We start from the raw sequence: 113,122 nt of genomic DNA, 5'->3' as shown, positions 1-113,122 counted from the left end.
GCCGTTCCAGGCTCATCCGCGCTACGCCCCCGACGGCTCGATCTGGAACGTGGGGTCGGCGGGCGGTCAGGCCGTCATCTGGCATCTGCGCCCGGATCGCAGCCTGAGCGACGCCCAGGTCGTGCCCCTGCCGCGCGCCAGCTATATGCACGACTTCACCGCCACCGACCGGCACGTGATCCTGGTGCTCCAGCCCTGGGTGTTCACGACCCACGCCATGCCGGTGACTGCAGGACTGGCCTGGCGACCGGAGATGGGGACCCAGGTCCTGGTGCTGGACAAGGACGACCTGTCCAAGCGCCGCCTCTATGACCTGCCGGGCTTCTTCCACTTCCACCTCGGCGACGCCTGGGCCGAGCGTGACGGCACGGTCCGATTCGATGTCGCCGCCAGCGGCAATCCGCGCTTCGCGGTCGATGGCGCCAAGGTGCTTGTCGATGGACATGGGGTCGTTCCGGGCGATCCGGCGAAACTGGCTCTGATCACCTTGCGGCCAGACGGTCGGGCCGACATGACGTACAGCGATGTCGTGGGCGAGTTCCCCAAGGTCGACCCGCGCCGTGCCGGGCTGAAGCGCAGCTTGACCGCCCACACATCGGGCGAGACTCGCGGCCGTCCGTTGCCGACGGGATTGGCGGTCCACGACTGGGATAGCGGGCGCTCGCACGCCTTCGAGTTCGGCGTGCATCAGGTGGTCGAGGAGGCGGTCTTCGTACCCAAGCCCGGCGCGACAGCGGAACGCGACGCCTGGCTGGTCGGACCGTCGGTCAATCTAAAGGACGGGCGCACCGAACTGCACGTCTTTGATGTGGCGCGGATCGAGGACGGCCCGCTCGCGACCTGGCAGGCGGACGTGGCCCTGCCGGCCGGCTTCCATGGCGTGTGGGCGGGATAGTCTGGTCGGGCACAACCCTTGCGGGCCTTCACGGTTCGAAAAGGCTGACGTGCCAAGGTGAGACCATGACCCCCGTCCAGACGCCCGCCGATCTTCGCCCCATAACCGCCCTGCGCTTCGGCGCGGCCATGTGGGTCGCCGTCTACAGTTTCTGGGAAAACCTGGCGGGCGCCGGTCAGTCGGGCCTCGTTTCCAAGGGCTATCTGGGGGTCGAGCTGTTCTTCGTCCTGTCCGGCTTCATCCTCAGCCACGTCTATCTGGCGGCGGCGGGCGAGAAGCGGTTCTCGTATCGCGGCTTCCTGTGGGCGCGGATCGCGCGCGTCTATCCGCTGCATATCGCCACCCTGATCGGCGTGGGGCTGCTGGCCGCCGCCGCCCTGTTCGCCGGCATGAGCGTGGACGCCAATGTGCTGAGCTGGGCCTCGCTGCCCGCCAATCTCTTCATGGTTCACGCCTGGGGGCTGGCGCCGGTCGCGGGCTGGAACCATCCGTCCTGGTCCATCTCTGCGGAGTGGTTCGCCTATCTGTGCTTCCCGCTGTTCGCCTTCGTCTTCTGGCGCCTGCGTCATCGGCCGATCGCGGCGGTGGTCGGCGCGGCGGCCTTCCTCGTCATCCTGTATTTCGCGTTCGAGCAACTGGCCGGCTTCGCCTTGACCGAGGCGACGATCCGCTGGGGCGCGCTCAGGATCGTGCCGTGCTTCGCCCTGGGCTGCGCCCTCTATCTCGTTTATCGCCGTGCGCCGTTGAAGGCGCCGTGGCTGTGCGCCGCCGTTTCGTTCGGCCTGATGGTGCTCAGCGCCGCGCTCGGCCTATGGGACGGTGTCACGGTTCTGCTGGCCGGCGCCCTGATCCTATCGCTGGCCTCGCTGCCGAACGAACGCGCTGGATGGCTGGCCTCCAAGCCGGCCGTCTACCTCGGCGAAATCAGCTATTCGGTCTATATGGTCTGCGTGCCGTGGAAGCTTCTGGCGGTCGGTCTGGCCGCCAAACTGTTCGACGCGCCGGACAAGCAGCTTCAAATTTTCGTGTGGTTGGCGATCCTGGCCCTTCTGCCGGTTGTCGCCGCCGTCTCCTATCATCTGGTCGAACTCCCGGCGCGCAAGGCTCTGAGGGACATGGCCGACAAGCGCGCCATGCTTCACGACAAGGTTTCAGAAGGAAATATGAAGCACGGCGATATGCCGAAACAACTTGCGACAGGGCGTGATCCCGTGGCCTAAAGGGCACCTCCAAAAGCGGGTCGGGATACCCCAAGCATGCTAAAACGGCTCAAAGCCGCCGCGGTTGCGGCGACCCTCGGTTTTTTTGCGCTGGGCGCCGTCCCCTCCACCGCAAAGGCTGATGAGCCCTACTGGCAGTGCGTGACCTTCGCGCGCATGTTCTCCGGCATCAACATCTTCGGCGACGCCTGGACCTGGTGGCGCCAAGCCGCTGCCAACTTCCGCACCGGCAAGGCCCCGGAAACCGGCTCGGTTCTGGTGTTCCGCCCCGAGGGCCGTATGAGCCGGGGCCACGTCGCCGTCGTCTCCGACATCCTGACCGATCGCGTCGTGCGCGTGACCCACGCCAACTGGGGCGGCAGCCGCGGCAAGGTTGAAGAGAACGTCACCGTCGTCGACGTCTCGCCCTCCAACGACTGGTCGCAGGTCAAGGTCTGGTACAACCCGATCAACGATCTGGGCACGACGGTCTATCCGACCTACGGCTTCATCTACAAAGGCGCCCGCGACGCCTTCGACGCCGGCCGTCAGATCGCCGCCAACGTCTCGGCCCAAGGCCAGCACTAGGGCCGGGGCCAAGCTTGCACCGCCCGCCTGCGCGGGCGATAGGCGGGCATGACCCAATCCAGCGACATCACTTACGCCGGCTATCTGGCGTTGGACGACCTGCTTTCGACCCAGCATCCGCTGTCGGACCAGCACGACGAAATGCTGTTCGTCGTCATCCATCAGACCAAGGAATTGTGGCTCAAGCAGATCCTGCATGAGACGGCCCTGGCCCAGTCGATGGTGCGCGCCGGCGATCTGGTCCCGGCCTACAAGAGCCTGGCGCGTGTCTCCCGTATCCAGGCGGTGATGACCCACAGCTGGGACATTCTGTCGACGATGACGCCGTCGGACTATCTGCGGTTCCGAGGGTCGTTGGGATCGTCCTCCGGCTTCCAGAGCGACCAGTTCCGACGCTTCGAGGCCATGCTGGGCCTGAAGGACGCCAGCTTCCTGAAGTTCCACGAAGACCGCCCCGAGGCCCTGGCCGCGCTTCAGGCCGCCATCGCCGCGCCCAGCCTTTACGATGACGCCCTGGCCCAATTGGCCAAGGCCGGTCTGCCGGTGCCCGCCGAGGTGCTGAACCGCGACGTGACCCAGCCCTATCAGCCGTCCGAAGCCGTCGAGGCGGCCTGGCTGGAGGTCTATCGCGACACGGAGCGGTGGTGGGTCCTGTATCAGCTGGCCGAGAAGCTGGTCGATCTGGACGACGCCCTGCTGACCTGGCGGCACAAGCATGTCGTCACGGTCGAACGCATCATCGGTCGGCGTCGCGGCACGGGCGGAACCGAAGGCGCCGCCTATCTGGCCTCGACCCTGACCAAGCGCTGCTTCCCCGAGCTGTGGTCGCTTCGCACCAAACTTTGATGTCGCAGGCGGCAACCTTCGCCGCGCCGGGCCATTTCGCCGTTTGACCGCAACAGCGGAAGGAATGGACGAGATGAGCAACCCCAACGCCCACGACATCAAGGTTCTGAACGGCCTGATCGAAACGACGCTGGACAGCGCGGACGGCTATCGCGAAGCCGCCGAACAGACGCAAGACCCGCACTACCGCACCCTGTTCGAGCGCCGCAGCAGCGAACGCCAGCAGGTCGTCGACGATCTGTCGGCCGCCGTGCGCGGCCTGGGCGGCGATCCGGAATCCGATGGGTCGATCCTGGCCAAGGCGCATCGCGCATTTCTGGATGTGAAACACGCCCTGCTGCGCAACGACGATTCCGTCGTCGGTTCGATCAACTCGGGCGAAGGATTCATCGCCGGCAAATATGAAAAGGCGCTGGAAGATACCGGCATTTCCGCCACGACGCGCGAGACGATCCGGCGCGCCTATGCGGCGGTCAAGACCGAGCATGAGCAGATGGAGGCCCTGAAACACAGCCTCGAAGGCCAGCGCGACGCGGCCAACCCCTTGTTCCCCCAGTAATCCCGGACTGACGGAATAGAAAAAGGCCCCAGCGTCACCGCCGGGGCCTTCGTCATTTGATCGTCTAGCCCACGCTCAAGCAGCGCGAAGCGCGTTAGCGCACCACAAAGTGGCCTAGGCTTCTTCGGTCTTGGCGGCCGAACCGGTCTCCGGAACGACGACGCCCTTGGCGGGACGAACCGTCTGGCGCTCGGCGATACGGGCCGACTTGCCGCGACGATCGCGCAGGTAATAGAGCTTGGCGCGACGCACGACGCCGCGGCGCTTCACTTCGATCGATTCGATGTTCGGCGACAGGATGGGGAAACGGCGCTCGACGCCTTCGCCGAACGAGATCTTGCGGACCGTGAAGGTTTCGCTGATGCCGCCGCCGTCACGGGCGATGCAAACGCCTTCGAAGGCCTGAACGCGCTCGCGCTCGCCTTCCTTGATCTTCACATTGACGCGCAGGGTGTCGCCGGGCTGGAATTCCGGGATTTTGCGTTCGCCCAGGACGCGGGCTTTTTCTTCGGCGTCCAGCTGTTGAACGATGTTCATGTCATTTCTCCTCGGGCTTTGCGCCCTTTAGCTGTGAGTTGGCGAGATGCGCCTGCCAGAGGTCCGGCCGCCGCTCCCGCGTAGTCGTCGCCCGCTGCGCCTCGCGCCATCCCGCGATCTTCTTGTGATCGCCCGACAGCAGCACCTCGGGTATCTCAAGCCCCTCGAACGTCCGCGGTCGCGTGTACTGCGGATGTTCCAAGAGCCCATCCTCGAAGCTTTCGGACGACAGGCTGTCGCCTGAGCCGAGCACGCCGGGGATCAGTCTTACGCACGCCTCGATCGCGACCATCGCCGCCGCCTCGCCGCCGGCGAGAACCGCGTCTCCGACCGAGACCTCCTCGAACCCGCGTGCGTCCAGCACCCGCTGATCCACCCCCTCGAAACGACCGCAAAGCACGACGATCCCGTCGGCCTTGGCCCATTCCTTGACGCGCGCCTGGGTCAGGGGCCGACCCCTGGCGCTCATGTACAAAAGCGGCCGCTTGGGTCCCGGCAGGCTATCCACCGCCCGGGCCACAACGTCCGCCTTCAGCACAGCTCCCGGGCCGCCACCCGCAGGGGTGTCGTCCAGGAAGCCGCGCGTATCTGTGGAAAAGGCGCGAATGTCAACCGTTTCGAGGCTCCACAAGCCCTTCTCGCGCCAGGCCGTACCGATCAGCGACACCCCGAGCGGGCCCGGAAAAGCCTCGGGAAACATGGTGAGAACGGTGGCGGTAAAGGGCATGGCGGCGGCTCATACACATAAAGTCGGAAAAATCCGACTCCAGACCTCTTCCTCCCCGAAGCGGGGAGGGATAACGGCTTCACGCCTTCGGCGCCCCGCCGCCCGCCGCGATCCAGCTGTCCACCTGATCCTCCAGCACGTCCAACGGCACTGAGCCGGAGCCCAGCACGACCGCGTGGAAGTCCTTGATGTCGAACTGGTCGCCCAAGGCCGTCCTGGCCCGGTCGCGCAGTTCCTCGATCTTCAGCTCGCCGATCTTGTAGCTGGTCGCCTGGCCGGGATTGGTGATGTAGCGCTCGACCTCCTTTTCGATGTCGCGCTCGGACAGCAGGGAGTTCTGGCGGAAATAGTCCATCGCCTGTTTGCGGCTCCAGCGCTTGGCGTGCAGGCCGGTGTCGGTCACCAGACGCACCGCGCGCCACAGCTCGGTCGAGAGCCGGCCGAAGTCGGAATAGGGGTCCTGATAGAAGCCCATCTCCTTGCCCAGCTGTTCGGCGTACAGCCCCCACCCTTCCGCATAGGCGCCATAGCCGCCGAAGCGGCGGAAGCGCGGCAGGCCCTCGATCTCCTGCGCATAGGCGATCTGGAAATGGTGGCCCGGCGCGCCCTCGTGATAGCTGATGCCCTCGATCTGCGGCTTCAGAACCTGGGTCATGTCCGACAGATTGACGTAGTAGATGCCCGGCCGCGATCCGTCCGGCGCGGGCGAGTTGTAGAAGGCGATCGAGGCTGTCGCCTCGCGGAACGGCTCCACCGCCCGCACCTCCAGCGCCGCCTTGGGCAGGGTCGAGAACCACTGCGGCGCCGCCGCCATCACCTGGGCGATGAACCCGCGCGCGTCGGTCAGATACTGCTCCTTGCCCTCGGGCGTATTCGGATACTGGAACCGTGGATCGGTCTTCAGGAAGGTGAAGAAGTCCTGCAGCGAGCCGGTGAAGCCGACCTGGGTCTTGATGGTCTCCATCTCGGCCTGGATGCGGGCGACCTCGGCCAAACCGATCTGATGGATCTGGTCGGCGGTCAGGTCGGTCGTGGTCGAGAGCTGGAGCCGGGCGTTGTAATAGGCCTCGCCCTGCGGCAGGCGCCACACGCCCGCGTCGCTATCGGCCTTGGGCTGCACCTCGGCCAAGGCCGTAAGCACGGTCTCGAACCCGGCCTTGTAGGGACCGGTCAGGGCGGCGCGGGCTTCCGACAGCAGCCGGTCCTTGGTCGCCTGATCCGTCTCCAGGGCCGCGACCTTCTTGTTGAAGTCGGCCCAGACCGGATTGTCCGCCCCATCGTCGAACGGCGCGCCGGTGATGACGTTGCGGGTGTTGGCGATGGACGGCGCAAAGACGAAGCGCGGCGAGACGACGCCCGCCGCCGCGCGCTGACGCAGTTCCTCGGCCACCTGATCCATCTGCGTCTCGGCGGCCTTGATCCGCGCGACATAGGCCTCGGCGTCGGCCACGCTGGAGACGCGGTGGTTGTTGATCAGAAAGACCGGCAGGCTGGTGGTCGGATTGCCGTTGGCGGCGAACTGAAAGCCCCAGTCGCGCCATTGGTTCGACAGCCGCGCCTGCTGGACGCCATATTCGAACATCCGCCACGACAGCGCCGCCTGCGGGCCCAGCTTCTGCGGATCGAACTGGGCCTTCATCTGCGCCAGCTGCGCCTCCTGAAGCGCCAGGGCCCGGTCGGCGGCGGCGTCCGACACGTCGTCCAGCTTGTCGTAGTCGGTCTTGATCCCCAGCGACGTCATCTGCTGCGGGCTCAACGCGATCCGCGCCTGGAAGGCCTGTTCAAAGAAGGCGTTCAGCCGCGCGTCCTCGCTTTCAGCCGCGGCTGTCTGTGCGGGGGAGTTCTGCGCCAGCGCGGGCGCGGCGGACAGCACCGCCATCATGGCGGCAGACGAGATCAGAAGACGACGCATGAACAACCCCTCGTGAAACAGGGGCGCACCTTCGGGGTCGCGTGCGTGCGGCGCAAGCGCTCAATGCCCCCGCCGTTGCGGCGATCGGACACGTCGAAAGCAAAATCTTCGATACGGCGTCGCTTGATGCAACCCAAGTTCAGGGTCGGCGTTTGGACGAAACTTGACCATACCAACAAGGGTTCAAACCATGCGCAAGATCATCACCCTGTCCATCGTCGCCGCCGCTCTGGCCGTGTCGGCCTGCAACACCATCGCCGGCGCCGGCCGCGACGTCTCGGCCGCCGGTTCGGCCGTCACGCAAGGCGCCAACGACGCCAAGAACTAAGGCTTTCTCAAAAGCCGATGTTGGAAAGGCCCGCCGGATCCCGGCGGGCCTTTCTCGTATCCGTCGCATGACGGTGTTACGGTGCGCCATCATTCAGGAGACGGCGATGGGCTTTCTGGACAATGTGGTGAAGGGTCTCGGCGACGACGCCGCAGGCGGTCTGAGCGATCTGCTAAAGGGTCAGGGCGGCGTCGGCGGACTGACCGAGAAGTTCGGTCAGGCGGGCCTGGGCGATGTCATCGGCTCCTGGGTCGGCACGGGGCCGAACGCCAACATCTCGCCCGAGCAGATCACGGCCGTCCTCGGCCACGGCCCCATCGCCGACATCGCCGCCAAGATGGGCGTGACCCCCGAACAGGCCGGCGAGACCCTGGCCGGTCTTCTGCCCGAAGCCATCGACCGCCTGACCCCTGGCGGTCAGATCGACGGCGCCGACGACCTGCTTGGCAAACTGCCGGGTGGCCTGGGCGATATGATCGGCGGCTTTCTGAAGCGCTGAGGCGTCAGGACGGCTGACCTTCGGTCGTCGCGATCGCAGCCTCTTCTTCCATCGCGACCTTCTGGCGCGCCTGAAGCGCGGTCTGCTTGGAAGCCACGATAAAGGCCAGAACGATCCCAAACACACCGATGATTGCTGAGTACAGGAAGAAGGCCACGTAGCCCGCGCCCAGCGCCGCTGGGGTCACGCCGCTTGTCGCCGCGCCGGTGGTCAACACGCCGGGTTGCAGATTGGCGAACAGCGCCCGCAGGCCAGCGAAAGGTCCGGTCCCTTCGGCGGCTCGCGCCGAAGCCTCGACGATCCGCCCCGACTGCGTCGCGATCAGCTTGCCGGGCAGGGCGTACAATGATGTGAACAGGGCGTACTGGGTCGCGGTGAATCCGATCGACGTGAGGCTGGACATATAGGCGATCAGGGCGGTCCCGGCGTATCCGCTTGAGACGTTGTCCACGCCGATGGCGACGGTCAGGGCCGACAGGCTGTGTCCCTGGGTCGCCAGCCAGGCAAAGATCAGGTTGGACACAGGGCTCATGAAGGCGCCGATGACCATGGTGCGGATCAGGCCGAGCTTGGCGACCGACCAGCCGCCGATGATCACGCCCAGACTGGTCATGACCACGCCAAACACCTTGCGCACTTCGGCCAGCTCCGTCTTGGAAAAGCCGAGGTCGATGTAGAAGGGCGGCATGATGTTCAGCACGAAATCCGCCAGGCGATAGACGCAGATCAGCGCAAGGATCAGCGTCGCCACGCCCGAGAACCGCCTGTAGAAATCGGCGAGGGGCTGGCCGAACGAGCCGGCGAGATAGGCGCCCGGCCGCGTCTTTGTTCCCGGCAGCGGCCAGCAGGCCATGACCATGACGGCCAGGCCCATGAGCACCAGAGCGAACTGCAGATAGACGCCCTCCGGCTTCGCCGCCAGCGCCGCTGCGACCGCCGCCTTGCCGTCCGGGCCGAGGCCGAAGAGCCCGAACAGGGCGTTCAAGGGCGCCGACTGTCCAGTCAGGCCCGAACCCAGGAACATGGCGGCGACGCCGATGACCGCCAGACGCGCGATCCACTCGAAGATTTCCAGCTTTGGTCGCGAGGGGACGTCTCCAACCGGGATGGCTCGGATCGAGTGCGCCTTCTCTCGCGGCGCAAACAGCACCCCGGCGATACCGATACCCATGAGTGCGGCCATCACCGCGTAAGAGAGGTTCCAGTTGTAGAGATCGGCCAGCACCAGCGGCACGGCCCCGGCCACGATCATGGCGACGCGGTAGCCCAGCTGATAGGCGGCGGCCATGGCGCCATGGCGACTGTCGTCGGCCGCCTCGATCCGCCAGGCGTCGATGACGATGTCTTGGGTCGCGCCGAAGAAGCCGACGAGGGCGGCGAAGCCGGCCACGGCGATCAAGGCGTTGGAGGGGTTCAGGGTCGAGATCGACCATAGACCGAAGATGATCACACCCTGCGTGACCAGCATCCAGGCGCGTCGATGGCCAAGCAGAGGCGTCAGAAGCGGCACGGCCGTTCGGTCGATCAGCGGCGCCCAGACGAATTTCAAAGAGTAGCTGAGCGTGGCCAGGGCGAAGAAGCCGATCACTTCGAGCGTCAGGCCGCTCTCTCGCAACCAGGTGGTCAAGGTGTCGAAGATCAGCAGGTTCGGCAGGCCCGCCGAAAAGCCCAGCAGCAGCATGATGAAGACACGCCGCTCGCCATAGACGGCGAGGCCGCCGAAACGGCCGGCGGGCTTGCCGTTCGCGGGGGGATGGGCTTGGTCGGTCATGCACGGCTCCGGCGCGGCGGCCGGAAACGCGGGCGCCTGTAACTCAGCCGACCTTGGCGCGGATGTCGCGCTTCGTCCAGCGGGCGAGGGCGGCGCGCAGGGCCTCGGCGTCCAGAGGCTTGACGATATGGTCGTCCATCCCGGCTTCCAGGCAGGCGCGGCGGTCCTCGGCGAAGGCGTTGGCGGTCAGGGCTAGGATCGGCGTCGTGTCGCCCGCCGCGCGGATGGTGCGGGCGGCGGCGGGGCCGTCCATGCCGGGCATCCGCATGTCCATGAAGACCACGTCGTAGCGCGCGCGTTTCAGCGCCGCGACGGCTTCGTCGCCGGTGGCGGCCGTCTCGACGGTGCAGCCCTCGCGTCGTAGCAGGGTGCGGGCCAGAAGCGCGCCGACGGGATTGTCCTCGGCCAGCAGGACACGGATGCCGGCGAACTGCACGGGAGCGACGCGGTCGTCTTCGACCGGAGCGGCGCATTGGGCGCTGGACTTGTCGGGCGCCTCGGTGCCGATGGCGGCCAGGACGCGTTCGGCCAGGGACGCGCGGCGCAAGGGCTTGATCAGATAGCCGTGGAAGCCGACGGCGCGGTAGCGGGCGATCAGATCGCGCTCGGCCGGTTTCAGCAGGACGATGCCGCGACCGCTCGAAGGCAGGGCCGCCAGCGCGCCCGCCGGGGCGTCGGCGTGATCGACCAGGGTCACGGGGGCCGCATCCGCCACGACGCCGCCCGAGGCCTCGATCTGAGCGCGAGCCGCTGACAGGACGAAGGGGTCTATGGTGCGCACCGCGACCGTCTGGCCGCGCAACGGCTTGTCGCGCGCCACCGCGACGGCGGCGAAGGCGGCCTCGAACCGGAAGCGGGCGCCCCCGCCGGTTGCGGCCCCGTCGGGCCGGCTTTCGACCTTCACCGAGCCATCCATGGCGGCGGCCAGTTTACGCACGACCGCCAGACCCAGGCCGGCGCCATCCTGACGGACCGCGTCGGAACTGTCGGCGTGGCCGAATTCCTCGAAGATCCGTGTACGCGCCTCGGGCGCGACGCCGGGGCCGGTGTCGTCGACCAGGAAGGCCAGACGCGGGCGCGCCGCGCTGCCGCCGACGCGCTCGACCGAAATGCGCACGCCGCCGGTTTCGGTGAACTTCACGGCGTTGCCCGCCAAGTTGAAAAGCACCTGACGCAGCCGGCCTTCGTCCGCCAGCACGTCGGGCGCGTCGGCGGCGACCGACCAGACGATCTCCAACCCCTTGTCGTGGGCGCGCGGGCTCAGCAATTCGGCGACGCCGCGCACCAGACCTTCCAGATCGACGGGCGCCAGGTCGAACTCCAGCGCTCCGGCCTCCAGCCGCGCATAGTCCAACAGGTCGTTGACCAAACCCAGCAGATGTTCGGCCGACTGACGCGCGTTCTCGGCATAGGCGCGCTGGGCGCCGTCCAGTCGGGTCCGCTGCAACAGGTTGATCATGCCGATGACGCCGTTCAGCGGCGTGCGCATCTCGTGGCTCATAAGCCGCAGGAACTGCTGGGCGGGGTCGGCGGGTGCGCTCGTCCGCTCCTCGATCCGCTTTGTCGCCGTCCGTCGCGTCATGGCCGTCTCCCCAACAGGACAGAGCCTAAAGGCCGACGGTTAAGGATGTCTCCACCATGACGCGGGCGGCCTCACGCGTGCAGGAAGGGCGTCTGCACGTCGTCGCCCTCGCGCAGGCCGAAGCCTTCATGGCGCTGCGCCACGCGGCGGTCGAAGTCCGCCTCGGCCCCGATGGTGGTGCGGCGATAGATCAGGGCCTCGGCGATGTGGCGACGCAAAACGCCGGTGCTGCCATCCAGATCGGCGATGGTGCGCGCCAGGCGCAGGGTGCGGGTCCAGCCGCGCGCGGTCAGGCCGCCGGCCTCGCCCGCCCGCATCAGCAGCATTCGGCCCGCCTCGTCCGGCGTGGCGAACCGGTCCAGCGTGGCGCCGGACGCGCGGGCGTTCAGGCCTTGGGCGGCGTCCAGCCCCGCCTCGCGCACCCGGTCCTCCTGCATGGCGCGGGCGGTCGCGACGCGCGCCCGCGCCTCGGCCGTGCCTTCGACGGGCGGGGGCAGGGCCATGTCGGCGGCGGTGACCGGCGGCGTCTCGACCGTCAGGTCGATGCGGTCGAACATCGGACCCGAGACGCGGTTCTGATAGTCGCGCTGACAACGCGGCGCCTTGCCGCACGCCCCGCGTCCGGCGCCGCCCATGCCGCAGCGGCACGGGTTCATCGCCGCAACAAGCTGGAACTGCGCGGGATAGCGGATGTGGGCGTTGGCGCGGGCGACCACGATCTCGCCGGTCTCCAGCGGCGCCCGCAGCGAGTCCAGAGCCTGGGCGCCGTATTCCGGCAGTTCGTCCAGAAACAGCACGCCATTGTGGGCCAGTGACGCCTCGCCCGGCTTGGCGCGAAGACCCCCGCCGGTCAGGGCCGCCATCGAGGCGGAATGGTGCGGGCTGCGGAACGGGCGATCGCGGGTCAGGGCGCCGCGTTCGATCAGGCCGGCGACCGACCAGACCATCGAGGTTTCCAGTAACTCCTGCGAGGTCAGGGGCGGCAAGAGGCCGGGCAGCCGCTGCGCCATCATCGACTTGCCCGACCCCGGCGGGCCGATGAACAGCAGGTTGTGGCCGCCGGCCGCCGCGATCTCCAGCGCGCGCTTGGCGCTTTCCTGACCCTTGACCTCGCGCAGGTCGGGCACGGCCTTGCCATCCGCAAGCGGTCCGGGCTCGGGCGTGCGTAGAACTTGGGTTCCCTTGAAATGGTTGACCAGGCTGATCAGCGAGCGTGGGGCCAGGATACGCGCGCCGCCGGCCCAGGCGGCCTCCGGTCCCGTCGCCTCGGGGCAGATCAGACCGAGGCCCATCGCGTCGGCCGCGACGGCGGCGGGCAGGGCGCCGCCGACCCGCGCGATCTGGCCGTCCAGCCCAAGCTCGCCGATGGCGGCCCAGCCGTCGAGCGCATCGGGCGGGATCACGCCCATGGCCGCCATCAGGGCAAGGGCGATGGGCAGGTCGAAATGGCTGCCCTCCTTGGGCAGGTCGGCCGGCGCCAGGTTGGCGATGATCCGCTTGGCGGGCAGTGCCAGACCGATTCCGGCGAAGGCCCCGCGCACCCGCTCCTTGCTTTCGGCCACCGCCTTGTCCGGCAGGCCCACGATGTTGAAGATGGTCGGCCCGTCATTGCCGATCAACTGGACCTCGACGTCCACGCGCCGGGCTTCCACCCCGTCAAAGGCGACCGTGACAACCCGCGCGACCATGTCGTTCTCCCACCTGAGCGAGAGAACGAACCATGAACTGAAATCTAATTCAAGTGGCGATCATGCAACCTGTGCGGCGCGTTTGGCCTCGATGGCCTCCCACATCAGGGCCGTGGCGTCGATGCCGGTGAAGGCCTTCAACTGCTGGGCGCCCGTGGGGGAGGTGACGTTGATCTCGGTCAGAAAGTCGCCGATCACGTCGATGCCGACGAAGATCAGGCCGCGTTCCTTCAGCGTCGGGCCGATGGCGGCGCAGATTTCCAGGTCGCGCGGGGTCAGCTCGACCGGCATGGCCGTGCCGCCGACGTGCAGGTTCGAGCGCACCGCGCCCGCCGCCGGGACGCGGTTGATGGCGCCGACCGGCTCGCCGTCGATCAGCAGGATGCGCTTGTCGCCCTTGGACACGGCGGGAATGAACTTCTGGATCACCAGCGGATCGCGGCTGCCGGCGGCATGGATCTCGATCAGGGCGTCCAGGTTGGGATCGTCGGCGCGCAGCTTGATCACGCCCGAGCCGCCATTGCCGTGCAGGGGCTTCAGGACCACCTCGCCATGCTTCTTGTGGAAGGCGTCCAGGGCGACGGGGTCGGCCGAGATCAGGGTCGGCGGTTGCAGGCCGGGGAAGGCGGTGACCATCAGCTTTTCGGGGGCCGAACGCACCTGGGCCGGGTCGTTGACCACCAGGGTCCGGGGATGCACCGTCTCCAGCAGATAGGTGGCGGTCACATAGGCCATGTCGAACGGCGGGTCCTGGCGCATCAGGATCACGTCCACGTCCTCGGCCAGATCCAGCTTTTCCCAGTCGCCGAAGTCGACGTGGTTGCCGACCTCGCGCCGCACAGTGATCGTGCGGGCGCGGCAGTAGAGGCGACCCTCTTCCAGCGCCAGGGTGCGGAAGTCATAGACCCACTGTTTGTGACCGCGCGCCTGGGCCGTCTCGGCCATCAGGAAGGTGGTGTCCCCGGCGATGTCGACGGCCTCGATCGGGTCCATCTGGATGGCGACTCTGAGGGTCATTTTCTTGGGCCTATCGCGCGTCGCGCTACTAGAGGCCCGTTGGGCGCGCCGCGCTCCGGGCCAATGGATGTTCGATGTTCTTGCGGCGGTCAGTCGAGCTGTCGCGCTTCTTCGGCCAACATGATCGGAACGCCTTCGCGGATCGGATAGGCCAGTTTGGCGCCCGTCGAGATCAACTCGTTGGCGTCGCGGTCGTAGGTCAGCTTGCCGCGCGTGACCGGGCAGACCAGCACCTCCAGCAGGCGGGGATCGACGGAGACCGGGGTGTTGAAAGCATCACTCATGGCGGGTTCCTGAAAGCGTGGCCGCTTATTGCATGGACGGCGCAGCGTCGTCACCGCCGTCGGCGGCGTCGATGCGCATCAGGGCGGTCAGGGCCTCGGCGCGGGGCATCAGGCCCATGGCCTCCAGCAGCGCCTGTTTCTCGGCCGGTTCGAACGGCAGGGCCATCGACAGGCTGTTGACCAGGGCCTCCATCGGCGCAGTCTCGGCCGTCTCCCAATCGATATCCAGAAGCCGATGGGCCATATAGGCGCGCAGGGCGTCCAGGAAGGCGTCGCGGTCGAAGTCCGGCTCCTCGGGCGGGGAGACCAGATCGTCCTCATAGGCCTCGAACGCCGCGCGGACCTGGCGATAGGGGGTCTTGGACGGCATTTCGGCAGCGATGCGGAAACGCGACACGCCGGTCAGGGTGATCAGATAGCGCCCGTCGGAAGTCTCGGCGAAACTGGTGATCCGACCCGCGCAGCCGACCGGCGACAGGCCGGGCAGGGCCGGCGTGCCGCCCTTGGGCTGGACCAGACCGATGATCCGGTCGCCGGCCATGGCGTCGTCCACCATGTTCAGATAGCGCGGCTCGAAGATGTTGAGCGGCAGCTGTCCGCGCGGCAGCAGGATGGTCCCGCCCAGCGGGAACACCGGGATCACCTGGGGCAGGTCGAGGGCGCGAACGTAACCCTGGGGCATCTTTTCTCCTTGGCCTATCGCCCTTCGGGCGACTTGAGGCCGGTGGCTCCGCGCTTACGAAAACAGAATGGACGACAGGCGGCGACGACCATCTTTGGACACGTCCGAGGTCAGGCCCGCCGCCTCGAAGATGACCAGCAGCTGTTTGCGGGCCGCCTGATCGTTCCACTCGCGGTCGGCCTGGATGATGGCTAGCAGATTGTCGACCGCGCCCTTGAAGTCGCCGGCCGCGCTCTGGGCTTCGGCCAGGTCGAAACGCGCCTGATGATCGTTCGGATCGGCGGCGACCTTGGCCTCGAGTTCGGCCGAGGCGCCGGAAGGGGCCTTGGACGCCAGAGCCAGCTGGGCGCGCACGCTCTGGACCGTCGGCTCCTTGGAATCCTGCGGCGCCATGGCGATGGTCTGGGCCGCCTGTTCGGCGTCGCCGCCAGCCAGATAGACCCGCGCCATGCCGGCGATGGCCTTCTCGTTCTCGGGCTCGATCGACAGGACGTGGGCGAAGGCCTGGGCCGCGCCGCCGAAGTCGTTCAGACCCAGCGATTCCTCGCCCAGCTCCAGCAGTTGCGCCGTCTCGGTGGAGCCGCTCTGACCGCCGGTCAGCTTGTCGATGAAGGCCTTGATCTGGCTGTCGGGAATGGCGCCCTGGAAGCCGTCGACCGGCTGGCCGTTGACGAAGGCGTAGACCGTGGGGATCGACTGCACCCGCAGCTGGCCCGCATAGGCCGGGTTGGCGTCCACATCGATCTTGACCATCTTCACCGCCCCCTTGGCGGCGCGGACGGCCTTCTCGAGCGCAGGCCCCAGCGTCCGGCATGGCCCGCACCAGGTCGCCCAGAAGTCGACGATGACCGGCTGATGTTTCGACGCCTCGATCACGTCGGTCATGAAGGAGGCGTCCGTGCCTTCCTTGATCAGGTCGCCGGCGGCGTCGGGGGTCAGGGTCGGGTCGAGCAGGGTCATGGGCGAGGTCCGCGCAGAGATCGGTCAGGTTCAACGGTTCAGATGGCGTCGGGATGCGTCGGCATCAAGCCGGGAAAAGGTCGCGCCGGGATTTCAGACGGCGGTCGTGAAAAACACCGTCTAATTCATCTAATTCGTCTGACTTCCCCCGCCGCGCGTCTGCCCGCTGACCGTGATTTACGAGATGGGGCGACGGCGCGGATCGTCAAGCGGACGTTGGTCGTCTCTGTTGAGGATAGGAAGTGGATATCGGCATGCTATCGTTTCCGCATGCAGAACCTTGAGGACGCCGTGGCCAAAGTCAGCCGGATTGCGGCGAGCAGGCTAGGTTTAGTTCTGCTCGGCATGGTCTGGCTCGCGGGGTGCCAATCCGACGACCGTGGTCCTTCTTCTTTGATCGGTTACTGGTATGCGGTCGAGGTAGATGGTGAACCAACAATCGGTTCTCGTGTAGAATTAAGGCTCCCGGAGCTGAACCCGGATACCCTGAAAGCCTCGACCTATAGACTGTCTATCGGTTGTGAAGACTGGGGCCGCCTCGATCAGAGCCGCAGCGTTTTGATCAGCGACGCGCAAGATCCTTTTGGCAAGGTGCCGCAAGCGCAATGCGATCCGCGTGATCCGGCGCGTTTGGATGCGTTGCGACAGATGACGCACGACGGGGTCCGTATCTCAGTAGACCCGATGACATTTACGGCAGTGCTTTCCACAACATCGGGGAGAACCGCTCGCTTCGATTATATGGACACGACGCCTGTCGATTGAGGTCCGAAAAAGGTCTAACCCCAAGTCATGAGCTTTACGAAGCAAGACTGAAATCAGGACGCCCAAATGCAGATAGGCCCCTGTCTCTCGATCAGCCCAAAGCCTCGAAATCCACCAAGATCGGCTCCCTCTCCAGCAGCGCCAGCACCCGCCGGAACGCCGTCTGATCCAGGGCTGTGGTCGCCGTATTGGTCAGGGGGTGGAAGTTGACGATGTCGGCGTCCCACAGGCGCTGGTCCAGGACGAAGGTCACGCGGCGGTCGATGTCGTTGATCAGGCCCAGCGCCGTGACCGAGCCGGGGCGGACGCCCAGCGTCTCCCACATCAGGGTCTCATTGCCGAACGACAGCCGCCCCGAGCCCATGACGGGGGCGGCGCGTTTCAAGTCGATCACCGTGTCCTGGCGCGCCGAGATCAGCCACAGCCGGCCTTTGTGATCCTTCAGGAACAGGTTCTTGGTGTGGGCGCCGGGCAGGTCGGCCTTCAGGTCCAGCCCTTCCTCGACGCGAAAGACGGCCGGGTGGTCGTGGGTCACGTGATCCACGTTGTTCGCCTTCAGCCACACGGTCAGGGTTTCGCGGTCGAAAGCGGGTGCGTCAGTCATGGTTGAGCCGTCGGGTTTCGGGCGTTAGGACAGGGTCATGGTCGATACCGTCAACACGCGCCCTCTGGAACTGGAATGCTATCCGATGACGGCCCGGCCGCCGGACCTGGTGCCCGGCCGCCAGTCGCGCAACTGGATGGACGCCTTCATCAGCCGCCACCCCTATCGCTGCCTGCCGCTGAACATGGCCAACACGACGGGGTGGGAAATCCTGTGCCCGTTCGGCTTCTCGGCCGAGTGGAACGGCGGCCCGCGTCAGGAAGACATCGTCATCACGCCGGATCGGCCCCAGCACGATCTGGCCCATTTCGTCACCTCGCACTTCTCGCGCGGGGTGCTGACCCTGCATCCGCAATATCTGTTTCGCACGCCGCCTGGCTGGGGGATGATGTGTTCGGGGTCGCCCAACCATGTGAAGGACGGCATCCAGCCGCTGGTCGGCCTGATCGAGACGGACTGGCTGCCCTTCCCCTTCACGATGAACTGGATCTTCACCCGGCCGGGGCGGATCACCTTCGAGAAGGGCGAACCCTTCTGCTTCATCAATCTGATCGAGCACAAGAAGGTCGAGCAGTTCCAGCCGATCATCCGCACCCTGGAATCCAACCCGGTGATGAAGGGCCAGTTCGAGGCCTGGAACCGCGCCCGCACCGACTTCAACCAGCGTCTGGCCGGCGGCGATCCCGACGCGGCCAAGGAGGCGTGGCAGCGCTACTACTTCAAGGGCGAGGTGCCGGAGGATCTGGGCACGGCGCCGGCGACCCACTCCAACAAGCGCCGGCTGAAGTCGCCACGCGTGGGATGACCGTTTCTTACCATCGCGCCTGATCCGGCGGCGCTAGGCTTTGCCTTCATCGTTTGGAGGCAGGGCCATGATCGCCACGCGTCGCATCGCTTCTATGCTGATTTTCAACCTCGGTCTCGCGCTGGCCGCGACGCCCGTACGCGCACAGAATGCTCGCGCGCAAAGTCATCGCGGTTTCGTCACGGGCGCCGATGAAGACCGGACCCAGGCGCCGACGATGCTGTTCGGCGCCAGCCGCAATACGGTCAAGGTGTCCGCGGATGACACCGAAGGCCGGCTTTCCATGTTCGAGTACGAGGGCGCGGTTCGCGGCGGACCGCCGCTGCATGTCCATGACGATCAGGACGAAATCTTCTACGTCCGCGAGGGCGACTATCTCTTCCAGCTTGGAGACGCCCTGCACCGCCTGACGGCCGGCGACACGATCTTTTTGCCGCGCGGCGTTCCGCATGCCTTTTCTCAGCTCAGTGCGGCCGGTCGTCTGGTGTTCATGTTCACGCGGGCGGGCGACATGGAGGCCTTCTTCAGGGATCAGGCCGCGATGGGGGCCGGACCGCCGACGCCGCAGGCCGCTCAGGACCTGTTCTCGCAACACGGAATGCGGATTGTCGGGCCACCCCTTCCGGTGGAATGATCGCCGCTTCTGGAGGGAGGCGGCATGACGGCTCATTTCCACTTTGCACCGCCGGGACGCGCCTTGTCAGGCCTCGTCCGGCGCCACCAGATCATCCGCCTGCGTTTCGGTACGAGCGGGGACGAGACGCTGGCCCCCATCAAACCCTATTGGCCCAGACCTGCGGCGGCGTTGGCCTTCTATATGCGCGATCCTGAAATTCTGTGGTCCGCGAGGGAGGCGAAGCCGAGGGTCAAGGCGCGCGCGGTGGTGATCGGCCAGCCGACCACGCTGACCTGGCGACAGGGGGGCGGGGACTTCAGCGTCTATCAGATCGAGTTCGAGCCGGGCGCGCTGTATCGGCTAATCGGGCTGTCACTTGACGAAATCACGGACCACGACATCGATGCGGAAGCGGTGTTTCCGCGAAGCTTCACCAGTCTGATCCGCGAGATCGAGGACACCGAAGATCCCGCCGTCATGATCGCTGCGGCAGAGTCCTATTTGGAAAGGTTATGGGACGCGCGATCAGGCGATCCGTTGGCCGTCGATCAGATCGCGAATGTGTTGCTGCGCCATCCGGGGGCGAGCCTGGATCGTCTGGCGACGCGGCAAGGGCTGGCGCCGCGTCAGGTTCGCCGGGACTTTGCGCGAAGAATGGGCGTGTCGCCCAAGCTATCCGCGAGAGTGGCGCGATTCGACGCCCTGATCCGGCAACGCAATGCACGCCCGGATCAGGACTGGCTCGAAGCGGCATTGGATGCCGGCTACTACGACGATCACCACCTGAGACGTGATTTTCGCCTGTTCACCGGGATCAGTCCCAGCGCATTCCAGCTTCTGGAGGCGCAGTCTCCCGAGCGCCGTTTCGGCTATCGGGAGACCTAGATCAAGCCGCCGGGCGGGTGACCTGCGGGCCCAGGTTCTGGATCACTTCGCGGGCGTCGAAGGCGTTGGGGTCGTTGGCGGGTTTGGGGCCGCGACCCAGGACGATTTCGGCATTGGCCTCGAAGCGGTCGACCTGACGGACGTCAAAGTCGTTGACGCCCCACGGGCCGTAGCGGTCCCACGGGCTCCAGAAGCCGCTGCGGTAGTAGCGCCACGACGGACCCCAGTAGGGGCTGTAGAAGCGGTTGTAGCCCGAATAGAACGGGTCGGGCGTGCCGACGAAGCGGGTGTCGCGGTCGGTGGCGCGGTTGACGGTGGCGAACCAGTCATAGCCGCTCTCGACCGTCAGTTCGGCCGAACGCAGCAGCAGCGACTGTTCGACCTGTTCGCGCGAGGTCAGCGAGTTGCCCGAGAAGCTGACCCGGAAACGGTTGTTCTCCAGGCGCTGCTCGGCATAGCCGCCACGCTGGCCGTTGAAGCCGGCGGGCTGATACGGGGTGGCGGTGGCGCAGGCCGCCAGGGCCAGACCGGCGGCGACGGTCACCGCCAGGGTCTTCAGGGGGAGGGTTTTCATGACATCAAACTCCTTGATCGCCCATTCGGGCGCTCTGACGGCTGAACGGAGCATGAACGAAGGCGTTCCCGACCACTGTATGACGAAGCGTCGCGGCGTCTAAAGTCTAAGGACGATCAGGACAGCGGCGACCATCAGCAGCAGGCCGACGAAGACGCCGAAGCCTTTGCGAAAGCGGGGTTGCTGCATGCGGCGCGACAGGGCGGCGCCGGAAAGGGCATAGGTGCTCATCGACACCATATCCATGCCGATGGCCGCCATGGCGAACATCGCCATCTGCGGCGCGACCGGCCGGTTCACGTCAATGAAGGGCGGCAGGACGGCGGTGAAGAACAGGATGGCCTTGGGGTTGGCGATCTGGACGGCGAACCCGTCGATCAGGGCGCTGCGGCCCTTCTTGACCACGACCTCGTCGGGATCGGCGGCGGTGGCGAAGGCGCCGCGCAGCGCCTTGATCCCCAGCCAGGCGACGTAGAGGGCGCCCAGCACGGCGATGACCTTGAAGGCGGCGGGGAAGGCCTTGACCAGGGCGCCCAGCCCCAAGGCCGCCGCGCCGAACCACACCAGGGTCGCGGCGTTCATGCCCAAGACGCCGATCAGGGCCGAGGCGCGGCCCTTTTCAACGCCGGTCGCGACGGCGAACAGATTGGCCGGGCCGGGCGTGATCGCCATCACCGCCATGACGCCGAGGAAGGTCGAATAGAGGTGCGGATCGACGGGCAGGGCGGGCATGCGGCGCGATGTCGCTGCTTAGTCGGTCGCGGTCAAGGCGCTCTGTCTCCTCCCCGCGTTGTGGGGACGTGGCGCGGCGCATCTCGCGCCGTGACGGAGGGGGTCTTCACTCGTTCATCGGCGTCCGTAGGGATCAAAGAACCCCTCCACCGCTGCGCGGTCCCCCTCCCCATTTCATGGGGAGGAGACAAGGATGTCAGGCGGCCGGACGGGCCGGGGGCGCCGGCGGTTCGGGGGCTTCCGGCGCCTCGGGCGCTTCGGGAACCTCGGCGGCCGCTTCGTCCTCGACGACGGCGTCGGCGGCCTGGTCCAGCGCGTATTGGGCGACCAGGCTGTAGGTCTCCATCTGCTCGGGCGTCGGATTGGTCCAGGCGCTGTTGCGGGCGATGCCTTCGGCGGTGACGACGCCCTTCTGCATCCCCTCTTCCATCGCCTGTTTGACCTCGGGATCGTTCAGGGCGTCGGCGACGATGGCGTCGACGTCGATGTTCTTCAGCGCCTGGGCGGCCATTTCATTGGCGTGTTTGGTCGTCTCGGCGGTGAAGGCGGCGACGTCGGGCGCATAGTCCGACCAGAGGGCGGCGATGCGACGACCGCGTTCAGCCTCGCTCAGGCTCTCGTCTTCGGAAATCGCCTCGGCCCGTTCGCCAAAGGCCTCCATGCGCGCTTCGAAAGCTTCGGCGGCGGCTTCCATCCGGGCCTCGGCGGTTTCGGCGGAAGCCGGAGCCGGAGCGGGCGCAGGCGCGGGGGTCTGGGCCAGGGCCGAGGAGAGGGGCGCGAGCGCCAGGGCGGCGGTCAGGCTGAGCAGGCGGATCATGGGACGGCTCCCGTTGAATGACCCGCGCAAACTCCGCCCTCAGCCGCCCCGTCTCAAGTGAAATCGCGGTAAGGCTCGGCTTACTGCGGCGTCGCCGGCGCAGCAGCCGGCGCGGAGGCGGCCGCCTCGATCTCGGTGCGGGCCTTCAGCGGGATGCCTTTGATCTGCTGCATCACCATCGCCATCTGTTCGGCCGGCGCGCCTTGGGCGGTGGCGAAGGTGTTGACCTCCTCGGCGAAGGCGTCGACTTCACTCTGATACTTGGCCTGCACGGCGTCCAAATCGGACTTGGCCTTGGCCTTGTCGGCTTGAGCGGCAGCGGCCTGCATTTCGGTCGCCATGGCTTCCATGCGCTCCTGGAAGGCTTCCGCCTTGGCCTCGAAGGCGGCTTCCTCGGGGCTGTCCGCTTCTTGGGCGGGCGCCGGAGCGGCCTGGGGCGCTGGCGCAGGGGCGGCGGCCTGACCGGCGGCGAAGGCAGGCGTGGTCAGGGCCAGAACGGCGACGGCCGCGGCGGAAGACAGAAGGCGCATCGGAAACTCCACGACGGGCCGCCGTGCGGCCCCGAACGAGGCTGCATCCCAGCCCCGGCCGCACCCTCCTACAGTCCGGTCAGATTTCAAAGACCCGATAGGGTTGGTCGCCCAGCGTCTTCAGCACCGGCAGGGCGACATTATAGACGGGCGTGCCCTTGGTGGTGCGTCCCTCCGGTCCGCCGCGGTGGGCGTGGCCGTGCACGACTAGGCGAACATTGTCGTAGCGATCGATGGTCTCGGCCAGGCGCGACGATCCCAGGAAGGCGTGGATTTCGGGCGGCTCGCCCATCACCGTCTCGACCACGGGCGCATAGTGCAGCAGCACGACCGAGCGTTCGGTGCGCAGCATGCGGATCGAGTTCTCGATCAGATTGGCGTCCTCGACCGCCTCCTGCACGAAGCGTTTGATCGAAGCCTCGCCGAAGGACGAGAGCATGTAGCGGCCGAAGCCGCCGACGAACCCCTTGCCGCCCGCAAAGCCGACGCCGTCGATCTCATAGGCCTCGCCGGTCAGCATCTTGACCCCGGCGTCGGTCAGCATCTTCGTGACGACCTCGGGCTGGCCGCACTCGTGCTCGTGATTGCCCAACACGCCGACCATCGGGATCTTGCACAGCTTGAGATCCTCAAGCAGCCGCTCGACCTCGGGCGTCTTGCCGTAGTTGGTCAGGTCCCCGCACAGGCACAGCACGTCGGCGTCGTCCGACACCCGTTCGAACAGGTCGCGATAATTGTGCTCCGTTGTTTCGCCCACGTGGAGGTCGCCGACGGCGGCGACGCGCAGGGTCTTGGCGGGGCCGGGCTCCAGGCCGGGTTGGGTCGTCTGGGGATCGGGGACGGCGTCAGTCATGGCGGCTTACCTTTCAGTGGCCCAGGTGGACGGGGTCGTGGCGTTCCTCCAGCCCCTTGCCCACCACATCGCCGAAGCCCCATTCGGCGACGTCGGCGACATAGTCGCGCGGGCTGAACAGGCGGCCGCGACAGACCTTCACGCGCGGCGCCGGCAGATCGATCTGGGCCGTCAGTCGCTGGACCAGCTCTTCCATCAGCCAGCGCGGAATCCGGTCGCGCTCGGTCGGATAGGCGAAGCGGAAGTTCAGCAGGTGCGCCGCCAGCACTTCCCAATAGAGGTCCATCTGGTCCAGCAGGCTCTTCCAGTCGATGGCGTCGGACTGTTTCAGGATGACGTGGTTCACATCCGCGCCGTCATAGCGATAGCGGTCCTGAATGAAGACCTTGGACAGGATCAAAGCCGTGGGCGGAGTGATCTGCACCTGATGGCCGTAGACGGTGATCCGGTCCTCGCTGAACCAGCTGTCGGACACGGCGATGGTGCCGTTGGACATGGCGAAGATGACGTCGAAGAAGTGTTTCTCGTCCTTCCAGACCTTGGCGATCCAGCGCTCGTCCTCGACGTCGGTGCGGTAGCCGTGCTTCTGGAAGAAGGCCAGGATGCGGGGGTAGTCGCCGGGCTTGCAGAAGACGTCCAGATCCTTGGTCGGGCGACGGATGCCGGTGTAGGCCGTGACCGCATAGGTGCCCGACAGCAGGAAGGGAATGCCGCTCTCCCTGAGCAGGCGCAGGCTCTCTTCATAGAAGGCCAGGGCGTCCGCCGGCGGCTCGAAGGTCGGTTCGGCGATCACGTCTGACATCGGCTGGGGCCCTTTGCTGGCAAGGGCGACTAAACGGCGACGCTGAACGGCGGTTCCGCAATCCTACCTAGGTCGGCCGCTACGGGATCCTTAACCCCTGCGTGTCACCGTTACGTCATGGGACTGAAGTGGGTGAACGCAGAAGGCGGGCGCTGGCGGTTTTTCCGTCACGAGGCCGGCCGCGCGGCTGGGCCGTCGCCCTACGCCTATGTGGCGTTGTTCGCCCTGTGCCTGTCTGTCGCCCAGTGGAGCATGCATGCCTTCGGCGCCACGGTTCTGTGGCCCGCCAATGCGGTGCTTCTGGCCGCCGTCCTTCAACTTCATCGTCGCCAGGCGATCGGCGTGATGCTCGGCTGCGCCGCGATCAATCTGGTCAGCAATATCGTGCGCGGCGATCCCGGCGTGATGATGTTCACCAATGTCGCCCTGAACCTGACGCAGGTCTGCGTCGCGGCCGTGTTGGCGCGCCGTTTCTGCGGGGCCGCGCTGGATATGCGACGGCCCTGGCGTCTGTTCCGCTTCGCCGTCTTCGCCGCCGTTCCCGCGGTCTTTATCAGCACCCTGCTGGCGGGCGCGGTCGCGGTGCTGATGAGCTGGAAGGTGCCGGGCACGCTGGCGTTCCGGATGCACCACCTGTTCGACATGGAACTGCTGGCGATGATGATCGTCACGCCATCCCTGCTGCTGCTGGCGCGCAATCATCGGTTCAGGGACGACGCCCAAGCCACGATGACCGAGGCGGCCGCCCTGCTGGTGCTGGTCGGCGGCGTCACGCTGTGGGTCTTCACCCAGTCGTCGGCGCCGGTGATGTTCGCGGTGCTTCCGCCGCTGATCCTTCTGGCCTTCCGGCTGGGTCCGCCGACCACCGCCTGCGCGGTGGTGCTGGTCGCGGCCATCGGCGGCGCCGCGACGCTGGGCGGGCATGGGCCGGTCGTGCTGACCCGCCTGACGCCCGATCCGGTTCTGGCCGCCTTGCCTGAGGTGATGCGCCAGATGAATGTGTTTCATCTGTTCCTGCTGTGCGTCGTCGGGTCGGTCCTGCCAATCACCACCCTGTCGACCGAGCGTCGACGGCTGACGGCGCGTCTGAGGGCGCGCACGGCGGCGGCGCTGGACGCCTTGGCCCGGGCCAGGCGCGCCGACGAAGCGAAGTCGCGCTTCCTGGCCTTGATGAGCCATGAGATGCGGACCCCCCTGACCGGGGTCACCGGCTATGCCGACCTGTTGTCGCGCTCGGCCAGCCTGGACGCGGAGGGCCATCGGCAGGTCAATGCGGTGCGCCAGTGCGGCGAATCCATGCTGCGTCTGGTCGAGGACTTGCTGGAGATTTCGCGCGGCGGCGACGAGGTCGTGCTGAAGCCCGCCGATCTGCGCGCCCTGATCCAGGACGCGGTGGCGCCGGCGCGCGAGTGGGCCGAAATCCGCGGCCTGACCTTCGACCTGCACATCGCGCCGGACGCCGAGGGCTGGGTGCTGACCGACATGCGGCGTCTGCGCCAGATCCTGCATCACCTGACGCTGAACGCCTCGAAATTCACCTCCCACGGGGGCGTGACCGTCATGGTTGATCGGCTCGAAGCCCGACTGCGGATTGCCGTGTCGGACACCGGCTGCGGCATGGACGCCGCGACACTGGCAGGCGTCTTCCGCCTGTTCGAACAGGCGGACGCCTCGACCAGCCGCGCCCACGAGGGGGCGGGCGTCGGCCTGACCCTGGCCAAGAGCCATGCCGAGCGCCTGAACGGAACCATCGTCGTCGAAAGCGTCCAGTGGCAGGGCTCGACCTTCACCGTGGAGATCGAGGCGCCCATTGCGGCCCCAGTCGAGACGGACAGCGGCGCGCCGTTGGACAGCCGTCGCATGAAGGTTCTGATCGTCGACGATCATCCCGCCAATCGCGATCTGCTGCGCATCATGCTGCAGGCCGCCGACTGCGACACCGCCGAGGCGTGCGATGGGCAGGAGGCGGTGAATGCCGTCTCGGCCGAGGCCTTCGACCTGATCCTGATGGATGTGCGTATGCCGGTTATGGATGGCTTGGCCGCCACCCGCGCGATCCGCGCCCTGGCCGATTCCGCCGGCCAGACGCCGATCCTGGCCGTCACCGCCGAGGCCATGCCCGAGGACGCCGCCCGGTGCCTGTCCACCGGCATGGACGGCCATCTGGCCAAGCCGGTGACCCAGGCCAAGCTCTACGCCGCCATCGACGAGACGCTGAGCGCGGCCGCAACTCGCCTGGACGCCCAAGCCGCCTGAGCCGTCGGGCGCGGCTTCATCCCCAGGTGCGTCCCCAAGAATGTGCGGCACGGACACAACATCTAGCGGTCGAGATAAATCGTGATCGCAAAATAGACCTATTTCGACTTGGCGCCGGGACCATCGCATCGCATGGTGAACGCCTGTTTGGAATCGCCCTCAGGTCCAGTTCGATGAACGCCATCACTCCGATCATCCTCCCCGAGCGCGCCGGTCTTCTGACCCCGTCGGCCGCCTACAAGCCGTTCCGCTATCCGTGGGCGTTCGACATGTGGAAGAAGCAGCAGCAGGTCCACTGGATGCCCGAGGAGGTGCCGCTGGGCGAGGACGTCAAGGACTGGGCCTCGACCCTGAACGACGGCGAACGCAACCTGCTGACCCAGATCTTCCGCTTCTTCACCCAGGCGGACATCGAGGTTCAGGACAACTACATGGAACGCTACGGTCGGGTCTTCAAACCGACCGAAGTGAAGATGATGCTGGCCGCCTTCGGCAATATGGAGACGATCCACATCGCGGCCTACGCCCTGCTGCTCGAGACCATCGGCATGCCCGAGAGCGAGTTCGGCGCCTTCATGGAATATGAGGCCATGCGGGACAAGCACGACTACATGGGCCAGTTCGGGGTCGATTCAGACGCCGACATCTGCCGGACCCTGGCTATGTTCGGCGGCTTCTCGGAAGGCGTTCAGCTGTTCGCGTCCTTCGCCATGCTGATGAACTTCCCACGCCAGAACAAGATGAAGGGCATGGGTCAGATCGTGTCTTGGTCGGTGCGCGACGAGAGCCTGCACTGCGAAGGCATCATCAAGCTGTACCACGCCTTCAACAAGGAGACGGGCGCCGTCACCAAGTCGGTCGCGGACGACATCGTCGACTGCTGCAAGACGGTGGTGAACATGGAGGACAAGTTCATCGACCTGGCCTTCGAGATGGGCTCTGTGAACGGCATGACGCCCGAGGACATCAAACAGTACATCCGCTTCATCGCCGACTGGCGCCTGCGTCAGCTCAAGCTGCCGGAAGTCTATGGGGTGACGGAAAACCCGCTGCCCTGGCTGCAGTCGCTGCTCAGCGGCGTCGAACACGCCAACTTCTTCGAGGCCCGCGCCACCGAATATTCCAAGGCGGCGACGCAGGGGAACTGGCACGGCGCCGACGGCGTCTGGACCGAGTTCGACCGCATGATGGCGCGCCGCGACATGAGCTTGGTCGCGGGCTGAACCCGCGACCAGGGGCGCGGCCTCAGACGGGGGCCGCGCCGATCTGTTTGAGGATGCCCAGCTCGTCGGAGCTGCCCCAACGTTCGATCATCTTGCCCTCCTCGAACCGGCCGATCTGCATCCCGCGAACCTCGATGGACTTGCCCGTAGCGGCTACGCCGTGGAAGTCGCCCTTGTGCGTGCCGGTCAGGGTGTAGGCGAAGGCCACCTGATCGCCTTCGCTGAGCATGGTCTGAGGTTCGACCTTCAGGTCGGGGAAGGCGGTCCGCATCTCGGTGAAGAAGGCCTTGAAGCCTTCGGGCCCCGGTCCCTGACCCGGTGCGGGATCGTTGTCGACGCAAGCCTCCGCCACGACCTCGGGAAAGGCGTCCAGAGCGCCCGTGTTGACGATCTCGCCGAAGCGTTTGGTTGCGGCGATATTGGCGGTGGCATCGGCCATGAAGGGTCTCTTTCGCTTGGGGTTCGATAGAGACAACCGCCCGATCCCTCTATGGTTTCAGCCGGCACGGTTTATTGCGCTGGCCGGATCCAGGCCGTCGCGCGATGAGGCCTTGCGGAGGCCCGACCGGCATAGCCGCGCCTGTTCCTGCCAAGGGGCGTAGTCGCGATCATATTGCTCCGGGCTGGCGCGGTGTCGAGGGCGTCTGGGGCGCGTTCGATCGCATGATGGCGCGGCGCGACATGAGCCTGGCCGCGGGCTGACACATCTCCCATTTCGGGCGTAGGCTCTCTCGAAAGGGAGAGCACCCCATGAGCGAAGAGATCGTCTTCTACACCAACCCCATGTCGCGCGGACGCATCGTCCGCTGGATGCTGGAGGAGGCAGGTCAACCCTATCGCACCGTCGTGGTCGATTATCCGGCGATGAAGTCGCCGGACTATCTGGCGATCAATCCGATGGGCAAGGTGCCGGCCATCGCTCATCGCGGCGTCGTCGTGACCGAATGCGCCGCCATCTGCGCCTATCTGGCCGACGCCTTTCCTGACGCCGGCCTGGCGCCGGCGACGGACGATCCGCTGCGCGGCCTTTATTATCGCTGGATGTTCTTCGCCGCCGGACCGGTCGAGGCGGCGGTGACGGCAAAGTCGCTGGGTCAACTGCCGCCGCCCGAGAAGTCGGCCATGGTCGGCTACGGCTCGTTCGATCAGGTGATCGACGGACTGGGGCATGCGCTCGATCGCAGCCCGTGGATCCTTGGCGAGCGGTTCAGCGCGGCCGATGTCTATGTCGGCAGCCAGATCGCCTGGGGACTGATGTTCAAGAGCCTGCCCGAACGGCCGGCGTTTAAGGCCTATGCCGAGCGGATCACCACCCGCCCGGCCGCTGTGCGCGCCCGCCAAATCGACGACGCCCTGATCGCCGAAGCGAAGGACAAGGCGACCTGACGGCGTTTACTGCGCCGGTTCGACCCACGCTGGCCGGGCGGTGCAGGCGGGGCGGAAGCCCGTGCGGCACAGTCGCACCTGTTCCTGCCAGGCGGCGTAGTCGCGGTCGTATTTCTCCTGCGCCAAGCGGGCGGTTTCGGCGGCGGCGCGCGCCTGTTCCTCGGCCTGACTGACCTCGATCTGATGACGGGCCAGGGCGGCGTCGTAGTCCAGACGGTTGGCGGCGTCGGTCTTGTCGGCCAGGGCGTTCTGGGCGGCGATCTCGTCGTTGAGGGCGCGGGTGGTGCGCAGTTCCTCTTCGGTCTGCTGGGCGTCGCTGGCCCGGTGATAAGCCTCGCCCCGCGCCTTCAGCAGGGCGTCGCGGCTGGCGGGATCGGCCGGGTCGGGCAGGGCGCGCTGATCGCGATAGGGGTCAGCGGTCGCCGGCGCCGTCGTCGTCTGGGCGGCGACGGGCGCGGTCAGGGCGGCGGCCAGCAGGGCGGCGGCGACGGCGGTGCGAACGATCATGACTGTCTCTCCCGAGGCCGAGGCGTTGCCCGCAGCTTGGCCATTGTGATCCTGCTGTACAACGCCGCAGCGATGAAAAGGTGGCGAAAGGCCCGGCTTCGCGTCATGGTCGATCTCTCCCGACCGCAGCCTAGCCGAGAAGATCGATGATCCTGAGCACCGCGTCCGGCGACTTCCCCATTCCTGCGGATGTCGCGCGCCAGTTGCCGAACGTGCCGGCCCTGCCCGACACGACCGCCGCGGACGCCCGGCTTCAGATCGAGGACTTCCGCCATTGGCTGGACGCCTCGCCCGAGCACGCCATCGACTACGAGCGTCTGCGGCGCTGGCATCTGGTTCAGGAAGAACTCGCGGCCCAAGCCAAGGCGGAGAACCGGCCCTTCGTCGTGTCGGACGACGGTCTGGAATAGGGCGGTTCAGCCCGGCAGGCGCAGCTCGAAAACGGCGCCTTTACCGTCGGTCTCGACCAGCCGCAGATCGCCGCCGTGAAGGGCGGCCAGCTCGCGCGAGATGGTCAGGCCCAGGCCCGAACCGTCCGAGCTCTTTGAGCTGACGAAGGGTTCGAACAGGCGTTCGGCCAGACGCGGCGGAATGCCGGGGCCGTCGTCCGCGATGCGCACGACGCAGAAGCCGTCCTGACCAAAGGCGCTGACGGTGATGGCCCCCTTGCCGCGCCGCTCGGGCGGACGCGTCGGATCGGCCTCGATGGCCTGGCGGGCGTTGCGCATCAGATTGACCAGGATGCGATACAGCTGATCCGGGTCGGCCTCGACGGCGAACCGGGGCGGCAGCTGTTTGACCAGGCGTACGCCGTCGGGGTCAAGCCCGGCGTCCTCGGCCGCCAGGGTCAGGGCCTTGGTCAGGACGACGCGGGTCTTCTGGGGCGCGGGTTCCTCGCTCTTGCCGTATTCCAGCACATTGCGCGACAGGCCGGCGGCGCGGCTGAGCGCGCGCTCCAGCCGGGGCAGGGCCTTGGCCACCTGGGGGTCGGCGGAGGTCGCCAGCCGTTCGGACGCCATCTGGGCCGAGGTCAGCATGTTTCGCAGGTCGTGGTTGATCTTGGCCACCGCCTCGCCCAGCGCGACCAAACGGGCGCGAGAACGCAGGGAATGGCGCACCTCCTCCTGCATCCGGCTGAGTTCGCGCTCGACGCGGCCGATCTCGTCGTGACGGTCGGACGGCGCCTCGGCCTCGCTTTCAGGGTCGGCGGCGAACCGTTCCATCGAGCGGGTGACGCGACGCAGCGGGCGCAGCACCAGCAGGGCCAGACCGCCATAAAGCAGGGCGCCCGCCGTCACCGACACCAGCAGCGACACCAGCAGGCTGTTCAGCAGGAAGGCGCGCAATTCCAGCTTCAACGGCTGGGCGGGGGTGACGATCTCGATGAAGTCGCCGGAACGATAGCGCGGCTTGGCCTGCACCCGCAGCGAGCGGTCCGGATGTCCGAACAGGGTGCGCCACGGGTCGGTCAGGCGCGACCAGCTGTCCTGACGCCTCAGATCGATCAGTTCGGGCGCGCGGGGCAGGTTGGGGGCCTGAAGCAGCAGGCGGCGCACGCCTTGCTCCGTCAGGGCGACCGCCTGGACCCCGCCGATCCGCATCAACTCGGCGGCCGTGTCGTCCTCGACCGCGCTATAGGGCAGGGCTTCGACCCCGACCGAGGCCAGTTCGGCGGCCTGGAGCCGGTCGCGCAGCCAGCGCTCATGGAAGGCCGCCAGGTTCGGCCCCAGGATCAAGGCCTCGACCGCCAGGGTGAAGGCGACGGTCAGCAGCAACAGCCGCGCCGACAGGCCGTCTGGCGCCCTTGGATTCAGGGTCGGGGGGGTCAGGCGCTCGCGCCACAGATTGGCCTGGTCCGGCGTCAGGTTCAGCCGCGCTGCGATCCGGTCGAACAGGGCGCTCATGCCGCCGTCGCTCCGATCCGGCGGGCGCGGATCATCTGGAACAGCTTGATGCCGATCGGCAGCAGCAGGGACAGGAAGACCACGCCCATCAACGGCCAGAAGAACTGTTGCAGCAGCATCGGCAGGTCCGGCCGCACGCCGGCGCGCAGCAGGTCGCCCAGCTGCGATCCGATCCAGGTGTAGATGAAGGTGGACGGCAGCAGGCCGATGAAGGTGGCGATGATGTAGGGTCTCAGCGGCACCGCCATCATCCCCGCTGTCGCGTTGACCAGGACGAAGGGCACGCTGGGGATCACGCGCAGGGTGAACAGGGTGGTGAAGGCGTTGCGGTCGATGCCCTTGGTCAGCCGATCCATGAAGCCGGCGTCGGCCTCGAACTTGGCGCGCAGCCAGGAACCGATCGAGGTGCGATAGACATAATAGATGACGACCGAACCGATGGTGGCCCCCGTCGACTGGGCCAGGGCCCCGACATAGGGGCCGAACATCATCCCGCCCAGCAGGGTCAGGAAGACGGGTCCGGGAATGGTCGAGGCGGTCGCCAGGGCATAGACGGCGATGAAGGCCACGAGCGCGATCCACCAGTTCTGTTGTGCATAGGCCTGAAGGTTCAGCCCGTGCTCGCGGATCAGATCCATCGACAGATAGCGGTTCCAGCCCAGGGCGAAGAAGGCGATCACCAGCCCGGCGATGGCCGCCAACGGCGCCAGCCGCAGGGCCCATTCCTTCGCCGTTCGTTTCGCCATCCGTTTCATCGTCCCGAAATGCCGTCCGAGCGTTGACTCACGCGGACATGCGACTTATACGCCCGCCCTTCCTGCGGCGGACGCCTCTTGCCCCGTCGCCCAACCTTTTAACGTCAGGAGCCGACCGTGAAGCGGACCTATCAGCCGTCGCGACTCGTGCGCAAGCGCCGTCACGGCTTCCGCAGCCGGATGGCCACCAAGAACGGCCAGAAGATTGTTGCGCGCCGTCGCGCCAAGGGCCGCAAGCGCCTGACGGCGTAAGCGGCTTACGCGTCCGGATCTTTTGGACGCATGAGCGACCCTTTACAGATCAAGCGTCTGTTGCGGCGGCCCCAGTTCCTGGCGGCCGCCAAAGGCGCTTCCGAGGCGCGTGGCGCCGTGGTGATCCAGCGGCTGGAGCGTGGCGACGGTTCGCCGCACATCGGTCTGGGCTTCACCGCCACCAAGAAGATCGGCGGGGCGGTTCAGCGCAACCGCGCCAAACGCCGTCTGCGCGAGGCCGCACGGACCATGCTGGCCCAGCATGGCGTGCCCGGAAGCGACTATGTCTTCATCGCCCGCATGGGCACGACCGAGCGTGCGTGGGACCGTCTGCTTGACGACGTGAAATCGACGCTTACAAGGCTGGCGACACCCAAGGCTCACAAGCCTTCGCACGCCCGCGCCCCCTCCGGCCAGGACCGCCAGAATCCATGAAAAACGAAAACACGCGCAACACGATCATCTTCATCGTGTGCTCGGTCCTGATCATGGGGATCTACTATTTCGCCGTGCTGCGTCCGCAGGCCGAGCGTCGCGCTGTGCAACAGCAGGCCCAGGCCGAACAGTCGCAGACCGCTGATAACGCCGCGCGCACGGCGCTGAGCCCGCAGGGCCCGACCTTTGTCACCGACCGCAGCCAGGCGCTGAGCACCGCCGCGCGTGTGCCGATCCAGTCCGGCACGCTGAAGGGTTCGCTGTCGCTTCAGGGCGGCCGGATCGACGACCTGTTCCTGACCGACTATCGCGAGGTTCAGGACAAGCCCCAGCCGGTAGAGCTGTTCCGCCCGCAGGGGATGCAGAACGCCTACTTCGCCCAGTTCGGCTGGACCGGCCCCAATGTGGCCGGCGGCGTGCCCGGACCCAATACCGTGTGGCGGCTGACCAATGGTTCGATCCTGACGCCGACGACGCCGGTCACCCTGACCTGGGACAACGGTCAGGGCCTGCGTTTCACCCGCGTGATCTCGGTCGACGACAAATACGTCTTTTCGGTGCAGGACACGGTCCAGAACCTGGGCACGCAGGCGATCACCATCGCCCCCTACGGCAGCGTCCAGCGCCAGGGCGTGCCGCCCGCAGCCGGCTCGTCGCACATCGTCCACGAGGGCGCGATCGGCACCTTCGGAAAGCCGGGCGACTACCGGACCGAGCAGAAGAAATACAAGGACTGGCTGAAGGAGCCGCGGATCGAGAACGCCTCGACCGGCGGCTGGCTGGGCATCACCGACAAATACTGGCTGGCGGCCCTGCTGCCCCAGCAGAACGAGGCGGTCGAAACCGAATTCCGCGTCCGCGACCTGAACGGCGCCCAGCAGCTGGAAGCCAATGTCCTGGGCACCACCCGCACCATCCAGCCCGGCGCCACCGCGACCGAGACCCAGCGCCTGTTCGCCGGGGTCAAGCGCGCCGAGGTGCTGAAATCCTATGAGCAGAGCCTGAACCTGCCGCGCTTCGTCTATGCGATCGACTGGGGCATGTTCTGGTTCCTGACGCGTCCGATCTTCTGGATCTTGGAGAACGTCTATGGCCTGGTCGGCAGCTTCGGCGTCGCCATCCTGGCCCTGACCGTCATCGTCAAGCTGGTGATGTTCCCGCTGGCCAACAACGCCTACGCCTCGATGTCCAAGATGCGGAACCTCCAGCCCAAGATGGAGGAGATCAAGAAGAAGTTCAAAGACGACCCGCAGAAGCAGCAGCAGGAGACGATGGCCCTGTACCAGCGCGAGAAGATCAATCCGGTCGCCGGATGCCTTCCGCTGGTGCTGCAGATCCCGGTCTTCTATGCCCTGTACAAGGTGCTGACCGTGACCATCGAAATGCGTCACCAGCCGTTCCTGGGCTTCATCCATGACCTGTCGGCGCGCGATCCGTCGTCGATCTGGAACCTGTTCGGCCTGATCCCGTGGGATCCGGCGATGGCGCCGCTGATCGGCGGCCTGTTGGCCGGCCCGCTGCACCTGGGTCTGCTGGCGATCGCCTACGGCCTGACGATGTGGCTGCAGACGGCGATGAACCCGCCGGCGGCCGATCCGGTCCAGCGCCAGATCTTCCAGTTCATGCCGCTGCTGTTCACCTTCATCATGGCGCCGTTCGCGGCGGGCCTGCTGATCTACTGGGCCTGGTCCAACATCCTGACCATCCTGCAGCAGTATGTGATCATGCACCGCTACAAGGCCGAGAACCCGATCGATGCGTTCTTCGCCCGGTTCAAGAAGTCGCCGGCGTGATCGACGAGACCGAGTTCACGCCCGAGGACATCGAGGCGGCGCGCGTCCTGTTCGCGCGGCCTGCGACCTTCGTCATGGGCGCGGCCAAGATCGAGCAGCTGCCCGACCCCGACCTACCCGAGATCGCCTTCGCCGGCCGCTCGAACGTGGGCAAGTCCAGCCTGATCAACGGGCTGGTGGGCATGCACAAGCTGGCCCGCGCCTCGAACGAGCCGGGCCGCACGCGCGAGGTCAACTTCTTCGATCTGGACGGCCGGATGCGTCTGGTCGACCTGCCCGGCTATGGCTGGGCCAAGGCGTCCAAGACCACGGTCAAGAAGTTCCAGGATCTGGGCCGCGACTATCTGCGCGGCCGGGTGACGCTGAAGCGGGTCTATCTGCTGATCGACAGCCGCCATGGCCTGAAGTCGGTGGATACGGAGGCGCTGGATGCGCTCGATCTGGCCGCCGTCAGCTATCAGATCGTCCTGACCAAGGCCGACAAGCTGAAGAAGGGCGAGGGCGAGGCCGTGCAGGCCGCGACCCTGAAGGCCATCTCCAAACGCCCAGCCGCCTTCCCGGTGGTGGCTCTGACGTCGTCGGAAAAGGGTCTGGGCCTGCCGGAACTGCGCGCCGAGATCATGCGCACGACGGGCGCGACGCTGGACTGACATTCCCTTTCGTCATCCTCCGGCAAGCCGCGCCTTCGCGGCGCAGACCGGCGGACCCAGCGGCGCGCGTGAGCGCGAACCTGTCGCGAATGCGATTTCAAGAACTGCGCTGACGATACATCGCTTTCGGCGCCGCTGGGTCCCCCGGTCTCCCCCGCTTTCGCGGTTGTCGCCGGAGGATGACGAAAGAAAAATGTTGCAAACGAAAAAGGCCCGGAGATCGCTCTCCGGGCCTTCGTCGTTCGGGTCTGTCGTCGCCCTATTGGGCGGCGGGGGCTGCCGCGCGGACCTCGACGGGGATGCCCAGGGCGTCCAGTTGCGGCTTGACCACCGAGGCGTCGCCGACCACGACCCAGACGAACCGGGACGGGTCGATGGCGGCCTTGGCGGCGGCGTCCAGCTGGGCGGCCGTCAGGGCGTTGGTGCGCGCCGCGATGGTTTCCGGATAGTCGTCCGGACGGCCCAGCAGGGCGTTGGAGCGCATGGCGCCCAGGACGGCGGCGGAAGTCTCGTAGCTGCCGGCCAGACGGCGGGTGTTGCCGTTGATCGTGCGTTGCAGCTCCTCGGGCGTCACGCCCTTGCCGCCCGAAAGGAAGTCGTTGAACTGCTGGTTCAGGGCTTCGATGGCCGGGCCGGTCTTGTCGGCCTGGACCGGGGCGGTGATCAGATAGGGCACGCGTCCGGCGAACGGATTGACCGAGGCGTTGACGCCGTAGGACCAGCTCTTGGTCTCACGCAGGTCCGAGTTGATGCGCGACAGGAAGTCGTTGCCGAGCACATTGTTCGCCGCGTTCAGCACCAACAGGTCGTCGGTGCCCGACAGGCCCAGAACCTCGCCGCCCATGATGTAGGACTGGGGCGATTGCGGACGGTCGATCAGCACGATCTTGGGCGTCGCGGCCGGGATCGGGGCCGAGAAGTCCTTGACGGCCTTGGCCGATGCGGGCGGGACCCATTGACCGAAGGCGCTGTCCAGGATCGGCGTCAGCTCGGCCAGGGGCCGGTCGGAGACGATGAACAGCTTGGCGTTGTCCGGACGGATCCACTTGGCGTAGTCGGCGCGGATGTCGGCGTCGGTGATCGCCTTGACGCTGGCCTCGTCGCCATTGCCGCTGAACGGACGGCCATAGGGGCTGTTCGGCCCATACATCAGTTCCGGCAGGGCGCGGCTGGCCAGTGCCGCCGGCTGGGTGCGCTCGGCGGCGATGCGCGACAGGCGGGTGGCGCGCAGGCGCTCCAGCTCGGCCGGGGCGAAGGCGGGATTGCGCACCACCTCGGCCATCAAATCCACCGAAGGCTTCAGGTTCGGCGTCACCGCCGACAGCTGGACGACCGAACTATCCATCGTCGCGCCAGTTGTGATGCTGGCGCCCAAGGCTTCTTGCGCCTCGGCCAGCTGCGTGGCGTTCAGGGTGCGGGTGCCCTCGTCCATCAGGTCCAGCATCAGGGTCTGTAGACCCAGTTTGGACCGGTCGTCGGCGGCCAGACCGGCGTCGAAGTCGAGCGCGATCTTTGTCGTCGGGGTGGCGTCGCGCTGGGCGTAGATCACCTCCATGCCGTTCGACAGGCGGGTGCGCTCGACGGCCGGGAAGTCGACGTTGGCGACCTGCCCGATCTCGGGCTTGGGCATGCGCGGCTTGCGCTCGATTTCCGGCGCCGGGGTGCGGTTGGCGCCGGACGGCGCGGCGGCCGCCTCCTGATAGGCTTCGCGCTGGCCGGGCAGGGTGGTCAGCGTATAGGCCGGACGGGTCAGCCACTTCTGCATCGCCGCCTTGACCTGGGCCGGCGTGACGGCGGCGTAGGCGGCCAGCTGCTTCTTGTAGAACTCAGGATCGCCGGCATAGAGCTGGCCCTCGGCGAGCGCCGTAGCCTTGCCGCCGAAGCCGCCGACTTGTTCCAGGCCCTGGATGCGGCGCGAGGCGTATTGGGTGACGACGCGGTTGATCTCGTCCTGCGTCGGGCCGTTCGCGATCAGGCCGTTCAGGATCTCGCGCATCCGCGCCTCGACGGCGGCGGGGTCTTCGCCCGGCTTGACCGTGGCGCTCATCTCGAAGATGCCGACGCGGTGGAAGGCGCTATTGCCGGCGCTGGCCGAGACGGCGGTCTGTTCGCCGCGCACCAGTTCGTTGTCCAGGCGCGAGGAGGCCAGGCCGCCCAGCACGGAGGCGGCGACGCTGAGCGGCACCGAATCCGAGTCCAGCATGCCGGGAACGGCCCAGCTGACCTCGACCTGAGCGTTCGAGACGCGGTCGTGGGTGGTTTCGCTGAGCGGGGCGGACAGGGTCGGGACCGGGGCCTGGGCGGGATTGTTCACCGGACCCTTGGCGATCGGGCCGAAGTATTTGTCGGTCAGTTCACGCGCCTTGGCGGGTGTGATGTCGCCGGCCAGCACCAGAACGGCGTTGTTGGGGCCATAGTTGGAGGTGAACCAGTCGCGCACCGTCTGCATCGAGGCGGCGTCCAGATCGGCCATCGAGCCGATGGTCGAGTGGCGATAGGGGTGGCCTTCAGGGAACAGGGCCTCCAGCTGCTTGTACTGGTTCAGGCCGTAGGGCTGGTTGTCGCCCTGACGCTTTTCGTTCTGAACGACGCCGCGTTGCAGATCGAGCGTCTCCTGGCTGATGGCGCCCAGCATGTAGCCCATGCGGTCGCTTTCCATGAACAGGGCCTGTTCCAGCGCCGGGGTCGGGACCGTCTCGAAATAGTTGGTGCGGTCGAAATAGGTGGTCCCGTTCATGTCGGTCGCGCCCATGTTGCGCATAGGCGTGAAATAGCTGCCGGGCGCATTTTCCGAGCCGCCGAACATCAGGTGTTCGAACAGGTGGGCGAAGCCGGTCTTGCCGGCGGGCTCGTCCTTGGAGCCGACATTGTACCAGACGGAGACGGCTACGACGGGGGCCTTGTGGTCCTCATGGATCAGGACGGTTAGGCCGTTGTCGAGGGTGAACTTGGTGTAGGGGATGTCGACTTCGTTGATCAGCTGCGACACCGGCGCGGCCTGAACGGCGGGCGCGGCGGCCTGACCAGCGGCCTGGGCGGCGGGTGCGGCGGCCACGGAGGCCCAGACGGGCGTTGAAACCGCCAGAAGGGCGGCGGCGGCGACGAGAGAGCCAGTGCGGCGCATGCGATATCCTCGGGATTGCAGTTGGAGGGGACCATAACGCCGGTCTGCCGCCTGGCAACGCGACCAAATGGAACATGACGAAAGGTTCATGTTCTCCCCCGCGCGACCCGGAAAAGGTTGCATCGCCGGACCCCCGGTCTTATGCGCGCGTCAACTCCCTGACTGACCGCCCCTTGCTGAAAGAGCCGCCATGTCCGCCCCCGCCGACAAGCCCGTCAAGAAAGTCGTCCTCGCCTATTCGGGCGGGCTGGACACCTCGATCATCCTGAAGTGGCTGCAGACCGAGTATAACGCCGAGGTCGTGACCTTCACCGCCGACCTGGGTCAGGGCGAGGAGCTTGGCCCCGCACGCGAGAAGGCGCTGAAGCTGGGCATCAAGCCCGAGAATATCTTCATCGACGACCTGCGCGAAGAGTTCGTGCGCGACTTCGTCTTCCCCATGTTCCGCGCCAACGCCCAATATGAGGGCGACTATCTGCTGGGCACCTCCATCGCCCGACCCCTGATCTCCAAGCGCCAGATCGAGATCGCCCGTCAGGTCGGCGCCGACGCCGTCTGTCACGGCGCGACCGGCAAGGGCAACGATCAGGTCCGGTTCGAGCTGGGCTATTATGCGCTGGAGCCTGACATCCGCGTCATCGCCCCATGGCGCGAGTGGGAATTCCGCAGCCGCGAGGCCCTGCTGGACTTCGCCGAGAAGAACCAGATCCCCATCGCCAAGGACAAGCGCGGCGAGGCGCCCTTCAGCGTCGACGCCAACCTTCTGCACTCCTCGTCCGAGGGCAAGGTGCTGGAAGACCCGGCGGTCGAGGCCCCCGAGTTCGTCCACCAGCGCACGATCAGCCCCGAAGACGCGCCGGATAAGGCCACCGTCATCGAGATCGGCTTCGAAAAGGGCGACGCCGTCTCGATCAACGGCGAGGCCATGTCGCCCGCCACGATCCTGACCGCGCTGAACCAGTACGGCCACGACAACGGCATCGGCCGTCTGGACCTGGTCGAGAACCGTTTCGTCGGCATGAAGTCGCGCGGCGTCTATGAGACCCCCGGCGGGACCATCCTGATTGCGGCGCACCGCGGCATCGAAAGCATCACCCTGGACGGCGGCTCCATGCACCTGAAGGATCAGCTGATGCCGAAATACGCCGAGCTGATCTACAACGGCTTCTGGTTCTCGCCCGAGCGCGAAATGCTTCAGGCCGCCATCGACAAGAGCCAGGAAAACGTCTCCGGCACGGTCAAGGTCAAGCTGTACAAGGGCAATGTCTCGGTCATCGGCCGCGAGAGCCCCAACAGCCTGTACGATCAGGACCTGGTGACCTTCGAAGAAGGCGTCCAGGCCTACGACCACAAGGACGCGGCCGGCTTCATCAAGCTGAATGCGCTGCGCCTGCGCGTCCTGGCCAAGCGCGACGCGCGCAAGAGCTAGGGCGTCTTGTCCGACCGGGCGATCCTGAGGATGGCCCGGTTTCGGTCATCCGTGACGCAGATCGATCCGTCGGCGGCGACGGCCAGCACGACCGGCGCGCCGCGCGGCTGACGGCCTGCGATCGTATCCCAACCCGGCGTCAGCACCTTGCCGCGTATGCTGGGCGCGCCGGGGGGATAGGACAGGGCGCCGCGCGGATAGATGGCGTAGCGGCCGCCGATATCGGTCAGGGGTCGGCCCTCGCCGTCCGTCTCGGCCGCCACGATCCGGCCGCCCGCGCGACGATAGCCGTGCCAGCTCATCAGCAACCGGCCGCGCAGTTCGGGGAACATCGCCCCATCGTAATAGATCAGGTCCAGCGGCGCGGCGTGCGGCGGCAGCAGGGCAACCGGGCGGTCGCGCTGGCTGCATCGCGCCTGGCCCGCGTTCCAGCCCGGCAGGGGCGTCGCCAGATCCACGCAATAGGGCCAGCCGTAATGGCCGCCCTGACGCAGGACATTGATCTCGTCATAGGGATGGTCGGGCGTGGTCAGGTCGACGGAGTTCTCACCTTGCAGGATCGTGCCCGACGGGTGCCGGACCAAGGCGATGGAGTTTCGCAGGCCGGAGGCGAAAACGGTGCTGTCCTCGGCCCAGCGGCCGTTTCCCCGATAGGCGTGACGCCGCACCTGGGCCGTCGCCGCGCTGTCGATACAGGCGCCCGCCGCATTGGCGCGCGCCCGGCCTCGCGCATCCACGCAGCGGTCGCTGGGGGCGCCGACATTGACCAGCAGGTCGCCGTTCGCATCGAAGACGAAGCTGGACAGGGGGTGGCGATTGGCGTGCAGACGATTGTCAGGCAGGTCGCCGATCACGGTGTGCACCGTCGCCGCCGGATCGGCCGCGTCGGGGTCCAGCGTCAGGATGCGGTTCATCTCGGACACATAGATGCGCCCGTCCGGCCCGCGCGCCGCAGTGTGCGGCATGCTCAGGCCTTGCGCCAGCCGTCGCCAGCGCGGTGCGCCATTGGCGCCGAACGACAGCCGCCAGATGGCGCCGCGTTCCTGGTCCCAACTGCCCAGATCCGTCACCAACCAGTCGCCGTTCGATAGCGCCAGCAGGCCGCGCGGCATTCGCGGTCCCTCGGCCCCCGCGCCCTGCCAGACCAGCCCCAGGCAATAGCCCGGCGCCATCCGCACGGTGGTCATCGAACGGCCGCCGCATTCGCCGTCGGTCGCATAGGCACCCTGGGCCGCCCTCGCGCTGACAGGCGCGGCGACGAGCAGGGACAGCAGGGCCAGAAGGCGGACGGTCTTCATGGGTGGAGAAGCCCCGACACACAGCCTGAGATCAAGTGCGGCGTCAGATCAGACCCTGCTCGCGCGCCGCCGCCGTCAGGCCGTCGCGAAACTCGGGCGCGGCCAGGGCGATCAGGGCGCGGACGCGCTCGCTGGACGACTTGCCCTTCAGATTGGTCCAGCCGTGTTCGGTGGCGACGATGTGGGTGTCGTTGCGCGGCGTGGTGACCGGCCCGTCCAGACGCGCGACGATGCGCGAGGCCGTGCCCTTCGCCGCCGTGGAATGACAGGCGATGATCGACTTGCCGCCCTCCGATCCATAGGCGCCGCGCACGAAGTCCAGCTGGCCCCCGGCGGCCGTGAACTGGCGCCCGTTCAAGAACTCCGAGCAGCAGGCGCCGGTCAGGTCGATCTGAAGCGTGGCGTTCACCGAGATCATCTTCGCATTGCGCGCGATCACGGCCGGGTCGTTCACATAGGAGACCGGATGGGCCTCCATGCCGCGATTGCCGTCCAGGAATTCATAGGTGTTGAGGTCGCCCATCGAGAAGGCGAAGACGCCCACGCCCCGATGCAGGGTCTTGCGGGCATGGTTGGCCACGCCGGCCTGCATCAGCTCGACCAGGCCGGGCGTCAGCATCTCGGTATGAACGCCCAGATCGCGGTGGTCCATCAGGGCGTCGCAGACGGCGTTGGGCAGGGCCCCGATCCCCATCTGAAGCGTCGCCCCGTCCTCGACCAGGCCGGCGATGATGCGGCCGATGACCAGGTCCGCCGGCTGAGGCTCGGCGCGCGGCACGACCAGCAGGGGCGCGGCATGTTCGACGATGCCGGCGACCTGGGACACATGGACGGTGCAGTCGCCGAACACGCGCGGCATGTGCGGATTGACTTCGACGATCACCGTCCGGGCCGTCTGCGATACCGGCTTGGCGTAGTCGGTGTTGGTCCCGAACGAGAAGAAGCCGTCCGCATCCATCGGCGAGACGGTGCAGATCAGCGCGTCCACCTTGACCTCGTCGCACAACAGGCGGGGCGACTGCTGAAAGCCGGTGGGTATGAACTGCACGGGGTTGGGGCGACCCTCCTCGTGCGCGCGTTGTTCCAGCCGGCGTTCGATGGCGCTGTGGAACAGGCTCCAGGGGCGGATCCGGTCCATCAGCTCATAGCGCAGCACCGTGTCCCCCGCGATGGCGGTCGAGAGCAGATAATAGAGGTTCACATCCTCGACCTCGCCACGCGCGGCCCGTTCGGCCAGGGCCTTGAGCAGGGCGGGCGGCTGGGACACGCCGAGCCCCATGGCCACCTTGGCGCCCGAGACGATCAGGGCGGCGGCCTGGTCGGGGGTCTTCAGCCGTTCGGCGTAGAGGGCGGCGTGGTCCATGGCGTGCGTCTCCGTCATGTCTCCAGACTAGCCTGCCGCGCGGCGGATGGCGGGCCTAGACTTTGGTCGGGTCGGGCGAGGCTTCGATCGGGGAGGCTTCGTCCTGCAGCGCCGCGCGATGACGCTTCTGCCAGCGCGCCACCCCATAGGCGACCAGCCAAAGGGCCATGGCCCAGGCGGCGCCGACCGCCCAGCCGGCGAAGACGTCAGTGGCCCAGTGGGCGCCCAGATAGATGCGTGTCAGCCCGACCAGCAGGGCCAGCAGAATGCCGACGCCCAGGACAAAGACCTTGAACCGCTCGCGCGGGAAGGCGCGGGTCAGCATGACGGCGACGCTGAGATAGAAGACGGTGGATAGCAGGGCGTGGCCTGAGGGGAAGCTGGCGTTGATCGTCTCCACCGCCTGCATGGCCGCAGGCGGACGGGCGCGTTCGAACACCGCCTTCAGACCCTCCGAGAGTATGACGCCGCCGGCGAGGCCCACGACCAGCAGCAGGGACGACAGCCATTTCCGCTGGCTTAGCAGAAAGACGATCACGATCAGGGCGAACAGCCCCAGCACCGAGATGCCGCCCAGCGAGGTGATGTCCGCCGCCGCCTCCTTCAGCCACCACGGCCCCCACGGTCGGCCCGGATCATCGGCATAGGGGCGCATCAGCGCCAGGACATGAAGATCGAAGGCCTGGCCCTCGCCCTCGGTCATCTCATCGGCGAGACCGGCGAAGGTCAGAACGCCGCCGGCGACGACCAACAGGGCCAGAAGCGCGGCGATCTCCGTGCGAGCGACCGCCAGGGCGCGTATCAAAAAGGCGCGTACGTCAGAAAGCGTCATGGGCGAGCCAACGGCCAAGCTGGACAGTCGTTCCGATCACGCGTTCGTGATCACGCCGTCGCAGGCGCGCAGAACGGACGTGCTGGCTTGCGTGCGGGCTTTTCCCCAGACGGCTGGGACTTGTCCGACCGATTCGCCCACAATGGTCGGCGTCAACCCGTTGACGGGTCATTAGGCATATGCGCCCTATATGTGGGCTCGGGGAGCGCAGAGGCCACAAGATGATGTGGTCGCGGCGCGGGCGGCTCAAACGATTTTTTGTTCAGGACGCAGATGACCATGGCTGGCGGCGAGGCATTGAAGACGACGGAATTCCAAGGCGTTGCGGCGACGCCGACGCCGGAGCGCCCCCACCTGACCGTGGTCAAATCGGTCCAGGTGGACCGGTCGCGCGACGATCTGCTGACCGACTTCGGCAAGAAGACGCTGGAAGATCGCTATCTGCTGCCGGGCGAAAGCTATCAGGACATGTTCGCGCGCGTCTCGACCGCCTTCTCGGACGACGCCGAACACGCCCAGCGCCTGTACGACTATATGAGCCGCCTGTGGTTCATGCCGGCGACTCCGGTCCTGTCGAACGGCGGCGCGGATCGCGGCCTGCCGATCTCCTGCTTCCTGAACGCGGTGGGCGACAGCCTGGACGGCATCCAGAACGTCTGGAACGAGAACGTGGCCCTGGCCTCGAACGGCGGCGGCATCGGCACCTATTGGGGCGGCGTCCGCTCCATCGGCGAAAAGGTGAAGGGCGCGGGCAAGACCTCGGGCATCATCCCCTTCATCCGCGTGATGGACAGCCTGACGCTGGCGATCAGCCAGGGCTCGCTGCGTCGCGGTTCGGCCGCCGTCTATCTGGACATCCACCACCCGGAAATCGAAGAGTTCCTGGAGATCCGCAAACCGTCCGGCGACTTCAATCGCAAGTCCCTGAACCTGCACCACGGCATCAACGTCACCGACGAGTTCATGGAAGCCGTCAAGGTCGGCGGAACCTTCGACCTGAAGTCGCCCAAGGACGGCGCGGTCATGAAGACTGTCGACGCCCGTTCGCTGTGGACCAAGCTGCTCGACATCCGCATGCAGACCGGCGAGCCCTATCTGATCTTCTCGGACACGGTGAACCGCCAGATGGCGCCGCACCAGCGCGACCTGGGCCTGAAGGTCAAACAGTCGAACCTGTGCGCCGAAATCATGCTGCACACCGGCCGCGACCACCTCGGCGTGGACCGGACCGCCGTCTGCTGCCTGTCGTCGGTGAACGCCGAGACCTTCCTGGAGTGGCGCGAGGAACCGCGCTTCGTCGAGGACCTGATGCGGTTCCTGGACAATGTGCTGGAAGACTTCATCCGCCGCGCCCCGCCCGCCATGGCCGCCGCCGTCTATTCGGCCAAGCGCGAGCGTTCGGTGGGTCTGGGCCTGATGGGCTTCCACTCCTTCCTGCAAGGGCAGGGCGTGGCCTTCGAAAGCGCCATGGCCAAGTCGTGGAACATGCGCCTGTTCAAGCATCTGCGCCGCGAGGCCGACAAGGCCAGCCGCCTGCTAGCCGAGGAGAAGGGCCCGTGCCTGGACGCCGAGGAGCGCGGCGTGATGGAACGGTTCAGCCACAAGCTGGCGATCGCCCCCACCGCCTCGATCTCGATCATCTGCGGCGGCACGTCTGCGGGCATCGAGCCGATCCCGGCCAACATCTACACCCACAAAACCCTGTCGGGCTCATTCGCGGTGAAGAACCCCTATCTGGAGCGCCTGCTCGACGAAAAGGGCATCAACACCGAGGCGGTGTGGAGCTCCATTCTGGAGAACGAAGGTTCGGTCCAGCACCTCGACGCCTTGAACGAGGACGAGAAGGGCGTGTTCAAGACCGCCTTCGAACTGGACCAGCGCTGGGTGATCGAATTGGCCGCCGACCGCGCGCCGGAAATCTGCCAGGCCCAGTCGCTGAACCTGTTCATCCCCGGCGACGTGAACAAGTGGGACCTGCATATGCTGCACTGGTCCGCCTGGGAGCGCGGCGTGAAGTCGCTTTACTATCTGCGCTCCAAGTCGGTGCAGCGCGCCGCCTTCGCGGGCGCCGAGGACAAGGCCGAAGAGGTGGTCGATCCGAACCAGCCCGACCTCTTCTCCATGCCCAAGACCGACTACGACGAGTGCCTGGCCTGCCAATAAGGCCTTCTCCACCGCACGACCCGAGGGGCTCCGCGACAGCGGGGCCCTTTTTCGTTTTGGAACCCCGGCTGGTCGTCCTCGTTGAAAAGCGACGAAACCATGACCAAAAGCCGTTGGACTCTTGCGCCTGAGGGTTGCAGTGTGTGTCCAGCGGATCGGTGGGGAGACCGGATGCGATTAAAGGCCTGTATTGTCGGCTTGGGGGGCGTGTTGGCGATGGCTGGCGCGAGCGCCGCCTGTGCACAGACCTGGGCCCCCAACGCCTTCGACGCCTCGCCCGATGTCACAGCTCGCCTGACCGAACAGACCAGTTTCCGCGTTGCGCCGGACGCCCGGTTCGGCGCCCAGATCGAAATCCCGACCGCCTTTCGTCCCGACGACCGATCCGGCCTGTCCGCCAGCACGCGCAACGACGTCTGGATCGATCGCACCGACTTCACCGACCGGGTGACGCTGGAGACGGCCGGCCGTCTGCGCCGCGCCGACGGCTCGCCCCTGCCGGTGACGCCCGTCGATCGGGCCGAGTTGGATCCCGACGCCTATGACCTGCGCTATGTCCGCGGTTTCCGCGGCGCGCGCGGTCATACCGCCTCGGGCCTCGAAGTCAGCCTGACGCCCCACGCGGGCCTGGGCGTCGGCAGCGAAGGCCGTTCGGCCGAGGCCGGCGTTACGCTCAAGATCGGCGAAGGGCTGGATCGTCTGGCCCCCAACGGCCGCGAACGGTTCGGCGAGCGGCCGCGCTGGTATCTGTACGCCGCTGGATCGGGCCGGGCCGTGGGCTACAACTTCGCCCGTACGCGCGACGGCGACTACGCCCGCTCCGGCTACACCCAGGACAAGGGCAGCTTCCTGGGCGACGCCTCGATCGGCGTGGCCTATCGCAAGGGCGACATGCAGACCTCGTTCGGCGTCGTCTATCGCGAGATCGACGCCGGCAAGGGTCTGCGCGGCATGAACGGTCTGGACACTGACGTCAGCGAAGGCCTGCTGGCCTTCCAGCTGTCGATCCGCCCCGGCCGCTGAACCTTTAGCGAACCTCCGAGACCGCCACGCCCTCGCGACGCGGGTCGGCTCCCCCATCCCAGCGACCGTAGCGCCAGATCGCGCCGTGCAGGCCCGAGGTCTCGGTGGCGTTCGGCTTCAGGGCCATGCCCGCCGCCGCGAGGGCGTCGCGGATATCCGGCGCGATCATATCGGTGTCGGCCCCGACCATCTCGCCCCGCACCACCAGATTGGGCAGGGCGATCGCCTGCTGCATCGACAGGCCCCAATCCATCGTCCCGACCAAGGTCTTGGCGACATAGGCCAGGATGCTGGATCCGCCCGGCGAGCCGATGGCGCCGACCAGCCGTCCCTGACGATCCAGGATCAGCACCGGCGTCATCGACGAGCGCGGCCGCTTGCCCGCCGCCACCGCATTGGCGGCCGGATGACCGTCCTCTAGCGGCGTGAAGGAGAAGTCCGTCAGCTGGTTGTTCAGGAAGAAGCCGTCGACCATCCGTCCATTGCCGAAGATGCTCTCGACCGTCGTGGTCATGCTGACCGCATTGCCCCAGGCGTCGACCACGACCATGTGCGAGGTGCCGCCCGGCTCGGCCGTTTGGTCGGCCCCGCGCGGCGGCGATCCCGTCGGGGCGCCGGCCTCGACCGGCCCGTTCACCTGCGGGGCCAGGGCGGCGCGCGACGCGACATAATCGGGATCCAGCAGACCCGCGATCGGCACGCCGACAAAGTCGTTGTCGCCGATATAGCGGTCCCGGTCGGCGTACATCAGCCTCTGCAGCCGCCCGAACGCGACCCAGGCCTCAGGGCTCTTCGCCCCCTTGCCCAGATCGGGCGTCGCCTCGGCCATGGCCAGGAACTGCAGCAATGCCACCCCGCTGGATGGCGGCGGCGGCACGCAGACCACATAGGCCTGATACGGCCGGCAAATGGCGTCGCGGCGCAAGGGCCGATAGCCGGCGATGTCCGCCTCGGTCAAGCCGCCGGGACGCGGCCCTTCGCGAACCGCCGCCGCGATGTCAGCCCCGATCGGCCCGCCATAGACGACGCCCGGCCCCTGTTGCGCCAACCGCGCGACCGTGTCGGCGTAGGCCGGGTTCTTCAGCGTATCGCCCGCCTGATACCGCGTGCCGTCCGGCTTGGTGAAATAGGCGCTGGCCCAGCGCGTCCGCGCCTGGGGATAGCTGCTGTTGATCATGCCGGCCAGACGCGGGCTGACCGTGAACCCGTCGCGCGCCAGCCGCTCGGCGTCCCCGAACAGATCGCGCCAGGCCAGCTTGCCATGATCCTTCTGCGCCATCGCCAGCATGGCCACCGCCCCCGGCGCCCCGGTCGAGCGGCCGGACAACACCGCGTCTATGAAGGGCAGGGGCTTGCCGTCCTCATAAAACAGTTCGGGCCTCGCCGAGGCCGGCGCCGTCTCGCGCCCGTCATAGGCCGTGACGGTCCCGGTCTCGGCGTCATAACTCATCAGGAAGGCCCCGCCGCCCAATCCCGACGACTGCGGCTCCACCAGACCCAGAACCGCCTGGATCGCCACCGCCGCATCCACCGCCGATCCGCCGCGCCGCAATACGGCCATCCCCGCTTCGACCGCCAGCGGATTCGCCGCCGCGACGAACGGCCCCCGAGCGGGCGATGCGGCCGGCGACGGGGCCGAAACGGCCGGCGGCGGCGTTGTCGCCGGCACGGGTGCGCCTTGGCTGGCTGTCGCGGTCTGGCATCCCGCCATCAGGACGGGAACCAGCACAGCGGCGATCTGGCGACGGAAAGAACGCATGGAAGATCCGAAAGCAGGGGAGCGTCAGACAGGCCTAAGCCGTCGCAGCCGCCACGCCAACCGCTTCAGACGCAGAAACTGCATTCCCCCGCTTGCGTCCGCCCGATCCACCGGCTAAAGACCCGCCCTCGCCGCAAGGCAGCCGCACCCGTAGCTCAGCTGGATAGAGCATCAGACTACGAATCTGAGGGTCGGGCGTTCGAATCGCTCCGGGTGCGCCACTTCTTCCAAACAATACGACTTAAAACGCGGCGCCGATTTACGCGGGCCGTTCACCGCCTCGCGATACGTCGCAACGCATCGCGAGGGCTTCTGCGCGCGCCTAGAACTGTTTCGACAACGACACGAAGGTGCGCCAGCCTTTGTCGGGTTGGTTATAGGGCGCACGGGACAGGGGTTTGGCGAACTCGATACGCAGGGTGGTCTTGCGGTCGAAGGTGATGCGCGAACCCACCCCGGCGGACGTCAGCTGTTCGGACCAGTCGCGACCGGGCGTCTTGTTCCACACCTTGGCGGTGTCCAAGAAGGCGAAGGCCTGGGCGAAGGTGATCAGGTCGCCTTTGGGATCATATCCGATCCGCGCCTCGATCATCCCGGCGACGGCCTTGTCGCCGCTGGCTTCGCCATAGTCATACGCCCGGCCATAGGTCGGGCCGCCAACGAAGAACTCTTCGGAGCTGAGCAGGGCGTCGTCCGACCATTGGCCTGAGGCCTCGACGTAGACGCCGACGTACTTGCTGAGATCGCGATAGGCGCTGACCTGGGCGTTGACCTTGAAGAATTCGCCCGTCGCGTCGTAGCGCGTATTCAGCGGCGAACGCTCGGTCGTGGCGCCGAAGGCGTCGATCCCTTTCGACAGCTGCACCGAGCCGGCCATCCAGCCGGGGCTGTACCGCCGCTGTCCCGCCACTGACACCCGCGCCACGGTCAGGGTCTCGTCGGCGCGACCCGTGGCGACGTAGTTCTGTTCGACGCGACGGACATCCAGTCCCGCATTCAGCCACAGGTTCTTGTCACGCGAACGGACCAGGGGATGCGAGAGCGTGACCGAGGCCATGCGGCTGCTCCCCCCGACCCAGCCCGATGCGTTCTGAAGCGGCGCATCCGTCTCATAGCCCGACACGCCAAAGCGGACGCGGCCGCCTCCTGGCGCGACGACAGAGTAGGACGCATCGACATAGGTGAGCTCTTCAGGGCGATCCGGCACCGTCAGCACGCCCAATGTGATCTGGTCGCCGGCCGTAAAGGTCGAGTTGCGGGCGCCGGACAAATAGACCTGCCACGGACCTTGGGTTTCGGAGCCGCGATTGTCGGCATAGACGCCGGCGCTGCCTGCGGTCATTTCCGTCTCGACCACCAGCCGGTGTTGCGCCGGGTCGCCGATGATCGGCTCGATGCGGCTGGTCAGTTTGACGCCGGGCGCGTCGGACGCCAGCGACAGGCGGCGATCCAGTTCGCCGATGGTCAGAGGGCGTTGGTTCACCAGGGGCTTCAGGATCGGTTCGACGGCGCGTGCGCCATCGCCGGTCAGTTTCAGTTCCGAGATATAGCCCTCGAACACGACAATGCGGGCGGCGCCGATCGCAGGGTCGGTCTCGGCGACGATGGCGCGGGTCAGGAAATAGCCGTCGTTGCGATAACGCGCAGTGATCGCATTGGCGGACTGCACCAGATCATCCACCGAGATGCGTCGCGCCAATTGCTGGTCATAGGTGTCGGCGAGATCAGCGAGTGGATAGGCGCTCACTCCCTGGATCAGCATGCTGGTCAGGATCAGACATCCGGCGCAGCCCGCGTCCGGCGTCGAAGCCGGCTCAGCGTCCGCGCGAACCGGTCCCGCGACGGCCATGGTCAGCACCGCCACCATCCCCCACAGGACAGTGATTATTCTTAACCATGAAGTCGAAAAAATATGACGCACGCCGTTCTCCAAACACAGGAGGCCACTTACGGCGTTTCGGCTGAAAATCGTGTTAATATCGCCAGTTAAGAGCTTGGCAGGCACGCCCTGATATCCAGAACATCAAACAGAATGTCTGGAGCCTGTGTTGGCTAATCGATACGCAATATTCTTTGCCGTCCTCTTCTTCTTCGTGCGCTACCCGGCCCAGGCTCTGGCGGATGAGTGGCGCATTAGGGAAGTCGCGGGCGTTGTTCGCGTGGCCATACCGGCGCGGCCCGCTGCAAACGGCTCGGTTGGGCAGGTATTACCGACCGGAACCAGCGTCACGACAGGCGGCAACGGCCGCGCGATGATCACGAACGGTCAGCAAAGGGTCGTGGTAGGGCCGAACAGTCGCACCACGCTGGCTCCTGAAGTCGGCGGCATGACACGGGTTTTGCAGGACCTTGGCTCGGCCCTGTTCCAGGTCGATCGGCAGAGGCAGCCGCACTTTCGGGTGGAGACGCCATTGCTTGCCGCCGTGGTGAAGGGCACGACGTTTACAGTCACCGTCGACCCCATGGGCGACCGCGTGCATGTCGCCGAAGGTCTGGTCGAGGTCCGCGCCAATAACGGCAATGCCGGCAGCGACGTGGCGGCGGGCGCTACCGCCCTGGTCCCGCGCCAGCAACCGACCAGCGTCGAGGTTTCCATACCCGTTGCATCGGTTCCGATCGAAGCGGCTCCAGTCGCGGCGCCGAGCCTTGACTACGAGACCTTGACCGATGGCCTAGTCCAGAACCCGCCTGCGACGGCGCCAGCGGCCACCACCACGACGGCGTCTACATCAGGCACCGCGACTGCCGCGACGACAACACCATCGGCTACGACCACAAGCACGACTGCGGTTCCAGCGACATCTTCAGCAGCGACTTCCACCGCTGCGGCAGGAAACTCCGGTTCAAGCGGAAACGCTTCACCGCCGCCAGCCGTAACCAACGCGAGCAATAATGCCGCAGCGGGCCCCGGCAACAACGCCAATACTGGAGCGACTAATCCTGGCAACCCTGGCGCCGGCAACCCCGGTGCTGGCAATCCGGGCTCGGGCAATCCGGGCAACGGCGACCCCGGCTCAGGCGCTCCGGGCAACGGCAACCCCGGCGCGGGCAATCCAGGTGCTGGCAATCCGGGCAACGATAACCCGGGCTCTGGCAACCCCGGCGCGGGCAATCCCGGTTCGGGCACTCCGGGCAACGATAACCCGGGCTCTGGCAACCCCGGCGCCGGCAATCCGGGCAACGGTAACCCGGGCGCGGGCAATCCCGGCTCGGGCAACCCTGGCAACGGCAACCCTGGCAACAGTAATCCGGGCTCGGGCGAACCGGGCAACGGCAATCCGGGCAACGGCAATCCCGGCTCGGGCAACCCTGGCGACGGCAATCCGGGCAACGGCGACCCCGGCTCAGGCACTCCGGGCAACGGCAATCCCGGCAAGGGTAAACCCGGCGACGGCCGTCCTGGAAACGGCAACCCCGGCAACGGTAATCCGGGTAATGGAAATCCTGGGAACGGGAATCCCGGTGCCGGCAATCCAGGTAATGGAAATCCTGGGAACGGGAATCCCGGTGCCGGCAATCCAGGTGGAGATGATCCCGGCAAGGGTAAACCCGGCGACGGCCGTCCTGGAAACGGCAACCCCGGCAACGGTAATCCGGGTAATGGAAATCCTGGGAACGGGAATCCCGGTGCCGGCAATCCAGGTGGAGATGATCCCGGCAAGGGTAAACCCGGCGACGGCCGTCCTGGAAACGGCAACCCCGGCAACGGTAATCCGGGTGATGGAAATCCTGGGAACGGGAATCCCGGTGCCGGCAATCCAGGTGGAGATGATCCCGGCAAGGGTAAACCCGGCGACGGCCGTCCTGGAAACGGCAACCCCGGCAACGGTAATCCCGGTAATGGAAATCCTGGAAACGGAAATCCCGGTTCCGGCAATCCGGGTGGAGATGATCCTGGCAGGGGTAAGCCCGGCGACGACCGTCCTGGAAACGGCAACCCGGGCAACGGCAACCCTGGCTCGGGCAACCCAGGCAATGGAAATCCCGGCCATGGCCATCCCGGTGAAGATGATCCCGGCAAGGGTGGTCCTCGGCCTCCGAAGCGGTGACCATGCGCGCCGCTGCTGATGAACTCGGTCGACGTCGACTTTCTGTCGTCGTTTGGTCCGTGCTGATCCTGGCGTTCGCGGGCGTTGGAATGCTCGCGAACGCCTTCCGGCCTCTAGATGACGTCATCGCCTCTGCGCGGTTCTCGGTTCTGAAGCGGCCTGCCAGCCAGAGCCTGACAATCGTCGAGATCGATTCCCGAAGCCTGGTCGCCGCAGAAGCCTGGCCATGGGACCGGCGACGATATGCCCAGGCGATCGACAATCTGATTGCGGCCGGCGCGACCCTGGTCGCCGTCGATGTCGATTTCAGCGCGCCGTCGAACCCCGCGTCCGATCAGGCGCTGGCGGCGGCCGTATCCCGCCATCCTGGTCAGGTGGCGTTGGCGACCTTTGAGCAGATGGAGTCGTATGGCGCCGGCGAAACACGCAGATCGGGCAACCGCCCGATCGGGCCGCTTCTGAACGAGTCCTTGCTCGCGTCGGTCAATGTGCCGGTGGATGGCGACGGACGGGTGCGCCATTACGATTACGGCGCCTCAGAGGACGCGCCGCCATCGGTCGCGGCCCTGCTGGCCGATGCCTCGGTGCGTCAGGGCGCTTTCACCGTCGATTTCGGGATCGAGCAGAAATCGATCCCCCACCTCAGTTTCGAGGACGTCTACAGCGGACGCTTCGACCCCTCTCTCGTGCGCGGCAAAAAGATCCTGATGGGGGCGACGGCCCTCGAACTCGGCGACGAGTTCGCCACACCCGTCGGGCTGTTGCCTGGCGTGATCATCCACGCCCTCGCCTACGAAAGTATCGCTGACGGACGGGCCCTGATCAGCCTTAGCCCGCTGGCTCTTCTGATCCTGTGCGCCGGGCTCATCGGGGCGTTACAGCCTGTCAGAAGCGGGGGCGCGGCTCTATGGCGGTTGGTCGTGCGCCATGTCGCCGTCACCGCCTTGATCGTGATCGCGCCGATCGTGCTTCAGGCCTTGCTGCCGGTCAGCATCGACATCGCCGCGCTTCTTTTCACGCAGACACTAATGGCGATCTGGGCGACCCGCGTGGAGTTGACGAGGCAAGCCAAGGCGATCGTGCAGGCGCGAGAGGCCGGCCTGATTCATCTGGCGATGCACCAGCCGGAAACAGGGCTTCCCAATCGCCGAGCCCTGCTGGCGGGCATCGAGGACCTGATCGCCGCAGCCGAGACCAACGTCGCCGTGTTTGCGATCGGCGTGGATCGCCATGCGGAAATGCGCGGGGTCGTCGGGTACGACGTCGCCAACACCTTGATGGTTCAGCTTGCCGACCGCTTGGCCGATTTGGCCGACGTGGACCTGGTGGCGCAAATCGCGTCCTCGGTGCTCGCGTTCTCGCGGGCCGATCTGTCCGTCGATGAGCAACACGTCCTGGCCAGATCGCTTCGCGCCGTAGAGACGACCTTCACAGTCGATGGCCAGCCGCTCGACCTGTTCGTCCGCATCGGCAGCGCCTCACAGGACAGGCAGTCGGCGAGCGGCGACGCCCTGATCGAACGGGCGACGACGGCGCTTAACCAGGCCGATCTCTCGGACGACCGCACGGTGCTTTATGACGAGGCGACCTTTGTCGATCCCGATAACAACCTCGCCCTGATGTCCGAGCTTCGCGACGCCCTGCGCACGAGCGAAGTCAGTCTGCACTATCAACCCAAGCGCAAGACCTCGGACGGCTCTACGGCTTCTGTCGAGGCGCTCTGTCGATGGCATCATCCCGTTCGGGGTCGAATCGGCCCGGACCTCTTCATTCCCATCGCCGAACAGACGGGACAGATCAGGGCCCTCACCGAATGGAGCATCGTCAAAGCGATCGAGGATCAGTCCGCGTTGAGGGCTCAGGGCGTTCATCTGGCGATCGCTCTGAATGTGTCCGGACGGCTCCTTGTGGACGAGGCCTTCCAAGCGCGTGCGCTCCAGTTGATCGAGGGCTGCGAGGCCGATCTCATCTTTGAAATCACCGAAACCGCCGTCATCGAAAACCCGAAGATCGCGGCCCAGGCGATCGCGGCCTATCGGGCGGCCGGGGTGCGGATTTCGATCGACGACTACGGGGCAGGCCTGTCTTCGCTCAGCTATCTGAAGATGCTGAACGCCGACGAGTTGAAGATCGACCGCTCCCTGATCCTTGATGTCCTCGACAGCGGGCGCGATCGTCTGATCATCAAATCCACCGTTGATCTCGCCCACGGCCTGGGCATGACCGTCGTCGCTGAGGGCGTTGAAACCGAGGATGTGTTTGAAGCCTTGTCGTTTCTGGGATGTGACACCATCCAGGGCTACTGGGTCTCGCGACCACTGCCGTTCGAAGACCTGGCGCGTCTATTGACACAATCCGAAAGCACAAAGCTCTGTCCAACCCCTGCATAGGTGCCGCTGCATAGAACTTGAGGCGATGGCAACATGAGGCCTCAAGAAACACGCGACTGTCGCTCGTTACAGCGTCAATGACCTCAAGAGGCGGAAAATGAAGGGTATTTTCCCAGGCTGCAAATCTGATGGTCAGGCGTTTGTATCGCTTTAGGTGCGCCATTTTTTTTCATGACTTGGTGGTCTGCGCGCGTTTCATGGACGCGTGGTGACAGTCGTTTTTCACCGGGCTCGGCTCGGCCCGGATGGTCCGGTCAGCGTCCGGTACGTCCCCGTTTTTGCCAACCGCGCCGCCGATGTTGTGTGGCCCTAGTCCATCCTTTGTCTTGCTGAAAGACACGGGAGCGTGCGGCGGACGTTTTGGATGGCTACACGAAACGAGCGTCAGTTTATGAGTTGAAAACTCAATCTCAGGGCACCGGTAATGCCTTTGACGCCCATGCGCATGCAGATGGCGCGCAGATGGGCGCGGACAGTGTGGATCGACATATCCATCTTTCGGCTGATGTCTTTTGGGGCCTCGCCTTGGGTCAGATGGGAAAGGACCAGGAGTTCAGCCCGGGTCAGACCGAAGATGGCGCGCAGCGGCTCCATAACCTCCACGCCCATGCAACGGGCCGGGCGCGCCGTGGCGAAGATGCGGTCGATCACATCGGGCGCCGTCGCCAGATCCAGCAGGCACCAGGCGTCATCGCCTGCGCGAAACAGAAGGCGGCCGTGGGATTGTCGTCCTTGCAGTAGACGGTTGGCCAAGGCGTCGAACTCGCCACGATTGCGATGAGAGGGACAGATGAAGGCCCCGCCAGCGCCCAGCACACCGGCTGCAATGATGGCTCTGGCATTGGCGTTGGCGTGGATCACGCAGCCTTGAGGATCCAGAACAAAACGGGCGAGAATGTCGTGTTCGAACCAGGCGGTGCAGTCCGCACGAGGCAGGGGTGTCGGATTTCCGTTCGACCCGATTGGCGTCCGGCGCTGCCCAAACTCTCCTTGCAGAATCGCTGAAACAGCACGGCCGTCTGTTCGCGACGCCGCCGCTATCTTTTGCTCATACATTTGCGCCACCCATTTCCGCAGGCCGTCCAAACCCGGACGGGGCTGTCGGCCTTAAGCTTACGATCTGTGTGTGCCGGCTCCTCCAAACAGCCGGCTCATCGCATTAACTTTGTTAACAGTTTGAAGGCCGCGTCGTAATCGCCGCTATGGGCTAACCAGTATGGGGTATCCCACGTCAGCGAGGCGATATGTCGATAGCGAGCACATCCTGATAGCGACCGGCCATCTGATCCTTGACCTTGCCCAAGGTGAACAGCATCGGCAGCGACATGCCGGCGAGGGTCCGGGGCGGATCGACCTCCTTGGTCCACGGCGCCTTTAGATCGACCGGCGTCCCGTCCAGCTCGACCGCGTAGGCGACGCTGGACGCCGTCTCCGCATCGCCCTGACGCTGCATCAGGCCGCGATGTTCGGACGTGATCGCGATGATCGACGGTGCATTGGCGCGGACCTGAATGAAGATGCGCCGCGTCAGGCCGGTAGAGGCGTCACCGAAATCGACCACCTCCACACTGGAACCCGAACCAAAGGCGCCGGCGGCGCCAGCCAGATTCAGTTGTGCTCGGGGCGTGGAGACCAGCTGCATACGGACCGGGATTGGGGCAAGCAAAGCCGTCCCATCAGCGTCCTTGACCAGCAGCTTCAGGTCGCTGGCGTAGGTTCCTGCGTCGGGCACGGCGTCCACGAGGATGGCGGCGTCCAACTGCGCCTGACCTGTCGCCTTGCCTGCGAGAGTGTAGCGCAAGACCCCAGGCTCGACGTCAGACGTCTGAAGCCCCGACGCCTCTCGCGGACGAAACTGCACCCCCACGCCCCCAAGGTCCAGCCGGGAAACAATCGCCCCGCCGTCGTCAACGAAGGACAGCCGCAGCTCGCAGGCCTCGTCTGCCTGGTTCTTCAGGCCCAGATCGATGGCGCCGCTCGACGGTCCCGCAGCGAAGGGATTGTAGTTGATGACGACAGTGCTGGGGCTCTGGGTCAGGGCAAGGTCGCAGGCTCTCGCCTTAGAGGCGGTCACGGCCAGGATAGCCGCCAGGACCAGCGAGACGATGACGGTCAGCGTTTCAGACCAGGTTGGAACCCGGATCTTTCGGTCACCGTGCGCCTTGCGCCTACGGCGACGGCGGAGACGTGCGGATTTCGCCGACATCGACTGTTCCTTCCACTCTCTCGGGAATGACGAATTCTCCCACCACGGCGCCCTGGATCACCAGGCGATAGCGGCCCGGAGCCAGGCCATCGGCGACGAACCGTCCGGACCGGTTGGTGAAGAAGGGCTTGCCCTCGGCATCGGCCGGTGCGCCTGCCGCCTGGATGACGCCGCCGGCCAGAGCGACCGGCCCAGTGGCGGACATCAGGATGCCTCGCGCGGTGCGCGACGCGTCGCTACCCACCACGAAGCGGTAACCGTTGCCGTAGCCAGGGAAGATGTTGATGACGCCGCTGCCCAGGTCATAGCCCTGCGGCAACGGATCGGCCTCGATCTCGTAGCGATTGACGCCATAGCCGCGATCCAACCCGACCAGAGCCGGCCCCAGCCATCCGCTGTGCGCGACCGTATAGCCGCTGGAATCCGTCAGCTTGATGCGCGAACGGGACAGGGTAGGGTGGGGCGTTGCGATGACGAAGCCCTCGCGCGCCGAACGTCCGACGCCAAAGGCGCCGCCGGCGTAACCGATCATCGTCGACAGTCGCCACAATGACTCCTGGCGCGTGACCCCGCCGGGCTCGGAAGAAACCAGCCGGTTCGATACGAGTTCGGCGTCGAACCGATTATTGATGTAGCGCAGGTCCGCCGTGATCGCTTGGTTGGTTCGATCTTGCGACAGCCGCAAGTCGCCGCTCAAGTCATTGAGGCGGCCCGAAGATGCGCGTGACACCCCAACCTCACGCAGGTCGTTGTCGGTGTCGTAGCGCGCGGTGGTGCTCCAGCGCCCGCCGAAGCGCGACGTCAGCGTCAATCCGAAGCGGTCCTCGTCGCGGCCATCTTCGGTGGACCCGCGCTGCCAAGCCAGATTGACCGCGAAACGACGGAAAGTGCGGCCCAGGCCCAAGCTAAAGTCGGTGCGATCTTTTTGTTCGCGACCCTTTACGAAGGCGACGCCGCCGCTGATCGAATAGTCACGAAAACGCACAAGCAGCCGCGCGGCGGCGCGCCATTTCTCGTTGTTGAAGGCGGACGGGTCGAAGGCGCTCTGAAAATAGCGGCTGGTCGCCTGGGCCGACGCCACAAGGCGCGCATCAGCGGTCTTGCCCAAAGTCCTTTCAAGGAGATAATCGACAGAGGCGACGTAGCCGTTTTTTCCGGTGTCGCCGTTGTGGCTGGCGGCGCTACTCAGCTGGATCAAACCCAGTTTGGAACCCCATGTCGCTATTGCGCCGGCTTGCCCCTTTCGGTCGGCGATCTGAGCGTTGACGCCGACGGTTAGAACATCAGACAGCCCCTTGCGAACAAAGCCGCTCGCGGCCAGCGTCGAGCCGTACTGAAGATCTCCGCCTTCTTCCAGCAGTCCGGCCGACACGCCGAAATCCAACACGCCGCGATCCAGCAGCCCGGCGCCGCCGAACAGGTCGAACACAGCGATCTCGCGCCGACCGCTGTCGTCTTCGACGAGCAGGCGAACCGTGTTGGCGCCCTGCGCGAAAGGAAAGTCGCCAATGGAGTAGGGGCCAGCGTCCAGGCGAATCCGTTCCGCCACCACGCCGTTGACCTCGACGACGACCAAGGCCGGACGGTCTAGGATGAACTGGCGGCGGCCTGCAGGACGCACGTTCTGGAATGGGCGAATGGTTGAATAAGCGCGTGCGGCCGATAGCCCCAAAAACCGTTGCGAGCCCTGAAAACTGTCGATGGGGGGCGCGAATTCGCCGGCGGTCAGACGCACAGCGGATTTGAAAATGTCCTTGGTCAGACGGATTTCACGGCGCTGCCAGCGACCTTGCGTGTTGTTCCCGTCGTAATCGACGCCGGTCGTCAGCGTGACGCCGTCAAATCCGCCGAGGTTGGCGAAAAGGTCGATGCCGCCCTGCAGCGGCGAGAAGTGCGTGTCGGTGTGGGAGTACAGTTGGGCCAGGGTGATGTTCGCGCCGGCCGAAAAGTCCGCCGGTTGATCGAAGGCGGCAGGGTCGATCACCGGGGTCTGGGAGAACCCGACATCGCGCCGCGCTCGGCTTTCCGGCGTGGAAGTCGCCACGAAGGTCAGGGAAAGAGGATCGAAGGTTAAAGAGAAGGTGTCGCTGACAAGGTCCGCCATATTGACCTTGGTCTGTGTCGCGATCCGGCCTGACAGAACGGTGAAAAGTTCGGACCCGATCTGAGGTTTCAACAGGTGCAGCAGGGCTGTCGCATCCACCAATCCCTGGCCTTGGGCGTCGACTGAGCCGCTGATGTCGCCAAGATATTTGCCATCGAGCGTTAGCGGTCCCTGGATCGGCGTAAAAACCGAGGACGGCCTGACCGAGGGAGACTGGTCCTGGATGGGCGGCGAAGCTTCTCCGACGGGGCTGTCGCTTTCGCCTCGATCGATGGCCACGACGGCGGAATAGTCCGGTGGGGCCGTGCGCATGACCTCATCGGTCAGCACAACGGGTGCGGCATGCGCCACGGTCGCCAAGCCGCCTCCCATGCAGGCGACGGCCCCGATGCGGCGAAAAGCGGTTCGCGCTCCGGACCGCCCGCCCTTGAGGGACTTGCGGGCCATCGCCGGCCCTCACAGCAGCACAATGGAAGCGGTGAGGTCGCCGGATGCCGATGCGGCTAGGGCCGCCGGTATCTTCACCTGCCGCGTGGCGCCGCCGGCGATCACGCTGACCTGTCCGACATCCACTTCGGCGGCCGGCACCTCATGCGACTGTCCGTCCGCCGTCTTTAGGATGATCCTGGACTCACGGATATAGGCGAAGCCGTTCCCTGAATTGTGGGCGGTTAGAATGACGTCGCCATTCGGCTCGCGCGATACCGCAGTGACCTGCACTTCAGCGCGCGCTCTGGGCGGGGCCACGAACACATAGGTATTGATCGTGAAGGCGACCTGAATGTCAGCGCCGACGCCCCCGTCGCTGGGCGTTGTCTGCATATTGATCGGCAACTGAGCCGCGCGGACCAGATACATACGGCCCTCTTCGGTCGCGTCGCCTGTGTAACGGACCTGGATGACCTGCTCGCGATTAGCCGGGATGACGGACTGGACAGGAAACACCGTGATGTCTTTGTCGTCTTCGATCAGAGACCGAGCGCCGTTATCATCGACCTGCATGCGATAGGTTTCGATCTCGACCGTCGCCGGTGTGGCGCTGTCGTTTCTGACGGTCATCCGATAGCTGGACCCATTGCCGGCCGGCGTGATCTTCGAGATCATTGGCGACACGTCCATGGCTTCGGCAGGTGCAGTCGCGCCTGCCATCAGGACTGTCGTCAGAGCCGTTGCGGCCATCAGTGTCGCGAATACACGACGTGTCATCGTTGTCCCCGTTGTGTTGTCAGATTTATCACGAAGAAGCAGGGGCCGTCCGAAGGCGGCCCCTGCATTTCGCGACGATCAGGCGGGATCGAGCGAGAAGGTGAAGGTTTCCGTATAGGTTCCGGCCGGAGCCGAGGCGGCGCCTGGACCCGAGGGGGAGGCAGCGCAACCCGAAGAACCGGGGTTGCTCGGATCGCCCTGCGTTCCGCCCACACCGCTGCCGCCGGGGACGTTGTAGCAGAGGTTCAGGAACAGATCGCCGAAGACGCCGTCAGCCAGCTTCTGGCTATAGCCGCCAGAGTTGGTGACTTGGGCAGGTTCGCCGGGATAGGTGTCGTTGGCCGCAAAGCCCAGGCTGGGGATTTCCGGCACGGACAGATCCCAATCGTAGTTGATCAGCTTGCCTGCCGCTGACTTGAAGTCGCCGTTGGCGGCGCTTGATGTCAGTTTGGCGCCGCTGGCGGCGTTGCACGACATCCGCAATGTGGTGACCTTCTGACGTACGCCGTTGGCGACCGCGACGTTTCCGCCTGCAACATTGGCCAAGCCGATGCCGCAGAAGTTGGTCACGGTGGTCGAGACGGTCACATTGGTCTGTGCGCTCGACACAGCCGGCATCGCCAGCAAGGCCGCGGCGGCAGTCGCCGCCGCAATAATATAGGTCCGCATAATATCCTCCAGCTTTTCAATATTTTCCCGCCCAATGAGACTGGGAGGGCGCCACAATGTCGTGGTGTCATCATCTATTCACCGCTGGAGGCGGCGTCGCATCGTCAAAGAAACTATGGATGATTGCTTAGTCGATGCGCGCATCATTATTGGTGGTGCAAGGACACACCTTGAAGCTGCGCCAGCAAGTTCGCTGGATAGTCCGATGCCACCCGGCGAGCGGTATTGAGCTGGATCGGCTTCGACAGTCGTCACTCCCCTAACTCGGGTATGTCAATTGGCCCGGTCTGTAGATAGGACGGTGTAGTGAACTGCGCCTGAGAACGCTCGACGCTTGGAATGGCTGTTTACGTGTCGAGCATCGAGGCCCAGCCGCGAGGGAGGGTTGAGATGATTGTGGGCGTGACGGGCTTTCTTGCTGTCGGGAGTGAAATCGGCGACTACGATCCACGACAGGCGAACCTGAACTTCGACAATGACGCCGATCTTATACCGCCCTGGTCTCGTGCCATCGCGGCTTGGGTCAACATCGATCCTCGCGCCAGGATGCTGTTATCGCGATCGGGACGTATCGGTTGGGCCAACGAAGCCGCCTATCGAATGTTGAAGGACGCCGGCGTATTCCGGCTCATTGACGACCATCTTGTCTCCGACAGTGCTCAGACGGCTGCAGCGCTGGCGCGCCTTCTGAAAGATGCCGTGCCCGGGCAAGCGATCTATGCCATCACATCGACGGATGCCGATCGACAATGGCTTTTGCGCTGTCAACAACTGATACCTGGCGACGACGACAGTATTGGGTTTGCCGCACACCGAATGGCGGACCGTGTTTCGTACGAAGCAATGCTCCAGATTCACCATCTGACACCCTGCGAAAAACACATCGTGACGATGATGTTGGCGGGGATGGAGACGGGACGTATTGCTCAGAAGCAGGACATCTCCATCGAGACACTGCGCACACACATCAAGCATGCCTATCGCAAGTTGGACGTCAGCAGTCGTGGCGAGTTGTTCGCCAAGGCCGTGGACTTCGCGGGTCTTTAGATAGGGAACATGGGCCTCTTCGCCGGCGCGATCCGGGCGGAGACATAGGTTCCATGTTGGCGTGCCATTGCGTGGAATCGTCGATCGGTCCGCGACGCAGCGGCCAACAGCGCTACACCTTCAGAGCCGCTCCGATTTTCGTCTCGATCTCCCGGCTCGCTATTGGAGCCGAGCAGATGTCTGGGTGCTCGCGCGATTGTACCTGCGCGAAGCTGTATGATGGCGATGGCGCCGGCCACACGAACTCTTAACCGCGCATGGCATACAACCCATGATAGCAATTGTGAGGTTGGCATGCGGACGTTCAGACCCATTCCTTCAACTATTCGACGCGGGCGCGAGGGCGTGGCGGCGGTGGAGTTTGCGCTGGTGGGGCCGATCCTGGTCCTGCTGCTGATCGGCATCGTCGTCTATGGCGGCTGGTTTCTGATGGCCCAGTCGGTTCAGGCCCTGGCGTCGGAGGGCGCCCGGGCGGCGATCGGGGGGCTGGACGCGGCCGAGCGCGATGGTCTGGCGCGGCGCGAGGTCAGCGAGGCGGTGCGGGGCGTGGCGCTGAACCCCGATCACACGACCATCGAGGTGATGGAGGCCGCCGGCCGCCTGCGGGTCGTCGTGGTCTATGACGCGAGCGACAGTCTGATCATGGCGCTGGGCGGGATGCTGCCGCGTCCGCCGTCTGTCATTCGGCGTTCGGCGGTCATCCATGTGGGCGATTACTGATGAGCGTCCGGGCGCCTTGTCTTCTGCTCCGGTTCGGCGCCGATCGGCGCGGGGCGGTGGCGGTGATCGCGGCGGTCGCGGGCGGTCTGTTGTGTCTGTTCACGGCGGCGGTGATCGACCTGGGCGTTCTGGTCCTGCACACGCGCCGGGTTCAGGGGGCGGCGGATCTCGCGGCGCTGTCGGCGGTGCGAAACCTGGCGCAGGGCGAGGGTGCGGTCTTGCGCGCGGCCCAGGCGACGGTCGAGGCCAATGTCGCGCCCGACGTCTCGGTCACGGTGGCGACGGCGCTGGGCGTCTATACGCCCGACCCGGCCAAGGCGCGCAATGACCGGTTCATGACGGGCGGAGTGAAGCCGAACGCCGCACGGGTCGAGGTCACCAGCCGCGCACCGATGTTCTTCACGCCGCTGTTGCTGGGCCGCGATCAGGTGCGGGTCACCCGCCGGGCCACGGCGACGACGGGCGGCGGGACGCCCAAGGCCATGATCTCGATCGGGTCGCGTCTGGCGCGACTGGACGGCGGCGTGGCCAACCAACTGCTCGGCGGTCTGACCGGCTCCAAGGTGTCGCTCAGCGTCATGGACTATCGTCGTCTAATTGATCTCGACGTCAATCTGCTGGGGTTCACCGACGCCATGGCGACTGATCTGGGCGTCCAGGTCGGAGACTACGACCGGCTTCTGGCGACCCAGGTCGACGCCGGCCGTGCGTTGAGGGTGCTGGAGCGAGTGGCGGGCGGCCAGGACGGCGGGGCGCTGGGCAAGCTGGCCTCAGCCTCGGTCGGGACCAAGGTCCGGCTGGGCGATCTGATCGGGCTGGAGGCGCGCTCGCCCGACGGGATCCGCGAGGGGCTGGACGCCTCGGTGTCGGCCATGGATCTGATCATGGCCATGCTGGAGGTCGGGGGCGGGGATCGGCAGATCGCGCTGAACCTGGGCGTGCCGGCGGGGCTGGCCGATCTGAAGACCAGCCTGGCGATCGGCGAACGCCCCAATCGCTCCCCGTGGCTGATGGTGACGGCCGACGGCCAGCCGATCATCCGCACGGCGCAGGCGCGGCTCTATGTGCGGGCCAGGACGGCGCAATCCCTGTCGGGTTTGGCGCGGGTCGAACTGCCGATCCTGATCGAACTGGCGGCGTCCGAGGCGCGGCTGAAGTCGCTGTCATGCGATCCGGCGCACGCGGTCGAGGTTGATGTGCGGCCGGGCCTGGCGCGCGCATCGATCGGTATGGTGGACGAGGCCAGGCTGGGCGACTTCAAGACCCCGCTGGCGCCCCAGCGCGCGACTCTGCTGTCGGTGCTGGGTCTGGTCAGCATCACCGGCAAGGCGGATGTCGAGGCGGCGGACGCCGGCTTCAGGCCGCTGAGATTCGACGCGGGCGACATCGACGATCAGCGCACCAAGACCATGGCCTCGCGCGGCTTCGCCGGCGGTGCGGTGGCCAGCCTGCTGGCGCGGCTGGACGTGGATGTGAACGTAATCGGGCTGGGCCTAGGGCTAGGCGACCTGACCAAGGCCCTGGGACGGCTGCTGGAGCCTCTGGGGCCGGTGCTGGACGGCGCACTCAATCCCGTGCTGGACCTGTTGGGCCTGAAGCTGGGCGAGGCCGATGTGACGGTCCACGGCCTGTCCTGCCCGACGCCGGGGCGCGCGACCCCGCGTCTGGTCGGCTGAACCTTAGCCGCGGGCGGGCCGCAGGCCTTCGGCCGAGGCCTGCTGCATGGCCGGACGCTTTTGACCGCCCGAGGCGATGATGCGGTCGATGCGGGCCTTTTCGGCGCGGAAGGCGGTCAGGTCGGCGCCGGCCAGTTCGGTGCCTTCTTGGGTGCGCACGCCGGCGGGATTGATCCGCTGTCCGCCACGCCACAGCTCATAGTGAAGGTGCGGACCGGTGGAGGCTCCGGTCGAACCGACATAGGCGACGATTTGACCCTGGCTGACCCGCTGGCCGGCGCGGATGCCCGAGCCGTAGCGCGACAGGTGTCCGTAGCCGCTTTCCAGACCGTTGTTGTGGCGGATGCGCAGCCAGTTGCCATAACCGCCCCAGCGCCGCGCCTCGACCACCACGCCGTCGGCGGGAGCCACGACCGGCGTGCCGGTTCCGGCGGCGAAGTCGATGCCCTGGTGCATCTTCTTGTAGCCCGAGATCGGGTGGGTGCGGAAACCAAAGCCCGAGGACACACGGCGGAAGTTCTGCAGCGGCGTGCGCATCATGGCGGAACGCAGGTTTTTGCCGTTGGAATCGAAGAACTGGGCCTCTTTCGCGCCGGCGGGCTTGAAGCGGTAGAAGGTCACGCCGCGCAGTTCGGCGTACATCAGGTCGCCCACGTCCACCGTGCGGCCGGCCTCGGTCACTTCACGGTCGAAGACCATGGTGAACTCGTCGGAGGCGCGAATGTCGCGCTGCATGTCGAACTTGGTGGCGAACAGACGGCTGGCCGAGCGGACGATGGAGGCGGTGGCGCCCAGTTCACGCGCGCTGGCGGACAGGCTGCGCTCGACATCGCCCTTCAGGACGACGGTCTCGTGGGTGACTTTTTCTTCAAGCGAACGCAGGCGCAGGGCGCCGTCGAAGCTGCGCGATACGGTCAGCTGCGACGCCGGGCCGGTGCGCATGGTCAGGCCGATCAGGCGGGCGTCGCCCCGGCCGTTGCGCGGTTTGGCGATGGCGGTTTCGAACTTCAGTCCGGCGCGCAGATCCGCCAGATCGAAGGCGTTGGCGACGGTGGCGGCGACGGCGCTGGCTTCTTCGGGCGCAACGCCGGTGCGGCGCACGGCCTGCTCGAAGGTTTCGCCACGGCGGATCTGGACGTTGACGGCCTCGGGCGCGGTCAGGCCGGCGGGTGCGTTGGCGGCGGCGAAGGCCTTGGCTTCCATGGCCGCCATCTGAGCCGAGGTCAGGGCGGGAACTTCTTCGGCCTGAGCGGGTTGATAGGCTCGACCAGCGAGCATCGCCACCGAGATTGCAGCTGCCGCCGTAAGCATGTGCGGCGCGAGCCGCATCGGCTGGCGGCGTGGGTCGAACTGAGCCATCGGTCCCCGTCGTATTGCGACGCCTTCGGCGCCAAAGCTTTACTCGTTCTCGAAGATCGCGCCGTATCGCCCGTGGCGCGAAGGCGGTCCTATACCGCGCTTGTCTCATTTTGGAAAGCAGACCGTTACAAACGGTTAACGTGCGTCAGACAAAGCTCGAGGGTGCAGGGATCCTGACCGGCCGATTCGCCGTTATCTGGCCCAGCTTGACCGGCAGAGACGGGCGCCGAAAACCGACCGCCACGCTTTGATCTTGTGCTGGGGATAAGGATGACCAAGGTGGACGGCCCGCTGTTTCAATCACGCGATCGATCCGTTTGACCGACACACCGTCCAAGCCAAAGCCGCAGGCCAAGACCCGTCGCATCCTGCGCGCCGTCGTCGTCGGGGTTGTGATCCTGGCGCTGCTGATCGGCGTGGCGGCCGCCCTGATCTATCTCAATCGCCGCGCGGTGGCGCGCAATGTCCTGGTCGGCTGGCTGGATCAGCGCGGGATCCCGGCCGATGTCGAGGTGGAGCGGATCGAGATCGACGGCTTCGTCGGCCGCATCCGCATCGGCGATCCCGACAATCCGGATGTCGTGGTCGAACGGGCCGAGGTCGATTACGCCGTCGCCCTGCCGTGGTCCAGATCGGGCCTGGGCGTCACCCCCAGCCGCATCCGCCTGGTGCGACCGGTCGTCCGGGCCAGCTGGAAGGGCGGAAAGCTGTCGTTCGGGTCGCTGGACCCGCTGATCAAGGAGTTCACCGGCGGGCCGCCGCGCCCGGATTCGCGCGGGCCTCTGGTCATCGTCGAGGGCGGCCGTGGGCGGTTGAATACGGAATACGGGCCGGTCGACCTGCTGGCTGACGCCCGGATCGACGACGGCAAGCTGATGCGGCTGGCGGCGCGGCTGCCGAAGGCCGCGCTGAAGAGCGGCGAGACGCAGGCCCAGGGCCTGACCGGCCTTCTGGATCTGACCACGACCGGCGACCGGATGGCGATCAATCTGTCGGCCGCCGCCGACAGCTTCGCGACACCGGCGGCCCGAGGGCAGGGGGCTGCGCTGACGCTGACCGGCGATCTGCCCTATCCGGATCTGAAGACGCGGCGCGGCGACGGCCGGACGGTGCTGGACGCCCGCCTGACCGGCGCAGGGCTGGGAACACCGACGCTCAACGCCCGCAGCGCCGATGTCGCCGCCCGGTTCGACGGCGTCATCTCCGGCTGGATCGAAACCTTCCGGCTGGACGGCGAAGTCACGACCGCTCTGAAGGCGGCGGCCGTCGAGGGTGCGGACCTGCGCATCGCCGATGTCGCCGCGACGGCGACGCGGGGCAAGCTGACCGTGTCGCGCGACGACGCCGTGCGCTGGCGCATGCAGGGGCCGCTGGCCCTGACCGCCGGTTCGGGACGGACGGGTCAGACGACGATCGGCGGACTTTCGCTGAGCTCGCGCGACCTGGCCTTGGGCGGCAAGGACGCGGCCTTCGAGGCGACCGGACCGTTAAGCGCGACCTTCGACCGGTTCGGTTTCGGCGACCTGGCGCTGAAGCGCGGCCGCGCCGATGTGGATCTGGACGTGGTCAGCGACGGAGGGGTTCAGATTGCGGTCAATGGATCGTTGCGCGCCGCCGACGGGGCCTGGCCTCTGTTCGGCGCGGTCGGGCCCGACGACATCGCCGAGTTGGCCGAGATGAAGCGCGCGCTGGGACGTTTCGCCCTGAATGCGCCCGCCGTCCGCTTCGCCACGGGCGCGGCCGGCACGACCGTGTCCTTGTCGCGTCCCGTGACCCTCACGCCCGCCAACGGCGGCGTCCTGACGGTGGCCCAGGGTCAGGGCGGCGCCTATCAGGCCGAGCCGGGGCGGCTGGGCGGCGGAGCGCTGACCCTGACCGCCACGCGTGGCAAGGGTCTGCCGGAAATGACCGTCGCGGTCCCGAACTGGCGCCTGACCGAGAACGGGTTCGAAGCGACGCTGGACGGTCGCGCACGACTGGATTTCGATCTGGCGCGCGGCATCGACGCCCGGACGCGCGGCGTCCTGGCCATGAACGCCGGCCGGCTGACCTATGCGACATCGGACTGCGTCGACCTGACCGTCGAGCGGCTGGAGCTGGACGAGAACGACGTCCATCAGGTCGCTGGCGAACTGTGTCCCCAGGGCGGTCCGCTGTTGACGTCTAGGGACGGCGTCTGGCGCGTCGCGGGCGGGTTCAGTCAGGTGTCGGCTCAGGCGCCCTTCCTCGGCATGCGGTTCGCCGACGCCTCGGGCCGTGTCACCGTCGACGGGACCAAGGCGGGCATCGGCCTGACCGCCAATGTGGCCGCCGCCCGCGTCATAGACGCCCTGACGCCGGAACGGTTCGAACCGCTTTCCGCCACAGGATCTGCGACGCTCGCCAACGAACGCTGGAGCGGCGCCTTCGATCTGAAGGGCACGGGCGCGGCGGCCGCCTATGGTCTCGGCCGCCTGACGTTGGCGCACGATGGCCGCACCGGATCGGGCGGCATCGTCATCACTGCCCCGAACGTGACCTTCGCCGAGCATGGGCTTCAGCCGGCGATGCTCAGTCCGCTCGCCGCCGACTTCCTGCAGTCGCCGGTCGAGGGCTCCGTCACCTTCGACGGGCGATTCGACTGGACCAAGGACGCCGAACCGACCTCCAGCGGCCATCTGGTCACGCCGGGCCTGGACTTCGTCAGCCCGGTCGGGGCGGTAAAGGGCCTGCGCGGCGACATCGTCTTCAGCAGCCTGACGCCCCTGATCACCGCCCCGAACCAGAAGCTGACGGCCGACAGCCTGGCCGTCGGCACGGCGGTCACGGCGCTGGATGTGACCTTCTCGATCAACGAGGCCGGGGTGCTGATCGACGGCGCCCAGGTCGTCGCCGGCGGCGGGACCGTCTCGGTCGAGCCCTTCACCGTCCCGCTGGACGCGACCCGGCCCTACAGCGGCGTGATCGTGCTGGACCGGGTGCAACTGGGCGACATCGTCGCCGACACCGGCTTTGACGACAAGGTTCAGCTGGACGCCGTCGTCTCGGGCCGCCTGCCCTTCATCATGGACCCCAAGCGCGGGCTCAAGATCACCGCCGGCAAGCTGGAGGCCGTGCAGCCGGGCCGCCTGTCGATCAAGCGGGACGTCCTGACCGACGTCGCCGCCAGCGGCGGGGGCGGCGAGGTGTCCGAAAACGTCGTCGAGGACCTGGCCTATCAGGCGATGGAGAACCTGTCCTTCGATCAGCTCAGCGCCGATGTGAACAGCCTGGACGGCGGGCGTCTGGCGGTCCTGTTCCACATCCGCGGCCGCCACGATCCGCCCAAACGCCAGGAACTTCGCCTGACGATCGGCGAACTGATCAGCCGCCAGTTCCTGAACCGCAAACTGCCGTTGCCGTCCAACACCCAGATCGACCTGACGCTGGACACGACCCTGAACGCCAACCAGCTGATCTCGGATTTGCTGGCCGTCAATCGCGCCTGCCAGGGTCAGCAGGAGGCGACGCCCGCGCCAGTCCCGGCGCCTGCCGATTGAACTTCACCATTCAGCGCGCGTTCATTGGACGGCGTGCTATTAGAGACATCACCCTCGGCCGAACCGGAGCCCATGTCATGATCCACAAGCGCCAACTGGCCGGCCTCGGTTTCGGAGCCGTCGTCGTCGCTCTCGCGGCCTGCGCCCCGACCATCCGTCTCGAGGTCGCGCCGATCCAGATCTACGCCAAGCTGGACGCCGACGTGCGCGTTCGTCTGGACCAGGAGCTGCAGCAGCTGTTGCAGCAGAACCCCAACCTCTTCTGATTTCCCGCTTCTCTCTGAAAGGGACAGGCTGACATGACCTTCCGCAAACTCTTCGTCATCGGCGCCGCCGTTGCGGCTCTGGGCGTCGCGGGCGCCGCCCTCGCCCAGACCAGCGCCCAGAAGGCGCAGATCGACCAGGCCAAGGCCGCCGGCACCGTGGGCGAACAGGCCGATGGTTATCTGGGCTTCCGCACCCCGACCTCGGACGCCAGCCTGCGCGCCGCCGTGGACGCCACCAACTCCGGCCGCCGCGCCGCCTACGCCCGCAGCGCCGCCGACGCCGGCACCTCGGCCGATGTCGCCGGCGCCCGAATGTTCGAGGCCCAGCTCTTGCCCCGCATCTCCTCGGGCCAATGGTACCGCAACGCCCAGGGCCAGTGGGTCCAGCGCTAGGAGCACGCTTTCCCACCCCTCGGGCGATGTCCCGGGGGGTGTTTGTATCTTGGCGATCAGTCGACGGCGTCAGGCGGCGGCGCGTCGATCCATCAGCGCCGGCGCCAGCAGCCCTTCGGCCAGCGCCCTGACCACCGGCACGGCGACCGCGTCGCCCATCAGTTTCAGCGCCGCGCTTTCGCTGGACGGCAGGCGATAATCGTCCGACACGCCCATCAGCCTTGCCGCCTCGCGCCCCGACAGCCGCCGCACCCGCGCCCGGCCCTGATCGCACACCACAACATATTGCCGCGACGAGCCGCCGGCGGGCGTGCGCAGGCATCCCGCCAGGCCATCGAACCGGATTTCCAGTCGCTGGACCTTGCGGCCATTCTCGGTCCGCACCCGGCGATAGGCGGCGCCGACGCAACGCTGTCCCGAGGCCAAGGCCGACGCGATCCGGGCGCGGTGCAGCGGCGCGGCCAGGGCCAGGATGGAGTCCGCATCATCCAGCCAGTGGACGGCGTCGTCCGGCTCCAGAATGGCCGCCAGGTCCAGATTGCGCTGCGACGGCGCGGGCAGCGACCACCAGGCCCAGGCCGCCTTGACCGCCTCGGGCAGCCGCGCGTGGGCGGCCACCAGACGCGCTGAATGGAAGGGCTGGGTCGGACCGGCCGCCCGCGGCGCTTCACCCTGAATGGCCACGACGAACAAGCGCGGGCGCGACTGGGGCAGCCAGTGGGCGGCATCCATCTCCAGCGCGCCGACCGTATAGCCTGCCTCGACCATCGCCGTGCAGACGGCCGCGAAATCCCGCCCCTGGCCTGAGGTCAGCAGGCCGATGACATTCTCCAGCACGATCACGCGCGGGCCGCGTCCCTCGGCCGCCAGCCCCTGCATCAGCCGCCAGAAGCCCCAAAAGGCCCCCGATCGCCCGGCCTCCAGCCCGCCGCGCGCACCCGCCAGGCTGACGTCCTGACAGGGCGACGAGGCCCAGGCCATGTCCGGCCGTCCGGGCAGATCGTCGACGGTCAGGCTCCAGACATCGCCCTGACGAAACGGGGTGTGCGGATGATTGGCCGCAAAGGCGCGCGCCTTGGCCGCGTCCATGTCGTTGGCGAAGACGGTGTCGATGCCGGCGGCGGACAGTCCCAGCCCCGCCAGGCCGCCCCCGGCGAAGAACTCGAATGCGGTGGGGCGAATCGACATGGGATCAGCATAACCCAGCCGCGCCCCTTGACCGAGGGCGGCGGGGACCTCACCTGCGCCCGAACCAAAAGGAGCCGTCATGCGCCTCATTCCGCTCGCCGCCTCGTTCGCCATCGCCCTCGCCGGCCTCCCACTCAGCGCCTGTTACGACCGCGAGGATTCCAAGCCCAAGCCGGCCCCGCAGCCGCAGGCCGCCGTCACCCTGGGCGGCGTCGATCTGGGTCAGCCGGTGCGGGCGCTGGGGACGGAGCCCTTCTGGGGGGTGGAGATCACGCCGGACGCCCTGATCTATACCCGCGTCGATCAGCCGACCCAGCGTGCGCCGAACCATGGCGCGACGGTGCAGGGCACGGTCGCGACCTTCGCCAGCTCGACCAATCTGAACAAGGCGCTGAATGTCGTTCTGATCGCCACAGAATGTTCGGACGGCATGAGCGACCGCACCTATCCGCTGACGGCCAAGGTCGAGATCGGCGACGACGAACTTACCGGCTGCGCCGCGCCGGCGTCGATGCTGACGACCCAGCCCGCCCCCTGAAGCGTCACCACCATTCGGCGTCGCGCAGCATCCGAGCGTAGCGGCGGCTGACCGGCGCCGACAGGCCGCCGTCCAGCGTCAGGGTCGCGCGGCCGTCGCCGCGTTCGACGGCGCGCACCGCCTCGCGCGCCACCCACCAGCTGCGGTGTGTCTGGGCGCCCTCCAGCCCCTCCAGCTCTTCCACGGCGTCCGACAGCCGCATCAGGATCAGGTCCGACCCCCGGTCGGTGTGGATGCGCAGATAGTGGTCCTCGGCCTGCACCGCCCGGATCGTCGCGCCTTTCAGCTTGATCGGCAGCCGGTCCAGAAACCGCACCGGGCGGGACGCTGTCTCGGGCGGCGCCGCATGGGTCTGGACCGGCGTGGCCCGACCCAGAAAGACGTTCAACGTCGTCACCGCCGCCGTGATGACCACGACGGGCACGATCAGTTCCGGCAGCACCGGCAGCGGATAGAGTCTCTGTGCGAAGAACAGGCCCGTCGCCGCCCAGACCAGCACGCACAGCGGCCCGGTGATGATTACGACCATGACCGCGATGCTCAGCCACGGCCGCTCGTCCGAATCCAGGAACCGGCTGACCACGACGCCGCACAGATGCCCCCACAGTCCGCCCAGCACCATGACCAGCACCCAATAGGCCAGCCGTACGGGCAGCGACGCGCCTGCGCTGCCGAAGGCGCCGGTCACCGCCAGAAAGACGCCTGCCAGAACGGCGACGATGAGACCGCGCAAAAAGGTGCGGCGGCGGTCGGCGGCAGGGGAGGTCATCGGGGCTTTCGCGGTCTAGAGATCGCGCCTTGAAACCACGATTTTCGGCCGGGCGAAAGCCGGGCGCGCAACGGCCGGTCGGCGTGAACGATCAGCCTTGGCGCGGGGTCATTCCCGCCACGGCGCGGAACCCGGCCGCCGCGAACCGGACCATATAGTCGCCGGCCGTCTCCAGATCGCCGGACCGCGCCCGCCCGTTCGACAGCCGGTCCAGCCGCCCCGTCTCGCCCAGCGTCAGGGTCAGGGCGCCCGACAGATTGTGATAGCCCCAGTACAGATCGACCTCGCTGGCGCCCGGCAGCACCTTGGCAATCAGCTCGATCAGCCGGTGGATAGCCGGGTCGAAATAGCGCGCCATCGTCTCGCCGCCGAAACTGGGGTTGGCGTTGGTCTGGGCCACCAGGGCGGAATAGTGTTTCCAGCCCGGCCCGCCCTTCAGCGACCATTCGAACGGCGGCCGCAGGAAGGCTTCCAGCAAACCCTCCAGCGTCATGTCGTCGCCCGCCGTCTCGGCATAGCGGTCGATGGCGGCGACACGGTCGTCGTTCCAGACCTCGGCCCGGCGCAGGAAGACCGCGTCGAACAGCTCGCGCTTGGCCCCGAAATAGTAGTGCACCAGGGCCGTATCGACGCCCGCCTCGCGCGCCACCTCGCGGATGGTGACGCCGTAGAAGCCGTGTTTGGAAAACAGGTCCTCGGCCGCATCAAGGATCAGATCACGCGTCTCGCCCGCCGCCTTGGCCTCGGTCTTGGGCGGCCGGCCGCGCCGCGCCGGCGCAGCGCCCGCCGCCTTGCGGCGCGCGGCGGCGACGGGGCGGGGAAGGAGGGGGGCGGCGTCCGGCTTGCTCATCCGGCAAGGCTAGGCGCACGACCGCGACGGTGCAACGGCGCCACGGTCGGGGAACCAAGTGACGCTGCGTCAGTCCAGTGTTTGACAGACGGCCGAAACCGGGTAGGTTCCATGAAAATCATTGAACGCTGAATAAAAGCGTCCATCGGGCTGGAAACGACAAAGGGGTCTAGGATCATGAACCGTCATGTGAAGTGCGCGCTGCTGGCCGGCGCGGCGTGGGGCGTGCTTGCGGGGGCCACGGTCGCCCAGGACGCGGAGGCGACCGCTCAGGCCGCGAACGCCGACCAGAGCGCAGCGACCGTCGACGACATCGTCGTCACCGCCCGCCGGCGCGCGGAAAGCCTGCAGGACGTGCCGGTCGCCGTGACCGCCGTCAGCGGCGAACAGCTTGAGGCGCGCGGCGCCCTGGACATCACTGAACTGGCGCGCTCGACGCCCAGTCTGACTCTTAACGCCGCGCGGGGCTCGAACTCGACCCTGATCTCCTTCATTCGCGGCGTGGGCCAGCAGGACCCGCTGTGGGGCTTCGATCCCGGCGTCGGCCTGTATATTGACGACGTCTATGTGGCCCGTCCGCAGGCCGCCGTTCTGGACATCTTCGACGTGGAGCGGGTCGAGGTGCTGCGCGGTCCGCAAGGCACGCTTTACGGCCGCAACACCATTGGCGGCGCCATCAAATACGTCACCAGCCGCATCAATGCCGACGAACCCGAAGGACGCCTGCGCGCCTCCTACGGCAGCTATAACCAGCGCGACGTGATCGCCAGCGCCCAACTGCCTTTCAGCGACGAGTTCAAGGTCTCGGCCGCCCTGGCCCGCTATCTGCGCGACGGCTACGGCAAAAACCTGAACACCGGCAACGAACACTACAACAAGGACGTGACCGCCTTCCGCGCCAGCGCGGAATGGAGCCCGACCGACAGCCTGTTCTTCCGTCTGGCCGGCGATCTGGTGAACGACGACTCCAACGCGCGCCACGGTCACCGCGAGTTCGCGCCGTCGCCCGCAGACGTCTATGACACCAACGCCGGTGCCGGCGACAAGAACCGCGTCCAGACGCGCGGCCTGTCGCTGACCGGCGAGTGGGAGATGAGCGACATGTTCACCTTCAAGTCGATCACCGCCTATCGTGAAGGCCTGACGCGCGGCAACATCGACTTCGACAACCTGCCTCAGCCCATTCTCGACATCCCCGCCGCTTATGACGACGATCAGTTCAGTCAGGAGTTCCAGGTTCTGGTCAGCGCGGGCCGCCTGAACGGCGTCGCCGGCGTCTTCTACATGGACGCCAACGCCTCGGGCGCGTTCGACACCGTCGTGGGTCTGGCCAATCTGACGACCCTGACCTCGGGTTCTGTGGCGACCAAGAGCTATGCCGCCTTCGCCGACTTCTCGTATGACTTCACCGACGCCCTGTCGGTCTCGGTCGGCGGTCGCTTCACCAAGGACGAGAAGGAAGGCACCGTCTTCCGCCAGCAGTATCTGGGCATTCGCAGCCCCTATTTCGGCAACAACGCCGCCGTGCCGCTGGGTGCGCCGCGCACCAACTACACCCGCACGCGCGAGTTCGAGAAGTTCACGCCGCGCGTCTCGGTCAACTACAAGTTCGGCCCCGACCTGACGGCCTACGCCTCGTGGGGCGAGGGCTTCAAGTCGGGCGGCTTCGACATGCGCGGCGATGCGGTCCTGTATCCCGCCACCGTCAACGGCTATGCGCCGGAAACGGTCGAGACCTATGAGATCGGACTGAAGGGTTCGCTGCTGGATCGTCGCCTGACCTTCGCCACCGCGATCTTCGATTCCAGCTACGAGAACCAGCAGATCACGACCCAGTATCCGGCCGGCGCGACCGTCGCCTCGGTGGTGGACAATGTCGGCTCGTCCTCGATCCGCGGTTGGGAGTTCGAAGGCCGCGTGCGCGCCACCGACGCCCTGACGTTCAACGCCTCGCTGAGCTACATCGACGCCAAGTTCGACCAGTTCCTGGCCTACATCCCGACGGCATCGGGCAACACGGCCTGCCCGACCCTGCCGGGCTGCGTCGTCGACGTGTCCTCGCAGCGCGACTTCCAGAACACGCCGGAATGGACCGGATCGATCTCGGCCAACTACAACTGGGTCATGGACAACGGCTCGTCGATCGCCTTCATCCCGTCGGTCGCCTACCGCGGTGCCTATCAGCAGTTCGAGACGCCGGCGCCCCTGCTCGATCAGGGTGCCTACTGGATGTATGACGCCAGCATCGTCTGGACCTCATCCGACGACCGCCTGACCTTCGGCGTTCACGGCAAGAACCTGGGCGACGAACGCTATCGCGTCGGCGGCTATACCTTCCCCGGCGCCCTGACCGGCAACTCGATCATCGGCTTCTACGGCCCGCCGCGAACCGTCACTGCGACCCTGGGTCTGAAGTTCTGATCCACATTCATAACGCCTGACGACGAGGGGCGGCGGTCTCCGGGCCGCCGCCCCTTTTCGCTCCGCCAGGCCTATTTTGCACAGGGCGGACTTGCGGCTAGGCTCGCCTCAACAAACAACAAGACGCCGAGGGGAAACGCCGATGACGACGGAGACGCTGACGGTCCAGGAGGCGCGGCCCGAGCGGCCTGAGCGGCCCGGCTACCGCTACTATGTGCTGGCGGTGCTGATCCTGATCTACATGCTGAACTTCCTGGATCGCCAGATCATCGGCATCCTGGCCGCGCCGCTGAAGGAAGAGTTCGGCATGTCCGACAGCCAGTTCGGCCTGTTGGGCGGCATCGCCTTCGCCTCGGTCTATTCGACGCTGGCCATACCTCTGGCCTGGCTGGCGGATCGATTCAGCCGGGTCTGGATCATGACCGGCGCCCTGGCCGTCTGGTCGGGTTTCACCGCCCTGTGCGGCATGGCTGGGTCGTTCGGCCAGCTGTTCCTGTGCCGGATGGGCGTTGGCATCGGCGAGGCGGGCGGCGTGGCCCCGGCCTATTCGCTGATCGCCGACTATTTCCCGCCGCATCAGCGCGCGCGGGCCATGGCGGCCTTCGCCTTCGGCATTCCGCTGGGCATGGCGTCGGGCACCCTGGTCGGCGGCCTGCTGGCAGCGACATACGGCTGGCGCACCGCCTTCATCGTGGTCGGCCTGCTGGGCGTGCTGGTCGCGCCCCTGCTGCGTTTGACGGTGCGTGATCCCAAGCGGGGCGGCACAGACGCCATCAAGACCGAGGCGCAGGTCGCGGCCCTGGCGGCCGCGCCGGCCGGCACGGACCGGGCCGGCAAGATCGCCGCCCAGATCATGCTGGGCCTCGGCGCCGGTCTGCTGATCCTCGGCGCCTTGAGCTGGCTGATGGGCATGTCGCTCGGCAATCCGCTGGTGCTGGCGTTCGGCGGCCTGCTGGCGGTGGTGATCGGCGTTTCGCTGATGATTGCGCGTCGCACCGCCTCGGTGGTGATCCGCAAACCCAGCTTCTGGCTCCTGGGCCTGGGCGCCGCCTCATCGTCGGTGTGCGGCTATGGCGTGGCCGGCTGGCTGCCGCTGTTCTTCATGCGCAGCTTCGACCTGACCCTGAAACAGACCAGCATCTACTATTCCGGCATCGCCCTGATCGGCGGCATCCTGGGCATCTGGCTGGGCGGCATGATCGCCGACAAGCTGTCCAAGAAAGGCAAGGGCGCCTATCCGCTGACGCCCGCCGTCGCCTTCCTGATCTCCGCGCCCTGTTTCATCCTGGCGATGAACTCGCCGTGGCTGATCGGCCTGGTGCTGCCCGGCGGCGGCAGCCACGTTCAGCAGCTGACCCTGGCGTTCCTGATCTTCCTATTGCCGACCGGATTGAACCTGGCCTGGCTGGGCCCGATCACGGCGGCGGTCCAGCATCTGGTGCCGGCGGCCATGCGCTCGACGGCCTCGGCCCTGTTCCTGCTGCTGAACAATCTGCTCGGGATCGCGGTCGGCTTCTACTATTTCGGCTGGATGAGCGACCTGCTGGCGCCGCGCTTCGGCGAGGAGAGCCTGCGCTGGGCCATCTATACCGGCATGGGCTTCTATGTGCTGGCCGCGATCCTGCTGATCGGAGCGTCGCGCACCCTCAAGAAGGACTGGGTCGACTAAAGGGGGCCTGTGGACGGTTGCACCTGCGAAGGGGTGGGGCCTATAAGCCCCGCAACTCTCCCAGCAGCGGTTGCGACGGTCCCCCATGAACATTCACGAATATCAGGCCAAGCAGGTCCTCAAAGGCTTCGGCGCACCCGTAGCCGAAGGCGTCGCGGTGACGTCGGTCGATCAGGTCGAGGCGGCCGCCAAGTCGCTGCCCGGCCCGCTCTATGTCGTGAAGTCGCAAATTCACGCCGGCGGCCGCGGCAAGGGCAAGTTCAAGGAACTGCCGGCCGACGCCAAGGGCGGCGTTCGCCTGGCCTTCTCGGTCGAGGAAGCCGTCGCTCACGCCAAGGAAATGCTGGGCAACACCCTGGTCACCGCCCAGACGGGCGACGCCGGCAAGCAGGTCAACCGCCTCTACATCGAGGACGGCGCCGACATCGAGCGTGAACTGTACTGCTCGCTGCTGGTCGACCGCGCCTATGGCCGCATCGCCTTCGTCGTCTCGACCGAAGGCGGCATGGACATCGAAACCGTCGCCCACGACACGCCCGAGAAGATCCAGAACATCGTCATCGACCCGAGCGCGGGCGTGACCGACGCCGACGTCGCCGCCATCGTCGCCGCCTACGGCCTAACGGGCGCCGCGGCCGAAGACGCCAAGTCGCTGTTCCCCGCCCTGTACAAGGCCTTCGTCGAGAAGGACATGGACATGCTGGAGGTGAACCCCCTGATCGTCATGAAGGACGGCCACCTGCGCGTTCTGGACGCCAAGGTCAGCTTCGACGGCAACGCCCTGTTCCGCCACGACGACATCAAGGAACTGCGCGACGAAACCGAAGAAGACGCCAAGGAAATCGAAGCGTCCAAGTGGGACCTCGCCTACGTCTCGCTGGACGGCAACATCGGCTGCATGGTCAACGGCGCCGGTCTGGCCATGGCGACGATGGACATCATCAAGCTGTACGGCAAGGAGCCGGCCAACTTCTGCGACGTCGGCGGCGGCGCTGGCAAGGAGAAGGTCGCGGCAGCCTTCAAGATCATCACCGCCGACCCGAACGTCCAGGGCATCCTGGTCAACATCTTCGGCGGCATCATGAAGTGCGACGTCATCGCCGAGGGCGTGGTCGCGGCCGTGAAGGAAGTGGGCCTGAAGGTGCCGCTGGTCGTGCGTCTGGAAGGCACCAACGCCGAACTGGGCAAGAAAATCCTGAACGAGTCGGGCCTGACCATCCAGGCCGCCGACGACCTCGACGACGCCGCCCAGAAGATCGTCGCGGCGGTCGGCTAAGGCTTCGGCCTTACTCGCCACCGCCCCGCTGACACATCGAATTCAGAGCACAGACCCATGTCCATTCTCGTCGACAAGAACACCAAGATCATCGTCCAGGGCCTGACCGGCAAGACCGGCGGCTTCCACACCGAACAGGCCCTGGCCTATCACGGCACCCAGATGGTCGCCGGCGTGCACCCCTCCAAGGGCGGCACGAACTGGACCGGATCGCACGGTGAGAGCCTGCCGATCTACGCCTCGGTCGCCGAAGCCCGCGACGCCACGGGCGCCGACGCCTCGGTGATCTACGTCCCGCCGTCGGGCGCGGCCGCCGCGATCATCGAAGCCGTCGACGCCGAAATCCCCTTCATCACCTGCATCACCGAGGGCATCCCGGTGATGGACATGGTCAAGGTCAAGCGTCGCCTGGAAGGCTCCAAGTCGCGTCTGCTGGGCCCGAACTGCCCCGGCATCCTGACGCCGGACGAGTGCAAGATCGGCATCATGCCGGGCAACATCTTCAAGAAGGGCTCGGTCGGCATCGTGTCGCGTTCGGGCACCCTGACCTATGAAGCCGTGTTCCAGACGACCAACGAAGGCCTGGGCCAGACCACGGCTGTCGGCATCGGCGGCGACCCGGTCAAGGGCACCGAATTCATCGACGTGCTGGAACTGTTCCTGGCCGACGAGGAAACCACCTCGATCATCATGATCGGCGAAATCGGCGGCGGCGCGGAAGAAGACGCCGCCCAGTTCCTGATCGACGAAGCCAAGAAGGGCCGCAAGAAGCCGATGGCCGGCTTCATCGCGGGCCGTACCGCTCCGAAGGGCCGCACCATGGGCCACGCCGGCGCCGTCGTCTCGGGCGGCAAGGGCGATGCGGAATCCAAGATCGCGGCGATGGAAGCCGCCGGCATCCGCATGTCGGAGTCGCCCGCGCGCCTCGGCAAGACCCTGGTCGAAGTCCTGAAGGGCTGAAGCTTTCAAGTACGCGCTGCGCGCGGGCGCTATCGCTCGCCGCGCCCCCCGGTCTGATCTTCTATCAGCCGGAGGACGGGCTCTGCCTCTCTGCTTGAGCGCCTTTTCGGCATCAAAAATGCCGTATGACGCATCGATGGACGCCCTCGGCTCAGGCCGGGGGCGTTTTTTCTTGGACCTGCGACCAATTTCCTACCAAATTGCCCCGTTTCGGTCATGACCCGTCAGGAAACGACGCCTATATGACGGGCGCGCCCCTCACGGAGATGTGTCCGTCGGGGCCCAGGGATTGCGAAACGATGGCGGACGATGCCGGTCGGCTGAACCAGGTCTTTGCCGAGACCTCATTCCTTTACGGGTCCAATGCGGCCTACGTCGAGGAGCTTCAGGAGAAGTGGGCGAAAGACCCCGGCTCCGTTTCCGCCGAATGGAAAGCCTTTTTCGACCAGCTGCGTGACAACGCCGCGCTGGTGACGGCTTCGGCCGGCGCCGGCAGCTGGGGTCGCGGCGTGGCGACCGAACCCACGGAGGAGACCGGCGTCTTCGACGGTCGTTGGCCGGCGCCGAAGCCCGATCCGAAAAAGGCCGGCGCTGCGCCGGCTGCTGCTGCGCCCAAGGCCGCGTCCGCCGACGTCTCGGCCGATGCGATCCGCGCCGCCGCCCATGACTCCATCCGCGCCCTGATGCTGATCCGCAGCTATCGCGTGCGCGGCCACCTTCAGGCCAAGCTGGACCCGCTGGGCATCGAACAGCCGGTCGAGAACCCTGAGCTGACGCCCGAATTCTACGGCTTCACCGGCGCCGATCTGGACCGCCCGATCTTCCTGGACGGCGTGCTTGGTCTTCATACCGGCACGATCCGTGAAGTGCTGGAGATTCTGAAGCGCACCTACTGCGGCAATATCGGCATTCAGTTCATGCACATCGCTGAGCCGGAGGAGAAATCCTGGCTGCAGCAGCGGTTCGAGGGCGCCGACAAGTTCGAGCAGAACGCCTTCTCCAAGGAAGGCAAGCTGGCCATCCTGTCCAAGCTGGTCGAGGCCGAGGGCTTCGAACGCTTCCTGCACAAGCGCTTCCCCGGCACCAAGCGCTTTGGTCTGGACGGCGGCGAGGCCATGGTCCCGGCGCTGGAGCAGGTCATCAAGCGCGGCGGTTCGCTGGGCGTCGACGAGGTCGTGCTGGGCATGGCCCACCGCGGCCGCCTGAACGTGCTCGCCGCCGTGATGGGCAAGCCCTACAAGGTCATCTTCCACGAGTTCCAGGGCGGCTCGGCCGTGCCGAGCGACATTGAGGGCTCGGGCGACGTCAAATATCACATGGGCGCTTCGTCGAACCGCGAGTTCGACGGCAACCACGTCCACCTGTCGCTGACCGCCAACCCGTCCCACCTCGAGATCGTCAACCCGGTCGTGCTGGGCAAGGCGCGCGCCAAACAGGCGTTCGACATCCGCGAAGCCAACGAGGGCGTGCCCGAGGGGCAGTGGGCGCTGGACCGTTCCAAGGTCGTGCCGCTGCTGATCCACGGCGACGCCGCTTTCGCCGGCCAGGGCGTGGTCGCGGAGTGCTTCGCCCTGATGGGGCTGAAGGGCTACCGCACCGGCGGCACGCTGCACTTCGTCATCAACAACCAGATCGGCTTCACCACCAGCCCGCGCAACTCGCGCTCGTCGCCCTATCCGTCGGATGTGGCCCTGATGGTCCAGGCGCCGATCTTCCACGTCAACGGCGACGACCCCGAGGCGGTGGTCTTCGCCGCCAAGGTGGCCACCGAATACCGCCAGAAGTTCCACAAGGATGTGGTGGTGGACATGTTCTGCTATCGCCGCTTCGGCCACAATGAAGGCGACGACCCCACCTTCACCCAGCCGCTGATGTATTCGAAGATCCGCGCCCAGCCCTCGACACGCGAACTGTATTCGCAGCGTCTGGTCGCCGAAGGCGTGATCAGCCAGGCCGAGGTGGACGCCGAGGTCGAGCGGTTCGAGAAATTCCTCGACGAGCAGTTCGAGGCCGGCAAGACCTGGTCCGCCGAAAAAGCCGACTGGCTGGACGGCCAGTGGCAGGGCTTCCAGTCGCCCAAGGACGAACTGCGCGGCGACACCGCCGTGCCGCTGGCCAAGCTGACCGACCTGGGCCACCGCCTGACCACGATCCCCAACAGCGTCGATATGCACAAGACGCTGAAGCGCGTCATCGACGGTCGCCGCGAAGCCATCACCTCGGGCCAGGGCCTGGACTGGGCCACGGCCGAGAGCCTGGCCTTCGCCTCGCTGGTCGATGAAGGCTTCCCGATCCGTCTGTCGGGGCAGGATTCGGTGCGCGGCACCTTCTCGCAGCGCCATTCGGGCATCATCGATCAGACGACCGAAGAGCGTTACATCCCGCTGAACAACCTGCGCGAAGGCCAGGCCAATTTCGAGGTCATCGACTCGGCCCTGTCCGAAGAGGCGGTGCTGGGCTTCGAGTACGGCTATTCGCTGGCCGACCCCAATACGCTGGTCATGTGGGAAGCCCAGTTCGGCGACTTCGTGAACGGCGCCCAGGTGGTGATCGACCAGTTCATCAGCTCTGGCGAACGCAAGTGGCTGCGCATGAGCGGCCTGACCATGCTGCTGCCGCACGGCTATGAAGGCCAGGGACCCGAACACTCCTCGGCCCGTCTGGAGCGCTTCCTGCAGGCCTGCGCCGAAGACAACATGCAGGTCGCCAACTGCACCACCCCGGCCAACTACTTCCACATCCTGCGTCGCCAGATGCACCGGCCGTTCCGCAAGCCGCTGATCCTGATGACGCCCAAGTCGCTGCTGCGCCACAAGAAGGCGGTATCCAGCCTGGCCGATCTGGCCGAAGGCTCGTCCTTCCACCGCGTCTTGCACGACGACGCCCAGACGCGGCCCGAGGTCGCCGGCATCACGATCAAGGCGGACAAGGACATCCGCCGCGTCATCCTGTGCTCGGGCAAGGTCTATTACGACCTGCTGGACGCGCGCGAGAAGAAGGCCAAGGACGGCCAGGCCGTGGACGACGTCTACATCCTGCGTCTGGAGCAGTTCTATCCGTGGCCGATCCAGTCGCTGCGCAAGGAACTGGCGCGCTTCCCCAACGCCGAACTGGTCTGGTGCCAGGAAGAGCCGAAGAACATGGGCGGCTGGACCTTCGTGGATCCGTGGCTGGAGCTGACGCTGGACAAGCTGGACGTGAAGGCCAAGCGCGCCCGCTACGTCGGCCGTCCCGGATCGGCCTCGACCGCCGCCGGTCTGATGAGCCGGCACCTGAAGGAACTCGAAGCCTTCACGACCGAAGCCTTCGCCTGATACACGTACAAAAGACCGACTAGAGACGAGCTGGACCTGACATGGCCGACATCCTGACCCCCGCCCTCGGTGAATCCGTCACCGAAGCCACCATCGCAAAGTGGACCAAGAAGGTCGGTGATCCGGTCAAGAAGGACGAACTGCTGGTCGAGCTGGAGACCGACAAGGTCTCGCTGGAGGTCGTCTCGCCCGCCGACGGCGTGCTGGGCGACATCAAGGCGGCCGAGGGCGACAATGTCGTTCCCGGCACGGTCCTGGGTTCGGTGACGGAAGGGGCGTCCGCCGCCGCCGCTGCCCCGGCCAAGGCCGCCAAGGCTGACGCCAAGGCCGCGCCGGCCGCCGCTGCTCCGGCCGCCGCCGCCGCGATCGACATCACCGTGCCGGTCATGGGCGAGAGCGTCGCCGAGGGCTCGATGGGCAAGTGGGTCAAGAAGAACGGCGACACGGTCAAGAAGGACGAACTGCTGGTCGAGATCGAGACCGACAAGGTCGCGGTCGAGGTGTCGGCTCCGGCTGACGGCGTTCTGACCATCGCCGCAGACGAAGGCGCGACCGTCACGCCGGGCCAGAAGATCGGTTCGATCTCAGGGTCGGGCTCGGGTTCGGGCGCCGCCAGCGCGCCGGCCGCCGCCGCTCCGGCGCCCGCCGCCGCCCCGGCCAACACCGGCTCGGCCCAGGTCTCGGCCGCCAGGAACGAAACCCTGTCGCCCGCCGTCCAGCGCGTGGTCGGCGAGAACAATCTGGATCCCAAGGCCATCAACGCCACGGGACCGAAGGGCAATATCACCAAGGCCGACGCCATCGCCGCCATCGGCCAGGCCTCGGCTCCGGCCCCTGCCGCCGCCGCTGCGCCGGCCACCCCGCGTGCCGACCAGCCGCGCGAAGAGCGGGTGAAGATGACGCGCCTGCGTCAGACCATTGCCCGTCGCCTGAAGGAATCGCAGAACACGGCCGCCCAGCTGACCACCTTCAACGAGGTGGACATGACAAACGTCATGGCCCTGCGCGCCCAGTACAAGGACGTGTTCGAAAAGCGCCACGGCGTGAAGCTGGGCTTCATGTCCTTCTTCACCAAGGCCGTCGTCGCGGCCTTGCATGAGATCCCGGCCGTCAACGCCGAGATCGACGGCACAGACATCATCTACAAGAACCACTACGACATCGGCGTCGCCGTCGGCACCGACAAGGGTCTAGTGGTTCCTGTCCTGCGTGACGCCGACACCCTGTCGCTCGCCGGCATCGAAAAGGGTATCGGCGCCCTGGGCAAGGCCGCGCGTGACGGCTCGCTGACCATGGATCAGATGCAGGGCGGCACCTTCACCATCACCAACGGCGGCACCTATGGCTCGCTGATGTCGACGCCGATCCTGAATGCGCCGCAGTCGGGCATCCTGGGCATGCACAACATCGTCCAGCGCCCGATGGCCATCAACGGCGAGGTCAAGATCCGCCCGATGATGTATCTGGCCCTCAGCTACGATCACCGCATCGTGGACGGCAAGGAAGCCGTGACCTTCCTGGTCCGGGTCAAGGAACTGCTGGAAGATCCGGCGCGGGCCTTGCTGGACCTCTGATTTCCTGAAAAGGCGGCGATGATCTCGCCGCCTTTTTCTTTGCTGCGAGGCGCGACCATGCTGACCCTCTACGCCGCGACCGGATCCTGCAGCCGGGCCAGCCATATCGCGCTGGAAGAGTCGGGGCTGGCCTATGAGGTTCGTCTGGTCGACTTCGCCAAGGCCGAGCAGCGCGAGCCGGCCTATCTGGCGATCAACCCCAAGGGGCGCGTTCCTGCGCTCGCGACCGATCAGGGCGTCCTGACCGAAAGCCCGGCCATTCTGACGCACATCGCCGCCCTGTCGCCGCCCGGCCTGTTGGCGCCGGCCGATCCCTTCGCCTTCGCGCGGATGCAGGCGTTCAACCTCTATCTGGCCACCACTGTCCACGTCGCCCACGCCCACGGTCGACGCGCCGCACGCTGGAGCGACGATGCCGCCGCCCAAGCGTCGATGGCGTTTAAGGTCACGCAGAACATGCGCGACGGCTTCGCCCTGATCGAGGCGGACCTGATCGGCGAATGGGCGATGGGCGACACCTATACGGTCGCGGACCCCTATCTGTTTACCTTCGCCGGCTGGCTGGAAAGCGACGGCGTGGACATCGCCGAGTTTCCGCGCGTCCAGGCGCATTTCGCGCGCATGAAGGCGCGTCCGGCCGTCCAGCGCGCTCTAGCCGCCAAAGCTTAGCGGGCGCGCTCGCAAACCAACGGTTGTGTCTAATTTGCGCCGGTCGTTAACGATCCGAATCGGCGTCGCATTTTCCCTGATTACAACCGCTGAAAATGGCGCCTTATTTCGGACATGGAGTGGGCGGCGCGCGCGATAGGGATGTTCTACGTCTTGGGCGGACTGATGCTTTTGTATCAGGCCTGGCTCAACTGGCGTCTGCAACGGGCCTTGTCCGGCGTCATCGCCGTTCCCGCGGACGATCAGATCGCAGACGGGGTGATCGCCCTGGGCGGCGTGGTGGTCCTGATGTCGGGCGTCGCCTTGGCGGCGCTCAGCGCCTGGGCCGTGGTCGCCTTTCTCGCCGGTTGGGCGATCCAGGCCGCCTATCTGCTGTGGGTCAACCGCGCCGATCTCGACAGCCCTCTGGCCAGCGGCCGGTTGAAGTCGGTGCATGCCTTCGCCGCCTATACCGCCGTCACCGGCGTGGTGCTGTGGCTGCCGCTGACCGGCGTGCTGGGCTGATCAGCCGAACTCGGCCTCCAGATCGGCAAGACGTGCGGCCTGATCCTCGGCGATCAGGGCGTTCAGCAGCGGATCGATGTCGCCTTCCATGATCTGGGGCAGGCTGTGCAGGGTCAGGTTGATGCGGTGATCGCTGACCCGCCCTTGCGGATAGTTGTAGGTGCGGATCCGCTCCGACCGGTCGCCCGACCCGACCTGGGACTTGCGGCTGTCCGAGCGGGCCAGATCCTTGGCCTGGCGCTGCATGTCGTACAGGCGCACGCGCAGGTTCTTCATCGCCTTGTCGCGATTGACGTGCTGGGACTTCTCCGACGACGTCACCATGATGCCGGTGGGCAGGTGGGTGATGCGCACGGCGGAATCGGTCGTATTGACGTGCTGTCCGCCCGAGCCCGACGCGCGGAAGGTGTCGATGCGGATGTCCTTGTCGTGGATTTCGATCTCCACGTCCTCGACCTCGGGCAGGACCGCCACCGTCGCCGCGGAGGTGTGGATGCGCCCCTGCGACTCGGTCGTCGGCACCCGCTGCACCCGGTGAACGCCGCTTTCGAACTTCAACCGGCCGAACACGCCCTCGCCCGTCACCGTGGCGATGATTTCTTTATAGCCGCCGGCGTCGCCTTCGGTCGCCGAGTCCAGTTCGATCCGCCAGCCGCGCGTGGAGGCGTAGCGCGAATACATGCGGAACAGATCGCCCGCGAACAGGGCCGCCTCGTCCCCGCCGGTGCCGGCGCGCACTTCCAGTACGGCAGAGGCGTTCTCGTCCGCATCGCGCGGGGCCAGCAGAAGCGCGACCTCGCGTTCCAGATCGGGCAGCCTGTCGGTCAGGGCCCGCAACTCCTCCTCGGCCATCGCCGCCATTTCCGGATCGGCCGTCATGGCCTCCAGGTCCGCCATTTCGGCGCGCGCCCGGGCCAGGCCCTGGACCGCATCGACGACGGGCTTCAGCTCGGCGTGCTCCTTGGACAACCGCACGATCTCGGCGCCGTCGGTCGCCGAACCCATGCGCGCCTCCACCTCGTGGAAACGGTCGAGCACCTGATCGAGACGGGCCTGGGGCAGTCGCAAGAGGGAAATGTCCTGAGAAAAAGCGGAGCGCCGTCCTTACCCGCCAGGGGCCGTCGTGTCGATTGCAAGCCGTGTCAGGGCGTGGACCAGCGCCGGCGCCGCGGTTGTGATCGGCGATAACGGGCGGGTCACGATGGCGTCAGTCGCGGTGACGCAATCGGCTCAAAGCCATTAGTTGAGATCGAACAACCGTGAGGAGGACGCCATGTTCGATCGCCCGCCCCCGTCGCACCCCGATGCTGCCGAGGTCGCTGAAAGCGTCGGTCGCCTGTGCCGCCTTTACGACAGCCGTCTGGCCGAGACCGGCGGCGACCTGTCGTCCGAGGACGCCCGCGAACTGAGGGCCATGGCTGCCATCTACGATCTGGACACCGACCGCCCCTCGACCGAGATCTGGCGCGACCTTCGCGCCGTCGTCACGCGCCAGGCGCCGCTTGACGCCAGGCCGCCGGCCGAGGTCGAGACCCTGACCCTGCTGGTGGTCGAGGACGATGCCGACGCCGCCGCCTCCCTGACCGAACTGCTGACCGAGGCGGGCCACAATGTCGTCGGCCCGTTCCACAGCGCCGCCGCCGCCGAGGCCGCCGCTGCGCTGCACAGCATCGATGCGGCCCTGTTGGACATCAATCTGTCGGGCAAGATGACCGGAGTGGAACTGGCCCGCGTCCTGATCGACCGCTGGGCCGTGCGGGTCATCTTCATTTCCGGCGATGTCGCCGCCGCCGCGAAGAATGCGGACATGGCCGAGGCCCTGGTGCTGAAACCCTACAACGGTGCGCAAATCCTGGAGGCCGTGGCGCGCTTGGCCTGAGAGTCGGATCCAGATCCCACAGCTTGCGTCCAGGGCTCAGCCGGGCGATCACGGGTCATGCTGTCGAACCGGTCCCGCTACGCCCTGCGCGCCATGGTGCACCTGGCCGGTCTGCCGGACGGCGGCCCCGCGACCATCGCCGAGATCGCCGAGGCGGCGGCGGCTCCGCGAAAGTTCCTGGAGGCCATCCTGCTGGACCTGCGCCGTCAGGGTCTGCTGGCCTCGAAGCGGGGCCGGGCGGGCGGCTATGCGCTCGGCGCGCCCGCCGATGCGATCAGCTTCGCCGACGTCATCCGCGCGCTGGAAGGTCCGCTGGCCCTCGCGCCCTGCGCCTCGCGCACAGCATACGGTCCTTGCGAGACCTGCCCGGATGTGGAGACCTGTCCGTTGCAGCCCGTGCTTCAGGACGGGCGCGACGCCATCGCCGCCGTCTTCGAGGCGCGAACCCTTCTGCAAGCCGCCGTCACTTCTTCTCCTATTGACCGACTAGGGAAATAGCCCGCACCGTTCCACCACGTTTCAGAGGCCGTCATGCAAGATTTCCTGCTCTTCCTCGCCGTCGGATTTCTGGCCCAGATCGTGGATGGGGCGCTGGGCATGGCCTATGGCGTGATCTCCTCCACCGTCCTGCTGTCGTTTGGCGTGCCGCCCGCGACGGCGTCCGCCAGCGTCCACGCCGCCGAGGTCTTCACCACGGCGGCCTCAGCCGGGTCCCATACGGTCAACAAGAACGTGAACTGGAAGCTGTTCGTGCCGCTGGCGCTCGGCGGCGTCGTCGGCGGCGGTTTCGGCGCCTTCGTGCTGACCAGCATCGACGGCGATCTGCTGAAGCCCTTCATCACCACCTATCTGGCCATCATGGGCGTCGTGATCATCTGGCGCGCCACGCGTCAGACGCGCGAGCGGATCTTCCCGCGCAAGTTCGCCGGCCCCCTGGGTCTGGTCGGCGGCTTCTTCGACGCCATCGGCGGCGGCGGCTGGGGACCCACGGTCACCACCACCCTGGTCGGCACGGGCCAGGATCCTCGCGTGTCGATCGGCACCACCAATACGGCGGAGTTCTTCGTCACCTCCGCCATTTCGGCAACCTTCCTGGTCGCCCTGCTGACGGGCCACTGGCAGGAGGCCGAGGGCTTCTCCACCCACGCCATGGCCGTGCTGGGCCTGATCCTCGGCGGCCTGATCGCCGCCCCCTTCGCCGGCGTCATCGCCCGCATCGCCCCGCGACGCGCTCTCACCTACGGCGTCGGTGCCGTGGTGCTCCTGTCCGCCGGCTATCAGGCCCTGCGTCTCTTCAAGGTGATCTGAAACGAAAAAAGCGGCGGGCTCGCACCCGCCGCCGCCTCATGCTCAATCGCTGGTCTTCGGCTACTGACCGCCCGGCGCGCCGGTGCTCGTGGCCGGAGTGCGGGCCGCGGCCGCCTCTTCGGCCGGCGTGCGCAGGGTGACGACCAAAGGATTGGGCTTCAGGTCGTTCATGGCGCCGGACGTGGCGTCGATGGCCCCGCCGATGATGCCGCCGACCAGAATGTTGCCGGCCATGGCCGTTCCGCCGGCGCCGGACACGCTGCTGGTGATCTCGTGCGTCTGCGAGACATAGCCTTCCTTGGCGACCGTGATGCGGAAGCCGTCCTTGCGCGGCATGCGGAAGGTGCAAGGCGTCGCCTGGCATTCAAAGCCGTTCGACGTGCTGACCTGAGCGCCGGGCGGCGTGCTTTCGACCGTGAACTGCTGGCTGGAGCCACGCGTGACGGTCGCGCAGGCAGGCAACGAAAGCGCCACGCCGGCAAGCGAGAGCAGACGCACGCCAAGGCGTGCGGCGTTTTTGGAAATCATGGGCCCCTCAGTGGATTAACGGGTCGGCCCCCCGGCCGAACCTGACGCACAGGTCGCACGCAGACCCTCTGTCGTCAATCACAGGTTTGTGACGTGGCCCCAGTTCTGCAACCAGAGCGGAGCGAGCGCTACTCCGCCGCCTGAAGCTCGGCCGCGCGCGCGGCGTCCAGTTCGGCGGCCTTCTGTTCGACCAGATCGACGATGTGGTCGATCATGCCGTCATTGGCCTGTTTGTGCGCGATCTTGCCGTTCAGATAGATCATCCCTGCGCCCTTGCCGCCGCCGGTGAAGCCGATGTCGGTATAGAGGGCCTCGCCCGGTCCGTTCACGACGCAGCCGATCACCGACAGGCTCATCGGCGTCGAGATATGGGCCAGCTTCTCTTCCAGCACCGCCACCGTCTCGATGACGTTGAAGCCCTGACGCGCGCAGGACGGGCAGGCGATGATGTTGACCCCCCGGTGGCGCAGACCCAGCGACTTCAGGATGTCGAAGCCGACCTTGATCTCCTCGACCGGATCGGCGGCCAGCGAGACGCGGATCGTGTCGCCGATCCCGGCCCACAGCATCGACCCCAGGCCGATGGCGGACTTGATGGTGCCGGTGCGCAGCGGCCCGGCCTCGGTCACGCCCAGGTGAAGCGGGCAGTCGATCGCCTCGGCCAGTTGCTGATAGGCGGCGACGGTCAGGAAGGGATCGGACGCCTTCACCGAAATCTTGAACTCGTGGAAGTCGTGGTCCTGCAGGATGCGCGCGTGGTTCAGCGCGCTCTCGACCATGGCGTCGGGGCAGGGCTCGCCGTATTTTTCCAGCAGTTCCTTTTCCAGCGAGCCGGCGTTGACGCCGATCCGCATGGAACAGCCATTGTCCTTGGCTGCCTGGATGACGTCGCGTACGCGGTCGGCCGAACCGATGTTGCCCGGATTGATGCGCAGGCAGGCGGCGCCCGCCTCGGCCGCCTCGATGCCGCGCTTGTAGTGGAAGTGGATGTCGGCGACCAAGGGGACCTTGGCCTCGCGCACGATGGTCTTGAAGGCGGCAGTCGATTCCACGTCGGGGCAGGAGACGCGCACGATGTCGGCGCCGGCCTCTTCCAGCTGACGGATCTGGTCGATGGTCGCCGCCGCGTCCGTCGTCGGCGTATTGGTCATCGACTGGACGCTGATCGGGGCGTCGCCGCCCACCAGGACGGAGCCGACGCGGATCTGGCGGCTCTTGCGACGCTCGATGTGGCGCCAGGGTCGGACGTGGGTGTGGTCGCTCATGGGAGCATCATATAGGCCGATGATGACGGCGGGACCACGGCCGACGTATCAGTTCGGCGCAGGGGCGGGTGAAGAGGACGCGGGCGCGGGGGAGGGCGTCGCCCCTGGCGTCGTGGCCGCCTGGGTCCGGGCCTGGGCGGCCTGAGCTTGGGCCTGGGCGCGCGCCTGGCTGGCGGCCAGCGCCTTGGCCGCTTGGTCCGCGCGGCTGTTCAACTGGGCCAATGGCGTCAGCACGCCGGCCAGCGGTCCGCCGTATTCGCCGTTCAGGAAGACGTCGAAGGCGGCCGGGTCGGACACGTCCACCGTCGCCGCCACGCCGATGGGCGCGCGCCAGGCCTCGCCCGGCGCCATCTGGCGCGCGAACAGGGCCTGACCGTCGCCCAGCCGCACGACCAGGGCGCCGGCCGTCTTGGCCTGGATCACCACCATCGAGGCGTTGGCCGAGGCGCCATAGACGGCCCCGCGCGGGTTGAACGCCTTCTGCACCGGCTCCGGATTGGCGGCGGCGGCGATCACGGCCGGATCGGTCGGATCGACCCCGGTCAGTTCGGCCTCCAGCCCCGGGGTGATGTACAGCGCTGGCGTCGTCTGGTCGGGCGGCGCGGACATGGGCGCGCTGAGCGCGACCTGCGGATCGGGATCGGCCGCCCCGGTCCAGGTCTTCGGCACAGCGGCGATATCGGACGGATGGGCGGTCTGATGCAGGCTGGCGCGCTGGAACACGTTCCAGCCGATGACGGCGACCACCACGGCGGCGATGCCGGCGACGATACGCGGCGAATGGCGTTTCACGTCCTCGAAGGCGATGCCGATGGGCGCCTTCAGCGGCACGGAGGTGTCGGGGCTCTCGCGCTTGAACCGCTCGACGGCGGTCTGTTCGTCCAGCGCCAGGGCCGAGGCATAGGCCCGCACATAGCCCAAGGCAAAGACCCGCGAGGGCAGGGACGACCAGTCGTTCTGCTCCAGGGCCGTCAGAAACCGGCGATGCACCTTGGTCTCGGCGGCCAGTTCGGCCGGCGACTTGCCCGACCGCTCGCGGGCGGCGCGAAAACCGTCGCCCAGGGTCGCGGCGTCGACGAAGGCGGCCGTCGGATCGGGCCGGTCCGCAATGCTTTCGATCGCCTCGGGGGCGACCCCCGCATTCAGCGTCATGACGCCTGACCCCATGTCCGGGAAACACAGCGCTGACGCGCCGTTCACAGGGCCCGAGATAGACGATTGCGCGCCGACCAGCAACGCCGCCTATGCGTCCAGACCCTTGCGATCAGACCGCGACGTTCAGCTTGCGCGCCAGGGATTCGATCTCGTTCCTGACCGAACCGGTGGACAGGTTCAGCAGATTGGCCATGCCGCGCCGCGCCGCATTCAGGTCCGCCGACAGGATCATCCGCTTGACCGGCCCCACACCGCCCGCCGGCGCCGACAGTCGGGTGAAGCCCAGCACGATCAGGGCGAAGGCCTCCAGCGGCCGCCCCGCCAGTTCGCCGCAGATCGAGACCGGCGTGCCGGTGTCGGCGCAGGCCTTCTGGATGGTCTGGAGCGCCCGCAGGGTCGGCGGCGACAAGGGATCATAGCGATCCGACACCAGCGGATTGGTCCGGTCGGCCGCGTACATATACTGGAACAGGTCGTTGGTGCCGATGGAGACGAAATCCGTCAGCGGCAACAGGGCGTCCAGATGCCACAGCAGCGACGGGCATTCGACCATCGCGCCGACGCGCAGCAGGGCGGGCAGGGCGCGCCCGCGACGCCGCGCCCAGGCGCATTCGATATCGACCAGCTCGCGCGCGGCCCGGAACTCGTCCACCGTGGCGATCATCGGGAACATGACGCGCAGCTCGCGCCCCGCCCCGGCCGCCAGCAGCGCCCGCAGCTGCATTCGCAACAGCGACGGCCGATCCAGCCCCAGGCGAATGGCGCGACGGCCCAGCGCGGGGTTTTCTTCGCGCTCGGCCTCCAGATACGGCAGGACCTTGTCGCCACCGATGTCCAGGGTGCGGAAGGTGACGGGTTTGTCGCCCGCTGCGTCCAGCACCAGCTTGTAGAGCGCCGTCTGGGCGTCTAGCCGGGGCAGTTCGTCCGAAACCATGAACTGGAACTCAGTGCGGAACAGGCCGATGCCCTCGGCGCCGGTCTCGATCATGTTTTCCAGATCGACCGCCAGCCCGGCATTGGTCAGGACCGTAATCCGCTGACCGTCCAGGGTCACGGCCGGCACGTCGCGCAGCTGGGCGAACTCGGCCTGGCGTTGTTCGCGCACAGCCATACGCGACTGCACCGCCTCCAGCATATCGGGGCGGGGGCGCAGATAGGTCTCGCCGGTCTCGCCGTCGGCGATGACCATATCGCCTTCCGACAGCCTGTCGCGCAGGCCCATCAGACGGCCGACGCACGGGATCTGCAGCGCGCGCGCGACGATGGCGGCGTGGCTGGCGGCCGAACCCTCTTCCAGCAACAGCCCCTTCAGCTTGTCGCGCGGATATTCCAAAAGGTCGGCCGGACCGAGATTTCGCGCCACCAGGATGGCGTCGTCGGGCAGTTCGCGCTCGCCCGGCTTGTCGCCCGCCAGCACCCGCAGCAGCCGATTGGCCAGGTCCTCGAAGTCGTGCAGTCGTTCGCGGATATAGGGGTCGCGCGCCTGGGCGAAGCGGGCGCGGTGTTCGTTCCTGACCCGGTCCACCGCCGCCTCGGCCGTCAGACCGTTCCGCACCGCCTCTTCCAGCGACCGGTTCCAGCCCCGGTCGTCGGCGAACATCCGATAGGTTTCCAGCACCTCGAACGACGGACCGGCCAGGCCCTGGCCCTTGTCCAACATGATGTCCAGGCCGCTCTTCAGCGTGGCCAGCGCCAGCTTCAGCCGCGCCTCCTCCATCGCCGGGTCGTCGGACAGCAAACGTTCGGGCGCCAGCGGCGCCTCGTGCAGAACCACATGGCCGAAAGCCAGGCCGTCGGCGAACTTCTGACCCTTCAGCCGCTCGGGCCGGTGCGGCGCCAGCTCCACGTCGCGCAGCTCGTCCAGCGCCAGCAGTTCGCCCGACGACACCGTCTCGGACAGGACCATGGCGATGGTCTGGATGTCCTCGACCTCTTCCTCGTCATAGCGCCGCTCGGTGCGGTTCTGGACAACCAGCACCCCGATGGCCCGACCGCCGCGCAGCAGCGGAGCGCCCAGGAAGGCGTGATAGGGGTCTTCGCCCGTCTCGGGACGATAGGAGAAGGAGGGGTGCGACGGTGCGTCCGACAGGCTGATGGGCTGGGCCATCCGCGCCACCTCGCCGACCAGGCCCTCGCCGGGCCGCAGCCGGGTGTTGTGCACGGCCTCGGGGTTCAGACCCTCGGTGGCGAACAGCTCGAGCTCGCCCGACGCGCGACGCAGATAGATGGAGCAGACCTCGGCGACCATCGACCGGGCGATGATCTTGACGACCATGTTCAGCCGGTCCTGCGCCGGCGTCGCGCCCGCGCCGGCCCCGCCCAGAGCCTCGCGGATCTGGCGCAGGAGGATCCGGGGTCCTCTGGTCATCGCGCCGCCTGCCGGCATCATGTCTCCCGCGCCCCGGCGCCTAGGCGCCTTCTGAAATCACCCTATACCGCGTCCAGCCCATATGCCGAATGCAGGGCACGAACGGCCAGCTCGGCGTAGGCGGCGTCGATCAGCACGCTGATCTTGATCTCGGAGGTCGAGATCGCCTGGAACTTCACACCCTTGTCGGCCAGGGCCTTGAACATGGTCTGGGCGACGCCCGCATGGCTGCGCATGCCCACGCCGACGACCGAGACCTTGGCCACGTCCTCATCGACGCGGATTTCCTCGAAGCCGAGCTGCGCCTTGGCGGCGGTCATCAGGTCGGCGGCGCGCACGGCGTCGCGACGGCCGGTGGTGAAGGTCAGATTGACCGTTCCCGCGGTGCGCGACTGGCTCTGCACGATCATGTCGACGTTGACGTTGGCCTCGGCCAGGCGCGTGAAGACGTCGGCGGGCGCGTCCACCCGGTCGGACAGGCCCAGCAGGGTGATGCGGGCCTCGTCACGGCTCATGGTCACACCGGACACGATACGTTTTTCCACGATCTCCTCCTCGTCGCAGATCAGGGTTCCACCCTTGTCGGGCATGACGCCATTCGCGTCGGGTTCGATAAAGCTTGAAAGGACGCGGACCGGCACCTGTTTGGCCATGGCCAGTTCGACCGAGCGGGTCTGCAGCACCTTGGCGCCCAGGGACGCCATTTCCAGCATCTCCTCGTAGGATACCTTGGCCAGGCGGCGCGCGCGGTTCTCGATGCGCGGGTCGGTCGTATAGACGCCGTCTACGTCGGTATAGATGTCACAGGGGCAGCCCAGGGCGGCCGCCACGGCGACCGCCGAGGTGTCCGAACCGCCGCGCCCCAGGGTGGTGATCTTGCCGTCCGCCGTCACGCCCTGGAAGCCGGGCACGATGGCGATCTCGCCGGCGTCGACGGCGGCGCCCAGCTTCTCGCCGGGGATGTCGATGATGCGGGCGCGGGCGTGGGCGTCGTCGGTCAGGATCGGCACCTGCCAGCCCATCCACGAGCGGGCGTTGAAGCCCATGTTGCGCAGCGTCGCGGCCAGCAGGCCCGAGGTCACCTGTTCGCCCGAGGCGACCACCACGTCATATTCGTCGTCGCTGAGCGGCAGGCCCGCAGCGGCCGGTCCGGCGCCGTCGGTCCAGGCGACCAGTTCGTTGGTCTTGCCCGCCATGGCGGAGACGACGACGGCGACCTGTTTGCCCGCCGACACTTCGGCCGCAACGATCCGCGCCGCACGGCGAATGCGTTCGAGGTCGCCCATCGAGGTGCCGCCGAACTTCATCACCAGTCGTGTCGTATCGGGCCGCGTCATCGTGGCGTTCCGCCCCCTGCTTGCGTGAAAGGGCGCGAAGGTTCATCCCTCGCGTCATGACCGCTTCTAACGGCGCCGCTCCGTCTCGCCTACCCCAACAGGGGCATGGTTTTTCGCAAAATTCGTCCGAAACGGCGTTCGGCGCATCGATCGACCCCGCCGACGTGGCGCGCTTCTCGGCCCAGGCGGCCGAATGGTGGGATGCGCACGGGCCGTTCGCGCCGCTGCACCGCTTCAATCCCGCGCGGCTGGCCTTGATCCGCGACCAGCTTTGCACCCGGCTGGGCCGCGATCCCAAGGCGCGCGCGCCCTTCGAAGGTCTGACCCTGCTGGACGTCGGATGCGGCGGCGGACTGATCGCCGAGCCGATGCGGCGAATGGGCTTTGACGTCACCGCCATCGACGCCTCGTCCGAGAACATCGGCACGGCCCGCGCCCACGCCGACATGGTCGGGCTGGATATCGCCTATCGCGCCGCCACGGTGGAACAGATCGAGGCGGAAGGGGCGGGGCCGTTCGACGTGGTCCTGACGATGGAGGTGATCGAACACGTCGCCGATCCCGAGGGTTTCGTGCGCGCCTGTTCGCGCCTGGTCCGACCGGGCGGGGTGATGATGGTCGCCACCCTGAACCGCACGCTGAAATCGCTGGCCCTGGGCAAGGTGGCGGCGGAATACATCCTGCGCTGGGTTCCCGCCGGAACCCACGACTGGCGCCAGTTCCTCAAGCCCGAGGAAATCCGCACGATGCTGGCCGCCGAGCCGGTCACGGTCGAGGGGCCCTACGGCCTGAACTACGATCCGCTTCACGACCGATGGAGCCAGACCGACGATGCGGGCATCAACTATATGATGGTCGCCACGCGAAGCGCCGCCTGACATGCAAAAGGCCGCCCCGAAGGGCGGCCTTTCTTTCTGATTGGGCTTGGCCCCCTAGACCTTCGAAGCTCGGCTGCGCGTCCAGGCGTACAGGCCGAACACCGCGACGGCGAAGCCGACGATGCCCGCCAGCATGGCCGGCCAGGCCGAACCCTCGGGCAGCATGGCGAAAGGCGCGTCGTCCCTGGTCGCCACGATCACCCCGGCGGTGAAGACGCCGAACAGGCTTTCGCCCACGATCAGGCCCGAGGCCAGCAGCACGCCCATCCGCCGCGCCACGTCGGCGTAGCGGGTGGACGAGACCGCCTTGTCGTAGATCCATCCGGCGACGGCGCCGATGACCAACATGGTCGTCACCGCAGCCGGCAGATAGAAGCCGATGCCGACCGCCAGCGGCGGCAGCTTGACCTTGCCCTTGGTCGCCTTCGACACGACCGCGTCCAGCACGATGATGACCACGCCGATCGCCGCGCCCAGACCGATCAGGTCCCAGCGCAGATCGCCGCCGATGACGCCGCGCGCCAGGGCCGAGATCAGGGTCGCCTGGGGCGCCGCCAGGGTCTTGGCGCCTTCCACGATGGCGGGCGGGCCGCCTTCGAAGCCGAAGGCCTGGTTCAGCAGGTTCAGGATGAACGGGATCACCAGGGCGCCGGCGCCGACGCCGACGATCAGCGCGACCTGCTGGCGCCACGGCGTGGCCTCGACCAGTTGGCCCGTCTTCAGGTCCTGAAGGTTGTCATTGGCGATGACGGCGACGGCGAAGACCACCGCCGTCACGATCAGGGCGAAGGCGATGATCGACGGATCGGCCGGCACGCCCGCGACGGCCATGACGCCCAGCATCAGCAGCGAGGCGATGACGATGGCCAGAATGCCGACGCCCGACACGGGGCTGTTCGACGAGCCGATCAGACCGGCCATATACCCGCAGATGGCCGCCACGGCGAAACCGATCAGCACCACATAGACCAGGCCGCCGATCACCAGGAGCGGCGTCGATCCCGCCAGGGCCGGGGCGCTCTGGGCGAACCAGGCCAGAAGGCCGGCGATGCCGACTAGGCAGGCGACCGACACGCCGCCCACCAGTTTGATCGGCAAATCCTGTTCGGTGCGCTCAAGCACTTCGCCGTGGGCGCGTTTGGCGTTGGCGGCCAGCGCCGAGGTCAGGCCGCCGATCAGCGGACCGGCCAGTTTGATCAGGGTCCAGATGGCGGCGACGCCGATGACGCCCGCGCCCATGAACCGCACCTCGCGCGCCCAGACGGTGGTCGCCAACTCTTCGGCCGGCGCCCCGGCGGGCAGGGTCGAGGCGATCGACGGAATGCCGTGCGCCGTCAGCCAGGCGATGGTGTCCGGGCTGGTCAGGATCGGCACGGCGACGGCCCAGGCCAGCACCAGGCCGAACAGCTGCGCCAGACCGACCGTCAGGCCGATCAGATGCCCGGCGCCCAGCAGGGCGAACTGCATGCCGAAGCCCATGCCTGTCGCCCCGCCGCCCAGCGCGGCCGGCAGCTTGAAGAACTTGGCCGCCTCGCCCGCAAAGACCCGACCCGCGACCAGCAAGGCGTAGCCGGCCGACACCACGGCGCCGGCGACGACGACCCACAGGCCGGACTTGTTCTCGCGCACCGCGCTTTCGGTCTGTTCGGCCCCGCGCGAGCCGACCTTCAGCACCTCGGCGGCGGCGACGCCTTCGGGGTAGGGCAGGCCGCCGTTGACGACCAGCGCCCGGCGCAGTGGGATCGAGAAGGTCACGCCCAGCACGCCGCCCAGGATGCAGATCGCCACCGATTGCCAGAACGGAAACTCCAGCCACCATCCGATCATCACCAGGCCCGGCAGGACGAAGATAATCGAACTCATGGCCCCGCCGACCGAGGCCACGGTCTGGACCGTCATATTCTCCCAGATGGTCGAGGTGCGGAACGCCCGCAGCACCGCCATCGAGATCACCGCCGCCGGAATGGCCGAGGCGAAGGTCAGGCCGACCAGAAGGCCCAGATAGGTGTTGGCGGCGGTGAAGATCACCGCCAGCAGGCAGCCCAGTACCAGGGCGCGGAGCGTCAGTTCAAGCCGACCCTTGGGGGCGGCGGCGGCGTCTGTCATATGCGAGGTCCCACGTTTGGGCGGACGTAAGCGCATTCTGTCGCAGGCGGCAACTGGTCGCGGTCAGATGCGAGGGCCCCCGCCGCTTGGCCCCGCGACCCGGACGGGCTAGGACCGGCTCATGCCCGAACTTCCCGAGGTCGAAACCGTCCGACGCGGCCTGACGCCGGTGCTGGAGGGCGCGCGACTGTCGCGGGTCCGGATCAACCGGCCCGACCTGCGATTTCCCTTCCCCGCGCGCTTCGTCGAACGGCTGGAGGGGGCGACGGTCCTGCGGATCGACCGGCGGGCCAAATATCTGCTCATGCCGCTCTCGACCGGCGAGACCTGGATCGCCCACCTGGGCATGACCGGCCGCTTCACCCTGGACGGAACCCTGCTGGGCGAGTTCGAGGAGGCCGCGCCGATCGCCGGCAAGCACGAACATTTCAGCGGCTGCGCCATCCGCGATGGGGCGGCGACCCGCATCGGATACGCCGACGCGCGCCGGTTCGGCTTCATGGGCCTGATCTCCAGCGATCAGATCGAGACCCATCCGTGGTTCGCAGGCCTGGGACCCGAGCCGCTGGGCAACGGCTTTTCCGGCGCCCATCTGGTCGAGGCCTTCGCGGGCAAGAAGCAGAATATCAAGGTCAGTCTGCTGGATCAGCGGATCGTCGCCGGCCTGGGCAATATCTATGTGTGCGAGGCCCTGTACCGCGCCCGCATCTCGCCCCTGGTCGCCGCTGGATCGGTGTCGAAGGCGCGGCTGGAGCGTCTGGCGACCGAGGTCCGCAACGTCCTGAACGACGCCATCGCGGCGGGCGGCTCGACCCTTCGCGACTTCGCCAACGCCGAGGGCGGCCAGGGCTATTTCCAGCACCGGTTCGACGTCTACGGCCGCGAGGGCGAGCCATGCCGTGGCGACAAATGCACCGGCGTCGTCGCGCGCATCGTCCAGGGCGGCCGCTCCACCTTCTACTGCCCCTCCTGCCAGAAACGGTAAGCCCATGAGCGAACGCATCTGCCTGTTGCGCGGCGTCAATGTGGGCGGGGTCAAGGTCCCGATGGCCGAGCTGAAGGCCATCGCGGTCGAGGCCGGTTTCGCCAACCCGCGCACCCTTCTGGCCAGCGGCAATCTGGTGATCGAGAGCGACGCCGAACCGACCGATGTCGAAGCTCGGCTGGAAAAAGGGATCGCCGCCCACTTCGGCCGCCCCATCGAGGTGATCGTCCGCACGCCCCCCCAATGGTCAGCCCTGATGGCCGCCAATCCGTTTGCGGACGAAGCCGGGATCGACGGCTCCAAACTGCTGGTCATGGTGATGAAGGTGCGGATCAAGGACGGGGCGGTCGAGGCCCTGCGCGGCTTCGCGGCCGGCGCCGAGCGGGTCGAGCCGGTCGGCGGAGACCTGTTCTTCTGGCACCCCGACGGCCTGGGCCGCTCGAAGATGGCGGAAAAGGCCCAGCCGCGCCTGATCGGCGTCGGCACCGGCCGCAACTGGAACACGGTGCGGAAACTGGCCGCCATGGTCGGGTTGGAGGGCTGAACGATGCGCAAAATCCATCTGTGGATCAGTCTGATCGTCGGCGTCCTGGTCTGGGGCGCCTATTTCGTCCACTTCGTCCAGGGTTTGCGCGCCGGCGACCTCGGCGACCTGATCTGGTGGTTCGTCGCCGCCCTGGTCGTCGCCGCCGTCGCCGAGGCCGCCGCCACCGGCCTGATCGCGCGTCTGTTGCGCCGTCGCGCCCGCGTGCTGGACGAGGGACCGACGCTTCAGGCGGCGTTGAAGGCGGGCCATGTCGCCCTGATGCTGCTGGTCGGCCTGGTCCTGCTCTCGGCCCTGGTGCTGGCCCTATCGTCCGTTTTCGGCTGGACGCTGGACCTGTCAGGCGCGCGGGGTCAGGTGATCGTCGCCAATCTTCTGCTGGGCATGGTGGTCGTGGTCGAACTGGCGCGCGCCGCCCTGACCTTGGCGCTGATGCCGCGGCGATAGTCCGCGCGCTAGCGGGCCCCGCTTCGCGACTGTATGACCGCCGTCAAAGGAGACCGACCATGCCCGACGCCTATTCCAACCTGCTGATCGAACGCCACGCCGACGGCTATGCGGTGGTGACCCTGAACCGGCCCGAGGCGCTGAACGCCCTGAACTCGGCCCTGTTCAAGGATTTGGCGGACTTCCTCGACAGCGTCGAACATGACGACAGCGTGCGCTGCCTGATCTTGACCGGCTCGGGCGAAAAGGCCTTCGCCGCCGGCGCCGACATCAAGGAGATGGCGGACCAGACCTATGCCCAGATGTACACGGGCAACTATTTCGCTCTCGGCCACGACCGCATCACCCGGTTCAGAAAGCCGATCATCGCCGCGGTGAACGGTTTCGCCCTGGGCGGCGGCTGCGAACTGGCCATGCTGTGCGACTTCATCGTCGCCTCGGACAAGGCGAAGTTCGGCCAGCCCGAGATCAACCTGGGCGTCGCGCCGGGCATCGGCGGCTCCCAGCGCCTGACCCGTCTGGTGGGCAAGTCCAAGGCCATGGACATGGTCCTGACCGCCCGGATGATGGATGCGGCCGAAGCGGAGCGCGCCGGCCTGGCCTCGCGCGTCTTCCCGCACGAGACCCTGCTGGAGGAGTCCCGCAAGATCGCCGCCAAGATCGCCTCGCAAAGCCCGCTGGCGATCATGGCCAACAAGGAGATGGTCGACGCCGCGCTTGAGACGACCCTGACCCAGGGCGTCCAGTTCGAACGCCGCCTGTTCCACTCCCTGTTCGCCTTCGAGGACCAGAAGGAAGGCATGTCCGCCTTCGTCGAAAAGCGCAAACCCGAGTTCAAGGGGCGATAGGTCGCAGGCGCGGGTCAACCGATCGCCGTGATCGGGCGTTAGGGGCGCATGATGATCCGCCTCCTCGTTTCGCTCCTTGCGACCCTGTTCGTCCTCGCCCCGGTCGCCGTCCAGGCCCAATCTCAAACGCTGGCCTTCAGTTCCAGCCGCATCATCGTCGAGACACGCGGGCGGGGGCCAGACATCATCTTCATCCCAGGCTTGGGTTCGACCGGCTCGGCCTGGCGTTCGACGGCGGATCGGCTCGATAACCGCTACCGGGTGCATCTGGTCACCCTGCGCGGCTTCGGCGAGACCCAGATTGGCGACAATGTCAGCGGCGGTCTGGCCGGCCCTGCCGCCAGCGAGATCGAACGCTACATCCGCGAGCAGCGCATCGACCGGCCCGCCGTGATCGGCCATTCGCTGGGCGGCCAGATCGCCCTGCGCGTCGCCGCCGATATGGGCGACCGGATCGGGCGCGTCATGGTGGTCGATTCCTCGCCCTTCTTTCCGTCCCTGATCGATGCGCGCACCACATCCGATCAGGTCGAGCCCCTGGCCCGGCTGGGCTATCAGGCCCTGCTTCTTTTCGGCGATCAGGCGCTGAAGTCCCAGGTCGCGGCCTTTGGCGTGGACATGGGTCTGGCCGGCGACATGGTGTTCGAGGGGCTGGGGCTTCAGGGCGGCGACCGGCGCGTCCTGGCCCAGGGTCTGTATGAAGCCCTGACCGTCGATCTGCGCCCGCGCTTGTCTGAGATCACCGCCCCGGTCACCGTCGTCTATGGCTGGACCCGCGATCCCGATGCGCCGCGCAACCGGCTGGAGGGCCTGTATCGCTACGGCTTCGAAGGCTTGCCGCGCACGGCCCGGTTCGAGCGGATCGAAGGCGCCGAACACCAGGTCATGATGCAGCAGCCGCAGCGGTTTCTGGCGGCGGTGCAGCGGTTCCTGAGCTGAGGCTCAATCCTTCAGCGCATCCACGACCACGCCCTCTGTCAGCAACTGCGGCAGGATTTCCGGCTCGGCCCGACCCGGTCGATACAGCAGATACAGCGGCACGCCCGATCGCCCGTGCGCCTGAAGCTCGCGGGTGATGGCGTCGTCGCGCCGGGTCCAGTCGCCGACCAGATAGGCGGCGTTCGCCTCGCGCATCGCCTTGGCGACACGGGGCGAAGACAGGGCCGCGCGCTCGTTGATCTTGCATGTCACGCACCAGTCGGCGGTCAGATTGACCAGCACGGGACGTCCCGACGCGGTCGCTGCATTCACCGCCGCCGCCGACCAGGGCTGGGCCGCTAGCGGGCCGCTGTCGCCTTGCGGCGCGGCGTCCGCCTGTCGCGCCGCACCCGCCGCAACGCCTGCCAGGCCCAGCGCCAGAACGCCGACTATGATCGCGCAGATCGTGGTCAGGATCGGTCGTTCATCACGCTGGCGCGCCGCTTGCGCCAGACCCGTCAGCCAGGCCGCCAGAGCCAGCAGCAGCGCCGCCGTCAGCAGCAGGCCCAGGGCGTCGACGCCGCCCTGTCGCGTGAACACCCACAGCAGCCACAGCGCCGCCCCATACATGGGAAAGGCCAGCAGACCCTTCAGCCGCTCCATCCAGACGCCGGGTCGCGGCAGGCGCGACAGCAGGCCGGGCGACAGGCTGACCGCCAGATAGGGCAGGGCCAGCCCCAGCCCCAGCACCAGGAACACGGCCAGCGCCATCGGCCAGGACAGCACTAATGCCGCGCCGAGCGCTGCCGCCATGAAGGGCGCCGTGCAGGGGGCGGCGACGACCACGGCCAGCACGCCGGTGAAGAAGGCGCCCGCCGAACCGGGCAGGCGCGACAGGGGGCCGGACCCCGCGTTCTGCAATCCGGCGCCGACATGGAAGACGCCCGACAGGTTCAGCCCGACCAGCAGCATGACCAAGGCCAGGGCCGCGACCACGCCCGGCGACTGAAGCTGGAAGCCCCAGCCGATCGCCTGACCCGCCGCCCTCAACGCCAGAAGGACGCCGGCGAGAACCAGGAAGCTGACCAGCACGCCGGCGGTGAAGGCCAGGCCGTCGCGCCGCGCCCGCGCCGGATCATGCGCCGCCGCCGACAGCGACGCCGCCTTCATCGCCAGAACCGGGAAGACGCACGGCATCAGGTTCAGCACCAGCCCGCCCAGCAGCGCCAAGCTCAAAGCCTGAAGGAAGACCCAAGCGCCGGTCTTCGCCGGAGTCGCTGTGGCGTTGTCCAGCGGCTTCAGCGCCGCGCCGCCTTGGGCGCCGGCCAGAGGCGCACCCGGCTCCGCCGTGATCTCCCACGCGCCCTTGTCGGTCGCCAGGACGCCGCTCAGCGCCGTCGTCGCCGTTTCCTTGCCGGGCGCCAGCGTCAGGGTCAGGCCGTTGGGCCCCCGCTGACCCGACTGGGCCGCCGCATGGTCGATGCGCCCGCCGTCGAAAGGATAGAAATAGACCTGGCCGATGTCGGCGCCCGCCTGGTCGCCAGATAGCGGCCCGCCGGTCGCCGTCAGGATCAGCCGGCCGCCCTGGCGCGTGACGCGCGCCTCGATCCCGGCCGGGCGCGGCGCGGTTTCGACCAGCCGCTCGATCTCCTCACCCCAGGGTTTGGCCAGGGGCGCTGCGCCCTCGCGCACCGGCAGGGCCAGCGACAGGGTCACCGGCTCGGGCACGCACATCTGGTCGCTGCACACCAGGAACAGCACGTCCGTCGTCAGGGTCAGCACTTCGCCCGGCCGCGACGTCGGCGGCACATGGATCGGCACGGGCAAGAGCACCGCGCCCGAATAGCCATAGTTCATCAGGCTCATCAGCCGCTGGCGGCTGGGCAGGGGCCACAGGATCGGATCGGCGGTCACCCCGGCGGGCAGGGTCCAGATCAGGCTGGTCGCACCGCCGCTGTCGCCGGGATTGCGCCAATAGGTGTGCCAGCCGGGCGCGATCTTCTGGCGCACCGCCACCACGGTCGTCGAACCGGGCGCGACCCATTGCGACATCGGGACCAGTTCGGCCTCGATCCGCTCGGTCCGCTGCGGCCCGAAGGCGACGACGCCCGTTGGCTGGCTCTGCACCGGCTGGGCGACGGCCGCCGAAACGCCCGTCAAACTGAACAGTAGGCCGAGGAGAAGGGCGAAGAGGCGCAAACACGTGTTCCGGCAGGCGAGGGGAGCGCCGCAACCTAATGCGTCACGCGTCCCTGCGCCATCGCTGCGCCAGTCCCCGCGTCGATCAGCGCGGATAGGCCTCGTAGATCACTTCCGCGCGGCGCCGCAGCGGTTCGTCATTGCCGGCTGCGGTCGTGGCGCCCGCGTCGCCTGCGGCGTTCAGCTCGAAGATCGGCGCCGGCATGCCCGCTTGGGTCAGCGCCTCGACCACCGTCCGGGCGCGCCGCTGCGACAGGTTCAGATTGGCTTCGGGCGTTCCCGTGGCGTCGGCCAGGCCCACCACGCGCACCTTGCGCACGTCGCAATCCTTGGCCTTGGTCGCCGCCGCCTTCAGCACCATCGCCGCCGGCTCGGTCAGCCGCGCCTGGTTCTCCAGGAAATAGATATCGAAACGCCCCGGCGCGCACAGCGATTCGCCCACCACCAGCGCCTCGCGCTTGGGCATCGGCGCGCACGCCGCCAGCACGCCCAAGGCCGCCACAGCCACACCCATCGATCGCTTCATCTCAGCCCTCCTCCGGCTCGGCCGGCCCATTACGCAAAAGAGGCGGCCCGTCGTCCGACAGGCCGCCTCTTCAACCTAACGCTGGTCGCGGATCTTCGCGACCGGCATTTGATCACTGATCAATAACGGCGCTGACCGTTGTCCCAGTAGCACTCGTCCTGGCGATTATCGTAGCAGTAGTAGTAGCGACCTTGGCTGTCGCGATAACGCTGCTGGTTGTTGCGGTCCTGGTTCGAGCCGCGAATGGCGCCGGCGGTGCCGCCCAGGGCGCCGCCGATCAGGGCGCCGGTCGCAGCATTGCCGCCGCCGACGTTGTTGCCGATGATGGCGCCGGCGACGGCGCCCAGGCCGGCGCCGATGGCGCCTTGGCGGACGGTTTCGTTCGAGCCGTTGTTATAGCCGTACGGGTCGCTGGCGCAGGCCGAAGCCAGCAGGCCGGCGCCGGCAATCGCGATAATCGCCTTTTTCATGATGAATTCCTTTGTCCCTGGGTGTTGGCCCCTGTGGGCAGCAAACGTGTCCTCGCGGCATAGGTTCCGCGTCGACAAACTGCATCGGCAACTATGGTGACGCTTGGGCGGAACGACGGCGTCTGCGGGGCGTTCGGCCGCCATGACCGATGTCGCCCAACCCCCCTCCGACGCAGACGACAAAGCTGCGTTGACGCCCCATGCGCAAATCCGGCACGCCGTGATGCTGGTCAATCCGCTGTCCGGAAGCGTGGGGCCGCGCGCCGCCGGCGAGGCCGAAGCCCTGTTGGGGCAGTATGATCTCAAGGCCGAGGTCGTGTCGTTCGAAGGGGGCGACTTCGACCAGATCATCGCCGACGCCTTCGCCGCCAAGCCGGACGTGATCTTCGTTCTCGCCGGCGACGGCACGGCGCGCTCGGTGGCGTCCAAGGCCAAGCCGGACGGTCCGATGATCGCGCCCCTGCCGGGCGGCACGATGAACATGTTGCCCAAGGCGCTTTACGGCACCGCCGATTGGAAGCTGGCGCTGAAGCGGGCGCTGGAGGAGGGCGAGCCCCAGGCCGTTTCCGGCGGCGAGGTTCAGGGCGAATACTTCTATTGCGCCGCCATTCTGGGATCGCCGGCGCTGTGGGCCCCGGCGCGCGAGGCGATGCGGACCGGCAAGATCAAGCTGGCCTGGCAATATGGCCGTCGCGCCCTGAAGCGCGCCTTCTCGGGTCGCCTGCGCTTCACCCTCGATGGCGGCGAGAAACGCCGGACCGAGGCGCTGGTTCTGATCAGCCCGATGATCTCCAAGGCGATGGAGGATCCTATCGGCCTGGAGGCCGCGGCCATGGACCCAAGCGACACGACCCAGGCCTTCCGCCTGGCCGCGACGGCGCTATTCAGCGACTGGCGTCAGGACCCGGCCGTCTCGACCCGCCCGGCGAAACGGATCGAGGTCCGCGCCCGCTCGAAAATCCCGGCGGTCATCGACGGCGAGCCGCTGCTGCTCAAGCCCGAGGCCGTGATCCGCTTCGTGCCCAAGGCCTTCAAGGCGCTGGCGCCTAAGCCGCCCTCGGCCGAGGACAGCGTCTAGTGGGGCGCGTTCTTCAGTTTTCCGACATCCATTTCGGCTGCGAGCACAAACGCGCCTGCGCCGCCGCTCTGGAATACGCCCACGCCACGCCCAACGACTTAGTGCTGATCACCGGCGACATCACCCAGAAGGGCTTCCCCGACGAGTTCAAGGCCGCCGGCGAATGGATGCGGGCCATGCCCGAGCCGCGCTTCGTCATCGTCGGCAATCACGACGTGCCCTACTGGGACGCCATCGCGCGGGTCTTCCACCCTTGGCGGGCGTTCGAGACCGCGACTGGCTATCCAGCCCACGACGGCCAGTTCTGCAGCGATGCGGTCATGGTGCGCGGCGTGGTCACCGCGCGCGGCTGGCAGGCGCGGCCCAACTGGTCCAAGGGCGTCATCGACCTGGACCAGACGCGGCGTGCGGCCGAGGCCCTGCGTCAGGCGCCGATCGGCGCGCTGCGGATCCTGGCCTGCCATCATCCGCTGATCGAGATGGTCGGCACGCCGATGACCGGCGACGTCAAGCGCGGCGACGAGGCGGCTCTGATCTTCGCCGAGGCGGGGGTCGATTTGATCATGACCGGCCACGTCCATGTGCCGTTCGCCATGCCGATCCCGCTGGCGGATCGCTGCTCCTACGCCGTCGGCTGCGGAACCCTGTCGCACCGCGAGCGGGGGTCGCCCCCCGGCTTCAACCAGATCGACTGGGACGCCAAGACCATCACGGTCACGGCCCTGGCCTGGGATGGGACGCGCTACAGCTCGCAACAGGTCTGGCGTCTGCCGCGCCGTCAGGACACGCGCAAGGCCGCCACCGCCCCCCGGCCGGACAGGCCCGGCGCGCTGGAGAAGGCGGTGGTCGCCCCGGCGTCCTAGACGGACTTAGCGGAAAGGCGGCTCGTCGAAGGCGCGCAGTTTGCGCGAGTGCAGCTTGGAGCCTTCGTTGCGCATCAGGTCCACCGCCTGAATGCCGATCTGCAGGTGTTCGGAGATCGAACCTTCGTAGAAGCGGTTGGCCTGACCCGGCAGTTTGATCTCGCCGTGCAGCGGCTTGTCCGACACGCAGAGCAGCGTGCCGTAGGGCACGCGGAAGCGATAGCCCTGGGCTGCGATGGTGGCGCTTTCCATGTCGATGGCGACGGCTCTGGACTGGTTGAAGCGCAGGGCCGATTTGGAATAGCGCAGCTCCCAGTTCCGGTCGTCGGTGGTGACGACGGTGCCGGTGCGCAGGCGCAGCTTGACCTCGTCGCCCGGCATGCCGCTGACCGACTTGGTGGCGTCATAGAGCGCGCGCTGGACCTCGGCGATCGACGGGATCGGAATGTCGGGCGGCAACACCGCGTCCAGCACGTGATCGTCGCGCAGATAGGCGTGAGCCAGCACATAGTCGCCGATGGTCTGGCTGGCGCGCAGACCTCCGCAGTGACCGATCATCAGCCAGACATGCGGGCGGGTGACGGCCAGGTGATCCGTGATCGTCTTGGCGTTGGACGGGCCGACGCCGATGTTGACCAGGGTCACGCCCTTATGGCCCGGCGCGGTCAGGTGATAGGCCGGCATCTGGTGCTTCTTCCAGGCCGTGTCGCTGATCGCCGCCTCGGGGTTGGGTGTGTCGCGCGTGATCACCACGCCGCCGGCGCAGGACAGGGTCTGATACGGCGAGCCGGGCGTTCGAAGCTGCTCGATGGCCCAGCGCACGAACTCATCGACGTAACGATTGTAGTTGGTGAACAGGACATAGGACTGAACGTCGTCCACCGGCGTGCCGGTGTAATGTTTCAGCCGCGCCAGCGAGAAGTCGGTCCGCAGGCCGTCGAAGTGCGACAGGGGGAAGTCGCCGCCCATTTCGAACAGGCCGTCGGCGATCTCGTCGCCGATATGGGCCAGGTCCGTCGTCGGGAACCAGCGCGCCAGGGCCGCCGTCATCGACCGGTCCAGCGCGACCTCCAGCCCGTCGGTCACATAGGGGAACGGGATTTCCTGGCGCGAGACGCCGATCTCGAAAGTCGCATTATATTCCTGTTCCAGCAGACCCAGCTGTTCGGTCAGATAGGGGCGGAACAGGTCCGGTCGCGTGACCGTGGTCGAATAGCTGCCCTGTCTAGATAGCCGGGCGTAGGCGCGCGGCTCCAGGTCCTGGGGGCGATCCCCGTCCCAGCGGATGCGAAGTTCGGGATAGGCGAACACCCCTTCGGCGCGTTTGACCGGATCGGGCCGCGCGCCGGTGTTGACGAAATCCCGCACGGCGTCGCGCAGATTGGTCACGGATTGGGTGTAGAGGGTTTCGAGGCGGTCCAGCGCCGCCTGTGCTGTCATCTGTTCTGTCATGACTTCCTCTAGCGAAGCTTCGCGGCTTTGGCGAGGCGCCGCCCGTTCAAACCCGATTTCGCTGCGTTGCAGCAATTTATGACGGGCGTGCGGTTGCGGATCGGAGCATGACGGCGCATCTGGCCCGGATGTCTTCTTACCTTGCGTCAGCGCCCGCCAAGAAGGAACTCGGCTTCGTCGAGTTCGTCTGTCTCATCGCCTTGATGATGGCGCTGAATGCGCTGGCGATCGATTCCATGTTGCCGGCCCTGCCGCACATCGGCGCCGACTTGAAGGTGGCGACCGACAACGACCGGCAATGGGTGGTGACGGCCTATCTGCTGGGCTTCGGCGGGGCGCAGCTGTTCTACGGTCCGTTGGCGGATCGGTTCGGCCGAAAACCCGTCCTGCTGTTCGGCGTCGGCGTCTATGTGATGTTCAGCCTGCTGGCGACCCTGGCGCCGACCTTCGAGACGCTCATCATGGCCCGCGTCGGCCAGGGTCTGGGCAGCGCCTGCACCCGCGTGCTGGCCGTCTCCATCGTGCGCGATCGGTATGAGGGGCGCACCATGGCGCGGGTCATGTCGTTCAGCTTCCTGGTATTCCTGGGCGTGCCGATCCTGGCGCCGTCGCTGGGTCAGATGATCATGCTGGTCGGGCCGTGGCGCTGGATATTCGCCGGGCTGGGCCTGATCGGGGTCGGCCTGATCGTCTGGGCGTCGTTGCGTCTGCCCGAGACGCTGAAGCCCGAGGATCGCCTGCCGATTCAGGTCAAGCGGCTGGCCTCGGCCTACAAGATCGCCCTGACCGATCGCACCGCCGTCGGCTACACCTTGGCCATGACGGCGATCACCGGGGCCCTGTTCGGCTTCATCAACTCGTCGCAGCAGATCTTCGCCGACGTCTTTCACGCCGAGGCGGCGTTTCCGGCCATCTTCGCCCTGATCGCAGGCGGCATCGCCGTGGCCTCGATCGTCAATGCGCGACTGGTGGTCAAGCTGGGCTCGCGCAGGATTTCGCACACCGCCCTGATCGGCTTCACCAGCATCGCGGCCATCCATGCGGTGGTGGCGATCAGCGGCCATGAATCGATCTGGACCTTTGCGGTGCTGCAGACCCTGACCATGTTCTGCTTCGGCCTGATCGCAGGCAATTTCGGATCGATGGCGATGGAGACGATGGGCAAGATCGCGGGCACCGCCGCCTCGATCCAGGGCTTCGTCTCCACCATCGTCGGCTCGCTGCTGGGCTTTGCGGTGGGCCAACAGTTCAACGGCACCACCATTCCGATGTCGGTCGGCTTCACTGTCTTTGGCTTGGTCGCCCTGGGCTGGGTGCTGTTCGCCGAGCGGGGACGGCTGTTCCGGGCCCATCACGCGCCGGTCGCCGCCAAGGCTTGATCTTTTTCGCGTTTCCGCGCGTTCTCCGGGCCAATCGTAAGATCAGCCCAGGAAAACCTCGATGACGCGCAAAGCGCTCGGTCTCGTCTCCGCCCTCGCCCTGGCCGCCGCCATGGGCCTGAGCGCCTGCTCCACCACGACGGGAGGGTCGGCCATGACCCCGCCCGCCATCGCCCCGGCGCCCGGTCCCGAAGCGGTGGACGTCCACACCCACGCCCGGCCCGAGATCGCCCGCGTCGTCGATGTGGCCCTGGACCTGACCGCCGACTTCAACGCCAAGACCCTGGCGGGCACGGCGACCCTGGACATCCTGGCGATCCCGGGCGCCAACGAGATCGTGCTGGATATCCGCGACCTGGACATTCAGGACGTGCGCGACGCGGCGGGCCAGCCGCTGCGCTATGTGGTGGGCGACAACGACGCCGTCCTGGGCCAGCCGCTGACGGTCTATTTTCCGGCCTTCGCCGCCAATGAGCGACGCAAGATCACCATCCGCTATTCGACCCGCCCCAACGCAGCGGCGCTGCAATGGCTGAACCCCAGCCAGACGGCGGGCGGACAAAAGCCCTATCTGTTCAGCCAGGGCCAGGCGATCCTGACCCGCACCTGGGTGCCGACCCAGGACAGCCCCGGCATCCGTCAGACCTATTCGGCCCGCATCACCGCGCCCGAAGACCTGACGGTGGTCATGAGCGCCGATCACCTGACGCCCAACGGCGAGCGGGCCGCAAACGGGATGAAGACCTGGCGCTTCCGGATGGACAATCCGATCCCGCCCTATCTGATCGCGCTGGGCGTCGGCGACATCGCCTTTGCGCCGTTCGACGGCCGCACCGGGGTGTGGACCGAGCCCAGCCGCCTGCGCGCCGCCCAATCGGAGCTGGAACCGACCGCCCAGATGGTGACCGCGGCCGAGAAGCTGTACGGCCCGTATCGCTGGGGCCGCTACGACCTTCTGGTCCTGCCGCCCTCCTTCCCGTTCGGCGGGATGGAGAACCCGAAACTGACCTTCGCCACCCCGACGATCATCGCCGGCGATCGCTCGCTGGTGTCGCTGGTCGCGCACGAACTGGCGCACTCCTGGTCGGGCAATCTGGTCACCAACGCGACCTGGAACGACTTCTGGCTGAACGAGGGCTTCACCGTCTATTTCGAGAACCGGATCATGGAGTCAGTCTATGGCCATGACCGCGCCATGCAGGAGCAGGTGCTGGGCTGGGACAGCCTTCAGGACACGCTGAAGTCCCTGCCGGCGGCGGACACCCGCCTGCATCTGGACCTGAAGGGCCGCGACCCCGACGACGGTATGAACGACATCGCCTATGAGAAGGGCGCCCTGTTCCTGCGGACCATCGAACGCACCGTCGGGAGGGATCGGTTCGACGCCTGGCTGCGCGGCTATTTCGACCGCAACGCCTATCGTCCGATGACCACGGCCATGTTCCTGCAAGACATCCGCGACAACCTGATCAAGGGCGACGCGGCGCTGGAAAGCCAGTTGCAGATGGACGCCTGGGTCTATCAGCCTGGCCTGCCGTCCAACGCCGTCGCGCCGGTGTCTCACGCCTTCGAGCCGGTGGACGCGGCCGCCGTGGCCTTCTTCAAGGACAAGGGACCGGCCTCGGCCATTCCGTGGGCGGACTGGAACACCCAGCAGCGGCAGCGCTTCCTGGGCTGGCGTCCCGAGGGCCTGCGGACGGGCGCCGACTGGCTGACAAACGCGCAGCTGGACGATCTGGAGCGCACGCTGAACCTGGCGAACGAAGGCAACGCCGAACTGACCTTCGCCTGGCTGCAGATCGCCCTGGCCCATCGCTATCAGCCGTCGGTCGCCACGGCCGAGACGTTCCTGACCAGCCAGGGCCGGCGCAAGTTCGTCCTGCCGCTGTTCCAGACCCTGTGGAACGAGGGCGACTGGGGCCGCGCCAACGCCCGTCGCATCTACGCCGAGGCCCGGCCGCTCTATCACCCGGTCACCAGCGGTTCGGTCGATCAGTTGGTCGGACGGCCGTAAGACTAGAGGACCACGACCGCCGCGCCGGTTTCCGCCGACAGCCGTTCCGCCAGGACGGCGCGGTGGCAGCCGGCGTGGTCGGCCTCGAAGCACAGCAGGGCGACGGGTTTGTCGGCCGCCAGCGCCTTCAGCCGCTCGTACTCGATCTGCGCCTGGGGTTCGGCCAGATGATCGGCGAAGATGGCGCGCATCTCGTCGACACGGCCCTTGCGCGCCGCGTCACGTCCCGCCTTGGGTGTGCCCAGCCCGCGCAGGTGGACATAGTCGATCCCTTCGGCCTTTAGGCTCTCACCCAGGATCGTCTTGGAAAAGCCGGCGCGGCGGGATGCGGCGACCGCCCGGACATCGACCAGGGTCTGCACGCCGGCCGTCTTCAGCCGCGCGATGACGTCGGCCTGGGTCGCGCCCTCGTAGCCAATGGTGAAAAGCTTCATCCGCCTCAGATGGGCGGCCGCGCGTGGAACGCCAGCGTGACCGTGAAGGCCCGCGTTGCGGTGCGGCGCCCTATCGTCTATCCCGCCGAAACGGATTTCGACTGGAGCTTTCCCCATGGCTGACCTCGCCCCCGGCGTCGTGACCCTCTTTGGAGGTTCGGGCTTTATCGGGTCGCAGGCGGTGCGCGCCCTGGCGCGTCGCGGCTGGCGCATTCGGGTCGCCGTGCGCAATCCGGTCCTGGCGATTGAAATTCAGCCGCTGGGCGATCCCGGACAGATCCAGTTCATGCGCTGCGACATCACAAACCCGGCGGATGTGGCGCAGGCCGTGCGCGGCGCGGACGCTGTCGTCAATCTGGTCGGCGTGCTGCATGACGCAGGCGGCAAGCGCGGTTTCGACGCCGTTCACACCCAGGCGGCCAAGACCATCGCAGAGGCGGCCAAGGCGGCGGGCGTTGAGCGCCTGGTCCAGATCTCGGCCATCGGCGCCGATGCCGCCAGCCCTTCGGCCTATGGTCGCACCAAGGCCCAGGCCGAGGCGGCCGTGCGCGCCGTTTATCCGGATGCGGTGATCCTGCGTCCGTCGCTGGTGTTCGG

At 67.0% G+C, this 113,122-nt stretch carries 101 protein-coding genes and 1 tRNA gene (2 of these 102 cut by a window edge); 54 read left to right on the top strand and 48 right to left on the bottom strand.

Translation table 11 applies throughout. From position 1 onward, the window contains the following. The 5 genes from KAK88_RS01325 to KAK88_RS01305 all read left to right on the top strand — a co-directional run. On the top strand, positions 1 to 895 hold the 3' portion of the coding sequence (locus KAK88_RS01325) for a carotenoid oxygenase family protein (RefSeq protein WP_242077564.1). Its footprint begins 584 nt before the window's first position; 895 of the gene's 1,479 nt are visible here — the last part of the coding sequence; the start codon falls outside the window, past its left edge; the stop codon is at positions 893 to 895. 65 nt (positions 896 to 960) lie between these two features. Continuing rightward, the gene (locus tag KAK88_RS01320) at positions 961 to 2,115 is read left to right on the top strand and encodes an acyltransferase family protein (protein ID WP_242077563.1); all 1,155 of its coding nucleotides are present in this window, start codon (positions 961 to 963) and stop codon (positions 2,113 to 2,115) included. Between the two features lie 141 nt (positions 2,116 to 2,256). Further along, complete coding sequence (locus KAK88_RS01315; protein ID WP_242077562.1) at positions 2,257 to 2,682, top strand: CHAP domain-containing protein; 426 nt, start codon at positions 2,257 to 2,259, stop codon at positions 2,680 to 2,682. A 48-nt stretch (positions 2,683 to 2,730) separates the two neighbouring features. Next, positions 2,731 to 3,528 (top strand): tryptophan 2,3-dioxygenase, encoded by a 798-nt coding sequence (locus tag KAK88_RS01310; RefSeq protein WP_242077561.1) that lies wholly within the window; start codon positions 2,731 to 2,733, stop codon positions 3,526 to 3,528. 73 nt (positions 3,529 to 3,601) lie between these two features. Then, positions 3,602 to 4,087 carry a PA2169 family four-helix-bundle protein gene (locus KAK88_RS01305; RefSeq protein WP_242077560.1) on the top strand — a complete coding sequence of 162 codons (486 nt, stop codon included), beginning with the start codon at positions 3,602 to 3,604 and terminating at the stop codon, positions 4,085 to 4,087. A gap of 114 nt (positions 4,088 to 4,201) precedes the next feature. Here KAK88_RS01305 and rplS read toward each other — a convergent pair whose 3' ends face one another. The 3 genes from rplS to KAK88_RS01290 all read right to left on the bottom strand — a co-directional run bounded on the left by rplS (position 4,202) and on the right by KAK88_RS01290 (position 7,263). After that, positions 4,202 to 4,624: a 50S ribosomal protein L19 gene (gene rplS / locus KAK88_RS01300; protein WP_017505017.1), complete on the bottom strand. Its 423-nt coding sequence runs from the start codon at positions 4,622 to 4,624 to the stop codon at positions 4,202 to 4,204. Between the two features lies 1 nt (position 4,625). Then, complete coding sequence (gene trmD, locus KAK88_RS01295) at positions 4,626 to 5,351, bottom strand: tRNA (guanosine(37)-N1)-methyltransferase TrmD (protein ID WP_017505018.1); 726 nt, start codon at positions 5,349 to 5,351, stop codon at positions 4,626 to 4,628. Positions 5,352 to 5,430: 79 nt separating this feature from the next. Further along, entirely contained in the window at positions 5,431 to 7,263 is a 1,833-nt protein-coding gene (locus KAK88_RS01290; RefSeq protein ID WP_242077559.1) for a DUF885 domain-containing protein, read from the bottom strand. 190 nt (positions 7,264 to 7,453) lie between these two features. On the opposite strand from KAK88_RS01290, the gene KAK88_RS01285 reads away from it, so the two are divergent. Then, complete coding sequence (locus KAK88_RS01285; RefSeq protein WP_039247129.1) at positions 7,454 to 7,591, top strand: entericidin A/B family lipoprotein; 138 nt, start codon at positions 7,454 to 7,456, stop codon at positions 7,589 to 7,591. A 67-nt stretch (positions 7,592 to 7,658) separates the two neighbouring features. Next, positions 7,659 to 8,090 carry a YidB family protein gene (locus tag KAK88_RS01280; RefSeq protein ID WP_242077558.1) on the top strand — a complete coding sequence of 144 codons (432 nt, stop codon included), beginning with the start codon at positions 7,659 to 7,661 and terminating at the stop codon, positions 8,088 to 8,090. 4 nt (positions 8,091 to 8,094) lie between these two features. Here KAK88_RS01280 and KAK88_RS01275 read toward each other — a convergent pair whose 3' ends face one another. The 7 genes from KAK88_RS01275 to trxA form a co-directional block, all read right to left on the bottom strand. Further along, on the bottom strand, positions 8,095 to 9,861 hold the full coding sequence (locus KAK88_RS01275) for an AmpG family muropeptide MFS transporter (protein WP_242077557.1): 1,767 nt from the start codon (positions 9,859 to 9,861) through the stop codon (positions 8,095 to 8,097). A gap of 43 nt (positions 9,862 to 9,904) precedes the next feature. Continuing rightward, the gene (locus KAK88_RS01270) at positions 9,905 to 11,443 is read right to left on the bottom strand and encodes a response regulator (protein ID WP_242077556.1); all 1,539 of its coding nucleotides are present in this window, start codon (positions 11,441 to 11,443) and stop codon (positions 9,905 to 9,907) included. A 71-nt stretch (positions 11,444 to 11,514) separates the two neighbouring features. Continuing rightward, on the bottom strand, positions 11,515 to 13,131 hold the full coding sequence (locus tag KAK88_RS01265; protein WP_242077555.1) for a YifB family Mg chelatase-like AAA ATPase: 1,617 nt from the start codon (positions 13,129 to 13,131) through the stop codon (positions 11,515 to 11,517). Between the two features lie 60 nt (positions 13,132 to 13,191). Next, positions 13,192 to 14,148 carry a glutathione synthase gene (gshB, locus tag KAK88_RS01260; protein ID WP_242077554.1) on the bottom strand — a complete coding sequence of 319 codons (957 nt, stop codon included), beginning with the start codon at positions 14,146 to 14,148 and terminating at the stop codon, positions 13,192 to 13,194. Between the two features lie 89 nt (positions 14,149 to 14,237). Then, positions 14,238 to 14,432, bottom strand: coding sequence for a Trm112 family protein (locus KAK88_RS01255; RefSeq protein WP_242077553.1), 195 nt, complete (start codon positions 14,430 to 14,432; stop codon positions 14,238 to 14,240). 25 nt (positions 14,433 to 14,457) lie between these two features. Beyond that, positions 14,458 to 15,114, bottom strand: coding sequence for an LON peptidase substrate-binding domain-containing protein (locus KAK88_RS01250; protein WP_026108391.1), 657 nt, complete (start codon positions 15,112 to 15,114; stop codon positions 14,458 to 14,460). A 54-nt stretch (positions 15,115 to 15,168) separates the two neighbouring features. Beyond that, entirely contained in the window at positions 15,169 to 16,074 is a 906-nt protein-coding gene (trxA, locus tag KAK88_RS01245; RefSeq protein WP_242077552.1) for a thioredoxin, read from the bottom strand. Between the two features lie 42 nt (positions 16,075 to 16,116). Between trxA and KAK88_RS01240 the strand changes: the two genes are divergently transcribed. After that, positions 16,117 to 16,839: a hypothetical protein gene (locus tag KAK88_RS01240; RefSeq protein ID WP_242077551.1), complete on the top strand. Its 723-nt coding sequence runs from the start codon at positions 16,117 to 16,119 to the stop codon at positions 16,837 to 16,839. Between the two features lie 91 nt (positions 16,840 to 16,930). Here KAK88_RS01240 and KAK88_RS01235 read toward each other — a convergent pair whose 3' ends face one another. After that, the gene (locus tag KAK88_RS01235) at positions 16,931 to 17,443 is read right to left on the bottom strand and encodes a prolyl-tRNA synthetase associated domain-containing protein (protein ID WP_242077550.1); all 513 of its coding nucleotides are present in this window, start codon (positions 17,441 to 17,443) and stop codon (positions 16,931 to 16,933) included. Positions 17,444 to 17,480: 37 nt separating this feature from the next. Between KAK88_RS01235 and KAK88_RS01230 the strand changes: the two genes are divergently transcribed. From KAK88_RS01230 to KAK88_RS01220, 3 genes are all read left to right on the top strand, one after another. After that, positions 17,481 to 18,248, top strand: a complete 768-nt coding sequence (locus KAK88_RS01230; protein WP_242077549.1) for a DUF6065 family protein — start codon at positions 17,481 to 17,483, stop codon at positions 18,246 to 18,248. Positions 18,249 to 18,315: 67 nt separating this feature from the next. Further along, entirely contained in the window at positions 18,316 to 18,882 is a 567-nt protein-coding gene (locus KAK88_RS01225) for a cupin domain-containing protein (RefSeq protein ID WP_242077548.1), read from the top strand. A 24-nt stretch (positions 18,883 to 18,906) separates the two neighbouring features. After that, entirely contained in the window at positions 18,907 to 19,749 is an 843-nt protein-coding gene (locus KAK88_RS01220) for a helix-turn-helix domain-containing protein (protein ID WP_242077547.1), read from the top strand. A gap of 1 nt (position 19,750) precedes the next feature. On the opposite strand, the gene KAK88_RS01215 is transcribed toward KAK88_RS01220, so the two are convergent. From KAK88_RS01215 to KAK88_RS01190, 6 genes are all read right to left on the bottom strand, one after another. Then, positions 19,751 to 20,323, bottom strand: a complete 573-nt coding sequence (locus tag KAK88_RS01215; RefSeq protein WP_242077546.1) for a CC0125/CC1285 family lipoprotein — start codon at positions 20,321 to 20,323, stop codon at positions 19,751 to 19,753. A gap of 99 nt (positions 20,324 to 20,422) precedes the next feature. After that, positions 20,423 to 21,055 carry a LysE family translocator gene (locus tag KAK88_RS01210; RefSeq protein WP_045810913.1) on the bottom strand — a complete coding sequence of 211 codons (633 nt, stop codon included), beginning with the start codon at positions 21,053 to 21,055 and terminating at the stop codon, positions 20,423 to 20,425. Between the two features lie 196 nt (positions 21,056 to 21,251). Then, complete coding sequence (locus tag KAK88_RS01205) at positions 21,252 to 21,872, bottom strand: hypothetical protein (RefSeq protein WP_242077545.1); 621 nt, start codon at positions 21,870 to 21,872, stop codon at positions 21,252 to 21,254. 80 nt (positions 21,873 to 21,952) lie between these two features. Further along, complete coding sequence (locus tag KAK88_RS01200) at positions 21,953 to 22,402, bottom strand: hypothetical protein (protein ID WP_242077544.1); 450 nt, start codon at positions 22,400 to 22,402, stop codon at positions 21,953 to 21,955. Between the two features lie 79 nt (positions 22,403 to 22,481). After that, positions 22,482 to 23,255 carry a metallophosphoesterase family protein gene (locus tag KAK88_RS01195; RefSeq protein ID WP_242077543.1) on the bottom strand — a complete coding sequence of 258 codons (774 nt, stop codon included), beginning with the start codon at positions 23,253 to 23,255 and terminating at the stop codon, positions 22,482 to 22,484. Positions 23,256 to 23,268: 13 nt separating this feature from the next. After that, the gene (locus KAK88_RS01190) at positions 23,269 to 24,057 is read right to left on the bottom strand and encodes a nucleotidyltransferase family protein (protein ID WP_242077542.1); all 789 of its coding nucleotides are present in this window, start codon (positions 24,055 to 24,057) and stop codon (positions 23,269 to 23,271) included. 132 nt (positions 24,058 to 24,189) lie between these two features. Between KAK88_RS01190 and KAK88_RS16005 the strand changes: the two genes are divergently transcribed. Together KAK88_RS16005 and KAK88_RS01175 are read left to right on the top strand one after the other, a co-directional pair. Continuing rightward, complete coding sequence (locus KAK88_RS16005; RefSeq protein ID WP_277928812.1) at positions 24,190 to 26,313, top strand: response regulator; 2,124 nt, start codon at positions 24,190 to 24,192, stop codon at positions 26,311 to 26,313. 173 nt (positions 26,314 to 26,486) lie between these two features. After that, the gene (locus tag KAK88_RS01175) at positions 26,487 to 27,536 is read left to right on the top strand and encodes a ribonucleotide-diphosphate reductase subunit beta (protein WP_112862969.1); all 1,050 of its coding nucleotides are present in this window, start codon (positions 26,487 to 26,489) and stop codon (positions 27,534 to 27,536) included. A gap of 22 nt (positions 27,537 to 27,558) precedes the next feature. Here the strand turns inward: KAK88_RS01175 and KAK88_RS01170 are convergent, their stop codons facing one another. Then, positions 27,559 to 27,975: an ester cyclase gene (locus KAK88_RS01170; RefSeq protein ID WP_242077541.1), complete on the bottom strand. Its 417-nt coding sequence runs from the start codon at positions 27,973 to 27,975 to the stop codon at positions 27,559 to 27,561. Between the two features lie 311 nt (positions 27,976 to 28,286). Here KAK88_RS01170 and KAK88_RS01165 point away from each other — a divergent pair, with 311 nt between their 5' ends. Beyond that, complete coding sequence (locus KAK88_RS01165; RefSeq protein ID WP_242077540.1) at positions 28,287 to 28,922, top strand: glutathione S-transferase family protein; 636 nt, start codon at positions 28,287 to 28,289, stop codon at positions 28,920 to 28,922. Between the two features lie 6 nt (positions 28,923 to 28,928). Here KAK88_RS01165 and KAK88_RS01160 read toward each other — a convergent pair whose 3' ends face one another. Further along, positions 28,929 to 29,429, bottom strand: coding sequence for a hypothetical protein (locus KAK88_RS01160; protein WP_039246565.1), 501 nt, complete (start codon positions 29,427 to 29,429; stop codon positions 28,929 to 28,931). A gap of 146 nt (positions 29,430 to 29,575) precedes the next feature. Here KAK88_RS01160 and KAK88_RS01155 point away from each other — a divergent pair, with 146 nt between their 5' ends. Beyond that, a complete protein-coding gene (locus tag KAK88_RS01155; RefSeq protein ID WP_039246564.1) occupies positions 29,576 to 29,839 on the top strand; it encodes a hypothetical protein in 264 nt (87 codons plus the stop codon). 6 nt (positions 29,840 to 29,845) lie between these two features. On the opposite strand, the gene KAK88_RS01150 is transcribed toward KAK88_RS01155, so the two are convergent. After that, positions 29,846 to 31,333, bottom strand: a complete 1,488-nt coding sequence (locus tag KAK88_RS01150; RefSeq protein ID WP_242077539.1) for a sensor histidine kinase — start codon at positions 31,331 to 31,333, stop codon at positions 29,846 to 29,848. Further along, complete coding sequence (locus KAK88_RS01145) at positions 31,330 to 32,079, bottom strand: TVP38/TMEM64 family protein (RefSeq protein ID WP_242077538.1); 750 nt, start codon at positions 32,077 to 32,079, stop codon at positions 31,330 to 31,332. Before KAK88_RS01145 ends, KAK88_RS01150 begins: the two co-directional genes overlap by 4 nt. Positions 32,080 to 32,205: 126 nt before the next feature. On the opposite strand from KAK88_RS01145, the gene rpmH reads away from it, so the two are divergent. The 4 genes from rpmH to yihA are packed head-to-tail and all read left to right on the top strand — an operon-like array spanning position 32,206 to position 35,218. Next, complete coding sequence (rpmH, locus tag KAK88_RS01140; RefSeq protein ID WP_003164000.1) at positions 32,206 to 32,340, top strand: 50S ribosomal protein L34; 135 nt, start codon at positions 32,206 to 32,208, stop codon at positions 32,338 to 32,340. Positions 32,341 to 32,370: 30 nt separating this feature from the next. After that, the gene (gene rnpA / locus KAK88_RS01135) at positions 32,371 to 32,775 is read left to right on the top strand and encodes a ribonuclease P protein component (protein WP_242077537.1); all 405 of its coding nucleotides are present in this window, start codon (positions 32,371 to 32,373) and stop codon (positions 32,773 to 32,775) included. Continuing rightward, positions 32,772 to 34,568, top strand: a complete 1,797-nt coding sequence (gene yidC, locus KAK88_RS01130; RefSeq protein ID WP_017505046.1) for a membrane protein insertase YidC — start codon at positions 32,772 to 32,774, stop codon at positions 34,566 to 34,568. The genes rnpA and yidC overlap by 4 nt, the downstream gene beginning before the upstream one ends. Further along, positions 34,565 to 35,218 carry a ribosome biogenesis GTP-binding protein YihA/YsxC gene (gene yihA / locus KAK88_RS01125; protein WP_055809369.1) on the top strand — a complete coding sequence of 218 codons (654 nt, stop codon included), beginning with the start codon at positions 34,565 to 34,567 and terminating at the stop codon, positions 35,216 to 35,218. The genes yidC and yihA overlap by 4 nt, the downstream gene beginning before the upstream one ends. Before the next feature lie 259 nt (positions 35,219 to 35,477). On the opposite strand, the gene KAK88_RS01120 is transcribed toward yihA, so the two are convergent. Beyond that, entirely contained in the window at positions 35,478 to 38,342 is a 2,865-nt protein-coding gene (locus tag KAK88_RS01120; protein ID WP_242077536.1) for a M16 family metallopeptidase, read from the bottom strand. A 190-nt stretch (positions 38,343 to 38,532) separates the two neighbouring features. On the opposite strand from KAK88_RS01120, the gene KAK88_RS01115 reads away from it, so the two are divergent. Further along, positions 38,533 to 39,771 (top strand): argininosuccinate synthase, encoded by a 1,239-nt coding sequence (locus KAK88_RS01115; protein WP_045810901.1) that lies wholly within the window; start codon positions 38,533 to 38,535, stop codon positions 39,769 to 39,771. Here KAK88_RS01115 and KAK88_RS01110 read toward each other — a convergent pair. From KAK88_RS01110 to KAK88_RS01100, 3 genes are read right to left on the bottom strand one after another with little or no spacing between them, the layout of a single operon-like run. Continuing rightward, positions 39,768 to 41,069, bottom strand: coding sequence for a PQQ-dependent sugar dehydrogenase (locus KAK88_RS01110; RefSeq protein ID WP_242077535.1), 1,302 nt, complete (start codon positions 41,067 to 41,069; stop codon positions 39,768 to 39,770). The genes KAK88_RS01115 and KAK88_RS01110 overlap by 4 nt on opposite strands. 43 nt (positions 41,070 to 41,112) lie before the next feature. After that, positions 41,113 to 42,450, bottom strand: a complete 1,338-nt coding sequence (locus KAK88_RS01105) for an acetyl-CoA hydrolase/transferase family protein (protein ID WP_277928811.1) — start codon at positions 42,448 to 42,450, stop codon at positions 41,113 to 41,115. Between the two features lie 37 nt (positions 42,451 to 42,487). After that, complete coding sequence (locus tag KAK88_RS01100) at positions 42,488 to 43,264, bottom strand: phosphatase PAP2 family protein (protein WP_242077534.1); 777 nt, start codon at positions 43,262 to 43,264, stop codon at positions 42,488 to 42,490. 273 nt (positions 43,265 to 43,537) lie between these two features. On the opposite strand from KAK88_RS01100, the gene KAK88_RS01095 reads away from it, so the two are divergent. Next, a complete protein-coding gene (locus KAK88_RS01095; protein ID WP_242077533.1) occupies positions 43,538 to 45,427 on the top strand; it encodes a ribonucleoside-diphosphate reductase subunit alpha in 1,890 nt (629 codons plus the stop codon). 216 nt (positions 45,428 to 45,643) lie between these two features. Continuing rightward, positions 45,644 to 46,450, top strand: coding sequence for a lipid A-modifier LpxR family protein (locus tag KAK88_RS01090; protein WP_242077532.1), 807 nt, complete (start codon positions 45,644 to 45,646; stop codon positions 46,448 to 46,450). 4 nt (positions 46,451 to 46,454) lie between these two features. Here KAK88_RS01090 and KAK88_RS01085 read toward each other — a convergent pair whose 3' ends face one another. Next, a complete protein-coding gene (locus KAK88_RS01085) occupies positions 46,455 to 48,209 on the bottom strand; it encodes a gamma-glutamyltransferase family protein (RefSeq protein ID WP_242077531.1) in 1,755 nt (584 codons plus the stop codon). A gap of 144 nt (positions 48,210 to 48,353) precedes the next feature. Between KAK88_RS01085 and KAK88_RS01080 the strand changes: the two genes are divergently transcribed. After that, positions 48,354 to 48,430, top strand: a tRNA-Arg gene (locus KAK88_RS01080). 101 nt (positions 48,431 to 48,531) lie between these two features. Here the strand turns inward: KAK88_RS01080 and KAK88_RS01075 are convergent. Next, positions 48,532 to 50,076, bottom strand: coding sequence for a ShlB/FhaC/HecB family hemolysin secretion/activation protein (locus KAK88_RS01075; protein WP_242077530.1), 1,545 nt, complete (start codon positions 50,074 to 50,076; stop codon positions 48,532 to 48,534). A gap of 181 nt (positions 50,077 to 50,257) precedes the next feature. Here KAK88_RS01075 and KAK88_RS01070 point away from each other — a divergent pair, with 181 nt between their 5' ends. After that, positions 50,258 to 52,258, top strand: coding sequence for a FecR domain-containing protein (locus KAK88_RS01070; protein WP_242077529.1), 2,001 nt, complete (start codon positions 50,258 to 50,260; stop codon positions 52,256 to 52,258). An 89-nt stretch (positions 52,259 to 52,347) separates the two neighbouring features. Further along, complete coding sequence (locus KAK88_RS01065) at positions 52,348 to 54,648, top strand: EAL domain-containing protein (protein WP_242077528.1); 2,301 nt, start codon at positions 52,348 to 52,350, stop codon at positions 54,646 to 54,648. Between the two features lie 384 nt (positions 54,649 to 55,032). Here the strand turns inward: KAK88_RS01065 and KAK88_RS01060 are convergent, their stop codons facing one another. The 5 genes from KAK88_RS01060 to KAK88_RS01040 all read right to left on the bottom strand — a co-directional run bounded on the left by KAK88_RS01060 (position 55,033) and on the right by KAK88_RS01040 (position 60,833). Beyond that, positions 55,033 to 55,704, bottom strand: coding sequence for a helix-turn-helix transcriptional regulator (locus tag KAK88_RS01060; RefSeq protein ID WP_242077527.1), 672 nt, complete (start codon positions 55,702 to 55,704; stop codon positions 55,033 to 55,035). A gap of 175 nt (positions 55,705 to 55,879) precedes the next feature. Further along, entirely contained in the window at positions 55,880 to 56,722 is an 843-nt protein-coding gene (locus tag KAK88_RS01055; protein WP_242077526.1) for a hypothetical protein, read from the bottom strand. A 94-nt stretch (positions 56,723 to 56,816) separates the two neighbouring features. After that, positions 56,817 to 59,405, bottom strand: a complete 2,589-nt coding sequence (locus tag KAK88_RS01050; protein ID WP_242077525.1) for a fimbria/pilus outer membrane usher protein — start codon at positions 59,403 to 59,405, stop codon at positions 56,817 to 56,819. Between the two features lie 9 nt (positions 59,406 to 59,414). Further along, positions 59,415 to 60,137: a hypothetical protein gene (locus KAK88_RS01045; RefSeq protein WP_242077524.1), complete on the bottom strand. Its 723-nt coding sequence runs from the start codon at positions 60,135 to 60,137 to the stop codon at positions 59,415 to 59,417. A 105-nt stretch (positions 60,138 to 60,242) separates the two neighbouring features. After that, positions 60,243 to 60,833 carry a hypothetical protein gene (locus KAK88_RS01040; protein ID WP_055807932.1) on the bottom strand — a complete coding sequence of 197 codons (591 nt, stop codon included), beginning with the start codon at positions 60,831 to 60,833 and terminating at the stop codon, positions 60,243 to 60,245. A 339-nt stretch (positions 60,834 to 61,172) separates the two neighbouring features. Between KAK88_RS01040 and KAK88_RS01035 the strand changes: the two genes are divergently transcribed. The 3 genes from KAK88_RS01035 to KAK88_RS01025 all read left to right on the top strand — a co-directional run bounded on the left by KAK88_RS01035 (position 61,173) and on the right by KAK88_RS01025 (position 64,276). Further along, positions 61,173 to 61,880, top strand: a complete 708-nt coding sequence (locus KAK88_RS01035) for a response regulator transcription factor (protein WP_242077523.1) — start codon at positions 61,173 to 61,175, stop codon at positions 61,878 to 61,880. A 294-nt stretch (positions 61,881 to 62,174) separates the two neighbouring features. Then, positions 62,175 to 62,600, top strand: coding sequence for a TadE/TadG family type IV pilus assembly protein (locus tag KAK88_RS01030; RefSeq protein WP_242077522.1), 426 nt, complete (start codon positions 62,175 to 62,177; stop codon positions 62,598 to 62,600). Beyond that, positions 62,600 to 64,276, top strand: a complete 1,677-nt coding sequence (locus tag KAK88_RS01025) for a TadG family pilus assembly protein (protein WP_242077521.1) — start codon at positions 62,600 to 62,602, stop codon at positions 64,274 to 64,276. The genes KAK88_RS01030 and KAK88_RS01025 overlap by 1 nt, the downstream gene beginning before the upstream one ends. Before the next feature lie 3 nt (positions 64,277 to 64,279). On the opposite strand, the gene KAK88_RS01020 is transcribed toward KAK88_RS01025, so the two are convergent. Next, complete coding sequence (locus tag KAK88_RS01020; protein ID WP_199060110.1) at positions 64,280 to 65,635, bottom strand: M23 family metallopeptidase; 1,356 nt, start codon at positions 65,633 to 65,635, stop codon at positions 64,280 to 64,282. A 317-nt stretch (positions 65,636 to 65,952) separates the two neighbouring features. Here KAK88_RS01020 and KAK88_RS01015 point away from each other — a divergent pair, with 317 nt between their 5' ends. The 3 genes from KAK88_RS01015 (at position 65,953) to KAK88_RS01005 (ending at position 69,812) form a co-directional block, all read left to right on the top strand. Next, on the top strand, positions 65,953 to 69,153 hold the full coding sequence (locus KAK88_RS01015) for an intermembrane phospholipid transport protein YdbH family protein (protein ID WP_242077520.1): 3,201 nt from the start codon (positions 65,953 to 65,955) through the stop codon (positions 69,151 to 69,153). Between the two features lie 77 nt (positions 69,154 to 69,230). Next, complete coding sequence (locus KAK88_RS01010; protein WP_055754620.1) at positions 69,231 to 69,419, top strand: YnbE family lipoprotein; 189 nt, start codon at positions 69,231 to 69,233, stop codon at positions 69,417 to 69,419. Positions 69,420 to 69,452: 33 nt separating this feature from the next. After that, the gene (locus tag KAK88_RS01005) at positions 69,453 to 69,812 is read left to right on the top strand and encodes a DUF1318 domain-containing protein (RefSeq protein WP_112862893.1); all 360 of its coding nucleotides are present in this window, start codon (positions 69,453 to 69,455) and stop codon (positions 69,810 to 69,812) included. A gap of 69 nt (positions 69,813 to 69,881) precedes the next feature. Here the strand turns inward: KAK88_RS01005 and KAK88_RS01000 are convergent, their stop codons facing one another. After that, positions 69,882 to 71,000 (bottom strand): DNA cytosine methyltransferase, encoded by a 1,119-nt coding sequence (locus tag KAK88_RS01000; RefSeq protein WP_242078537.1) that lies wholly within the window; start codon positions 70,998 to 71,000, stop codon positions 69,882 to 69,884. Between the two features lie 79 nt (positions 71,001 to 71,079). Between KAK88_RS01000 and KAK88_RS00995 the strand changes: the two genes are divergently transcribed. Next, positions 71,080 to 71,538 (top strand): COG3650 family protein, encoded by a 459-nt coding sequence (locus KAK88_RS00995; protein WP_242077519.1) that lies wholly within the window; start codon positions 71,080 to 71,082, stop codon positions 71,536 to 71,538. Positions 71,539 to 71,542: 4 nt separating this feature from the next. On the opposite strand, the gene KAK88_RS00990 is transcribed toward KAK88_RS00995, so the two are convergent. Continuing rightward, on the bottom strand, positions 71,543 to 72,307 hold the full coding sequence (locus KAK88_RS00990; protein WP_242077518.1) for a LytTR family DNA-binding domain-containing protein: 765 nt from the start codon (positions 72,305 to 72,307) through the stop codon (positions 71,543 to 71,545). A 91-nt stretch (positions 72,308 to 72,398) separates the two neighbouring features. Then, a complete protein-coding gene (locus KAK88_RS00985; protein WP_242077517.1) occupies positions 72,399 to 73,157 on the bottom strand; it encodes a TetR/AcrR family transcriptional regulator in 759 nt (252 codons plus the stop codon). 177 nt (positions 73,158 to 73,334) lie between these two features. On the opposite strand from KAK88_RS00985, the gene KAK88_RS00980 reads away from it, so the two are divergent. The 8 genes from KAK88_RS00980 (at position 73,335) to KAK88_RS00940 (ending at position 85,544) form a co-directional block, all read left to right on the top strand. Continuing rightward, complete coding sequence (locus KAK88_RS00980; RefSeq protein WP_242077516.1) at positions 73,335 to 75,578, top strand: TonB-dependent receptor; 2,244 nt, start codon at positions 73,335 to 73,337, stop codon at positions 75,576 to 75,578. Positions 75,579 to 75,720: 142 nt separating this feature from the next. Further along, complete coding sequence (locus KAK88_RS00975; RefSeq protein ID WP_242077515.1) at positions 75,721 to 77,247, top strand: spinster family MFS transporter; 1,527 nt, start codon at positions 75,721 to 75,723, stop codon at positions 77,245 to 77,247. A gap of 85 nt (positions 77,248 to 77,332) precedes the next feature. Beyond that, on the top strand, positions 77,333 to 78,523 hold the full coding sequence (gene sucC, locus KAK88_RS00970) for an ADP-forming succinate--CoA ligase subunit beta (RefSeq protein ID WP_055808784.1): 1,191 nt from the start codon (positions 77,333 to 77,335) through the stop codon (positions 78,521 to 78,523). A gap of 57 nt (positions 78,524 to 78,580) precedes the next feature. Then, the gene (gene sucD / locus KAK88_RS00965) at positions 78,581 to 79,483 is read left to right on the top strand and encodes a succinate--CoA ligase subunit alpha (protein WP_242077514.1); all 903 of its coding nucleotides are present in this window, start codon (positions 78,581 to 78,583) and stop codon (positions 79,481 to 79,483) included. Between the two features lie 299 nt (positions 79,484 to 79,782). Next, the gene (locus KAK88_RS00960) at positions 79,783 to 82,797 is read left to right on the top strand and encodes a 2-oxoglutarate dehydrogenase E1 component (RefSeq protein ID WP_242077513.1); all 3,015 of its coding nucleotides are present in this window, start codon (positions 79,783 to 79,785) and stop codon (positions 82,795 to 82,797) included. 41 nt (positions 82,798 to 82,838) lie between these two features. Next, the gene (odhB, locus tag KAK88_RS00950) at positions 82,839 to 84,371 is read left to right on the top strand and encodes a 2-oxoglutarate dehydrogenase complex dihydrolipoyllysine-residue succinyltransferase (RefSeq protein WP_347265225.1); all 1,533 of its coding nucleotides are present in this window, start codon (positions 82,839 to 82,841) and stop codon (positions 84,369 to 84,371) included. Between the two features lie 57 nt (positions 84,372 to 84,428). Beyond that, on the top strand, positions 84,429 to 85,040 hold the full coding sequence (locus KAK88_RS00945; protein ID WP_242077512.1) for a glutathione S-transferase family protein: 612 nt from the start codon (positions 84,429 to 84,431) through the stop codon (positions 85,038 to 85,040). Positions 85,041 to 85,181: 141 nt separating this feature from the next. Next, entirely contained in the window at positions 85,182 to 85,544 is a 363-nt protein-coding gene (locus tag KAK88_RS00940; protein WP_205196067.1) for a hypothetical protein, read from the top strand. On the opposite strand, the gene prfA is transcribed toward KAK88_RS00940, so the two are convergent. Beyond that, complete coding sequence (gene prfA, locus KAK88_RS00935) at positions 85,545 to 86,612, bottom strand: peptide chain release factor 1 (RefSeq protein WP_165114443.1); 1,068 nt, start codon at positions 86,610 to 86,612, stop codon at positions 85,545 to 85,547. It lies immediately after the preceding gene. A gap of 205 nt (positions 86,613 to 86,817) precedes the next feature. On the opposite strand from prfA, the gene KAK88_RS00930 reads away from it, so the two are divergent. The 3 genes from KAK88_RS00930 to KAK88_RS00920 are packed head-to-tail and all read left to right on the top strand — an operon-like array spanning position 86,818 to position 88,731. Further along, positions 86,818 to 87,423, top strand: a complete 606-nt coding sequence (locus tag KAK88_RS00930; protein ID WP_242077511.1) for a response regulator — start codon at positions 86,818 to 86,820, stop codon at positions 87,421 to 87,423. Positions 87,424 to 87,480: 57 nt separating this feature from the next. Next, positions 87,481 to 87,921 carry an RrF2 family transcriptional regulator gene (locus KAK88_RS00925; RefSeq protein WP_055808795.1) on the top strand — a complete coding sequence of 147 codons (441 nt, stop codon included), beginning with the start codon at positions 87,481 to 87,483 and terminating at the stop codon, positions 87,919 to 87,921. A gap of 33 nt (positions 87,922 to 87,954) precedes the next feature. Next, positions 87,955 to 88,731 (top strand): sulfite exporter TauE/SafE family protein, encoded by a 777-nt coding sequence (locus KAK88_RS00920; protein WP_137720337.1) that lies wholly within the window; start codon positions 87,955 to 87,957, stop codon positions 88,729 to 88,731. Positions 88,732 to 88,791: 60 nt separating this feature from the next. Here the strand turns inward: KAK88_RS00920 and KAK88_RS00915 are convergent, their stop codons facing one another. The 5 genes from KAK88_RS00915 to KAK88_RS00895 all read right to left on the bottom strand — a co-directional run bounded on the left by KAK88_RS00915 (position 88,792) and on the right by KAK88_RS00895 (position 95,384). After that, entirely contained in the window at positions 88,792 to 89,259 is a 468-nt protein-coding gene (locus KAK88_RS00915) for a PEGA domain-containing protein (protein WP_242077510.1), read from the bottom strand. A 128-nt stretch (positions 89,260 to 89,387) separates the two neighbouring features. Beyond that, positions 89,388 to 90,524, bottom strand: a complete 1,137-nt coding sequence (ispG, locus tag KAK88_RS00910; RefSeq protein WP_242077509.1) for a flavodoxin-dependent (E)-4-hydroxy-3-methylbut-2-enyl-diphosphate synthase — start codon at positions 90,522 to 90,524, stop codon at positions 89,388 to 89,390. Between the two features lie 48 nt (positions 90,525 to 90,572). After that, positions 90,573 to 91,724, bottom strand: coding sequence for a helix-turn-helix domain-containing protein (locus KAK88_RS00905; RefSeq protein WP_242077508.1), 1,152 nt, complete (start codon positions 91,722 to 91,724; stop codon positions 90,573 to 90,575). Positions 91,725 to 91,788: 64 nt separating this feature from the next. After that, complete coding sequence (ptsP, locus tag KAK88_RS00900; RefSeq protein ID WP_431307200.1) at positions 91,789 to 94,047, bottom strand: phosphoenolpyruvate--protein phosphotransferase; 2,259 nt, start codon at positions 94,045 to 94,047, stop codon at positions 91,789 to 91,791. A gap of 62 nt (positions 94,048 to 94,109) precedes the next feature. After that, the gene (locus KAK88_RS00895) at positions 94,110 to 95,384 is read right to left on the bottom strand and encodes an aspartate kinase (RefSeq protein ID WP_055808799.1); all 1,275 of its coding nucleotides are present in this window, start codon (positions 95,382 to 95,384) and stop codon (positions 94,110 to 94,112) included. A gap of 56 nt (positions 95,385 to 95,440) precedes the next feature. On the opposite strand from KAK88_RS00895, the gene ubiG reads away from it, so the two are divergent. After that, positions 95,441 to 96,262: a bifunctional 2-polyprenyl-6-hydroxyphenol methylase/3-demethylubiquinol 3-O-methyltransferase UbiG gene (gene ubiG / locus KAK88_RS00890; protein WP_242077507.1), complete on the top strand. Its 822-nt coding sequence runs from the start codon at positions 95,441 to 95,443 to the stop codon at positions 96,260 to 96,262. Positions 96,263 to 96,316: 54 nt separating this feature from the next. On the opposite strand, the gene KAK88_RS00885 is transcribed toward ubiG, so the two are convergent. After that, positions 96,317 to 98,368 (bottom strand): OPT family oligopeptide transporter, encoded by a 2,052-nt coding sequence (locus KAK88_RS00885; RefSeq protein ID WP_242077506.1) that lies wholly within the window; start codon positions 98,366 to 98,368, stop codon positions 96,317 to 96,319. Between the two features lie 121 nt (positions 98,369 to 98,489). Here KAK88_RS00885 and mutM point away from each other — a divergent pair, with 121 nt between their 5' ends. The 5 genes from mutM to KAK88_RS00860 are packed head-to-tail and all read left to right on the top strand — an operon-like array spanning position 98,490 to position 102,131. Then, positions 98,490 to 99,353 (top strand): bifunctional DNA-formamidopyrimidine glycosylase/DNA-(apurinic or apyrimidinic site) lyase, encoded by an 864-nt coding sequence (gene mutM, locus KAK88_RS00880; RefSeq protein ID WP_242077505.1) that lies wholly within the window; start codon positions 98,490 to 98,492, stop codon positions 99,351 to 99,353. 4 nt (positions 99,354 to 99,357) lie between these two features. Continuing rightward, on the top strand, positions 99,358 to 99,897 hold the full coding sequence (locus tag KAK88_RS00875; protein WP_242077504.1) for a DUF1697 domain-containing protein: 540 nt from the start codon (positions 99,358 to 99,360) through the stop codon (positions 99,895 to 99,897). 3 nt (positions 99,898 to 99,900) lie between these two features. Then, positions 99,901 to 100,344: a hypothetical protein gene (locus KAK88_RS00870; RefSeq protein WP_242077503.1), complete on the top strand. Its 444-nt coding sequence runs from the start codon at positions 99,901 to 99,903 to the stop codon at positions 100,342 to 100,344. Positions 100,345 to 100,403: 59 nt separating this feature from the next. Continuing rightward, entirely contained in the window at positions 100,404 to 101,192 is a 789-nt protein-coding gene (locus KAK88_RS00865) for an enoyl-CoA hydratase-related protein (RefSeq protein WP_242077502.1), read from the top strand. Positions 101,193 to 101,243: 51 nt separating this feature from the next. Next, positions 101,244 to 102,131, top strand: coding sequence for an alpha/beta fold hydrolase (locus KAK88_RS00860; protein WP_242077501.1), 888 nt, complete (start codon positions 101,244 to 101,246; stop codon positions 102,129 to 102,131). Positions 102,132 to 102,134: 3 nt separating this feature from the next. Here the strand turns inward: KAK88_RS00860 and KAK88_RS00855 are convergent, their stop codons facing one another. From KAK88_RS00855 to KAK88_RS00845, 3 genes are all read right to left on the bottom strand, one after another. After that, on the bottom strand, positions 102,135 to 104,309 hold the full coding sequence (locus KAK88_RS00855) for a protein-disulfide reductase DsbD family protein (protein ID WP_347265218.1): 2,175 nt from the start codon (positions 104,307 to 104,309) through the stop codon (positions 102,135 to 102,137). 85 nt (positions 104,310 to 104,394) lie between these two features. Continuing rightward, entirely contained in the window at positions 104,395 to 104,835 is a 441-nt protein-coding gene (locus KAK88_RS00850) for an OmpA family protein (protein ID WP_242077500.1), read from the bottom strand. 119 nt (positions 104,836 to 104,954) lie between these two features. Continuing rightward, complete coding sequence (locus KAK88_RS00845; protein ID WP_066625255.1) at positions 104,955 to 105,305, bottom strand: glycine zipper domain-containing protein; 351 nt, start codon at positions 105,303 to 105,305, stop codon at positions 104,955 to 104,957. A gap of 142 nt (positions 105,306 to 105,447) precedes the next feature. Here KAK88_RS00845 and KAK88_RS00840 point away from each other — a divergent pair, with 142 nt between their 5' ends. Beyond that, positions 105,448 to 106,383 carry a diacylglycerol/lipid kinase family protein gene (locus KAK88_RS00840; RefSeq protein WP_242077499.1) on the top strand — a complete coding sequence of 312 codons (936 nt, stop codon included), beginning with the start codon at positions 105,448 to 105,450 and terminating at the stop codon, positions 106,381 to 106,383. Continuing rightward, complete coding sequence (locus KAK88_RS00835) at positions 106,383 to 107,246, top strand: metallophosphoesterase family protein (protein WP_242077498.1); 864 nt, start codon at positions 106,383 to 106,385, stop codon at positions 107,244 to 107,246. Before KAK88_RS00840 ends, KAK88_RS00835 begins: the two co-directional genes overlap by 1 nt. A 6-nt stretch (positions 107,247 to 107,252) precedes the next feature. On the opposite strand, the gene KAK88_RS00830 is transcribed toward KAK88_RS00835, so the two are convergent. After that, a complete protein-coding gene (locus tag KAK88_RS00830; RefSeq protein WP_242077497.1) occupies positions 107,253 to 108,698 on the bottom strand; it encodes an AMP nucleosidase in 1,446 nt (481 codons plus the stop codon). Between the two features lie 107 nt (positions 108,699 to 108,805). Between KAK88_RS00830 and KAK88_RS00825 the strand changes: the two genes are divergently transcribed. Next, entirely contained in the window at positions 108,806 to 110,077 is a 1,272-nt protein-coding gene (locus KAK88_RS00825; RefSeq protein ID WP_431307199.1) for a multidrug effflux MFS transporter, read from the top strand. Between the two features lie 61 nt (positions 110,078 to 110,138). Then, a complete protein-coding gene (locus KAK88_RS00820; RefSeq protein ID WP_242077496.1) occupies positions 110,139 to 112,091 on the top strand; it encodes a M1 family metallopeptidase in 1,953 nt (650 codons plus the stop codon). A 2-nt stretch (positions 112,092 to 112,093) separates the two neighbouring features. Here KAK88_RS00820 and KAK88_RS00815 read toward each other — a convergent pair whose 3' ends face one another. Further along, positions 112,094 to 112,525: a DUF488 domain-containing protein gene (locus KAK88_RS00815; RefSeq protein ID WP_242077495.1), complete on the bottom strand. Its 432-nt coding sequence runs from the start codon at positions 112,523 to 112,525 to the stop codon at positions 112,094 to 112,096. Positions 112,526 to 112,640: 115 nt separating this feature from the next. On the opposite strand from KAK88_RS00815, the gene KAK88_RS00810 reads away from it, so the two are divergent. Then, a protein-coding gene (locus tag KAK88_RS00810; protein ID WP_242077494.1) for a complex I NDUFA9 subunit family protein crosses the window boundary here: on the top strand, positions 112,641 to 113,122 show its start. It continues 496 nt past the right edge of the window; 482 of the gene's 978 nt are visible here — the first part of the coding sequence; it begins with the start codon at positions 112,641 to 112,643; its stop codon lies beyond the right edge, outside the window.

The organism is Brevundimonas diminuta, from assembly GCF_022654015.1.
GTDB lineage: Bacteria > Pseudomonadota > Alphaproteobacteria > Caulobacterales > Caulobacteraceae > Brevundimonas > Brevundimonas diminuta_C.
The sequence above is the reverse complement of the archived record's forward strand: the minus strand, read 5'-3'. Positions and strand labels throughout refer to the sequence as shown.

What these genes read in the sequence shown, in the direction of transcription:
- KAK88_RS01320 (WP_242077563.1), top strand. Translation starts at nt 961, where the DNA reads ATGACCCCCGTCCAGACGCCCGCCGATCTTCGCCCCATAACCGCCCTG.
- KAK88_RS01310 (WP_242077561.1), top strand. Translation starts at nt 2,731, where the DNA reads ATGACCCAATCCAGCGACATCACTTACGCCGGCTATCTGGCGTTGGAC.
- KAK88_RS01305 (WP_242077560.1), top strand. Translation starts at nt 3,602, where the DNA reads ATGAGCAACCCCAACGCCCACGACATCAAGGTTCTGAACGGCCTGATC.
- rplS (WP_017505017.1), bottom strand. Translation starts at nt 4,624, where the DNA reads ATGAACATCGTTCAACAGCTGGACGCCGAAGAAAAAGCCCGCGTCCTG.
- trmD (WP_017505018.1), bottom strand. Translation starts at nt 5,351, where the DNA reads ATGCCCTTTACCGCCACCGTTCTCACCATGTTTCCCGAGGCTTTTCCG.
- KAK88_RS01290 (WP_242077559.1), bottom strand. Translation starts at nt 7,263, where the DNA reads ATGCGTCGTCTTCTGATCTCGTCTGCCGCCATGATGGCGGTGCTGTCC.
- KAK88_RS01285 (WP_039247129.1), top strand. Translation starts at nt 7,454, where the DNA reads ATGCGCAAGATCATCACCCTGTCCATCGTCGCCGCCGCTCTGGCCGTG.
- KAK88_RS01280 (WP_242077558.1), top strand. Translation starts at nt 7,659, where the DNA reads ATGACGGTGTTACGGTGCGCCATCATTCAGGAGACGGCGATGGGCTTT.
- KAK88_RS01275 (WP_242077557.1), bottom strand. Translation starts at nt 9,861, where the DNA reads ATGACCGACCAAGCCCATCCCCCCGCGAACGGCAAGCCCGCCGGCCGT.
- KAK88_RS01270 (WP_242077556.1), bottom strand. Translation starts at nt 11,443, where the DNA reads ATGACGCGACGGACGGCGACAAAGCGGATCGAGGAGCGGACGAGCGCA.
- KAK88_RS01265 (WP_242077555.1), bottom strand. Translation starts at nt 13,131, where the DNA reads ATGGTCGCGCGGGTTGTCACGGTCGCCTTTGACGGGGTGGAAGCCCGG.
- gshB (WP_242077554.1), bottom strand. Translation starts at nt 14,148, where the DNA reads ATGACCCTCAGAGTCGCCATCCAGATGGACCCGATCGAGGCCGTCGAC.
- KAK88_RS01255 (WP_242077553.1), bottom strand. Translation starts at nt 14,432, where the DNA reads ATGAGTGATGCTTTCAACACCCCGGTCTCCGTCGATCCCCGCCTGCTG.
- KAK88_RS01250 (WP_026108391.1), bottom strand. Translation starts at nt 15,114, where the DNA reads ATGCCCCAGGGTTACGTTCGCGCCCTCGACCTGCCCCAGGTGATCCCG.
- trxA (WP_242077552.1), bottom strand. Translation starts at nt 16,074, where the DNA reads ATGACCCTGCTCGACCCGACCCTGACCCCCGACGCCGCCGGCGACCTG.
- KAK88_RS01240 (WP_242077551.1), top strand. Translation starts at nt 16,117, where the DNA reads ATGGCGTCGGGATGCGTCGGCATCAAGCCGGGAAAAGGTCGCGCCGGG.
- KAK88_RS01235 (WP_242077550.1), bottom strand. Translation starts at nt 17,443, where the DNA reads ATGACTGACGCACCCGCTTTCGACCGCGAAACCCTGACCGTGTGGCTG.
- KAK88_RS01230 (WP_242077549.1), top strand. Translation starts at nt 17,481, where the DNA reads ATGGTCGATACCGTCAACACGCGCCCTCTGGAACTGGAATGCTATCCG.
- KAK88_RS01225 (WP_242077548.1), top strand. Translation starts at nt 18,316, where the DNA reads ATGATCGCCACGCGTCGCATCGCTTCTATGCTGATTTTCAACCTCGGT.
- KAK88_RS01220 (WP_242077547.1), top strand. Translation starts at nt 18,907, where the DNA reads ATGACGGCTCATTTCCACTTTGCACCGCCGGGACGCGCCTTGTCAGGC.
- KAK88_RS01215 (WP_242077546.1), bottom strand. Translation starts at nt 20,323, where the DNA reads ATGAAAACCCTCCCCCTGAAGACCCTGGCGGTGACCGTCGCCGCCGGT.
- KAK88_RS01210 (WP_045810913.1), bottom strand. Translation starts at nt 21,055, where the DNA reads ATGCCCGCCCTGCCCGTCGATCCGCACCTCTATTCGACCTTCCTCGGC.
- KAK88_RS01205 (WP_242077545.1), bottom strand. Translation starts at nt 21,872, where the DNA reads ATGATCCGCCTGCTCAGCCTGACCGCCGCCCTGGCGCTCGCGCCCCTC.
- KAK88_RS01200 (WP_242077544.1), bottom strand. Translation starts at nt 22,402, where the DNA reads ATGCGCCTTCTGTCTTCCGCCGCGGCCGTCGCCGTTCTGGCCCTGACC.
- KAK88_RS01195 (WP_242077543.1), bottom strand. Translation starts at nt 23,255, where the DNA reads ATGACTGACGCCGTCCCCGATCCCCAGACGACCCAACCCGGCCTGGAG.
- KAK88_RS01190 (WP_242077542.1), bottom strand. Translation starts at nt 24,057, where the DNA reads ATGTCAGACGTGATCGCCGAACCGACCTTCGAGCCGCCGGCGGACGCC.
- KAK88_RS01175 (WP_112862969.1), top strand. Translation starts at nt 26,487, where the DNA reads ATGAACGCCATCACTCCGATCATCCTCCCCGAGCGCGCCGGTCTTCTG.
- KAK88_RS01170 (WP_242077541.1), bottom strand. Translation starts at nt 27,975, where the DNA reads ATGGCCGATGCCACCGCCAATATCGCCGCAACCAAACGCTTCGGCGAG.
- KAK88_RS01165 (WP_242077540.1), top strand. Translation starts at nt 28,287, where the DNA reads ATGAGCGAAGAGATCGTCTTCTACACCAACCCCATGTCGCGCGGACGC.
- KAK88_RS01160 (WP_039246565.1), bottom strand. Translation starts at nt 29,429, where the DNA reads ATGATCGTTCGCACCGCCGTCGCCGCCGCCCTGCTGGCCGCCGCCCTG.
- KAK88_RS01155 (WP_039246564.1), top strand. Translation starts at nt 29,576, where the DNA reads ATGATCCTGAGCACCGCGTCCGGCGACTTCCCCATTCCTGCGGATGTC.
- KAK88_RS01150 (WP_242077539.1), bottom strand. Translation starts at nt 31,333, where the DNA reads ATGAGCGCCCTGTTCGACCGGATCGCAGCGCGGCTGAACCTGACGCCG.
- KAK88_RS01145 (WP_242077538.1), bottom strand. Translation starts at nt 32,079, where the DNA reads ATGGCGAAACGAACGGCGAAGGAATGGGCCCTGCGGCTGGCGCCGTTG.
- rnpA (WP_242077537.1), top strand. Translation starts at nt 32,371, where the DNA reads ATGAGCGACCCTTTACAGATCAAGCGTCTGTTGCGGCGGCCCCAGTTC.
- yidC (WP_017505046.1), top strand. Translation starts at nt 32,772, where the DNA reads ATGAAAAACGAAAACACGCGCAACACGATCATCTTCATCGTGTGCTCG.
- KAK88_RS01120 (WP_242077536.1), bottom strand. Translation starts at nt 38,342, where the DNA reads ATGCGCCGCACTGGCTCTCTCGTCGCCGCCGCCGCCCTTCTGGCGGTT.
- KAK88_RS01115 (WP_045810901.1), top strand. Translation starts at nt 38,533, where the DNA reads ATGTCCGCCCCCGCCGACAAGCCCGTCAAGAAAGTCGTCCTCGCCTAT.
- KAK88_RS01110 (WP_242077535.1), bottom strand. Translation starts at nt 41,069, where the DNA reads ATGAAGACCGTCCGCCTTCTGGCCCTGCTGTCCCTGCTCGTCGCCGCG.
- KAK88_RS01105 (WP_277928811.1), bottom strand. Translation starts at nt 42,450, where the DNA reads ATGACGGAGACGCACGCCATGGACCACGCCGCCCTCTACGCCGAACGG.
- KAK88_RS01100 (WP_242077534.1), bottom strand. Translation starts at nt 43,264, where the DNA reads ATGACGCTTTCTGACGTACGCGCCTTTTTGATACGCGCCCTGGCGGTC.
- KAK88_RS01095 (WP_242077533.1), top strand. Translation starts at nt 43,538, where the DNA reads ATGACCATGGCTGGCGGCGAGGCATTGAAGACGACGGAATTCCAAGGC.
- KAK88_RS01090 (WP_242077532.1), top strand. Translation starts at nt 45,644, where the DNA reads ATGGCTGGCGCGAGCGCCGCCTGTGCACAGACCTGGGCCCCCAACGCC.
- KAK88_RS01085 (WP_242077531.1), bottom strand. Translation starts at nt 48,209, where the DNA reads ATGCGTTCTTTCCGTCGCCAGATCGCCGCTGTGCTGGTTCCCGTCCTG.
- KAK88_RS01075 (WP_242077530.1), bottom strand. Translation starts at nt 50,076, where the DNA reads ATGGTGGCGGTGCTGACCATGGCCGTCGCGGGACCGGTTCGCGCGGAC.
- KAK88_RS01065 (WP_242077528.1), top strand. Translation starts at nt 52,348, where the DNA reads ATGCTCGCGAACGCCTTCCGGCCTCTAGATGACGTCATCGCCTCTGCG.
- KAK88_RS01060 (WP_242077527.1), bottom strand. Translation starts at nt 55,704, where the DNA reads ATGTATGAGCAAAAGATAGCGGCGGCGTCGCGAACAGACGGCCGTGCT.
- KAK88_RS01050 (WP_242077525.1), bottom strand. Translation starts at nt 59,405, where the DNA reads ATGGCCCGCAAGTCCCTCAAGGGCGGGCGGTCCGGAGCGCGAACCGCT.
- KAK88_RS01045 (WP_242077524.1), bottom strand. Translation starts at nt 60,137, where the DNA reads ATGGCCGCAACGGCTCTGACGACAGTCCTGATGGCAGGCGCGACTGCA.
- KAK88_RS01040 (WP_055807932.1), bottom strand. Translation starts at nt 60,833, where the DNA reads ATGCGGACCTATATTATTGCGGCGGCGACTGCCGCCGCGGCCTTGCTG.
- KAK88_RS01035 (WP_242077523.1), top strand. Translation starts at nt 61,173, where the DNA reads ATGGCTGTTTACGTGTCGAGCATCGAGGCCCAGCCGCGAGGGAGGGTT.
- KAK88_RS01030 (WP_242077522.1), top strand. Translation starts at nt 62,175, where the DNA reads ATGCGGACGTTCAGACCCATTCCTTCAACTATTCGACGCGGGCGCGAG.
- KAK88_RS01025 (WP_242077521.1), top strand. Translation starts at nt 62,600, where the DNA reads ATGAGCGTCCGGGCGCCTTGTCTTCTGCTCCGGTTCGGCGCCGATCGG.
- KAK88_RS01020 (WP_199060110.1), bottom strand. Translation starts at nt 65,635, where the DNA reads ATGGCTCAGTTCGACCCACGCCGCCAGCCGATGCGGCTCGCGCCGCAC.
- KAK88_RS01010 (WP_055754620.1), top strand. Translation starts at nt 69,231, where the DNA reads ATGATCCACAAGCGCCAACTGGCCGGCCTCGGTTTCGGAGCCGTCGTC.
- KAK88_RS01005 (WP_112862893.1), top strand. Translation starts at nt 69,453, where the DNA reads ATGACCTTCCGCAAACTCTTCGTCATCGGCGCCGCCGTTGCGGCTCTG.
- KAK88_RS01000 (WP_242078537.1), bottom strand. Translation starts at nt 71,000, where the DNA reads ATGTCGATTCGCCCCACCGCATTCGAGTTCTTCGCCGGGGGCGGCCTG.
- KAK88_RS00995 (WP_242077519.1), top strand. Translation starts at nt 71,080, where the DNA reads ATGCGCCTCATTCCGCTCGCCGCCTCGTTCGCCATCGCCCTCGCCGGC.
- KAK88_RS00990 (WP_242077518.1), bottom strand. Translation starts at nt 72,307, where the DNA reads ATGACCTCCCCTGCCGCCGACCGCCGCCGCACCTTTTTGCGCGGTCTC.
- KAK88_RS00985 (WP_242077517.1), bottom strand. Translation starts at nt 73,157, where the DNA reads ATGAGCAAGCCGGACGCCGCCCCCCTCCTTCCCCGCCCCGTCGCCGCC.
- KAK88_RS00980 (WP_242077516.1), top strand. Translation starts at nt 73,335, where the DNA reads ATGAACCGTCATGTGAAGTGCGCGCTGCTGGCCGGCGCGGCGTGGGGC.
- KAK88_RS00975 (WP_242077515.1), top strand. Translation starts at nt 75,721, where the DNA reads ATGACGACGGAGACGCTGACGGTCCAGGAGGCGCGGCCCGAGCGGCCT.
- sucC (WP_055808784.1), top strand. Translation starts at nt 77,333, where the DNA reads ATGAACATTCACGAATATCAGGCCAAGCAGGTCCTCAAAGGCTTCGGC.
- sucD (WP_242077514.1), top strand. Translation starts at nt 78,581, where the DNA reads ATGTCCATTCTCGTCGACAAGAACACCAAGATCATCGTCCAGGGCCTG.
- KAK88_RS00960 (WP_242077513.1), top strand. Translation starts at nt 79,783, where the DNA reads ATGGCGGACGATGCCGGTCGGCTGAACCAGGTCTTTGCCGAGACCTCA.
- odhB (WP_347265225.1), top strand. Translation starts at nt 82,839, where the DNA reads ATGGCCGACATCCTGACCCCCGCCCTCGGTGAATCCGTCACCGAAGCC.
- KAK88_RS00945 (WP_242077512.1), top strand. Translation starts at nt 84,429, where the DNA reads ATGCTGACCCTCTACGCCGCGACCGGATCCTGCAGCCGGGCCAGCCAT.
- KAK88_RS00940 (WP_205196067.1), top strand. Translation starts at nt 85,182, where the DNA reads ATGTTCTACGTCTTGGGCGGACTGATGCTTTTGTATCAGGCCTGGCTC.
- KAK88_RS00930 (WP_242077511.1), top strand. Translation starts at nt 86,818, where the DNA reads ATGTTCGATCGCCCGCCCCCGTCGCACCCCGATGCTGCCGAGGTCGCT.
- KAK88_RS00925 (WP_055808795.1), top strand. Translation starts at nt 87,481, where the DNA reads ATGCTGTCGAACCGGTCCCGCTACGCCCTGCGCGCCATGGTGCACCTG.
- KAK88_RS00920 (WP_137720337.1), top strand. Translation starts at nt 87,955, where the DNA reads ATGCAAGATTTCCTGCTCTTCCTCGCCGTCGGATTTCTGGCCCAGATC.
- KAK88_RS00915 (WP_242077510.1), bottom strand. Translation starts at nt 89,259, where the DNA reads ATGATTTCCAAAAACGCCGCACGCCTTGGCGTGCGTCTGCTCTCGCTT.
- ispG (WP_242077509.1), bottom strand. Translation starts at nt 90,524, where the DNA reads ATGAGCGACCACACCCACGTCCGACCCTGGCGCCACATCGAGCGTCGC.
- ptsP (WP_431307200.1), bottom strand. Translation starts at nt 94,047, where the DNA reads ATGACCAGAGGACCCCGGATCCTCCTGCGCCAGATCCGCGAGGCTCTG.
- KAK88_RS00895 (WP_055808799.1), bottom strand. Translation starts at nt 95,384, where the DNA reads ATGACGCGGCCCGATACGACACGACTGGTGATGAAGTTCGGCGGCACC.
- ubiG (WP_242077507.1), top strand. Translation starts at nt 95,441, where the DNA reads ATGACCGCTTCTAACGGCGCCGCTCCGTCTCGCCTACCCCAACAGGGG.
- KAK88_RS00885 (WP_242077506.1), bottom strand. Translation starts at nt 98,368, where the DNA reads ATGACAGACGCCGCCGCCGCCCCCAAGGGTCGGCTTGAACTGACGCTC.
- mutM (WP_242077505.1), top strand. Translation starts at nt 98,490, where the DNA reads ATGCCCGAACTTCCCGAGGTCGAAACCGTCCGACGCGGCCTGACGCCG.
- KAK88_RS00875 (WP_242077504.1), top strand. Translation starts at nt 99,358, where the DNA reads ATGAGCGAACGCATCTGCCTGTTGCGCGGCGTCAATGTGGGCGGGGTC.
- KAK88_RS00870 (WP_242077503.1), top strand. Translation starts at nt 99,901, where the DNA reads ATGCGCAAAATCCATCTGTGGATCAGTCTGATCGTCGGCGTCCTGGTC.
- KAK88_RS00865 (WP_242077502.1), top strand. Translation starts at nt 100,404, where the DNA reads ATGCCCGACGCCTATTCCAACCTGCTGATCGAACGCCACGCCGACGGC.
- KAK88_RS00860 (WP_242077501.1), top strand. Translation starts at nt 101,244, where the DNA reads ATGATCCGCCTCCTCGTTTCGCTCCTTGCGACCCTGTTCGTCCTCGCC.
- KAK88_RS00850 (WP_242077500.1), bottom strand. Translation starts at nt 104,835, where the DNA reads ATGAAGCGATCGATGGGTGTGGCTGTGGCGGCCTTGGGCGTGCTGGCG.
- KAK88_RS00845 (WP_066625255.1), bottom strand. Translation starts at nt 105,305, where the DNA reads ATGAAAAAGGCGATTATCGCGATTGCCGGCGCCGGCCTGCTGGCTTCG.
- KAK88_RS00840 (WP_242077499.1), top strand. Translation starts at nt 105,448, where the DNA reads ATGACCGATGTCGCCCAACCCCCCTCCGACGCAGACGACAAAGCTGCG.
- KAK88_RS00830 (WP_242077497.1), bottom strand. Translation starts at nt 108,698, where the DNA reads ATGACAGAACAGATGACAGCACAGGCGGCGCTGGACCGCCTCGAAACC.
- KAK88_RS00825 (WP_431307199.1), top strand. Translation starts at nt 108,806, where the DNA reads ATGACGGCGCATCTGGCCCGGATGTCTTCTTACCTTGCGTCAGCGCCC.
- KAK88_RS00820 (WP_242077496.1), top strand. Translation starts at nt 110,139, where the DNA reads ATGACGCGCAAAGCGCTCGGTCTCGTCTCCGCCCTCGCCCTGGCCGCC.
- KAK88_RS00815 (WP_242077495.1), bottom strand. Translation starts at nt 112,525, where the DNA reads ATGAAGCTTTTCACCATTGGCTACGAGGGCGCGACCCAGGCCGACGTC.